At 67.4% G+C, this 114,740-nt stretch carries 105 protein-coding genes and 1 pseudogene (1 of these 106 running past the window's edge); 50 read left to right on the top strand and 56 right to left on the bottom strand.

Features of this window, described 5'->3' with window-relative positions; all coding sequences use genetic code 11:
• Positions 1-320: the start of a LysR substrate-binding domain-containing protein gene (locus BLA15945_RS13485; protein ID WP_174992608.1), read on the bottom strand. It extends 598 nt beyond the left edge of the window; only the first 320 of its 918 coding nucleotides appear in the window; its start codon is at positions 318-320; the stop codon falls past the left edge of the window.
• 112 nt (positions 321-432) lie between these two features.
• Between BLA15945_RS13485 and BLA15945_RS13480 the strand changes: the two genes are divergently transcribed.
• Positions 433-1,032: an FMN-dependent NADH-azoreductase gene (locus BLA15945_RS13480; protein WP_059237905.1), complete on the top strand. Its 600-nt coding sequence runs from the start codon at positions 433-435 to the stop codon at positions 1,030-1,032.
• A 78-nt stretch (positions 1,033-1,110) separates the two neighbouring features.
• Here the strand turns inward: BLA15945_RS13480 and arsH are convergent, their stop codons facing one another.
• From arsH to BLA15945_RS13460, 4 genes are all read right to left on the bottom strand, one after another.
• A complete protein-coding gene (arsH, locus tag BLA15945_RS13475) occupies positions 1,111-1,833 on the bottom strand; it encodes an arsenical resistance protein ArsH (RefSeq protein WP_174992607.1) in 723 nt (240 codons plus the stop codon).
• 20 nt (positions 1,834-1,853) lie between these two features.
• Positions 1,854-2,927 (bottom strand): ACR3 family arsenite efflux transporter, encoded by a 1,074-nt coding sequence (arsB, locus tag BLA15945_RS13470; RefSeq protein WP_174992606.1) that lies wholly within the window; start codon positions 2,925-2,927, stop codon positions 1,854-1,856.
• Positions 2,928-3,003: 76 nt separating this feature from the next.
• Positions 3,004-3,498 carry an arsenate reductase ArsC gene (locus BLA15945_RS13465; protein ID WP_174992605.1) on the bottom strand — a complete coding sequence of 165 codons (495 nt, stop codon included), beginning with the start codon at positions 3,496-3,498 and terminating at the stop codon, positions 3,004-3,006.
• A gap of 21 nt (positions 3,499-3,519) precedes the next feature.
• On the bottom strand, positions 3,520-3,867 hold the full coding sequence (locus tag BLA15945_RS13460; protein ID WP_174992677.1) for an ArsR/SmtB family transcription factor: 348 nt from the start codon (positions 3,865-3,867) through the stop codon (positions 3,520-3,522).
• 312 nt (positions 3,868-4,179) lie between these two features.
• Here BLA15945_RS13460 and BLA15945_RS13455 point away from each other — a divergent pair, with 312 nt between their 5' ends.
• The 3 genes from BLA15945_RS13455 to BLA15945_RS13445 all read left to right on the top strand — a co-directional run bounded on the left by BLA15945_RS13455 (position 4,180) and on the right by BLA15945_RS13445 (position 5,454).
• Entirely contained in the window at positions 4,180-4,593 is a 414-nt protein-coding gene (locus BLA15945_RS13455) for a hypothetical protein (protein ID WP_174992604.1), read from the top strand.
• 202 nt (positions 4,594-4,795) lie between these two features.
• On the top strand, positions 4,796-5,137 hold the full coding sequence (locus BLA15945_RS13450) for a SymE family type I addiction module toxin (protein ID WP_174992603.1): 342 nt from the start codon (positions 4,796-4,798) through the stop codon (positions 5,135-5,137).
• The gene (locus BLA15945_RS13445; protein WP_059237910.1) at positions 5,134-5,454 is read left to right on the top strand and encodes a helix-turn-helix domain-containing protein; all 321 of its coding nucleotides are present in this window, start codon (positions 5,134-5,136) and stop codon (positions 5,452-5,454) included. Before BLA15945_RS13450 ends, BLA15945_RS13445 begins: the two co-directional genes overlap by 4 nt.
• 161 nt (positions 5,455-5,615) lie before the next feature.
• Here the strand turns inward: BLA15945_RS13445 and BLA15945_RS13440 are convergent, their stop codons facing one another.
• From BLA15945_RS13440 to BLA15945_RS13430, 3 genes are read right to left on the bottom strand one after another with little or no spacing between them, the layout of a single operon-like run.
• On the bottom strand, positions 5,616-7,199 hold the full coding sequence (locus BLA15945_RS13440; protein WP_174992602.1) for an MDR family MFS transporter: 1,584 nt from the start codon (positions 7,197-7,199) through the stop codon (positions 5,616-5,618).
• Positions 7,196-8,320 carry an HlyD family secretion protein gene (locus BLA15945_RS13435; RefSeq protein WP_174992601.1) on the bottom strand — a complete coding sequence of 375 codons (1,125 nt, stop codon included), beginning with the start codon at positions 8,318-8,320 and terminating at the stop codon, positions 7,196-7,198. The genes BLA15945_RS13440 and BLA15945_RS13435 overlap by 4 nt, the downstream gene beginning before the upstream one ends.
• Positions 8,321-8,379: 59 nt before the next feature.
• Positions 8,380-9,765: an efflux transporter outer membrane subunit gene (locus BLA15945_RS13430; protein WP_233464208.1), complete on the bottom strand. Its 1,386-nt coding sequence runs from the start codon at positions 9,763-9,765 to the stop codon at positions 8,380-8,382.
• A gap of 169 nt (positions 9,766-9,934) precedes the next feature.
• Between BLA15945_RS13430 and BLA15945_RS13425 the strand changes: the two genes are divergently transcribed.
• Positions 9,935-10,708, top strand: a complete 774-nt coding sequence (locus BLA15945_RS13425; RefSeq protein ID WP_081051962.1) for an AraC family transcriptional regulator — start codon at positions 9,935-9,937, stop codon at positions 10,706-10,708.
• Positions 10,709-10,810: 102 nt separating this feature from the next.
• Entirely contained in the window at positions 10,811-11,869 is a 1,059-nt protein-coding gene (locus BLA15945_RS13420) for a LysR family transcriptional regulator (RefSeq protein ID WP_174992599.1), read from the top strand.
• Here BLA15945_RS13420 and leuA read toward each other — a convergent pair.
• Positions 11,787-13,496 (bottom strand): 2-isopropylmalate synthase, encoded by a 1,710-nt coding sequence (gene leuA / locus BLA15945_RS13415; protein ID WP_174992676.1) that lies wholly within the window; start codon positions 13,494-13,496, stop codon positions 11,787-11,789. The genes BLA15945_RS13420 and leuA overlap by 83 nt on opposite strands.
• A 935-nt stretch (positions 13,497-14,431) precedes the next feature.
• Here leuA and BLA15945_RS13410 point away from each other — a divergent pair.
• The 4 genes from BLA15945_RS13410 (at position 14,432) to BLA15945_RS13395 (ending at position 17,926) form a co-directional block, all read left to right on the top strand.
• Positions 14,432-14,821: a fucose-binding lectin II gene (locus BLA15945_RS13410; protein WP_059237917.1), complete on the top strand. Its 390-nt coding sequence runs from the start codon at positions 14,432-14,434 to the stop codon at positions 14,819-14,821.
• A 125-nt stretch (positions 14,822-14,946) separates the two neighbouring features.
• Positions 14,947-15,771, top strand: a complete 825-nt coding sequence (locus BLA15945_RS13405; RefSeq protein ID WP_174992598.1) for a fucose-binding lectin II — start codon at positions 14,947-14,949, stop codon at positions 15,769-15,771.
• A 104-nt stretch (positions 15,772-15,875) separates the two neighbouring features.
• Positions 15,876-16,316, top strand: a complete 441-nt coding sequence (locus BLA15945_RS13400) for a hypothetical protein (protein WP_217468152.1) — start codon at positions 15,876-15,878, stop codon at positions 16,314-16,316.
• Between the two features lie 404 nt (positions 16,317-16,720).
• Positions 16,721-17,926, top strand: coding sequence for an NAD(P)/FAD-dependent oxidoreductase (locus BLA15945_RS13395; RefSeq protein WP_174992596.1), 1,206 nt, complete (start codon positions 16,721-16,723; stop codon positions 17,924-17,926).
• Between the two features lie 75 nt (positions 17,927-18,001).
• Here BLA15945_RS13395 and BLA15945_RS13390 read toward each other — a convergent pair whose 3' ends face one another.
• On the bottom strand, positions 18,002-18,523 hold the full coding sequence (locus BLA15945_RS13390) for an RrF2 family transcriptional regulator (protein WP_059237921.1): 522 nt from the start codon (positions 18,521-18,523) through the stop codon (positions 18,002-18,004).
• Between the two features lie 164 nt (positions 18,524-18,687).
• Between BLA15945_RS13390 and BLA15945_RS13385 the strand changes: the two genes are divergently transcribed.
• On the top strand, positions 18,688-19,527 hold the full coding sequence (locus BLA15945_RS13385) for an AraC family transcriptional regulator (RefSeq protein ID WP_059237922.1): 840 nt from the start codon (positions 18,688-18,690) through the stop codon (positions 19,525-19,527).
• 70 nt (positions 19,528-19,597) lie between these two features.
• On the opposite strand, the gene BLA15945_RS13380 is transcribed toward BLA15945_RS13385, so the two are convergent.
• The 3 genes and pseudogenes from BLA15945_RS13380 to BLA15945_RS13370 all read right to left on the bottom strand — a co-directional run.
• On the bottom strand, positions 19,598-22,897 hold the full coding sequence (locus tag BLA15945_RS13380; RefSeq protein WP_174992595.1) for an autotransporter outer membrane beta-barrel domain-containing protein: 3,300 nt from the start codon (positions 22,895-22,897) through the stop codon (positions 19,598-19,600).
• Positions 22,898-23,042: 145 nt separating this feature from the next.
• Entirely contained in the window at positions 23,043-23,282 is a 240-nt protein-coding gene (locus BLA15945_RS13375; protein WP_174992594.1) for a hypothetical protein, read from the bottom strand.
• Between the two features lie 113 nt (positions 23,283-23,395).
• Positions 23,396-23,835: pseudogene (locus BLA15945_RS13370) on the bottom strand (M23 family metallopeptidase); the annotation flags it as partial.
• Between the two features lie 453 nt (positions 23,836-24,288).
• Here BLA15945_RS13370 and BLA15945_RS13365 point away from each other — a divergent pair.
• Both BLA15945_RS13365 and BLA15945_RS13360 read left to right on the top strand, forming a co-directional pair.
• Positions 24,289-25,164, top strand: coding sequence for a mechanosensitive ion channel family protein (locus BLA15945_RS13365; RefSeq protein WP_174992593.1), 876 nt, complete (start codon positions 24,289-24,291; stop codon positions 25,162-25,164).
• Between the two features lie 12 nt (positions 25,165-25,176).
• On the top strand, positions 25,177-25,344 hold the full coding sequence (locus tag BLA15945_RS13360; RefSeq protein ID WP_174992592.1) for a hypothetical protein: 168 nt from the start codon (positions 25,177-25,179) through the stop codon (positions 25,342-25,344).
• 42 nt (positions 25,345-25,386) lie between these two features.
• Here BLA15945_RS13360 and BLA15945_RS13355 read toward each other — a convergent pair whose 3' ends face one another.
• Both BLA15945_RS13355 and BLA15945_RS13350 read right to left on the bottom strand, forming a co-directional pair.
• Positions 25,387-26,529, bottom strand: coding sequence for a branched-chain amino acid ABC transporter substrate-binding protein (locus BLA15945_RS13355; protein ID WP_174992591.1), 1,143 nt, complete (start codon positions 26,527-26,529; stop codon positions 25,387-25,389).
• A gap of 69 nt (positions 26,530-26,598) precedes the next feature.
• Positions 26,599-27,636 (bottom strand): histone deacetylase family protein, encoded by a 1,038-nt coding sequence (locus BLA15945_RS13350; RefSeq protein WP_059237926.1) that lies wholly within the window; start codon positions 27,634-27,636, stop codon positions 26,599-26,601.
• 129 nt (positions 27,637-27,765) lie between these two features.
• Here BLA15945_RS13350 and BLA15945_RS13345 point away from each other — a divergent pair, with 129 nt between their 5' ends.
• The 5 genes from BLA15945_RS13345 (at position 27,766) to dbpA (ending at position 32,733) form a co-directional block, all read left to right on the top strand.
• A complete protein-coding gene (locus BLA15945_RS13345; protein WP_059237927.1) occupies positions 27,766-28,254 on the top strand; it encodes an Lrp/AsnC family transcriptional regulator in 489 nt (162 codons plus the stop codon).
• Positions 28,255-28,323: 69 nt separating this feature from the next.
• Entirely contained in the window at positions 28,324-28,629 is a 306-nt protein-coding gene (locus BLA15945_RS13340; protein ID WP_059240848.1) for a hypothetical protein, read from the top strand.
• Positions 28,630-29,167: 538 nt separating this feature from the next.
• Positions 29,168-30,811: a malate dehydrogenase (quinone) gene (gene mqo, locus BLA15945_RS13335; RefSeq protein WP_407045100.1), complete on the top strand. Its 1,644-nt coding sequence runs from the start codon at positions 29,168-29,170 to the stop codon at positions 30,809-30,811.
• A 330-nt stretch (positions 30,812-31,141) separates the two neighbouring features.
• Positions 31,142-31,339 (top strand): hypothetical protein, encoded by a 198-nt coding sequence (locus BLA15945_RS13330; RefSeq protein WP_059237929.1) that lies wholly within the window; start codon positions 31,142-31,144, stop codon positions 31,337-31,339.
• Positions 31,336-32,733, top strand: a complete 1,398-nt coding sequence (dbpA, locus tag BLA15945_RS13325) for an ATP-dependent RNA helicase DbpA (protein ID WP_059237930.1) — start codon at positions 31,336-31,338, stop codon at positions 32,731-32,733. The genes BLA15945_RS13330 and dbpA overlap by 4 nt, the downstream gene beginning before the upstream one ends.
• Positions 32,734-32,779: 46 nt before the next feature.
• Here the strand turns inward: dbpA and BLA15945_RS13320 are convergent, their stop codons facing one another.
• On the bottom strand, positions 32,780-33,604 hold the full coding sequence (locus tag BLA15945_RS13320) for a phosphate/phosphite/phosphonate ABC transporter substrate-binding protein (protein WP_174992589.1): 825 nt from the start codon (positions 33,602-33,604) through the stop codon (positions 32,780-32,782).
• A gap of 244 nt (positions 33,605-33,848) precedes the next feature.
• Here BLA15945_RS13320 and BLA15945_RS13315 point away from each other — a divergent pair, with 244 nt between their 5' ends.
• Positions 33,849-34,874, top strand: a complete 1,026-nt coding sequence (locus tag BLA15945_RS13315; protein ID WP_174992588.1) for a fatty acid desaturase — start codon at positions 33,849-33,851, stop codon at positions 34,872-34,874.
• A gap of 185 nt (positions 34,875-35,059) precedes the next feature.
• Entirely contained in the window at positions 35,060-36,262 is a 1,203-nt protein-coding gene (locus tag BLA15945_RS13310; protein WP_174992587.1) for a benzoate/H(+) symporter BenE family transporter, read from the top strand.
• A gap of 23 nt (positions 36,263-36,285) precedes the next feature.
• Here the strand turns inward: BLA15945_RS13310 and BLA15945_RS13305 are convergent, their stop codons facing one another.
• The gene (locus BLA15945_RS13305; RefSeq protein ID WP_174992586.1) at positions 36,286-37,173 is read right to left on the bottom strand and encodes an NAD(P)H-binding protein; all 888 of its coding nucleotides are present in this window, start codon (positions 37,171-37,173) and stop codon (positions 36,286-36,288) included.
• Between the two features lie 136 nt (positions 37,174-37,309).
• Positions 37,310-38,233 (bottom strand): AraC family transcriptional regulator, encoded by a 924-nt coding sequence (locus BLA15945_RS13300; RefSeq protein ID WP_174992585.1) that lies wholly within the window; start codon positions 38,231-38,233, stop codon positions 37,310-37,312.
• Positions 38,234-38,425: 192 nt separating this feature from the next.
• Between BLA15945_RS13300 and BLA15945_RS13295 the strand changes: the two genes are divergently transcribed.
• Positions 38,426-38,623: a hypothetical protein gene (locus BLA15945_RS13295; RefSeq protein ID WP_174992584.1), complete on the top strand. Its 198-nt coding sequence runs from the start codon at positions 38,426-38,428 to the stop codon at positions 38,621-38,623.
• 21 nt (positions 38,624-38,644) lie between these two features.
• Here BLA15945_RS13295 and BLA15945_RS13290 read toward each other — a convergent pair whose 3' ends face one another.
• A complete protein-coding gene (locus BLA15945_RS13290) occupies positions 38,645-39,598 on the bottom strand; it encodes a LysR family transcriptional regulator (protein WP_059237937.1) in 954 nt (317 codons plus the stop codon).
• A gap of 100 nt (positions 39,599-39,698) precedes the next feature.
• On the opposite strand from BLA15945_RS13290, the gene BLA15945_RS13285 reads away from it, so the two are divergent.
• From BLA15945_RS13285 to BLA15945_RS13275, 3 genes are all read left to right on the top strand, one after another.
• Entirely contained in the window at positions 39,699-41,057 is a 1,359-nt protein-coding gene (locus BLA15945_RS13285; RefSeq protein WP_174992583.1) for an NAD(P)/FAD-dependent oxidoreductase, read from the top strand.
• A 324-nt stretch (positions 41,058-41,381) separates the two neighbouring features.
• Complete coding sequence (locus BLA15945_RS13280; RefSeq protein ID WP_059237939.1) at positions 41,382-41,816, top strand: HAD family hydrolase; 435 nt, start codon at positions 41,382-41,384, stop codon at positions 41,814-41,816.
• 179 nt (positions 41,817-41,995) lie between these two features.
• The gene (locus BLA15945_RS13275; RefSeq protein WP_174992582.1) at positions 41,996-43,621 is read left to right on the top strand and encodes a histidine-type phosphatase; all 1,626 of its coding nucleotides are present in this window, start codon (positions 41,996-41,998) and stop codon (positions 43,619-43,621) included.
• A 24-nt stretch (positions 43,622-43,645) separates the two neighbouring features.
• On the opposite strand, the gene BLA15945_RS13270 is transcribed toward BLA15945_RS13275, so the two are convergent.
• Complete coding sequence (locus tag BLA15945_RS13270) at positions 43,646-44,326, bottom strand: alanyl-tRNA editing protein (RefSeq protein ID WP_059237941.1); 681 nt, start codon at positions 44,324-44,326, stop codon at positions 43,646-43,648.
• 36 nt (positions 44,327-44,362) lie between these two features.
• Positions 44,363-45,382, bottom strand: coding sequence for a sterol desaturase family protein (locus BLA15945_RS13265; RefSeq protein WP_174992675.1), 1,020 nt, complete (start codon positions 45,380-45,382; stop codon positions 44,363-44,365).
• Positions 45,383-45,476: 94 nt separating this feature from the next.
• Here BLA15945_RS13265 and BLA15945_RS13260 point away from each other — a divergent pair, with 94 nt between their 5' ends.
• Positions 45,477-46,523 (top strand): AraC family transcriptional regulator, encoded by a 1,047-nt coding sequence (locus BLA15945_RS13260; protein ID WP_174992581.1) that lies wholly within the window; start codon positions 45,477-45,479, stop codon positions 46,521-46,523.
• An 83-nt stretch (positions 46,524-46,606) separates the two neighbouring features.
• Positions 46,607-46,894, top strand: a complete 288-nt coding sequence (locus tag BLA15945_RS13255) for a hypothetical protein (RefSeq protein ID WP_059237945.1) — start codon at positions 46,607-46,609, stop codon at positions 46,892-46,894.
• 45 nt (positions 46,895-46,939) lie between these two features.
• Here the strand turns inward: BLA15945_RS13255 and BLA15945_RS13250 are convergent, their stop codons facing one another.
• Entirely contained in the window at positions 46,940-47,236 is a 297-nt protein-coding gene (locus BLA15945_RS13250) for a hypothetical protein (RefSeq protein ID WP_059240850.1), read from the bottom strand.
• A gap of 167 nt (positions 47,237-47,403) precedes the next feature.
• Positions 47,404-47,739: a hypothetical protein gene (locus tag BLA15945_RS13245; protein WP_174992543.1), complete on the bottom strand. Its 336-nt coding sequence runs from the start codon at positions 47,737-47,739 to the stop codon at positions 47,404-47,406.
• Between BLA15945_RS13245 and BLA15945_RS13240 the strand changes: the two genes are divergently transcribed.
• Positions 47,696-49,300 carry an EAL domain-containing protein gene (locus BLA15945_RS13240; RefSeq protein ID WP_174992580.1) on the top strand — a complete coding sequence of 535 codons (1,605 nt, stop codon included), beginning with the start codon at positions 47,696-47,698 and terminating at the stop codon, positions 49,298-49,300. The genes BLA15945_RS13245 and BLA15945_RS13240 overlap by 44 nt on opposite strands.
• 18 nt (positions 49,301-49,318) lie before the next feature.
• Here the strand turns inward: BLA15945_RS13240 and BLA15945_RS13235 are convergent, their stop codons facing one another.
• The 4 genes from BLA15945_RS13235 to kduI form a co-directional block, all read right to left on the bottom strand.
• A complete protein-coding gene (locus tag BLA15945_RS13235; protein ID WP_059240852.1) occupies positions 49,319-49,690 on the bottom strand; it encodes an SH3 domain-containing protein in 372 nt (123 codons plus the stop codon).
• Positions 49,691-49,754: 64 nt separating this feature from the next.
• The gene (gene kdgR / locus BLA15945_RS13230) at positions 49,755-50,681 is read right to left on the bottom strand and encodes a DNA-binding transcriptional regulator KdgR (RefSeq protein WP_174992579.1); all 927 of its coding nucleotides are present in this window, start codon (positions 50,679-50,681) and stop codon (positions 49,755-49,757) included.
• Between the two features lie 58 nt (positions 50,682-50,739).
• On the bottom strand, positions 50,740-51,546 hold the full coding sequence (gene kduD, locus BLA15945_RS13225; protein ID WP_174992578.1) for a 2-dehydro-3-deoxy-D-gluconate 5-dehydrogenase KduD: 807 nt from the start codon (positions 51,544-51,546) through the stop codon (positions 50,740-50,742).
• A 4-nt stretch (positions 51,547-51,550) separates the two neighbouring features.
• Positions 51,551-52,387 (bottom strand): 5-dehydro-4-deoxy-D-glucuronate isomerase, encoded by an 837-nt coding sequence (gene kduI / locus BLA15945_RS13220; protein WP_174992577.1) that lies wholly within the window; start codon positions 52,385-52,387, stop codon positions 51,551-51,553.
• A gap of 280 nt (positions 52,388-52,667) precedes the next feature.
• On the opposite strand from kduI, the gene kdgT reads away from it, so the two are divergent.
• On the top strand, positions 52,668-53,687 hold the full coding sequence (gene kdgT, locus BLA15945_RS13215; RefSeq protein WP_174992576.1) for a 2-keto-3-deoxygluconate transporter: 1,020 nt from the start codon (positions 52,668-52,670) through the stop codon (positions 53,685-53,687).
• Between the two features lie 262 nt (positions 53,688-53,949).
• On the opposite strand, the gene BLA15945_RS13210 is transcribed toward kdgT, so the two are convergent.
• Positions 53,950-54,324 carry a nuclear transport factor 2 family protein gene (locus tag BLA15945_RS13210; protein WP_059237954.1) on the bottom strand — a complete coding sequence of 125 codons (375 nt, stop codon included), beginning with the start codon at positions 54,322-54,324 and terminating at the stop codon, positions 53,950-53,952.
• Positions 54,325-54,427: 103 nt separating this feature from the next.
• Here BLA15945_RS13210 and BLA15945_RS13205 point away from each other — a divergent pair, with 103 nt between their 5' ends.
• The 4 genes from BLA15945_RS13205 to BLA15945_RS13190 all read left to right on the top strand — a co-directional run bounded on the left by BLA15945_RS13205 (position 54,428) and on the right by BLA15945_RS13190 (position 59,691).
• Entirely contained in the window at positions 54,428-55,408 is a 981-nt protein-coding gene (locus BLA15945_RS13205) for a LysR family transcriptional regulator (RefSeq protein ID WP_174992575.1), read from the top strand.
• 184 nt (positions 55,409-55,592) lie between these two features.
• A complete protein-coding gene (locus BLA15945_RS13200; RefSeq protein ID WP_174992574.1) occupies positions 55,593-57,977 on the top strand; it encodes a DNA polymerase II in 2,385 nt (794 codons plus the stop codon).
• Between the two features lie 153 nt (positions 57,978-58,130).
• Positions 58,131-58,454: a DUF4148 domain-containing protein gene (locus BLA15945_RS13195; RefSeq protein ID WP_059237961.1), complete on the top strand. Its 324-nt coding sequence runs from the start codon at positions 58,131-58,133 to the stop codon at positions 58,452-58,454.
• 109 nt (positions 58,455-58,563) lie between these two features.
• Positions 58,564-59,691: a J domain-containing protein gene (locus BLA15945_RS13190; protein ID WP_174992573.1), complete on the top strand. Its 1,128-nt coding sequence runs from the start codon at positions 58,564-58,566 to the stop codon at positions 59,689-59,691.
• 66 nt (positions 59,692-59,757) lie between these two features.
• Here BLA15945_RS13190 and BLA15945_RS13185 read toward each other — a convergent pair whose 3' ends face one another.
• Entirely contained in the window at positions 59,758-61,134 is a 1,377-nt protein-coding gene (locus tag BLA15945_RS13185) for a pectin acetylesterase-family hydrolase (protein ID WP_059237965.1), read from the bottom strand.
• Positions 61,135-61,200: 66 nt separating this feature from the next.
• Entirely contained in the window at positions 61,201-61,911 is a 711-nt protein-coding gene (gene plcR / locus BLA15945_RS13180) for a phospholipase C accessory protein PlcR (RefSeq protein ID WP_174992572.1), read from the bottom strand.
• 430 nt (positions 61,912-62,341) lie between these two features.
• Here plcR and BLA15945_RS13175 point away from each other — a divergent pair, with 430 nt between their 5' ends.
• The 5 genes from BLA15945_RS13175 (at position 62,342) to BLA15945_RS13155 (ending at position 68,677) form a co-directional block, all read left to right on the top strand.
• A complete protein-coding gene (locus BLA15945_RS13175; protein ID WP_174992571.1) occupies positions 62,342-63,577 on the top strand; it encodes an amino acid deaminase/aldolase in 1,236 nt (411 codons plus the stop codon).
• Positions 63,578-63,646: 69 nt separating this feature from the next.
• Positions 63,647-65,047: a D-arabinono-1,4-lactone oxidase gene (locus tag BLA15945_RS13170; protein WP_059237970.1), complete on the top strand. Its 1,401-nt coding sequence runs from the start codon at positions 63,647-63,649 to the stop codon at positions 65,045-65,047.
• Positions 65,044-66,228 carry an MFS transporter gene (locus BLA15945_RS13165; RefSeq protein ID WP_174992570.1) on the top strand — a complete coding sequence of 395 codons (1,185 nt, stop codon included), beginning with the start codon at positions 65,044-65,046 and terminating at the stop codon, positions 66,226-66,228. Before BLA15945_RS13170 ends, BLA15945_RS13165 begins: the two co-directional genes overlap by 4 nt.
• A 138-nt stretch (positions 66,229-66,366) precedes the next feature.
• The gene (locus BLA15945_RS13160; protein ID WP_059237974.1) at positions 66,367-67,563 is read left to right on the top strand and encodes a porin; all 1,197 of its coding nucleotides are present in this window, start codon (positions 66,367-66,369) and stop codon (positions 67,561-67,563) included.
• A gap of 94 nt (positions 67,564-67,657) precedes the next feature.
• The gene (locus tag BLA15945_RS13155) at positions 67,658-68,677 is read left to right on the top strand and encodes an AraC family transcriptional regulator (protein ID WP_059237976.1); all 1,020 of its coding nucleotides are present in this window, start codon (positions 67,658-67,660) and stop codon (positions 68,675-68,677) included.
• 27 nt (positions 68,678-68,704) lie between these two features.
• Here BLA15945_RS13155 and BLA15945_RS13150 read toward each other — a convergent pair whose 3' ends face one another.
• Positions 68,705-69,982 (bottom strand): Zn-dependent hydrolase, encoded by a 1,278-nt coding sequence (locus BLA15945_RS13150; protein WP_174992569.1) that lies wholly within the window; start codon positions 69,980-69,982, stop codon positions 68,705-68,707.
• Positions 69,979-71,364: a dihydroorotase gene (locus BLA15945_RS13145; RefSeq protein ID WP_174992568.1), complete on the bottom strand. Its 1,386-nt coding sequence runs from the start codon at positions 71,362-71,364 to the stop codon at positions 69,979-69,981. Before BLA15945_RS13145 ends, BLA15945_RS13150 begins: the two co-directional genes overlap by 4 nt.
• A 99-nt stretch (positions 71,365-71,463) precedes the next feature.
• Here BLA15945_RS13145 and BLA15945_RS13140 point away from each other — a divergent pair, with 99 nt between their 5' ends.
• The 7 genes from BLA15945_RS13140 (at position 71,464) to BLA15945_RS13110 (ending at position 80,757) form a co-directional block, all read left to right on the top strand.
• Positions 71,464-72,354 (top strand): LysR family transcriptional regulator, encoded by an 891-nt coding sequence (locus BLA15945_RS13140; protein WP_059237982.1) that lies wholly within the window; start codon positions 71,464-71,466, stop codon positions 72,352-72,354.
• 260 nt (positions 72,355-72,614) lie between these two features.
• Positions 72,615-73,706, top strand: a complete 1,092-nt coding sequence (locus BLA15945_RS13135; protein WP_059237984.1) for a DUF917 domain-containing protein — start codon at positions 72,615-72,617, stop codon at positions 73,704-73,706.
• Between the two features lie 24 nt (positions 73,707-73,730).
• A complete protein-coding gene (locus tag BLA15945_RS13130; protein ID WP_174992674.1) occupies positions 73,731-75,371 on the top strand; it encodes a urocanate hydratase in 1,641 nt (546 codons plus the stop codon).
• 29 nt (positions 75,372-75,400) lie between these two features.
• Positions 75,401-76,723, top strand: a complete 1,323-nt coding sequence (locus tag BLA15945_RS13125; protein WP_174992567.1) for an MFS transporter — start codon at positions 75,401-75,403, stop codon at positions 76,721-76,723.
• 17 nt (positions 76,724-76,740) lie between these two features.
• Entirely contained in the window at positions 76,741-78,375 is a 1,635-nt protein-coding gene (locus BLA15945_RS13120) for an HAL/PAL/TAL family ammonia-lyase (RefSeq protein WP_174992566.1), read from the top strand.
• Positions 78,376-78,521: 146 nt separating this feature from the next.
• The gene (locus BLA15945_RS13115; RefSeq protein WP_174992565.1) at positions 78,522-79,622 is read left to right on the top strand and encodes a porin; all 1,101 of its coding nucleotides are present in this window, start codon (positions 78,522-78,524) and stop codon (positions 79,620-79,622) included.
• Positions 79,623-79,686: 64 nt separating this feature from the next.
• The gene (locus BLA15945_RS13110) at positions 79,687-80,757 is read left to right on the top strand and encodes a porin (protein ID WP_174992564.1); all 1,071 of its coding nucleotides are present in this window, start codon (positions 79,687-79,689) and stop codon (positions 80,755-80,757) included.
• A 19-nt stretch (positions 80,758-80,776) separates the two neighbouring features.
• Here the strand turns inward: BLA15945_RS13110 and BLA15945_RS13105 are convergent, their stop codons facing one another.
• On the bottom strand, positions 80,777-81,481 hold the full coding sequence (locus BLA15945_RS13105; RefSeq protein ID WP_059237993.1) for a GntR family transcriptional regulator: 705 nt from the start codon (positions 81,479-81,481) through the stop codon (positions 80,777-80,779).
• A 183-nt stretch (positions 81,482-81,664) separates the two neighbouring features.
• On the opposite strand from BLA15945_RS13105, the gene BLA15945_RS13100 reads away from it, so the two are divergent.
• The 4 genes from BLA15945_RS13100 (at position 81,665) to BLA15945_RS13085 (ending at position 88,220) form a co-directional block, all read left to right on the top strand.
• Positions 81,665-82,885, top strand: a complete 1,221-nt coding sequence (locus BLA15945_RS13100) for a pyridoxal-phosphate-dependent aminotransferase family protein (protein ID WP_059237995.1) — start codon at positions 81,665-81,667, stop codon at positions 82,883-82,885.
• A 147-nt stretch (positions 82,886-83,032) separates the two neighbouring features.
• The gene (locus tag BLA15945_RS13095; RefSeq protein WP_174992563.1) at positions 83,033-84,307 is read left to right on the top strand and encodes an MFS transporter; all 1,275 of its coding nucleotides are present in this window, start codon (positions 83,033-83,035) and stop codon (positions 84,305-84,307) included.
• A gap of 54 nt (positions 84,308-84,361) precedes the next feature.
• Positions 84,362-85,123: a 2-keto-4-pentenoate hydratase gene (locus BLA15945_RS13090; RefSeq protein ID WP_174992562.1), complete on the top strand. Its 762-nt coding sequence runs from the start codon at positions 84,362-84,364 to the stop codon at positions 85,121-85,123.
• Between the two features lie 40 nt (positions 85,124-85,163).
• On the top strand, positions 85,164-88,220 hold the full coding sequence (locus tag BLA15945_RS13085; RefSeq protein WP_174992561.1) for an FAD-binding and (Fe-S)-binding domain-containing protein: 3,057 nt from the start codon (positions 85,164-85,166) through the stop codon (positions 88,218-88,220).
• Between the two features lie 106 nt (positions 88,221-88,326).
• Here the strand turns inward: BLA15945_RS13085 and BLA15945_RS13080 are convergent, their stop codons facing one another.
• From BLA15945_RS13080 to BLA15945_RS13060, 5 genes are all read right to left on the bottom strand, one after another.
• Complete coding sequence (locus BLA15945_RS13080) at positions 88,327-88,686, bottom strand: BON domain-containing protein (RefSeq protein ID WP_174992560.1); 360 nt, start codon at positions 88,684-88,686, stop codon at positions 88,327-88,329.
• Between the two features lie 41 nt (positions 88,687-88,727).
• A complete protein-coding gene (locus BLA15945_RS13075; protein ID WP_174992559.1) occupies positions 88,728-89,786 on the bottom strand; it encodes a porin in 1,059 nt (352 codons plus the stop codon).
• 169 nt (positions 89,787-89,955) lie between these two features.
• Positions 89,956-91,302 (bottom strand): PhoPQ-activated protein PqaA family protein, encoded by a 1,347-nt coding sequence (locus BLA15945_RS13070; protein WP_174992558.1) that lies wholly within the window; start codon positions 91,300-91,302, stop codon positions 89,956-89,958.
• Complete coding sequence (locus tag BLA15945_RS13065; protein WP_174992557.1) at positions 91,299-92,645, bottom strand: MFS transporter; 1,347 nt, start codon at positions 92,643-92,645, stop codon at positions 91,299-91,301. Before BLA15945_RS13065 ends, BLA15945_RS13070 begins: the two co-directional genes overlap by 4 nt.
• Entirely contained in the window at positions 92,642-93,754 is a 1,113-nt protein-coding gene (locus BLA15945_RS13060; protein ID WP_174992556.1) for a CaiB/BaiF CoA transferase family protein, read from the bottom strand. Before BLA15945_RS13060 ends, BLA15945_RS13065 begins: the two co-directional genes overlap by 4 nt.
• Positions 93,755-93,908: 154 nt before the next feature.
• Here BLA15945_RS13060 and BLA15945_RS13055 point away from each other — a divergent pair, with 154 nt between their 5' ends.
• Positions 93,909-94,883, top strand: coding sequence for a LysR substrate-binding domain-containing protein (locus BLA15945_RS13055; protein ID WP_174992555.1), 975 nt, complete (start codon positions 93,909-93,911; stop codon positions 94,881-94,883).
• Between the two features lie 105 nt (positions 94,884-94,988).
• Here the strand turns inward: BLA15945_RS13055 and BLA15945_RS13050 are convergent, their stop codons facing one another.
• The 6 genes from BLA15945_RS13050 to BLA15945_RS13025 form a co-directional block, all read right to left on the bottom strand.
• Complete coding sequence (locus BLA15945_RS13050; protein WP_174992554.1) at positions 94,989-95,894, bottom strand: LysR family transcriptional regulator; 906 nt, start codon at positions 95,892-95,894, stop codon at positions 94,989-94,991.
• A 75-nt stretch (positions 95,895-95,969) separates the two neighbouring features.
• Complete coding sequence (locus BLA15945_RS13045) at positions 95,970-97,214, bottom strand: acyl-CoA dehydrogenase family protein (RefSeq protein ID WP_059238006.1); 1,245 nt, start codon at positions 97,212-97,214, stop codon at positions 95,970-95,972.
• A gap of 33 nt (positions 97,215-97,247) precedes the next feature.
• Positions 97,248-98,006 (bottom strand): SDR family NAD(P)-dependent oxidoreductase, encoded by a 759-nt coding sequence (locus BLA15945_RS13040; protein WP_059238008.1) that lies wholly within the window; start codon positions 98,004-98,006, stop codon positions 97,248-97,250.
• Positions 98,007-98,013: 7 nt separating this feature from the next.
• On the bottom strand, positions 98,014-98,778 hold the full coding sequence (locus BLA15945_RS13035) for an SDR family oxidoreductase (protein WP_059240854.1): 765 nt from the start codon (positions 98,776-98,778) through the stop codon (positions 98,014-98,016).
• A 59-nt stretch (positions 98,779-98,837) separates the two neighbouring features.
• Positions 98,838-99,869, bottom strand: a complete 1,032-nt coding sequence (locus tag BLA15945_RS13030) for a phosphotransferase (protein ID WP_174992553.1) — start codon at positions 99,867-99,869, stop codon at positions 98,838-98,840.
• 19 nt (positions 99,870-99,888) lie between these two features.
• The gene (locus BLA15945_RS13025; protein WP_174992552.1) at positions 99,889-100,563 is read right to left on the bottom strand and encodes a histidine phosphatase family protein; all 675 of its coding nucleotides are present in this window, start codon (positions 100,561-100,563) and stop codon (positions 99,889-99,891) included.
• A 193-nt stretch (positions 100,564-100,756) separates the two neighbouring features.
• On the opposite strand from BLA15945_RS13025, the gene BLA15945_RS13020 reads away from it, so the two are divergent.
• On the top strand, positions 100,757-100,912 hold the full coding sequence (locus BLA15945_RS13020; protein WP_081051964.1) for a DUF3309 family protein: 156 nt from the start codon (positions 100,757-100,759) through the stop codon (positions 100,910-100,912).
• Positions 100,913-100,994: 82 nt separating this feature from the next.
• Here the strand turns inward: BLA15945_RS13020 and BLA15945_RS13015 are convergent, their stop codons facing one another.
• The 12 genes from BLA15945_RS13015 to BLA15945_RS12960 all read right to left on the bottom strand — a co-directional run.
• The gene (locus BLA15945_RS13015) at positions 100,995-101,393 is read right to left on the bottom strand and encodes a BON domain-containing protein (protein WP_233464207.1); all 399 of its coding nucleotides are present in this window, start codon (positions 101,391-101,393) and stop codon (positions 100,995-100,997) included.
• Between the two features lie 121 nt (positions 101,394-101,514).
• Positions 101,515-102,804: an acyl-CoA dehydrogenase family protein gene (locus BLA15945_RS13010; RefSeq protein WP_059238014.1), complete on the bottom strand. Its 1,290-nt coding sequence runs from the start codon at positions 102,802-102,804 to the stop codon at positions 101,515-101,517.
• Positions 102,805-102,976: 172 nt separating this feature from the next.
• On the bottom strand, positions 102,977-103,657 hold the full coding sequence (locus BLA15945_RS13005) for a TetR/AcrR family transcriptional regulator (RefSeq protein ID WP_174992551.1): 681 nt from the start codon (positions 103,655-103,657) through the stop codon (positions 102,977-102,979).
• Between the two features lie 167 nt (positions 103,658-103,824).
• Entirely contained in the window at positions 103,825-105,309 is a 1,485-nt protein-coding gene (locus BLA15945_RS13000; protein WP_174992550.1) for an NAD(P)/FAD-dependent oxidoreductase, read from the bottom strand.
• Positions 105,310-105,320: 11 nt separating this feature from the next.
• Positions 105,321-106,562, bottom strand: coding sequence for a thiolase family protein (locus tag BLA15945_RS12995; protein WP_174992549.1), 1,242 nt, complete (start codon positions 106,560-106,562; stop codon positions 105,321-105,323).
• 25 nt (positions 106,563-106,587) lie between these two features.
• Positions 106,588-108,141, bottom strand: coding sequence for an AMP-binding protein (locus BLA15945_RS12990; RefSeq protein ID WP_174992548.1), 1,554 nt, complete (start codon positions 108,139-108,141; stop codon positions 106,588-106,590).
• Positions 108,142-108,183: 42 nt separating this feature from the next.
• The gene (locus BLA15945_RS12985; protein ID WP_059238024.1) at positions 108,184-109,314 is read right to left on the bottom strand and encodes a saccharopine dehydrogenase family protein; all 1,131 of its coding nucleotides are present in this window, start codon (positions 109,312-109,314) and stop codon (positions 108,184-108,186) included.
• Positions 109,315-109,487: 173 nt separating this feature from the next.
• Positions 109,488-110,168, bottom strand: coding sequence for a c-type cytochrome (locus BLA15945_RS12980; RefSeq protein WP_174992547.1), 681 nt, complete (start codon positions 110,166-110,168; stop codon positions 109,488-109,490).
• Positions 110,168-111,646, bottom strand: a complete 1,479-nt coding sequence (locus BLA15945_RS12975; RefSeq protein ID WP_174992546.1) for a flavin monoamine oxidase family protein — start codon at positions 111,644-111,646, stop codon at positions 110,168-110,170. The genes BLA15945_RS12980 and BLA15945_RS12975 overlap by 1 nt, the downstream gene beginning before the upstream one ends.
• Before the next feature lie 41 nt (positions 111,647-111,687).
• Entirely contained in the window at positions 111,688-112,656 is a 969-nt protein-coding gene (locus tag BLA15945_RS12970) for a WD40/YVTN/BNR-like repeat-containing protein (protein WP_174992545.1), read from the bottom strand.
• 31 nt (positions 112,657-112,687) lie between these two features.
• Positions 112,688-112,972 carry a hypothetical protein gene (locus BLA15945_RS12965; protein WP_059238032.1) on the bottom strand — a complete coding sequence of 95 codons (285 nt, stop codon included), beginning with the start codon at positions 112,970-112,972 and terminating at the stop codon, positions 112,688-112,690.
• Positions 112,973-113,003: 31 nt separating this feature from the next.
• Positions 113,004-114,740 (bottom strand): efflux RND transporter permease subunit (locus BLA15945_RS12960; RefSeq protein WP_174992544.1); only part of this gene is annotated, 1,737 nt, incomplete at its 5' end.

Genomic DNA, 114,740 nt, shown 5'->3' with positions numbered 1-114,740 from the left:
CACAGATGACCGAACAGCGTCGGCATCGACACGCGCAGCCGCCCTTTCATCTGCCATTTGCCGGTTTCGAGCAGTGCCTCGCCGGCCTGGATCTCGTCCATCGCGCGCAGGCAATGCTCGTAGAACAGCGCCCCTTCGTCGGTCAGGCTCTGGCTGCGCGTCGTGCGCTGAAACAGCACGACACCCAGCCGCTCCTCGAGGCGCGCGATGCTCTTGCCGACCGCCGAACGCGTGATGTGCAGCTTCTCGGCCGCCTGCGCGAAGCTGCTCGCTTCCACCGCGGCGACGAACACGTCGATGCCTTTCAGGTTGTTTCGCATGCAATTGAGGACAATTACGCTACACAATGCGTCGATCTTATCGCTTTTGGCGATAAAAAGTGAATGATAGGATCGATTCCAGTCCTCAACATTCGCAATGGAGCACGCCCCCATGGCCCGGATCCTCGCCCTCAAATCCAGCATCAACGGCAGCCAGTCGCAAACCGGTACGCTGATCGACACGTTCCTCGCGCAGCGCCAGGCCAACGGCCACACGGATGAAGTAAGCGTGCGTGACCTCGTCGGCGACGACCTGCCGATACTCGACAGCGAGCTGTTTCACGCACTGCGCGGCGCGGAGAATCCCAGCGAACGCGCGCAACAGGCGATCGCGTTGTCCGACAAGCTGATCGCCGAACTCAAGAGCAGCGACCTGCTGCTGATCGGCGCGCCGATGTACAACCACAACGTGCCGACGCAGTTGAAGAACTGGTTCGACCTCGTCGCGCGTGCCCGCGTGACGTTCCGCTACACGGAGACCTATCCGATGGGCCTCGTCGAAGGCGTCAGCGCGATCGTATTCAGCGCGCGCGGCGGCGTGCACGTCGGCCAGGCGACGGATGCCGTCACGCCATACCTGCGCGCCGTGCTCGGCCTGATGGGTATCAATGAAGTGGAATTCGTCTATGCCGAAGGGCTCGACATGAAGCCGCACGGCTTCAATGCCGGGCTGGAGCATGCGCGCCAGCGGATGGAAGCGCTGCTCGCGTAAGTCGACGCGTGCCTGCCACGTATGTGCAGCGCGGGTACGCGTGACGCAGCGTCACGCATCGATCGACGTCGAGAAAGGTCAGATGCTGCGCTGATTGACCCGCTGCGACAGCGCCTCCGCAGTCTCTTTGCGTTCGCTGTACCGATCGACGAGGTAGGGACCGACATCGCGCGTCAGCAGCGTGAACTTCACCAGTTCTTCCATCACGTCCACCACGCGATCGAAATACGCCGACGGCTTCATCCGCCCCGCTTCGTCGAATTCCATGAACGCCTTCGCCACCGACGACTGGTTCGGGATGGTCAGCATGCGCATCCAGCGCCCGAGCACGCGCATCTGGTTCACCGCGTTGAACGACTGCGAGCCGCCGCTCACCTGCATCACCGCGAGCGTCTTGCCCTGCGTCGGCCGCACGGCGCCGACCGACAACGGAATCCAGTCGATCTGCGATTTCATGATGCCGGTCATCGCGCCGTGCCGTTCCGGCGAACACCACACCATTCCTTCCGACCACATCACCTGCTCGCGAAGCTCGACGACCTTCGGATGACTGTCCGGTGCGTCATCGGGCAGCGGCAGGCCGCTCGGATTGAACACGCGCACGTCGGCCCCCATCGCCGTGAGCAGGCGCCCGGCTTCCTCGACCAGCAGACGGCTGAACGAACGCTCGCGCAGCGAGCCGTAAAGAAGCAGGAGCCGGGGCGGATGAGTCGAGGGCGTCGCAGGCCGCAATTGAGCGGCGTCCGGCACGCGGAACAGGTCGCCGTCGAGTTGCGGCAAATCGTTCAGGTAGTCAGTCATGGGTGAGTTCTCCGATGTTCTCAGGTCCGGCACTCGTACCAGCCCTTCGACTGATTGACGATGCGCACGACCAGCAACATCACCGGCACCTCGATCAGTACGCCGACGACCGTGGCCAGCGCCGCGCCGGAATGAAAGCCGAACAGGCTGATCGCGGCTGCGACGGCCAGCTCGAAGAAGTTGGATGCACCGATCAGCGCCGACGGACACGCTACGTTGTGTTGCTCGCCGACCGCACGATTGAGCCAGTAGGCCAATGCCGAATTGAAGAACACCTGAATCAGGATCGGCACCGCGAGCAGCGCGATCACCAGCGGCTGCTTCAGGATCGCTTCGCCCTGGAACGCGAACAGCAACACGAGCGTGGCCAACAGCGCAGCGATCGACCACGGGCCAATCTTCGCCATCGCGGCATCGAAGGCAGCCGGCCCCTTTGCAAGCAAACGCCTGCGCCAGAGTTGCGCGAGGATCACCGGGATGACGATGTACAGCACGACCGACGTGAGCAGCGTCGCCCAGGGCACCGTGATCGCCGACATACCGAGCAGCAGAGCGACCAGCGGCGCGAACGCGACCACCATGATGCTGTCGTTCAATGCGACCTGCGAAAGCGTGAACAGCGGATCGCCCCCCGTCAGCCGGCTCCACACGAATACCATCGCCGTGCATGGCGCGGCCGCCAGCAGGATCAACCCGGCGATGTAGCTGTCGAGCTGGTCCGCCGGCAGCATCGGTGCAAACAGATGGCGGACGAACAGCCAGCCGAGGAATGCCATCGAGAACGGCTTGACGAGCCAGTTCACGACGAGCGTGACGCCGATGCCTTTCACGTGCCGGCGCACCTCGTGCAACGCACCGAAGTCGACCTTGACGAGCATCGGGATGATCATCACCCAGATCAACAGCCCGACCGGCAAATTGACTTGCGCATATTCCATCCGGCCGATCTGCTGGAACAGGGCCGGCAGTGCCTGGCCAAGCGCAATGCCGGCGACGATGCACAGCGCAACCCAGGCGGTCAGGTAGCGCTCGAAGAAATTGATGGCGGGCTTCGCGACAGCCTTGCCCGGCGGGGCGACGTTGGAGGTATTCATGGCGTGGGCGTGGGCGTGGGCGTCGGTGTTGAAGTCGCGCGTGGCGGCTCGATGCTTCGAGCCGCCACGCATGCGATCAGTTTTGCGAGATGGCGGTCAGCGCCGTCTGCAGTTCGGCATTGCTCATGCGATCAACGGGCAGCGCCAGCAACTGCAGCATCCGGTAACCGATCGCCTGACGCGTGAGCTCGAACGCGAGGCGCTTGCCTTCGTCCCCCCCTGTCGCATTCGACGGATCGGCGTAGCCCCAATGGATTTTCACGGGACTGCCGGGCCAGTACGGGCAGGTTTCCGTCGCCGCGCCATCGCACACCGTGATGACGATGCGCATTTCAGGCGCGCCGTCGCCGACGAATTCGTCCCAGCTCTTGCTGCGGTAGCCGTCGACGTCGACACCCGCGTTCGTCAGCGCCTCCAGCGCGAACGGATTGAGTCGCCCGCTCGGCGCACTGCCGGCGCTGTACGCCCGCACGTCCTTGCCGAGCTTCGCGGCCCAATGGTTCAGCATCCCTTCCGACAACACGCTTCGTGCCGAGTTATGGGTGCAGAGGATCAGTACGTTGGTCGTCATGAATGGGGGCGCGCGTGCGCTTCACGGTTGACGGGCGCGAGCCGTTCCACCGGCCGGCGAGCAAACGGACACGGGCGAGCATGGATTGCCGCCGCAGCAGTTCTCCGTGAGATAGCCGAGCAACCCGTTCATCGTATCGAAGTTTGCGCAATAGATCACAAAGCGCCCTTCCTGCCGGCTGGTAACGAGTTGGGCGTGCGCCAGCTCTTTCAGGTGGAAGGAAAGCGACGACGGCGGCACATCGAGCAGCGTGGCGATCTGGCCGGCCGGCAAGCCTTCCGGCCCCGCCTGCACGAGCGTGCGGAACACGGCAAGCCGGGATTCATGCGCGAGCGCCGCGAGCGCGGCAACGGTCTGTTTCGTTTCCATATTTCCATGATAGTCGAAATATTGAAATATGTGAAGCAAGCGTGATGGCGAGCAATGCGCGTGAGGCGCCGGCTCGACGCCCTGTCGGCATCCGGTTCTTCTCGATGCAATCCGCCCGAGACGTTGCCCGTGCCGGGAACGGATTGCGATGATCCATTCGAAACCGGATTGCGCGATGTACGCCCCGAACATTGGGGTGGGATGCCCGACGCATCGGATTCAGCCATCGCCGCGCCTCGCGCGACTGCCCGATTCAGGCCGCCCGACGCATACGTCGCATTGCTTCGCGTCCGCACCGGTGGCGAAGGGTCGTTGTCCGATCCGTTCGGTACGTTGTGCTTCGATCGCACCGAAGACACACGCCACGCCGGGCGCACTGGGAGCTGCGACGTTGTGCTGTTCGAATTCGATCTGCCAGCCGCATCGTGGTGGCCGGCGCTCGGGTTCGACCGCATCGAGCCGATCGGTTTGGCACGAACGGTTACGGACAATTCTTCACAGTTTCCACAACTGATCGGCGTATCTCGTTTGCACGATGACCAAGCTCGCATCGAACATCGCGCCCCCGTGCCGGCAACGCCGGATCTCAACGTGCCGAACCTTGACAGCACAACGCTCTCACGCGTGTCGCGCGTGCTGCCGGCTCTACCGGCGAACGCGCATGAACGGCATGTACATCGTTGCCGAGACGATCGCGCCCTGCATCGTCCACATGGCCAAAGTTAGGAAAACGCATCTTTCCATAACCCGCCCCAATCGCGACTACGCTACAGTGGCTGTGCGTTTTCGCGAGGATGCATGGCCATCGAGCGTGTCATGTATGCGATGGCCTGGCCGACAAAAATCCGTCGTGTAAACGAGCGCGGCGCGCGGGTGCACGAACACCCACGCGCCGCTGACCACAACCGACTCACAGCAGGAGTTAGCCATGGCTGACGCGAATCATAGCGCAACCGTTCTGTTCCCCGATCGCTTCGTCATGCCCCACGCGGCGATTGAACATCGCCGCACCATTCCGCACCTCCGACTCACCGACATGGCGCCGCCCGAGCGGTATCTATCGATGAAGCTGTCCGGCCGTTGGATCGAGGCAGCGGGTTTCGATCCGGGGCAGCGCCTGAGAATCGAGGTATCGCACAGGCGTCTGGTGATCACGCCAATCGACGAAAGCGACTGCGATTCTTTCGAGCGCGAACGATTCCCCGAGCCCGGTCCCGCGACGAAAAACCAGCAGCAACCGCTTTCGCCGACAACGGGAAATGCACGATGAATCGCCACGCCCCGCACCAACCTGCCGACGACGTGCCGGCCGATTTCGATTTCTATGACGTCGGTGAACTGGCGGCCAAGTCCGCGCTCGTGCTGAAGCTCAATGCACTGATCGCGTCGCGCGGCCTGAGCGACGACGAGGCTGCCGCGCTCACGGAAATGGTCCGGCCGGTGGTGACTCCGGAGCAGCGCGACACGCTCCGGAGCGTGTCGCTGGATCAACTGATGCTCACGTTGGTGGCGTTTGGGCAGCAAGTGGAAATCGTCGTGCGACCGGCCGGACACTCGGCTTCGGCAGGTATCACGGTTTCAGTCTGACGGCCGACGCCGCGCTTCCTCGAGGTCGGTCAATCACGCGTCCGAAAGCTGGTACGCATCTCGCGGCACTCGCGTGCGCGCGACAAGACACTGCCCGAAACCGGGCAGTGCATCGCACGATGCGATGGCGTCGAATACGAGGTATCGCGCCCCCTCCACCGTCACCCCTTCCTCTTCCCCTTCAACACGAACGCCGCCGCCGTACACCCGATCATCGCGATCCCGGCAATCAGGAACGCATCGCTGTACGCCATCAGCAGCGCCTCGCGCATCACGCGCTGGTTCACGAGCCCGAGCGCGAGCTCGTGCACGCCGGAGATCGATCCGCCCGGCAGTACGTCCACACGCGGGGCATGCACGCGTGCGAGCAGCCGCGCGAGCATCGCCATGCGTTCCTGGAATGCTTCGGAGAACGGCGTGACCGCCTCGCCGATGCGCATCGCGTGCAGCTTCTGCCGTTCGACGACGAGCTGGCTCATCACCGCGATGCCGATCGCGCCGCCGACGTTGCGGACCATGTTGAACACGCCGGAAGCTGAGCCGAGCTGCGCCTTCTCGATCCCGTCGACGGCCATCACGGCCAGCGCGATCACGACGAACGACTGCCCGACCCCGCGCACGATCAGCGACGGGACGATCACGTTCGATGCGGCGTCGGCGTCGAGGTGGATGTTCATCAGGCACCCGGCCGCGACCAGCACGAAACCGAGCACGATCGTCGTGCGCGGGCTCGTGCGGCGCATCAGCGGCGGCGTGAGGAACGACATCGCGAACTGCACGAGCCCGTACGGAATCATCGCGAGGCCGATGTCGCGCGCGCTGTAGCCGTGCAGTTCCGCGAAGTAGTTCGGCACGAGGAACACCACGCCGAACACGACCGCGCCAAACAGGAACTGCATCAGGCTCGCGATACCGAAGTTGTAGCGACCCAGCAGGCGCAGGTTGATGAACGGCTCCTTGCACCGCAGCTCGATCGCAACGAACGCGGCCAGCCCCGCCGCCGCGACGAGCGACAGCTCGACGATCAGGCCCGACGCGAACCAGTCCTTGCGCCCACCCTCCTCCAGCACGATCTGCAGCGCGCTCAAGCCGACCGCCATCGTCGCGATCCCGAACCAGTCGGCCCGTCTGAGCATTCCAAGCTGCACGGGCACCGGCCGGATCGCCCAGCCGATCGCCGCGACCAGCGCAATCGCCGGCGGAATCTGCAGGTAGAAGATCCAGCGCCACGAATACACGTCGGTCAGCCAGCCGCCGATCGACGGCCCGGCCGCCTGCGCGACGTTGTTCGCGATCGCGAACAGCGCCATCCCGAGCGGGTGCTTCGACGGCGGCAGCTCGGTGATGATCAACTGGAACGACAGCGGAATCAGCACGCCGCCGAATGCGCCCTGCAGCGCACGCGCGGCGATCATCGTCGAGATGCTCGGCGCGACCGAGCACGCGAGCGAAAACGCGAGGAAGCCGGACGCCCCGACCAGCAGCACGCGCCGCGCGGAAAACACCTGCACGAGCCAGCCGGTAAGCGGAATCACGACGATCTCGGCGACCAGGTACGCGGTGGTGATCCACGAGCCTTCCTCGAAGCTCGCGCCGAGCGAGCCGCGGATGTCGGGCAGCGACGCATTGGTCACGTGCACGTTCATGCCTGCCATGAAGCAGCCGAACACGCCACCGAGCACCGCGACCCACGCGCGCAGCGAAACGGTCTCTTCGTGCGCAGCCTGCGCAGTCGTATCGGTCACGAGCCGGCCCCCTGCGTGCCGCGCGTGTCGACGCGCGCGATCACCGACATCCCGGGCCGCAGCACGACGCCGGCCGGCGGCACATCGACGCGGATCTTCACCGGAATGCGCTGCACGATCTTCGTGAAGTTGCCGGTCGCATTGTCGGGCGGCAGCAGCGCGAACTGGGCGCCGGAACCCGGCGCGAGGCCGATCACGCGACCGTGCAGCGTGCGGCCCGCATAGGTGTCGACGTCGATCTCGACCGGCTGGCCGTCGCGCATCGCGCCCAGCTGCGTTTCCTTGAAGTTCGCGACGACATACACGTCGCTCAGCGGTACCACCGCGAGCAGCGGCATCCCCACTTCGACGTACTGGCCCGAGCGCACCGCGCGCTGGCCGACACTGCCGTCGCGCGTCGCACGGATCACCGTGTGGTCGAGATCGAGCTGTGCGAGTGCCAGCTTCGCCTGGGCGGCTGCGCGCCGCGCACGCGCCTGCGCGATCGCCGCGGTGCTCTGCTCGCGACGGCGCTGCAGCACGGTCTGCTGGTCGGTCTGCACGCGCACGGCCGCGCCCGCGCGGGCCAGCTCGGCGCGCGCCTTCAGCGCGTCCGCGTGCGCCTGCTCCCAGCGCTGTCCGCTCGCTGCCGATTCGGTGAGCAGTTGCTTGTAGCGCGTCGCATCGGCGTCGCGTCGCGCGGCTTCGGCGCGTGCGGCGGCCGCGTCGGCGTCGGCCTGCGCGATCTGGCTGCGCTGCTGGCCGACCTGCGCGTCGAGCGTCGCGGCCGCCGCCTGCTCGGCCTGCAGCGTCGCATCGGCCGCCGCGACGGCCGCCTGCGCATCGTCGACTTTCGCGCGATAGTCGCGATCGTCGAGCCGCACGAGCACGTCGCCGCGCTTCACCGGCTGGTTGTCGTCGACGGTGACCTGCACGACGTAACCCGATACGCGCGAACTGACGGTCACGACGTCGGCGCGGACATACGCGTCGTCGGTGCCCTCGATGAAACGGCCGACGGTCCACCAGTGCGAGCCGGACACGGCAAGCGCGATGACGGCGAGCACGACGCCCGCGGCAATCAGTTGGCGCCGGGAGAATCGGGCGGTTTTGGCTTTTTCGGGTATGGCAGTCGTGCTCATGATCGGAATGATGAGTGGGCGTGCAAGAGAACGGACAGGGGTGCAGCGAATGCGGCGGGCTACGGTTGCCAGCCGCCTCCGAGCGCCTTGAATACGGCGACCTGGTCGAGCGAGACCTGCTGCGTCGACTCGGCCAGCGCCGAATCGACCGCAACGAGGCTGCGCTGCGCATCGAGCACGCCGAGGAAATCGAGTGCGCCGGCCTCGTAGTTCAGCTCGGCGAGGCGATAGGCGCGCGCATGCTCGGCGCGCGCGGTTTCGAGCGCGGCGCGGCGGCGCCAAGCGGCGCCGTACCGCGCGAGCGCCTGCTCGGTTTCCTTCAGCGCGCGCAGCACCTGCGCATCGAATTGAGTTCGGGCGAGCGTGTCGTCGGCGCGCGCCTGCGCGAGTCGCGCGCGGCTCGCCGCCAGGTTCGGAAACCGCCACGTGATCAGCGGTCCGACACCCCATGCGATCGCGTACTTGTCGCCGAGCGTCTCCGGGTCGCTGCCGGTCGACAGCCAGTTCACCGAGCCGCCGAGCGAGATCGACGGATACAGCTCGGCCGTCGCCACGCCGATCCGCGCATTCGCGGCAGCCAGCTGGCGCTCGCTTTCGCGCAGGTCGGGGCGGCGGCGCAGCAGCGACGCGCCATCGCCGACCGGGAACGGCCGCGCGAGCACCGGCGCCGTGCGGCAATGCGCGGCGGCATCGGGCAACGCGCCGGGCGCACGCCCGGTCAGCACCGCGAGTTCGTACAGCGCCGCGCGACGCGAGCCGACGAGTGCGGGCAGATCGGCGCGCGTGTCGCCGGCGAACGCGCGCGAGCGCGCCACCTCGAGGTCGGACACGAGCCCGTGGGCGCGCTGCTTCGCCGTCAGCGCGGCCAGCCGGTCCGCGATCCCGACCGACTGTTGGGCCACGTCGATCCGCTCGCCGTATGCGCACACCTGCGCATAGGCGGCCGTCGTTTCGGCAGCCACCACGACGCGCATCGCATCGGATGCGGCCTGCACGGCATCGGCATCGGCGCGCGCAGCGTCGACCAGATGGCGCACGCGGCCCCACAGATCGACTTCCCACGACAGCGAGAACGACGGCGCGAAGCCCCCGCGCGTATGCGCATCGGTGCCCTTGGCCGCCGCGACGATCTGGTCGGGCGCGTGTTTGCCGTAGTCGACGCCGAACCCGGCCGTCGTGTCGGGCAGCCGCGCGGCGCCGGCCTCGTCGAACACCGCACGCGCACGCTCGACCCGCGCGGCGGCGGCCGCGAGATCGCGGTTCTGCGCGAGCGCGTCGCGCACGAGGCCGTCGAGCACGGGATCGTCGTAGAGCCGCCACCAGCGCGCGGGCGGTTCGCCGGCGGCCGCGACCGGCACGCCGGACACCGCGTCGAACGGTCCGATGCGCGCCGCATCGGGTGCGGGCGGCCGGTACGGCGCGCCGACCGAACACGCGGTGAGCATCGCGGCGCTCAGCAACACAACAGCAACGGACGAACGAAGAAAAACCGGAGGCAATAACGAGGCGCGCATCGTGCAATGGCAATCGAACAAAAACGATGGGCCTATGGTAATTTCGACCCGGTCGGTCGATCTCGCGCGTAAAGCGCATTCGTCGTCGAGAAAAGGACACGTGGATCAATTCTTCAGCGCGCTCGAGCGCAAGGACAAGCACAAGCAGATTGCCGCCGTCGCGTCGGACGCAGCGGCCGGCATCGCCTATCCGCCGCATTCGCATCGGCATGGCCAGCTGATTCACGCGATTTCCGGCGTGATGCTCGTGCATGCGGACGCCGGCAGCTGGGTCGTGCCGACGGGCCGCGCGGTCTGGGTGCCGGGCGGCACGCGGCACGAGATCCGCATGGCCGGTGACGTGCAGATGCGCACGGTGTTCGTTGCGCAGGAAGTGCGGCCGAGCCTGCCGCGCGAATGCCGCGTGATCGAGGTCGGCACGCTGCTGCGCGAGCTGATCGTGACCGCATGCGAACTGCCGGCCGACTACGACCTCGCGCATCGCGCGGGCCGCGTGCTCGCACTGATCCTCGATGAAATCGAAATCGCGCCGCTGCTGTCGCTGCATGTGCCGATGCCGCGCCATCCGGCGCTCGCTGCGCTGTGTACGCAGCTGATCAGCGACCCAGCGACGGCCGTCACGCTGCAGTCGTGGGCGCGCGACGCGCACATGAACGAGCGCACGCTCGCGCGCACGTTCAAGCGCGAAACGGGGATGACGCACGGCGCGTGGTGCCGCCATGCGCGGCTGCTGCTGAGCCTGCCGCGCCTCGCGGCCGGCACGCCGATCCTCGAACTCGCACTCGAACACGGCTACGACAGCCCGAGCGCATTCGCGGCGATGTTCCGCAAGGCACTCGGCGTCCCGCCGAGCGAATACTTCCGGCGGCGCTGAGCCGGACTGTCCGTTTCGCGACGATCGATCGCTGGCGGGCGCGCGCAGCGCGCCGGGCCGCTCGCTACAGTAGCGGCATCGCACCACACACGCGCCACGCCGATGGATCTGATTCAAAGCATGCAGGTCTTCGTCACACTCGCCGACGCGGGGACCTTCACCGAGACCGGCAAGCGGCTCGACCTCACGACCGCGTACGTGAGCCGCACGATCGCGGCACTCGAAACGCATCTCGGCATCCGGCTGCTGAACCGCACGACGCGCTCGATGTGCCTGACCGAAGCCGGCGAACGCTACCTCGCGCGCGCACGCGACATCACGCTCGCCGTCGCCGCGAGCGAACGCGAGGCCCGCGGCGCGCAACGGCATCCGCACGGCCGGCTGCGCGCGCACTGCAGCGCGAGCATCGCGAACCGCTTCGTGATTCCGCTCGTTGCGCGGTTCCAGGCGCGCTATCCGGACGTCAGCGTCGACCTGACGCTCGCGCCGCAGGTGCCGGACCTGATCCGCGGCAGCTACGACGTCGCGGTGATCGCGATGCCGAGCCTGCCGAGTTCCGACCAGGTCGCGATCGACGTCGGCAGGATCCGCAGCGTGCTGTGCGCCTCGCCCGCGTATGTCGCACGCTACGGGATGCCGGACTCGCCGCGCGCCCTCGCACGGCATCGCTGCGTGCAACTGGTCGCGCCCGCGTACCCGGCGCGCGAATGGACGCTGACGAACGGCACTGCTTCGGAGACGATCGCGTTCGAACCGGCCTTGACGGCCGATATCGCGGCTTCGCTGGCGATCGCGGTAACGGAAGGGGCGGGCGTCGGCCTGCTGCCGGATTTCGTCGTGGATGACGCGCTGCGTTCGGGTGCGCTGCTGCGCGTGCTGCCCGACTATCGCGCGGACGACGTGAGGGTGTTTCTGGCGTATCCGTCGCGCCAGCTTCTCGATGCGAAAACGCGCGCGTGGGTGAACTTCATGAAGAAAGCGCTGCACGACTCGCTTGCCGGATCGTGCAGCAGCAGCGACACAGCGACCGGCAAGGCCGCCGCGCCGGAGCACCCCGGCGCGGCCACCCCGGCTCCGCTTACGCGACGGCCTTCACCGCGGCCCGTGCGCCAAAAAACGTCGCCTGCACGGCCTCGTCCGCACGGGCATACGCGCGGTTGACGCCACTGATCACCGCACGAATCGACGCGGTCGTCAGGTTCGCGTCGACGCCGACACCGAATGCGCTGCCGCGCACGCCGGAACCGGCCAGCTCGGCGATCGCGATCGCCTTCGCGTCGGCGCCCTGCGACAGCGCGCGTTCCTCGTAATGCTGGATCCGCAACGGCGTGTGGAGCGCGTGCATCAGCGCGTCGAGCGGGCCGTTGCCTTCGCCGCGCAGCACGCGGCGCTCGCCGTGCACGTCGACGGTCAGCACGATCGACTCGCGGCCGTCGCGTTCGGTCAGCTCATGGCCGACATAGCGCAGCGGCGCATCGCCTTCGACGTACTCCTGCTGGAACAGCGACCAGATCTGCGCACTCGTCACCTCTTGCCCGCTGTCGTCGGTCAGGCGCTGCACGGCTGCGCTGAAATCGACCTGCATGCGGCGCGGCAACGCGACGCCGTAACCCTGTTCGAGCAGGTACGCGATGCCGCCCTTGCCCGACTGGCTGTTCACGCGAATGATCGAATCGTAGGTGCGGCCGAGATCGCTCGGATCGATCGGCAGGTACGGCATTTCCCATACGGCGTCGGCACGCTGCACCGCGAAGCCCTTCTTGATCGCGTCCTGGTGCGAACCGGAGAACGCGGTGAACACCAGGTCACCGACATACGGATGACGCGGGTGGATCGGCAACTGCGTGCACGCCTCGGACGTGCGCGCGACTTCGTTGATCTGCGAGAAATCGAGGCCCGGATCGACGCCCTGCGTGTACAGGTTCAGCGCGAGCGTAACGAGATCGACGTTACCCGTGCGTTCGCCGTTGCCGAACAGGCAGCCTTCGATGCGGTCCGCGCCGGCCATCACCGCGAGCTCGGCCGCCGCAACCGCGGTGCCGCGATCGTTGTGCGGATGCACGGACAGGATCAGCGAATCGCGACGCGCAAGGTTCCGGTGCATCCACTCGATCTGGTCCGCGTAGAAGTTCGGCGTGCCGACTTCGACGGTCGCCGGCAGGTTCACGATCGACTTGCGTTCGGGCGTCGGCTGCCACACGTCGAACACGGCGTCGCAGACTTCCTTCGCGAAGTCGAGCTCGGTCGCCGTGAAGGTTTCGGGGCTGTATTGCAGCGTGAACTGCGTATCGGTCGCCGCGTCGGCGAAGCGCTTGATCGTGCGCGCCGCGTTCACTGCGAGCTGCTTCACGCCGTCGCGCTCGAGGCCGAACACGATCTTGCGGAATTCCGGCGCCGTTGCGTTGTACAGGTGCACGATCGCGCGCTTCGCGCCGCGCAGCGATGCGAAGGTTCGCTCGATCAGGTCGTCGCGCGCCTGCGTCAGCACCTCGATCGTCACGTCGTCGGGGATGTGGCCGCCTTCGATCAGTTCACGCACGAAGTTGAAATCGGTCTCCGACGCGGACGGAAACGCGACCTCGATCTCCTTGAAACCGATCGCAACCAGCGTCTTGAACATCCGCATCTTGCGCGCGGCGTCCATCGGCTCGAACAGCGCCTGGTTGCCGTCGCGCAGGTCGGTGCTCATCCAGATCGGCGCCTGCGTGATCGTGCGCGACGGCCACGTGCGGTTCGGCAGGTTGACGGGCGTAAACGGGCGGTACTTCGTCGCGGGGTTCTTCAGCATCATGGTGTTCGGTCCTCGGTCGGTTTGTCGGGAAACCGCGTCGCGGCGGCCATCGGCGGGAGTGGCCGGCTGCGCGCGCAGCGGTGACAGCGATGAAACGGCACAACGGCAAAGCGGTACGGCGAACGACAGCCTTGGCGGTTGAGCGACCGGGACGGAGCGGAGCGATACGGAACAATGACGAACTCAGGCGCCGGTCGATAACCGGGGCCAGGTCGGCGATACGGGGGAAATCTGGCGCTTCAGGAAAGAAGCAGATGGAAAGCGCGCAGCCGCAGACCCAGCCCGGAGAAACGGGCTAGTAGTCGTAGCGAGAAGAGGGACTGGGCGGCTTGCATGGCCAGAATCAAATCACAGGGTGGCCGGGGCTGTCAACGGGGTGCGCGGGAATCGCGCGTTTTTTGTGTGCGCAGAATCAGTCGTGTCCGATAGGCGGCGCCCTGCCCTGTCGATATGCTTCACGGGTGCGGCGCCGGTGAGGTCCCATTCATGTTCGGAGTGAGTCGGTCCATCCTCTTCGCCGGTCGCCGCCCCCTCCCCTTGTAACCGGGCTTCGGTGTGGGCGTTCGACGGTGGCCGGTGGCGCGGCCACGACCGAGGCGTCGATGTTGAAACGACAACGCTGCCATATGCGAACGCCGAGTGTCGGCTCCGAAGCCCAATCGCGCCCGCCCCCTCCCCGCCGGCACAGCCACGCAGCGTTCAATAAAACGATACGCGCATCGACATCATTTCCCGAATATCTCGAAACTCATTTCATTCAATCCATTTCATTGAATCGATTAAACGTGATTTTCGATTCATTAAACAATAATCACTCAATTTCGAATATTTTTTTATTTATTTTTCGGCATGCTCGGGAAGTCGCATTTCAAACGGCAAACGTTTGCGCGACAGGGCCTCACGCCCTACCCAACACTCCTCAGGAGGAACGCATGGCCGACTCTCAAACGTCTTCCAACCGCGCTGGCGAGTTTTCGATTCCGCCCAATACCGATTTCCGCGCGATTTTCTTCGCGAATGCGGCCGAGCAACAGCACATCAAGCTGTTTATCGGCGACAGCGCTGAACCCGCGGCCTATCACAAGCTGACGACGCGCGACGGCACGCGTGAAGTCACGCTGAATTCCGGTAACGGCAAGCTCCGCTTCGAAGTGTCGGTCAACGGCAAGCCGTCGGCCACCGACGCACGCCTCGCGCCGATCAACGGCAAGAAGTCGGACGGCTCGCCGTACACGGTCAACTTCGGCATCGTCGTGTCGGAAGACGGCCACGACAGCGACTACAACGACGGCATCGTCGTGCTCCAGTGGCCGATCGGCTGACCTGACGCGCAACAAACGACCGACCGCCGCCGGCCGGCCGCCTGCCGGCCGGCCGGCGGATTTGCGTCGCGTTCGGCGGACCCTCACGCCCCCCATCCAGAACTGCGTTATCACCGGAGACTTCCATGCCGCTTCTTTCGGCTTCGATCGTCAGCGCGCCTGTCGTGACGTCAGAAACCTACGTCGACATCCCGGGCCTGTATATCGACATCGCCAAAGCAGAGATTCGCGACGGAAAGCTGCAGGTCATCCTCAACGTGCCGACGCCGTATGCGACCGGCAACAACTTCCCCGGCATCTATTTCGCGATTGCGACCGACAAAGGCCTCGTCGCGGACGGCTGCTTCACGTATTCATCGAAGGTGCCCGAGTCGACCGGGCGCATGCCGTTCACGCTCGTCGCGACGATCGACGTCGGCAGCGGCGTCACGTTCGTGAAAGGCCAGTGGAAAAGCGTGCGCGGCAGCGCGATGCATATCGATTCGTACGCGAGCCTTTCCGCGATCGGCGAAACAGCCGCGCAATCGTCGTCGCAGGGCGGCGGAAGCAGCGAAACCGGTGCGGGCGGCAACACCGGTGCCGGCAACGTCGGCGCCGGCGGCGAACGCGACGGCACCTTCAACCTGCCGCCGAACATCAAGTTCGGCGTCACCGCGCTCACCAACGCGGTGAACGACCAGACGATCGACATCTACATCGACGACAACCCGAAACCCGCCGCCACGTTCAAGGGCGCGGGCGTGCAGGACCAGAACCTCGGCACGAAGGTGCTCGACTCCGGCAAGGGACGCGTGCGCGTGATCGTCATGGCCAACGGCAAGCCGTCGCGCCTGGGCTCGCGGCAGGTCGACCTCTTCAAGAAGTCGTACTTCGGGATCGTCGGGTCGGAAGACGGTACGGACGACGATTACAACGACGGCATCGTGTTCCTGAACTGGCCGCTGGGTTAACCGGCCGCACCATCAACGGGAAGGCAATCGCCGGGGGCCGATTCACCCGGCGATTGCCAGTCAATGGATTTGACGAGGAAGCAATGCCAGCAGGCAAGGCAATCATGAAATGGGCCGGTCGTCGCAGCGACACCCGGCACCTGTTGAAACCGCTGCCAACCGACATCGTGCAAACCCTGTCGCTGGCCCATCATCTGGCGCTGGAGTCGGTAACGTCGGGCGGCGGCAACCTCGATCAGGTCGGCTACCTGGTCCGCGTCGTCTACCTGACGTTTTACCTGCGCGATACGGCGTCGATCGACACGAACGTCATGGCATACCGGTGCGCAGAGCGCGCGCTTCACGCGTGCGTCGCACGCGTCGACCAGGGCGCCTGCTGCCGGCTGGTCGATCACGAACCGGAAGCGGTCAGCCGCATCCTGCTGATCCACGATCAGCAACTGTCCGCCATCACCGGGCACCTGTATCTGGCCGCCCGGGAACGCCTGCGTCATCACGTCGCCAACGGAAGACGCTCGCCGATCGCGCTCGCGGCAGGACGTTGAGCGCCGTCGGTGAAGGCCGGCGACCATGAAGCCGGACGCCGGATCCCGGCGCCGGCACGTTCCCCTGCGCCTCAGCATCGCTTCGCGTCATGACGCAGCAACGGTCGCCCGTCCAACGACTGCGACATCGTTACGGTGCGGGCGACGGATCGGCGTCAGGCCAACCCGATTACGGTCCAGTCGCGCGGCAATGCCCCGCGAGCATGCCGGCAGACCGGCTCCGAGCCGGGTGCGCGACACAGCCTCCAACCGGGTCACTCCCTGATTTTTCGCCGGGTCATTCCGAACACAGGACTTGCGCTCCATAACTACGACTCATAGAATCGTAGTTATGGAGCGCATCGATGCGGGAGGCAACGTCGGTGTTCTACCGACCTCGTGCATCAATCAACCGGAGTGGAACAGTGGCACAACGAATTCTTGTTATCGGGGCCGGCTTTGCCGGCATGTGGAGCGCATTGAGCGCGGCGCGTCTGCTCGACCTGCACGGCCGAACCGACGTGGAGATCACCGTGGTGGCGCCCGACGCGCACCTGCACGTTCGTCCGCGCCTTTACGAAGAAGGCCCGGCGAATTTCCGCGCGCCGCTCGGCGAGATCTTCGACGCGGTCGGCGTGACGTTCGTCCAGGGCACGGTCGAGCGCATCGACGTCGCGCGCCGGGCCGTCGAGGTGCTGGGCACCGGCGGCCAGGCGTCGACGCTCGACTACGACCGCCTTGTGCTGGCAACCGGCAGCCGCCTGTTCCGCCCGGCAATTCCGGGCCTCGTCGAGCACGCGTTCAGCGTTGATCAGACCGACGAAGCCGTCGAACTCGAAGCGCACATTCGCGACCTGGCGCGGCAGCCGGCTTCCGCCGCACGCAATACGGTCGTAGTGGCAGGCGGCGGATTCACGGGCATCGAGACGGCAGCGGAAATGCCGGCGCGCCTGCGCGCCGTGCTGGGCGAGCAGGCCGACGTGCGCGTCGTGATCGTCGAGCGCAACGACGCGATCGGCCCCGATCTGGGCGCGGGGCCGCGCCCCGTCATCGAGGAAGCGCTGCGCACGCTCGGCGTGACGTGGCAGCTCGGTTCCGGCGTCGCGTCAGTCGACGCAGGCGGCATCACGACGGCCGACGGCGAGCGCATCGAGTCGAACACCGTGATCTGGACCGCCGGCCTGCGTGCGAGCACGCTGACCGAACAGATTCCGGGCCGCCGCGACGCGACGGGCCGCCTGCACGTCGACCGCAACCTCGCGGTCGACGGCGTGCCGGGCGTCTATGCAACGGGCGACGTCGCCTATGCGGCAACCGACGACGAAGGCAACCATACGATGATGTCGTGCCAGCACGCGATGAACCTGGGCCGTTCGGCCGGGCACAACGTGGCGGCCGATCTGCTGGGTCTCGAACCGATTCCGTACAGTCAGCCGAAGTACGTGACGTGCCTGGACCTCGGCCCGTGGGGCGCGGTCTATACGGAAGGCTGGGAGCGCGAGGTGAAACTGACGGGTGCTGAAGCGAAGCAACTCAAGCACCGGATCAATTCGGAGTGGATCTATCCGCCGCGCGCGGATCGTGCGGAAGCGCTGACGGCCGCGGATCCGTTGCGGATCGTCGTGGCCTGACCGGCGCACGTGCGCCGATGATGCGCGGGGCGCGGTGAAAGCGTCCCGCGTATTGTCGTTTCACGCAAACGCGAATCAGCGCTCGCCGCCACGGTTCGCCGCGCGATCGGCAAACCAGCCGACCACCTTCGGACCGTAACTGGCCGGCGCTTTCGACCATGCCCGCCCGGCAAGATCGGCGAGCGACTGCTTCTTCAGTTCTTCCCGCATCGCCTGTTCGGCCGCCTGCATCACAGCGTGAATCGAACAGGTGCCGCGCGTGGCCCACGCGGGTGCGTCACCCTCGAACACCGCGCACTGGCTGCGTACTTCGCGGCAGTCGAACAGCCGCTTGTCGCCGTCGATCGCTGCGACGACATCCTGCACGGAGATGTCACGCGCCGGCTTCGCCAGCGTAAAGCCGCCGCGAATGCCTTCGCTGGACGCGACGATCCCGGCCTTCGCGAGACGCGTGAACAACTTGGCCGCGTAGTCGACGGACACGCCCTGCATCTCGGCCAGATCGCGCACGCTGGCATCGCGCACGCCCGTGGAAGTGTCGGCGAGGTAGAGCAGGCAATGCAGGCCATACTCGACGCCGGTGCTGATGAACGACATGCTATTACGACTCGGGGTATCGGAGTTGGGAGCGTAGCGCAGGTCGGCGACAAAGTCACTTGTGACACCTTTTTCGCGACGAAACCCGCTTGCGCGTGCAAGAACGATCAAATGCCCGAGACGCCGATACCATATAGTCCGCCCGACACCCTCATTGGCCCGCCATGAACCCGGTAGGAAAAGCACTCTGGTTGATCGAAACCGAACTGGACAGGGAACTGACGCTCGACAGGATTTCCGCCGGTTGCGACATGTCGCGCTTCGGCTTCTCGCGCCTGTTCTCGATGAATACCGGCTGGCCGGTGATGCGCTACGTCCGGTCGCGGCGGCTCACGCGTGCGGCGCGGGCACTGGCGCAAGGCGCGCCGGACATCCTGCACGTGGCGCTCGATGCCGGCTATGGCTCCCATGAGGCGTTCACGCGCGCCTTCCGCGATCTCTTCGGCATGACGCCCGAGGACGTGCGGGCACGGCGCACACTCGACGGGTTGTCTCTTGTGGAGCCGCTTCGCATGAAAGAACTGAAGATCATCGACGTGACGCCGTCACGCTTCGAAACCGCCGGCAAGCGATTGATCGCGGGTATGAGCGACCGCTATACGTTCGAAACCAACGAAGGGATTCCGGCGCTGTGGCAAGCGTTCATCCCATACATCGGTACCCTTCCGGGCCAGGTCGGCGACGTGACGTACGGCGTGTGCTGCAACCCCGATGCGGATGGCAGCTTCGAATACATCGCGGGCGTGGAAGTCACGAGCCGCGACCGGCTGCCCGCGCCGTTTCGCTGGGTCGAACTGGCGCCGCAGCGGTATGCGGTGTTCGAACACGCCGGGCATATCTCGACGTTGCACCAGACCTTCTACAGCATCTGGAACGGCTGGCTGCCGACGTCGGGATTCAAGGCGGTCGACGCACCCGAGTTCGAGCGCTACAGCGGCGACTACGATCCGGTGACGGGCGCTGGCGTGCTGGAAATCTGGTTGCCGGTCGAACACGCTGCGTAAGTGGCATGCGCGGACCGGCCGCGACGATATGCGCCGCGGCCGATCGATCAACGCATCCCTGCCCTTTCAATCACCACGCCCACCGCACGCCCGCGTTCCCGGTGATCGTGCGCTGGTGCTCGCCGCCGAGGTTCGTCAGGTAGCTGACCGTCGCATACACGCTGCCGCGCTTCGTCAGCTGCGCGACGAGCCCCGCGCCGATCTGGCCGGCCGTCTGCCCGACCTGCGTGCCGATCGTCGTCGAACCGCCGAACGTCGTCTTGTCGTCGGTGCCGAACGAACGCAGCACGTTCGCGCGCAGGTACGGCTTCCAGCTCACGCCGTTCGAATCGAACGCGTATTGCAGCCGCGCACCGATCCGGCCGAGGAACGTATTGCCGTTGTTCCATCCGATGCTCGACACGCCGTCGTTGAAGCGATCGAGCGACAGCCACTGCCACACGAGCTGCGCCTGCGGCTCGAGCGTCAGCCCGTAACCGAGTGCGATAGGCAGCCCGGCTTCGACCGAACCCGTGAACGCGTTGCCGTTCGTCGAACCGCTTACGTTGTCGTTCGAATGCGTGCGTACGTTCAGCGCGCTGCCCATCAGCACGGCATCCGTGTACCAGCCGCCCGGGCCGATATGCGTCCAGTAGCCGCCGAGGTTGTACGCGTTGACCTGCAGCGAGCCGACGCCCGTGTCCTGCTGCGCGAGCGCGAAGCCGTTCACGTCACCGACCGCGCGCGAGAAGCCGAGGAAGAAGCCGTAGTGGTTGCGATGGCCGCTGGTAGTCGTATCGGCGTAGAGATCCTGGCCGACCTGCATCCCCCACACCGTGCCGTCGAACGACGGCGTCACATCGCCCTTCTGCTTGATGTTGCTGTTGCCGCCCCATACGCGTGCCCATGACGCGGGTACCGAACCGTTCTCGGCCAGCAAGCCCTGTTCGCCCTGCCGGTCATGGAACGTATCGATCTGCAGCAGGCCGAGCTGGCGCGCGACGGCCGGCGCTTCCGCGTACAGCGGCACCTCGGGGCGATAGATCGGCTCCGGGTTGCCGCCGGCGCCGGCATCCGTGACGGCTTCGACGATCGACTCCGGCGTGCCTTCGGCGGGCGTGACCGGCTCGGGCGTGGGCGGCGTCGGCTGCCCCGGCTCGACGACCGGCGGTTCCGGCTTCGGCGGCACCGTGTTGCGCAGGTACCAGCTGTCGCCGGTGCCGTTCGCCGCGCCGCCTTTCGCGAGAAAGTACGAATAAGCGCCCGCGCTCACCGTGCCGCCCGACAGCGTGAACGCGCCCGCGCTCGATGTCGCGCCGTTGGTCGCCTGCACGACCTGGATGCCGTCGCCGGTCGTCGGCGCACCCGCGCCACCGACGTTCGTCACCTTCAGCGTGCTGCTGCCGCTCGCCGTGCCGCCGCTGACGACCAGCTTGTCGGACGGCGCACCGTCGCCCGCGAGCGTCGTGTTCAACGCGATCGTCGCGTTCTGGCCGACGTAGTTGCCGGCCACCGTCAGTGTATTGCCGACGCCGCTGCCGCCGAGTTGCACGCGCCCCGCGTTCGTCAGGTTGCCCTTGATCAGGAAATTGCCGGTCGCGCCGCCTGAAAGGCTCGCGAGTGCGTTGGCCGCCGAGATCGTGCCGTTGTTCGTCACGTTGCCCGTCACGCTGCCATACCCGCCGAGCGTCGCGCCCGGCGCGACCGCCACGGGGCCGCCGCCGACCAGGGCCGACGTGGCGCTCGATCCATCGCCGACCACCAGCGTGCCGGCGTTCACGTTCGTGCCACCCGAATAGCTGTTCGATCCGTTCAGCGTCAGCGTGCCGCTGCCGAGCTTCGTCAGCGCGCCGGCGCCCGTGATGCCCTGTGTCAGCGTCGAGTTGAAGCCTTGCGTATCGATCGTGCCGTTGTTCGACGTGATCGACACCGCACGGCCCGACGCCAGGTTGAACGCGCTACCAAGCTGCAGCGTGCCGCCGTTGAATGTCAGGCCTCCCGGCGCCGCACCGAGCGCGTTGTCGGCGGCGACCGACAGCGTGCCCTGCGTGATCGTCGTGCCGCCCGAGTACGTGTTGCCGCCCGCCGACGATGGCGTGACCGTCAACGTGCCCGCACCGGTCTTCTCCACCGCGCCCGAACCACTGATCGTGCCCGTGTACGTACCGGCGCTGTCCTGCTGAAAACGCACGAGCCCGTTGTCGGTGACGGACAGCGGCAGGTTCGACGCGTTCGCCTGCAGCGTAGCGCCTGCATTGACGGTCGCGACGACCGACGCCGTCGTCGTGCCGAGCGTGCCGGTGAGGTTCAGCGTGCCGCTCTGCACGAGCGCGGTCGAGAACGTGCCGGTGCCGGCCCACGTCCAGTCGGTGCCGGCCATCGTCAGGCTCTGGAAGTTCGTGAACGCGTTCGACGCGGTACCCGTGCCCTGCAGCGTCACCGTGTTGGCGCCGCCGCCGCCGTTCGCGGTGCCGACGATCTGCGAGCCCGTCTGCAGGATCAGCGTCACGTTGCCGTTGCCGCCCTGGATCGCGGTGCCGCCGCCGCCCTGGATCAGCCCGGCGTTGGTGATCGTGGTCGCGCCATTGGTCGAGCGCACGCCGATGCCGTTGTTGCTGATGATCTTTCCGCCGGCCTGGTTCGTGATCGTCGCGGTAAACGAGCTGCCGAGCGTGTTCGACACGACCGCGTCGACGCTGCCGCCGCTCGTCGCGGTGCCGGTCGTCTGGATCGTGCCGCTGTTGACCAGCATGTCGTTGTTGCCCTGCATGTAGACGGCCGGCGCATCGCGGCCATTCGACGTCAGCGTGCCGCTGTTGGTGATCGTGCCGTTGCCGCCGAGCAGCGACGCGGCGCGCGCGTTGTTGCCGGACGTCGTCACGGTGCCCGTGTTGACGATCTGGTTGCCCGACGCGCCGGGGTTGCTCTGCCCCCACGCGGCCGTCATCCCGTAGGAATTGTTGCCGGTAGTCGCGATCGAGCCGTTGTTGACGAGCGTGTTGTTGTTGCCGTTCGCGGCGATCGCGTCGTTGTAGGCGCCCGTCGTCGAAATCACGCCGGTCGCACCGTTGGTGAGCGTGTTGCCGTTGTTCACACCGAGCAGCACCGCGCCGCGGTTCGCGACGCCCGTGCCGTTGCCGGACATCGACAGGTTGCCGTTGTTGGCGATCGCGCTCGAGGTGTCGACGGAGAACGGCGTCGGTGTGGACGTCAGCACATAGCTGCCCGTCGCCGTCGAATCGAGGTTGATCGTCACGTTGGTGCTGCCGGTCGCGGCCACGACCGACGGCGCATTCGCCCCCGTGCACGTGACCGTCGTGCCGCTACCCGGCGCGGTGGCCGAGCACGCCGCATGTACGCCCACCGGCATCGCGCCGGTCAGGATCGCCATCCCACCCAAACCCAGGTTCCGCGCCTTTCTTTTCATTTTGCCGTTCGCCTTTATTGGTGACGTTATTGCTGCAAATCGGTGCGTGAAACGGGTTATATCACCTGTCTTGAAATAATCGCAAGATCCGGTGACGTGATATCGGCAATCACGCCGCGATTAATTTCGGATTGGGAAATAAGGAAAGCGGAATTGCCGCTGTGCGGCATATGAAGGCGTGGCGGGCGCCGTAGCCGGATGAAACGAATTGCCGGTTGAAATTGCCGGCTTTGCTTGACGCGTTGAAGGAGATCGCGCCGCATTCCGAAGCAATCGGAAAATTTGACGCAATGCGACGAATGATTGGCGACGCACATGCCGCACGCCATTCAGTGATGTTGCTTCGCACGATGACCTGTCGTTCAAACGCACGCGCGCTCCGAATAGTGACGACGCTGCGACAGCCAACGTGTGTACCCGATGACGCAATGCCGGCCGCGAAGGCTCGCGTCCGGCAAACGATCAGCCTGGGTGCGACGCGGAAGGCTCCGACCTCGCAACCGGTTGCGTCCACGCGGCCGAAGCGAGTTGCGTGCGCGCATCCCGCGCCACGCGGTTGAACGCGACACGCTGCTCGCCCTTCAGCTTCGCCGACTTGGCCGCCTGCACCCGCGCGACCGGATCGACGAGGCGGGCATGCCTGCGTATCTCGAAGTGCAGATGCGGGCCGGTGGCCGTCCCGGTGCGGCCGACCGCGCCGACGCGCCGACGCGCTGGCCGCGCACGACCCGCCTGCCGGTTCGCAACGTCGGCTCGAACACCAACAGGTGTGCGTAGTACGACGCATAGCCGCCGTCGTGGCGGATCACCACGTACTTGCCATAACCGCGCGGCTCGGTGCCGATGAACGTCACGACGCCGCGCTCCGACGCATGCACCGCGCGACCTGCCGGTGCGACAAGGTGTGCCATGCCCGCCACCACGGGCGTGAACGGCGCGGCGTCGTGAGACGCCTGCGCGATCGCGCCGCAATGACGGCGCGCAGCAGCGCATGGCGAAACGGGAAACAGCGAACGCCGTGTTGTGCGGGTCGACCTTGCTCGCGTGCGAGACGAAAACGCAGGTCTGACCGCATGACGTCGTCACTCGCTGTCTATCGATGAAAAACCGGGAAAGGACCGGGTATCGCGGAGGAGCCTGCATCGCGATCCGGCAACATGAAGGCGAGTGTATCGATCCACTCAACATGGCTGAATAGGACGAATCCTATTTGTTATAACGCGCCCTTAGTACCCGCGTTAAATCCACGCGCTCCGACCTCAGGCATTCGCGTGAACCACCGCGCCGCGTGTACAGTCGAACGCTGCCGGCAGCGCGACGCGCTGCATCATCTGTCCTCAACCCGGAATTCCGTCATGTTTCTCGATCAACTTCATCCGGAACGCTGGACGTTCCTGTGGAACGCGCTTTCCACCCTCTCGATCAAGCTGAGCGCCGCACTGGCGCTGCTCGTCGCCGGCTGGTGGCTGTCGAAACGCATCGGCAACTGGCTGAGCCGGCTGCTCTCGAACAAGGAGCGCGTCGACGACACGCTGCGGCCGATCCTCTGCGACGTCGCCGTGTGGGGCATCCGCATCGTCGCGATCGTCGGCGCGCTGTCGCAGCTCGGCATCGAGACCGCGAGCCTCATCGCGGTGCTCGGCGCAGCCGGCCTTGCGATCGGGCTCGCGCTGCAGGGCACGATGCAGAACATCGCGGCCGGCATCATGCTCCTGCTGCTGCGGCCGTTCAAGGTGGGCGACTACATCGACGGCGGCACGGGCGTCGCGGGCACCGTCGACGAGGTCGGGCTGTTCATGACGCGGCTGACGAAGCCGGACGGCATCTGCGAGTACGTACCGAACAGCGCGCTGTGGGACAGCGCGATCCGCAACTACACACGCAACCCGACGCGCCGTCTCGATCTCGAAGTGGAAGTGTCGGTGCACGACGATATCGATCGCGCGCTCGACGCGCTGCGGGCGCTGGCGGTGGCCGATCCCGACGTGCTGCAGGATCCCGCGCCGGACGTGATGGTGATGCGCTTCGACGACAGCACGGCCATCGCGAACCTGCGCGTGTGGACGCATACCGACAGGTTCTGGGCGATGCGCTGGCGCCTCGCGCGCCAGGTGCGCAAGACCCTCGCCGACGCGAATTGCGCGCTGCCGATCCGCACGCGCGAGCTGCATATCGTGCACGACGCGGAAACGCGCCAGGCCGGCACGCGCGCGCAGGTGCAGCGGCTGTAACGGCGACGCCCGATGAACGGGATCGCGCTTTGCGCGTGGATCGACCGTGAATCGCTCGGGTCGCTGCACGGCAGCCAGCCGACGGTGCGCATCGTCGCGCACGCGTTCGACTGGCTGCGGCAGCCCCGCCTCGTGCCAGGAGTGGTCGTCCACAACGTGTTCGCCGGTATCGCGGCCTGAGGTCTGCGCCTGCGGTGGGCCGCGACAGCGGTGCGTGCCGCGTTACATCTTGACGATATCGAGCAGCGCCTTCTTGCCGCTCTTGTACGTGAATACCGAAATCGCGCCGTGCTTCAGGTCGCCCTGCGGCGTGAAGCTCGTTTCGCCGATCACGCCGCGATAGTCGGTGGCCGGCATCGCGGCCAGCACCTTCGTCGGATCCGTCGAATTCGCGCGCTTCATCGCGTCGACGATGATGTACACCGCGTCGTACGAGAACGGCGCATACACCTGCATCGGCTGGTGGTAGCGCGCTTCGTAGCGCTTCGCGAACGCCGCGCCGCCCGGCATCTTCTCGAGCGCGATGCCGGCCTCGGAGCACACGACGTTGTCCGACGCCGGGCCCGCGAGCTTCGGCAGGTCGGTCGAGCACACGCCGTCGCCGGCGAGGATCTTCGCGCGCATGCCGAGCTGGCGCGCCTGCTTCGCGAGCGGCCCGCCCGTCGCGTCCATCCCGCCGTACATGATCGCGTCCGGGTTCTCGCCCTTGATCTTCGTGAGGATCGCGCGGAAATCGATCGCCTTGTCGTTGGTCGCGTCGCGCGACACGACCTTCATCCCGGCCGACTTCGCAGCCTTCTCGAACTCGGTCGCCAGGCCCTGCCCGTATGCGGTCGAGTCATCGACCACGGCAACCGTCTTGATGCCCATGTTCTTCGCCGCATACATCGCGAGCGCCGGCCCCTGCTGCGCATCGGTCGCGACGACGCGATACGTCGTCTTGAAGCCCTGCTGCGTGTACGTCGGGTTGGTCGCGGCCTGCGAGATCTGCACGACGCCGCCGTCGCGATACACGCGCGACGCGGGGATCGACGTGCCCGAGTTGTGATGGCCGACGACGCCGATGACCTTGTCGTCGACGAGCCGCTGCGCGACCTGCGTCGCGGTGCGCGGATCGCCCGCGTCGTCCTGCGCGTCAAGTTGCAGCGTGACCTTCTTGCCGCCGATCACGAGCCCCTTTGCGTTGATTTCCTCGACCGCGAGCCGCGCGCCGTTCTCGCTGTCCTTGCCGAGGTGCGCGATCGCGCCGGTCAGCGGTGCGACGTGCCCGATGCGCACGATGTCGTCCGCGTGCGCGGCCCCTGCGGACAGCGCGCACGTCAGTGCGGCCGCGGTGGCGAGTGCCGTCTTGTGATGTCGATTCATGGTTGTCTCCGTCCTTGTCGCGCTTCGTTCGTGTTCAGATCCGTCGTTCGTCGAAGTCATGCCGCACGCTCACGCGCGCCCTTCGAATCCCAGCAATACGTTCACTGCGTTGATGCCGATCTCGTCGACCATGTAGCCGCCTTCCATCACGAACAGCGTCGGCAGGTTCAGGCGCGCGAGCGCTTCGCCGATCCGCAGGTAGTCGGGCGAACGCAGCTTGAAATGGCTGATCGGGTCGTGCTCGAACGTGTCGACACCGAGCGACACGACCAGCAGATCGGGCGTGTGCTTCGCGATCGCGGCAGCGGCCTGGCCGAGCGCGGCCGAATACGTGTCCCACTGCGTGCCCTTCGGCAGCGGCAGGTTCAGGTTGAAGCCTTCGCCGGCCCCCGCGCCGCGCTCGTCCGCATAGCCGGAGAAGTACGGGTACGACACCGGCGGCTCGCCGTGCAGCGACGCGAACAGAACATCGGAACGCTCGTAGAAGATGTCCTGCGTGCCGTTGCCGTGGTGGAAATCGACGTCGAGCACCGCGACGCGCGCCGCGCCGCTTGCAATGCCGTGCTGCGCGGCGATCGCCGCATTGTTCAGGTAGCAATAGCCGCCCATGTACTCGCGGCCCGCGTGGTGGCCGGGCGGGCGGCACAGCGCGAACGCCGCGCGCGCGCCGCCGCCGGACAGCAGGTCGGCGCCCGTGAGCGCCGAGTTCGCGCTCGCGCTCACCGCGTCCCACGTGCCTGCGTTGATCGGCGCGCCGGCGTCCATCGCGAAGAAGCCGAGCTTGCCATCGATGAAGCCGGGCAGCGTCGTCGACGCCGGCATCGCACGCACCGGCCACACGAGCGGCAGCGCCTGGCAGGTGCGGCCGGTCGCCGTCCATTCGTCCCATGCGCCGGCAAGGAAATCGACGTAGCGCGCGCTGTGCGCGCCGGCATAGCTCGCGCGGTCGAACGCGCGCGGCGCGATCACGTCGCCGAGGCCGGCCGCGCGGACCTGCGCCAGCACCGTTTCGGCACGAAGGGGGTTTTCGAACGACTCGGTAATCGCGCCGTCCTTCAATTCGACGCCGCGATGCAGGTGGTGATCGCTGCTGTAGACCGTAAGCATGGTTGACCGTTGCCGTGATGACGAGGGGAAAGGGGTGGCAACAGTCTATTGACGCCAGCTGGCAATAGCTTTGCTTTTCGCCTCTTCGTTTCGTACAATTTTGAGAAATCTGCCTACGGAACTCCGGATATGAGCAAAAATCGCGCTTCAGTTGAACTGGACGGCGTAGACCGCGCGATGCTCCGCCTGCTGCAGGAAGATGGCGCGCTGTCGAACGCGACGCTCGGCGAGAAGCTGTCGCTCAGCGTCACGCCCTGCTGGCGCCGCCGCAAACGGCTCGAGGACGAGCACGTGATCACCGGTTACCAGGCGAACCTCGACCGGCGCGCGCTCGGCATGAACGTGTTCGCGTTCGTGCAGGTCACGTTCAACATGCACTCGGATCAGGATTCGGATCACTTCGAGGAGGTGATGCGGCGTCACGACGAGGTCACGTCGTGCCACAAGATCACGGGCGCGGCCGACTACATCCTGCAGGTCGTCGCGGCCGATCTCGACGCGTATGCGGAATTCGTCGAGCGCGTGCTGAGAAAGCAGGCCGGCGTGTCGTCGATCCAGTCGAGCCTCGCGTTGCGCGAGGTGAAGTTCTCGTCGCGCGTGCCGGTGCCGGATGCGTGACCGTTCATGCTGTTATGCGCCCGCGCACGGGCATCCGCAGTCGATCGTCATCCCATGGAGCGCTACCCGATGAAACGTTACCTTCCCTCCGCGTCGTTTGCCGCCGCGATCGCCTGCGCATTCGCATTGAGCGCCTGTGCGGCGCAATCGTCCGCACCGGCCAATGCGCCGGCGCCGGCCGATACCGCCGCGCAAGCAGCCCCGCCGATGGTCGGCGGCGATCGCGATGCACACGGCTGCATCGGCTCGGCCGGCTATGCGTGGTGCGAACGCACGCAACAATGCGAGCGTCCGTGGGAACTCGCGAAGGCGCATGGTTTCGCGAATTCGGCGCAGGTCTACGAGCAGTTCTGCCGGAACGGCGGAGCGAAGTGAAGTGATCTGATGTGGACGGGTCGCGGTGCAACGCCGCGACCCGATGAAGTATCGGCGTGGTGCACGGCATGCCCATCCCGCGCATTTCACCCCTCCGACCCCGCCCGTTTTCCCGCTTCGCGCACCGTCGTTCCGGAAATCCGGACACACAAAAAACCCCACAAAAACAGGGACATTCGTCGTCTGCGACACGTTGTCCGAGTTCGGTTATATTACGCGCCCCTTGCCACCCGCCCCCGCAAAAACGCGTCGCGCGCGGCCTCTTTCCATGCAGCCTGAAGCGCCGTCCGCTCAGGCTTGCCACGAGGGCCCGGGCGCGTTGCGCACCCTCGCGACGCAGGCAGTTGCCTGCCCGCGGGAAGCCGATCCGAAGGTGTCCTTCCGAACGGCTTCGCGTGCGCAAATGCAACGGCGCGCAGCGTCGATCCGGAATTCCGGATTCGCGGTCCGGATCTCCGGATCCGCGTGCCGGTGCGATGGAACTGCGCGCCGGGCGGCATGGCAAACCGATGCATCCAAGTTGAAAAAGGGATCTGCTGTGATCAAAACGTTACGGGTAATACTGGCGGCGCTCGCGCTGTGCGTCGCGACATCGTCCGCGCATGCCGCCGATACGAAGAAGGTCGACGTCCTGCTGGTGGGCGGCGGCATCATGAGCTCGACGCTCGGCGTCTGGCTGCACGAGCTCCAGCCCGACTGGTCGATGACGATGGTCGAACGCCTCGACGGCGTCGCGCTGGAAAGCTCGAACGGCTGGAACAACGCCGGCACCGGCCACTCGGCGCTCGCCGAACTGAACTACACGCCGGAGAAGGCGGACGGCAAGATCGACATCTCGAAGGCGATCGAGATCAACGAATCGTTCCAGATCTCCCGCCAGTTCTGGGCCTGGCAGGTCAAGCAGGGCGTGCTGAAGAACCCGCACTCGTTCATCAACTCGACGCCGCACATGAGCTTCGTGTGGGGCGACGACAACGTCCGCTTCCTGAAGAAGCGCTACGAAGCGCTGCAGGCAAGCCCGCTGTTCCGCGGGATGCAGTATTCGGAAGACTACGACCAGATCAAGCAGTGGGTGCCGCTGATGATGGAAGGCCGCGACCGCAACCAGAAGGTCGCGGCGACGTGGACGCCGATCGGCACCGACGTGAACTTCGGCGAGATCACGCGCCAGTTCGTCGGCTACCTGAAGACGCAGCCGAATTTCACGCTGTCGCTGTCGAGCGAAGTGCGCGAGATCACGCGCAATGCCGACGGCACGTGGCACGTGTCGTGGGTCAAGCTGCACTCGGATGAACCGCCTCAATCCGTCGACGCGAAGTTCGTCTTCATCGGCGCGGGCGGCGGTGCGCTGCACCTGCTGCAGGCGTCGGGCATCCCCGAAGCGAAGGACTACGGCGCGTTCCCGGTCGGCGGCTCGTTCCTCGTGACCGACAACCCCGATGTCGTGAAGCAGCACCTCGCGAAGGCGTACGGCAAGGCATCGGTCGGCTCGCCGCCGATGTCGGTGCCGCACCTCGACACGCGGATCATCGACGGCAAGAAGATCATCCTGTTCGGGCCGTTCGCGACGTTCTCGACCAAGTTCCTGAAGAACGGTTCGTACTTCGACCTCGCGAAGAGCACCAACCTGCACAACGTCGCGCCGATGATGCGCGTGGGCGTCGACGAATTCCCGCTGGTCCAGTACCTCGCCGGCCAGCTGATGCTGTCCGACGACGACCGCTTCAACGCGCTGAAGGAATACTTCCCGAACGCGAAGAAGGAAGACTGGCGCCTGTGGCAGGCCGGCCAGCGCGTGCAGATCATCAAGCGCGACCCGGTCAAGGGCGGCGCGCTGAAGCTCGGCACCGAAATCGTCGCGTCGCAGGACGGCAGCATCGCGGGCCTGCTCGGCGCGTCGCCGGGCGCATCGACGGCCGCGCCGATCATGCTGAACCTGATGAAGAAGGTGTTCAAGGACAAGGTCGCGACGCCCGAGTGGCAGCAGAAGATCCGCCAGATCGTGCCGAGCTACGGCACGAAGCTGAACGACAGCCCGGCGAAGGTCGTCGAGGAATGGACCTACACGAGCGACGTGCTGCAACTGTCGCCGCCGCCGAAGATCGACGTCAGCGTGTCGTCGCAGCCGGCCGGCAACGCGCCGGCCCGCCCGGCGAAGGCGTCGGCCGACATGGCGCTGTAACGCGTCCGGCCCCGTTTCATCGCACTGCACGGCCGCCCCACGGGGTGGCCGTTTTTCATCGTGGATGCGCGCGGTGCGGCGTGCGCCGTCTGCCGGGACCCTCGACGATCGTGCCGCGGCCGGGCCGTCCGCTGCCGATAGCCGGCTGCCCGCCCCCCGCATCCGCTAGAATTGCGGCACGCGCGACCCTGTCGCCGCCCGATCCATCATCCGCATCGACGCCACCCAAGCGACGCCGGTGCGGCCCGCGCCCAAGCCGCGCGAGCGCCGCCCGCCGTTGCCGCGCCCGCCCGGGGTGCGCCATCAACCGAATTCAGCTGGAGAAAGACCGTGTTTACCTGCCGAAACCAGAGCTGCGGCACGCAGTGGGAGCAGTCCGACGTCGTCATCAAGGACGAAGGCCAGGGGCTGCTGTTCCGCTGCCCGCTGTGCGGCGCGCGCAACTATCTCGAACGCTTCGAGGGCGACGACGGCACCGTCGTCTACGAACAGATGGAAGGCAAGCCTTACCTCGGAGACCTCGAATGACCCAGCCGACCGCCACGCCCTTCAGCGCGCTGTCGTTGACGCCCGCCACGCTCGCGAACCTCGCGCAGCTCGGCTATGTCGACATGACGCCGATCCAGGCCGCGAGCCTGCCGGTCGCGCTGGCCGGCCAGGACCTGATCGCGCAGGCGAAGACGGGCAGCGGCAAGACCGCCGCGTTCTCGCTCGCGCTGCTGGCACGCCTCGACACGCGCAGCTTCGACGTGCAGGCGATGATCCTGTGCCCGACGCGTGAGCTCGCCGACCAGGTCGCGCAGGAAGTGCGCCGCCTCGCGCGCGCCGAGGAAAACGTGAAGGTGCTGACGCTGTGCGGCGGCACGCCGATGCGCCCGCAGGCGCAGAGCCTCGAGCACGGTGCGCACATCGTCGTCGGCACGCCGGGCCGCATCATGGATCACCTCGATCGCGGCAACCTGAAGCTCGACGCGCTGAACACGCTCGTGCTCGACGAGGCCGACCGGATGCTCGACATGGGTTTCTTCGACGACATCGCGAAGGTCGCGCGGATGTGCCCGACGACGCGCCAGACGCTGCTGTTCTCCGCGACCTATCCGGACGGCATTGCGAAGCTGAGCCAGCAGTTCCTGCGTAACCCGAAGGAAATCAAGCTCCAGGAGCGTCACGACGACAGCAAGATCCGCCAGCGCTTCTATGAAGTGACCGAGGACGAGCGGCTGCATGCGGTCGGCCAGTTGCTGAACCACTACCGGCCGGTGAGCACGATCGCGTTCTGCAACACGAAGCAGCAGTGCCGCGACCTGCTCGACGTTCTGCATGCGCAGGGCTTCCACGCGCTCGCGCTGCACGGCGAGCTCGACCAGCGCGAGCGCGACCAGGTGCTGATCCAGTTCGCGAACCGCAGCTGCTCGGTGCTGGTCGCGACCGACGTCGCCGCGCGCGGGCTCGACATCGCGCAGCTCGAAGCGGTGATCAACGTCGACGTGACGCCCGATCCCGAAGTGCACGTGCACCGCATCGGCCGCACGGGCCGCGCGGATCAGGACGGCTGGGCGCTGAGCCTCGCGAGCATGGACGAGATGGGCCGCGTCGGCGGGATCGAGCAGGCGCAGAAGCGGGAAGTCGAATGGCATCCGCTCGCGGAACTGAAGCCGGCGGACGACAGCGTGCTGCTGCCGCCGATGGAAACGCTGCAGATTCTCGGCGGGCGCAAGGACAAGATCCGCCCGGGCGACGTGCTCGGCGCGCTGACCGGCGACGCCGGGTTCGACGGCAAGCAGATCGGCAAGATCAACGTGACCGAGTTCTCGACCTATGTCGCGATCGAGCGCGGCGTCGCGCACGACGCGCTGCGCAAGCTCAATGCCGGGAAGATCAAGGGCAAGCGGGTCAAGGTCCGCTTGATGGACGAGGAATGACAGTACGCGGCGCGAACGGCCGCAGCGTTGCGCGCCGGCCCTTGCATCAGGCCAGTTCGGGATAGCCGTGCGCGGCCGCATCCTGCGCGAACCGCGCAATCGTGTCGTAGTCGGCGGGTGACAGCCGTTCGAATCCCGTCAGCCGCAGCACGCGCGCGCGTTCCGCATCGGCCGCGGCCGCGCGGTCGAGCGCATCCTGCAATGCACCGATCTGCGTTTCCGGCAGCACGCGCGATGCGATGAGCGGCAATCCCGGCGCAGAGGCCGTCGTGCCGATGATTCGAATGTCCTTCAGCAGCTCGGGCAATGCGTCGCGCACATAAGCGAACGTCACGCAGTCGATCGACGCGCAATCGGCTTCACCCGAGGCCAGCGCACGCAGCACGTTCACGTGCGAGCCGAACGGCGTGACCGATCCGAAGAACCGTCCGTCATGCGCATGCGGCGCGACTGCGTGCCGGAACGCGTTCATCCCGCTGTGCGAATCCTCGCCGTTGAAGGCGGCGCGCAGCCCCCGGCATGCGGCGAGCGTCGTCGCGCCGCCCGCATGCACGCGCGCCGACACGACCAGCACGCTGCGGTAGCGCGCCCCGTCGCAGCCGTCCACGTCGAAAGCGGGCGTCGCGATCAATCGCACGGCGTCGCGCAAGCCGAGCATCCGGTACGGGTAGCCGCAGGTCTGCGACAGCAACAGATCGTCGCGCCGCCACAGCGCGTGCAGGTCGTCGAACGGCGCATCGGGCAGCGCGACGCCGGCCGCACCGCCCGCGCTCGCGAACGCATCGAGCGCGTCACGCAACAGCGCACGCCACAAGGCGGCGTGGCGCGGCGTCACGTTGTACATCGGCAGTACTGCGATCCAAGAGTTCATGCGGGCATTCTACGCATCGGCGGCGGCCCCGATGCTTATCGGCCGCACGACGATAAGCAAATGCGAATCGATTGGTTGGCCAGGCGGCCGCCGCCGGGTACCGTTCGAAGGCCTGCCGGCGCCGCCATCGTGCGCGATGCCGGGCAGGCCGACCGTGATCCGCGAGACACTTGCGCACCCGGGCCGAGCGCACCGGTTCTACCGCTCGTTCCCCGCCCTGCCCGATCCATCCCGCCTCAACGCCATGGCCGAATACTTCGACGTCGATCATGCGCGCGCAATTGCCGCGCTCGACGCCCGCTTCACTGCCCGCACCGAGTGGCCGACCTGGCTGCTGGTCGCCGTGATCTACGGCGGCTGGCTCGCCGTGCTGCTGCTCGTGCGCGACGGGCACCTGTCGCTCGCGGCCGCGACGCCGCTGCTGATCCTGCTCGGCGCATGGCACATGTCGCTGCAGCACGAACTGCTGCACGGACATCCGACACGCTCCGCCCTCGTGAACAAGCTGCTCGGCTATCCGCCGCTGACGGTCTGGTATCCGTACACGCTGTATCGCGACACGCACCTCGACCATCATCGCGACGAAGACCTGACCGTGCCGGGCGTCGATCCCGAAACGAACTACGTGACGCGCGAACGCTGGGCGCGGCTGCCGCGCTGGCGCCGGGCGCTCACGGTCGCGCGCAAGACTTTCATCGGACGAATCGTCGTCGGGCCGCCACTCTCCGTCGTGGCGACGGTCGCCGATGCGCTCGCCGCGTTCCGGCGCGGCGACTTCCGTTATCTGCCGATGTGGGCGACGCATGCCGCCTGCGTGGCCGCGCTGCTCGCGTGGCTGCAATGGGCGATCGGCGTGCCGTGGTGGTACTACCTGCTGGCCGTCACGTGGCCCGCGCTGTCGCTCGCGATGATCCGCTCGCTGTACGAGCACCGCGCCGCGCGGCATCCGAAGGCGCGCATCACGATCAACGAGGCCGGCTTCGCGATGCGGTTGCTGTACCTGAACAACAACTACCACCTGGTTCATCACGACCTGCCGAAGCTGCCGTGGTACGACCTGCCGCGCGCGTACCGGATGCGGCGCGACGCGTATGCGCGGAAATGCGGCGGCTTCGTGATCCGCGGCGGCTATCGCGCGTTGCTCGCGCGCCATGCGTGGACGCCGACCGATCCGCCCGTGCATCCGTTCGACGAAGGCACGGCGTCGCTGTCGACCGGAAGCGGGGTGAAGGTAGCGGTGGTCGACAAGGTGCTGCAGATCAGTACGTGACGCCCGGCGGGGCCATCGATCCGCCCGCATCGGCGCAAATCCTTACGAAACGCCGACAACGCCAAGCTTCGCCGGCGAATTGCCAATTGCGCCGGCAATGTCCAGAATGACGGCTCATCCGGGGCTTCCAACAATCATTCGCCCCGGCTCTGCCTCACGGCCGCGCGCCGCACTCCCCGACGACGATGCAACCGAACTCCCCGCCCGGCGCGATCCGCACGATCGGCAACGACTGGTCCGTTTCCGCGATCACCGCAGGCTTTCTCGCGGTCCTGATTTCCTACGCGGGCCCGCTCGCGATCTTCTTCCAGGCGTCGCAGGCCGCGCACGTATCCAACGAAATGGTGTCGTCGTGGGTCTGGGCGATCTCGATCGGCGCGGGCGTATCGGGCCTGTTCGCGAGCTGGAAGATGAAGGTGCCGATCATCACCGCGTGGTCGGCGCCCGGCACCGCGCTGCTCGTCGGCCTGTTTCCGCAACTGACGCTCAACCAGGCCGTCGGCGCGTACATCACCGCTGCACTCATCATCCTGGTGATCGGCGTGACCGGCTATTTCGACCGGCTCGTGCGCCACATTCCGCGCGGCATCGCGTGCGGGATGATGGCCGGCATCCTGCTGCCGTTCGGCATGCATGCGTTCTCCGCCGCGTCGGATCAGCCCGTGCTCGCATTCGGCATGATCGCGGCCTACGTGATCTTCAGGCGCCTGCTGCCGCGCTACAGCATCGTGCTCGTGCTGCTGACGGGCGCCGCGCTCGCGACGCTGCTCGGGATGACGCATCTGGGCAACGTGTCGCCGAGCATCGCGCGGCCGATCTTCATCGCGCCCGAATGGACGCTCGGCACGACGCTCAGCCTCGCGCTGCCGCTCGTCGTCGTGAGCCTCACCGGCCAGTTCCTGCCGGGGATGACGATCCTGCGCGTGTCCGGCTATCACACACCCGCGCGCCCGATCATCACCGCGACCAGCGTGATGTCGCTCGCGGTCGCGTGCTTCGGCGGGATCACGATCGTCGTTGCCGCGATCACCGCGGCGCTCTGCACCGGCAAGGACGCGCACGAGGATCCGGACCGGCGCTACATCGCCGGCCTCGCGAACGGCGCGTTCTACCTGATCGGCGGGCTGTTCGCGGGCACGATCGTCACGGTGTTCTTCGCGTTGCCGAAGGCATTCGTCGCGATCCTCGCGGGGCTCGCGCTGATCGGTGCGATCAGCGCGAACGTGCACGGGATCTTCGACGACGAGAACCACCGCGAAGCGTCGGTGATCACGTTCCTCGCAACCGCGTCGGGGATGACGTGGCTCGGGCTCGGCTCCGCGTTCTGGGGGATCGTGATCGGGTCGCTGTCGTATGCGGTGCTGAACAAGGTGCGGCGCGCGGCGTGATGCGCGCCGCGCGGCCGCTTCGGTCAGCGCGCGTGCTGGCGCACCAGTTGCGCAAGCGCGTCCGCCGGCGACGTCGTCCCGTAAGCGCGCTCCGACGCGCCTGCCTCGACATCGATCTGCCCGGCGTTGTGCACGTCGTACAGATCGACGATCAGTTGCGCATGGCGTTCGCTGAGCCCGGCGCGCAGCAGCGTCGCATTCCACGTGTCGCGCGGCAGCTCGTGCGCGACGATCGCGCGGCCGGCCGCCGCGCCGAGCGTATCCGCGATGGCCGTCACGCTCACCCGCCGCGGCCCTTCGACGCTGACGATGCGCGGCCCGCTGCCGCCTTCCGGTGCATCCAGCAGCAGCCGCGCCGCGACGACGCCCACATCGGGCGCCCACACCGTCGGAAAGACCTTGCCGACCGGATGGTGGAAGCTCGGCAGCACGCCGGCGCCCAGCGCGACCGGCAGGACGCGCGCCCAGTTCTGCAGATGCTCGGCCGACCGCAGCAACGTCAGTTGCGTCGGAATCGTCTTCAGCCGTTCCTCGAAATGATGAAACAGCCGGGTGATGCCGGTATTGCCATCGCGCTCCGCGCCGTAGTCCGACAGCGCGAGCAGCGCCGGCGGCGGGTTCGCGGCGAGCGCGGCGGTCGCCACGTCGATCGTCCGCGTCATCGTCGCGGCCGGATCCGGGTCGGCAACCGGCACCGGACACAGTATCTGCACGGCCTGCGCGCCGTCGATCGCCGCGGCGATCGCGTTCGGGTCCGTCAGTTCCGCGATCGCGACATCGCAGCCGAGTTGTACGAAGCGGTCACGATGACGTGCGTCGTGCAACACCGCGCGCACGGCATGGCCTGCGTTGCGCAAGGTCGTCACGGTCGACAGGCCGACGTTGCCTGATGCTCCAAAGATCACGAACACGGTTCGCTCCTGGGGGATGAAGGTGCTGTGATTGTCGGGTTGCGCGGCCGGCGCGGCGCGCAGGGAGGGATGAATCGAGCAGGAAAGGATGACGCGATGCAAAGGTCCGCACGGATCGTGCCATCCGCCCGTCCAGCTATCGACGCGCAGGCTTCGCGCCGTCCTCGCCGTCATAAGCAAGCCGCAACCCGCCCCGCGCCCCCGACCGCGCAATCTCCGTCGGCGTCGCACCGAGCACGCGGTTCATCCAGTTCGCCATGTGGCTCTGGTGCGCAAACCCCGCTTCCAGCGCGATCTGGCTGATGCTGAGCCGGCCTTCGAGCAGCAGCGCCTTCGCGCGCTCCACCCGGCGCCGCACGACGTACTGGTGCACGGGCATCCCGAGCGTTTCGCGGAACAACACCTTGAAATGCGGCACGCTGATCGACACGAGCGCCGCGAGCTCGGCCAGCGTCATGCGCCGGTCGAGATTCGCTTCGACATAGTCGATTACGCGCGCGGCCGCTTTCGGCGCAAGCGTGCGCCGGCGTTCGCGGAACGCCGGCTGGCCGTCGACCAGCCGCGCGACGAGCGCCGTGCACAGACTTTCCGCATAGAGCGGATCCGACGCGTCTTCCGCTTCGAGTTCGGCGGCCATCGCCCATGCGATGTGCTGCAGGCGCGGATCGCGCACCTGCAGCCGGCGCCGGATCTGTGCCTGCGACGGCTTCAGCTCGAGCTGTTCGACCGTGCGCCGCACGAACGTGTCGCTGAGCGCGATGTGCAGGATCCGGCAGTCGGCGCTGTCGGTCCACTGGCCGGGCAGGCCGGCCGGAATCACGTCGACGTCGCCGTGCGCCTGGATGCGCGACACACGTTCGCCGTCACACACGCAATCCGCACGAACCGGCGAGCCGATATGCACGCCGATCCGGTGATGCTCGGCCGCCGGAATCCGGTACGTGCCCGCGCGGATCTCCAGCAGCGACGCGCCAAAGCCCTGCCAGCCCAGCCCGCGGCTGGAGCGCAGGCTGACCGGGACGCCGTTGTCCGTCGGCGCGGCAAGAATCGGATCGCTCATCGCTTGTCTCCACCAGATCGGGTGCCGAACGCGCATTGTGACGCGTTTCGAGCCGGCGTGCCGGGACTGCGCGCCTGCCGCGACGTCGAGCAGAAAAAGATCATCCGTTTCTGCTCCGGATGATCCTTGCGTGCGCGCCGGCGGGCGCCGCGACGCTTACGATCGCCTCATCCGACACCTACGGAGCCCGTCATGCCCCATTCCTGCCCGCTGCGCGCGACTTCAATCGCGCTCGCGCCTTCCACCCCCACCCACCGCGCATCCGGCCCCGACGCCCGCCACGACCGGACTTCCGTCGCCGCGTGGTGCCTGCGCCGCATCGGCTGGTACCGGCTCGAACGGCTGCTGGCGTCGATTCCCGACAGCAACGACGACTTCGGGCTCGTCTGACCGGCCGGTCGACGTATCCGCCTATTTGCGCCGCCGCTCGTGCGGCGCCACCGTCGCACCGTCGATCACCGGCGCGCCCTGCTTGATCAGGAAGTCGCGGAACAGCCCCGTCACCTGCGAGATCCGCCGGTCGGCGAGCGTGACCACATACCATTCGCGCTCGATCGGGTTGCCGGGGAACGGCAGTTGCCCGAGCAGTCCCGTACGCAGTTCGAGCGCACACGCGTGCAACGACAGAAACGCGATGCCGAGCCCGGCTTCGGCCATCTGCTTGATGGCCTCGTTGCTCGACAGTTCGGAGCCCACATGGAACCGGTAGCCCGCGTTCTTGAACAGGCTTTCGACGGTCGAGCGCGTGCCCGCGCCGCGTTCGCGCACGAGCAGGTGCGCGGATTCCAGATCCTTCAGCGCGACGCGCTTGCGCTGCATCAGCGGATGGCCGGGCGCCGCGACGAACACCATCGGATGTTTCGCGAACTCGACCGCATGCGTGCGCAGCTCCTTCGGCGCACTCCCCATCACCGCGAGATCGATTTCATGCGTTGCGAGCATGCGGATGATGTCGTCGCGGTTGCCGACCTTGAAATAGGTCTTCACGTGGGGGCGCGTCGCGGTGAATTTGACGAGCAGCGGCGGGATCAGGTACTCGGCCGTCGTGATCGCGCCGATCCGCAGCGTGCCGCCGAGGTCGCCCGTCAGCGCGGCCACTTCGTCGCCGGCCTCGCTCCACAGATGCAGGATCTCGCGCGCATAGCGCGCCACGATCTCGCCGGCCGCGGTCAGCTGCACGCCGCGCCCCACCCGCTGCAGCAACGCGGCGCCCACGGCCTCCTCGAGCAGGCGAACCTGCAGCGACACGGCCGGCTGCGTCAGGTTCAGCTCCTCGGCCGCGCGCGACACGCTGCCGAGCCGCGCGATCATGTCCAGCGCCTTCAGCTGCCGGAACGTCGCGGTCTTTCCTATAAGTGAATACATATGAGTCGCTTATAAACATTAAATTGTTCGAGTGGGTTCCAAACTATATCGTCGGTTCTTGAGCAATGTCATCCGAATCGTCATTCAGCGGGAGCCCAACATGGACAACACCACGCCCACCCTTGCAACGGACCGCGCACCGCGCCTGCCGCGCATCGTGATCGTCGGCGGCGGCGCCGGCGGCCTGCAGCTCGCCACGCGTCTCGGCGACACGATCGGACGTCGCGGCCAGGCCGACATCGTGCTCGTCGACCGCTATCCGACGCACTTCTGGAAGCCGCTGCTGCACGAAGCCGCATCGGGCCATCGCGATCCGGCGTCCCACACGATCGAATACGCGGCGCAGGCGAAGCGCCACGGCTTCCGCTTCGTGCAGGGCGCGCTGCAGCAGGTCGACCGCGCGGCCCGCACCGCGACGATCGCGGCCGTGCACGACGCGGACGGCACCGAAATCCTGCCGCAACGCGAACTCGGTTATGACGACCTCGTGCTCGCGGTCGGCAGCGTGACGAACTTCTTCAACGTACCGGGTGCGGCTCGCCACGCGCTGCCGCTCGAAAACCTCGACCAGGCCGAGGATTTCCGCCGCAAGTTCCTCGCGGCCTGCACGAAGGCGAATCACGTGGCCGAGCAGCAACCGGCGCGGCGCGCGGCGCCGATCTGCATCAACGTGATCGGCGCGGGCGCGACGGGCGTCGAGCTGGCCGCCGCGCTGCGGCACGCGGTCCAGCAACTGACGACGTACCGCTTCAAGGCACTGGTGTCGGCACGCGACGTGCACATCCGGCTGATCGAAGGCGGCCCGCGCATCCTGCCGGCACTCGACGAACGACTGTCCGGAAAGATGCACGCGCAGCTGCGCGCGCTGAACGTCGACGTGCTGACCGATACGCGCGTGGCGGAAGTCGGCGCGGATGCCGTGACGACTGCAACCGGCGAACGGCTCGCGAGCGACATCACGATCTGGGCGGCCGGCGTGGCTGGCCCCGCGATGCTGCGCGACATCGGCGACATCGCGCTCAACCGCTCGAACCAGGTGATCGTGACCGGCACGTTGCAGACGCCCGACGATCCGCACGTGTATGCGTTCGGCGACTGCGCCGCGTGCCCTTCGACCGGCGCGAGCGGATTCCTGCCGCCGCGTGCGCAGGTCGCGCACCAGCAGGCCGTGTATCTGGTCAACGCATTCGCGCGGCGCATCGCCGGCAAGCCGGTGGCCGGCTTCACGTTCCACGATGCGGGCACCGTCGTGTCGCTCGGGCAGGCGGGCGCCGTGTACCAGGCGGACATCGGCGTGCGGTCGCGCTCGCTGATCGTCGACGGGCTGGCGGCGATCGGGCTGTACAAGTTCCTGTATCGCAAGCACCTGTTCAGCGTGGTCGGCGTGAAGCGCGCGCTGTTCCAGTCGCTGAGCCACTGGCTGCAAAGCCGCAACCAGCCGTCGATCAAGCTGCACTGAGCGACGATTCGCACGCGGCATCGCATGACGGCATATCGGGCGGCCATCGCTCGATATGCCGTTTTTTTATATGCATATAACGGTTGCATCCACAACGTGCGCGAATTTGGTGCATCACATCGAGAGCCGTCGATGCGACGCAATTCGCGCGGAACATCCCGCACGACACGCATCCCGCGCCCGCTCTGGCTCGCCACCCCATTCATTAGTCAAATAGTATAGGTCTGACAAAAATATTAATTGGTCGCGTTTTCCGGATCGACGCTAAGGTGTGTGGCATTCCCGTCGGCGAACGGATCATCACGTCTCTGAAGAGGAATCACCGTGGTTATCGAAGCCATCGTCACCCGTCTCGACGCAGCATTCGCGCAGATCGAAGCAACACCGGATTCGCGGGAATCGCGCCATCAGCGCGACGCGATCATCCAGTGGCTCGACCGTGCATCGGAAGAAGGATATCGACTCGGTCTCGTCACGACGCTGCCGGCCGCACGGCTCAGCGACATGTTCGAAGGCCAGTTCGGCCGCGCGAACCTCGACCGCTTCTCGGTCGTCGTCACCGACGCCAATCAACAGGACTCCGGATCAAATCAGCATCCGTTCGAGATCGCGCTGCAGGCGCTCGGCGTGCCGCCCGAACGCGCGGTCGCCATCGCGAGCAGCGAACCGGAACGCCGCGAAGCCGAGCATTTCGGCCTGTCGCGCTGCGTGAACATCACCGACACCGTGCGCTCGATCGCATCGGCCGGCCTGCACTGAACGCCGGCACTCGGGCCGGCGGCGGCCGGCCAGCATCGATCCGGCGGCAATCCGACGATTGCCCGACCGTATCCTGACATTATGCTGTCAAAGTTGCTTGCAACACTTCCGGGCTTGACCGACCTCTCCCGGAGACGGGACGACGCGAACCCGCATCGTCCCGCCCGCTGCTCGCCACGATGACACGCCCGACCCGCACCGCCGCCGCCCTCGCGATTGCCTGCCTGATGCTCGCCGCCTGCGGCGGGGATGACTCGCCCCCGCCCGCCACGTCGGCCGACAACAGCGGCGCGACACCCGCACCGCAGCCGCAACCCCAGCCCAAGCCGACACCGGCGCCCGCGACCTACTACCAGACGAAGACGCCGTATCGGCCACTGCAGGACGCCGCGACGTACGAAGCGCCGCCCGCCGGCTACGCGCCCGTCTATACCGGGCTCGTCGCGCGCCACGGCTCGCGCGGGCTGTCGGGCTTCAAGTACGACGGCGCGATCTACGCGATGCTGGTCAAGGCCGAGGCCGACGGCGCGCTGACCGCGCTCGGCACGCAGCTCAAGGCCGACACGTACGCGATGATGAAGGCCAATGCGCTGCTCGGTTACGGCGTGCAGGGCATCTCGACACCCGGGTACGGCAACCTCACGCAAACCGGGATCCGCGAACACCAGCAACTCGCCACGCGTCTCGCGCAGCGGCTGCCCGCGCTGTTTGCAGCGGGCAACCGGCAGGTCGTCGTGGTCAACTCGGGCCAGGATCGCGCGGTCGACAGCTCGACGTATTTCTCCGCGGCACTCGTCGCCGCGCAGCCGGCGCTGGCGCCGGCCATCACGCTGCCGGCTGCGCCGTCCGGCTATCCGGCGAACGCACCCGCCGTGCAACCGGCCGGCACCCACCGCTTCCTGCTGTACTTCCACTCGCTGAAGCCGGCCACCGATCTCGTCACCGATACGAGCGATCCGTACTACGCGACCTATCAGGCGAGCCAGACGTACCAGGCCTATGCGAACGACACGACGGTGGCCGCGAAGCTGAAGGCGATCAAGGCTGCGCCGCAGGCGGCCGACGTCGCGCAAACGGTGTTGTCCGCGCTCGTGTCGCCGGCGTTCATCGCGAAGCTCGGCACCGACGGCTACACGTTCGCGAACACGGGGACCTATGCGTTCACGTCGACGGACGGCAAGTTCACCAACACGCTGAAGGGCGACGGCAAGACGAAAATCGCGACGGCCGTCGATGCGGCCAACGTACTGTACAACCTGCTGCAGGTCGCGCCCGCGATGACGGCGGAGACCGGTGGCGTCACGTTGGAGAAATACATCGGCGCGGAGCAGGCGCAGTATCTTGCATACCTGCAGGATGCCGAGGATTACTACCAGAAGGGGCCCGGTATCCAGGAGGCGAACCCCGTGACGTACCGGATGGCGAAGGTGCTGCAGGACGATTTCTTCGGCGAAGTCGACGCGATCGCGCGCGGCGACCTGACACGCGCCGCGAAGCTGCGCTTCACGCATGCGGAGATCGTGATTCCGTTCGCATCGGTCATGAACCTGAAGAACGTGTTCGTGCCGACGCCGCAGGCGCAGACCTACACGTATGCGAACAATCCGTGGCGCGGTGACCAGGTGTCGCCGATGGCCGCGAACATGCAGTGGGATGTCTACCGCAACGGATCGCGGCTCATCGTGAAGATGCTGTACAACGAGCGCGAGACGGATTTCCAGGCCGCGTGCGACGGCGCGAAGATCGCGCCGGGCAGCCACTTCTACGACTACGCCGGGTTGAAGCAGTGTTACGGGTATCGGTGACGCGCAGGTGAAGCGCGGTGCGGGTCACGCGAGCCGCACCGCCGCATGCCCGTCCGCCACCTGCGGCTCGAGCAGCATCACCTCGATCCGCTCCTTGCCCTTCCCGGTGTTCTTCCGCTTGAGCGTCAGCATCCCGATCTCGCCGGTCGTCGCCGGATGCGTGCCGCCGCACGCCATCGTCGCAAAGCCATCGACCGTCCAGAACCGGCGCTGCGCATCGACATCGCTGAAGTCGGTCACGATGCGCAGGTCGCGCTTCGACAGGTCGGCCGCGGCCGATTCGATCTCCGGAAACAACGGCGACAGGCTCGTGTCGCTCGCGAAGTCGATGCGCGCCTTGTCCTGCGCGATATGCGCGCCGATGCGCTCGATACCGGGCCTGAGCCGGTAGACCAGTTGCAACACCATTTCGGCCGCGAAGTGCAGGCGCATCAACCGGTACCGGCGCGCCCAGTCGATGCGCCAGGTCACATGATCTCCGATCCGCAGTGCGTGGTCATGCGGGAGCGTATAGACGATGTCGAGGCCCCGCTTCTCGGCCTGGATGACCGGATAGTCGCCCAGCGCCCCCGCGTCGCTTTCCTGCCCGCCCGAAAACGCGAAAAAGATGGTCGCGTCCACCTGCACGCGATCGCCGTCGACGTGCGTGACGACGGTATCCAGCGTGGTCCGGTAGGGATCGTCCCAGAATACTTTCCTTGTCATCGCCCGCCACGCCTTCCGCCGAAGAAAACACCGAGCCTAGCCCGGGCGCGTCCCGGTGGCTTGTACGATCTTGCGCCCGGATGCGGCAGCCTCTTCCACGGGGGCGGCGTGCGGAATCGCCACGCCCGCCTCCTCCCCCTTCCGCTCGACGCTCCACGTATGGATCGGCCGATGCCCCGGCCGCTCCCACTCGGGCGGCATCCACAGATGTTTCAATCGCTGCAGCACCGGCCCGGGTGCGCACACGTCGCGCCACATGTCGACGAACTCGTGCACGTTCAGCACCAGGAAGTTGTACGAAATAATCTGTTGCGTGATCCCGTAGTCGACCGGTTCCGTTTCCTCCACGTACGTGCCGAACATGCGATCGAAAATGATCAGCACGCCGCCGTAGTTCCTGTCGATATAACGCGGATTACGGCCATGATGCGCGCGATGGTTCGACGGCGTGTCGAACACGTACTCGAACCAGCGCGGCAGCCGCCCGACCGCTTCGGTATGCACGAAGTACTGGTACGCGAGATCGACCGCGAGCAGGAACAGCACGACGGCGGGCGGGATGCCGAGCCACACCGGCGGCAGGTAGAACACGAACACGCCGACGAACGCGTTCAACAGCGACTGCCGCATCGCGGTCGTGAAGTTCATCACTTCGCCGCTGTGATGCGGCACGTGCGCGGCCCAGAACCAGCGTACGCGGTGCGACGTGCGATGAAACCAGTAATAGCAGAACTCCACGAGGACGAAGATCGGCACGATCGTGAAGCCGTTCACCGGCACGTCGAACAGCCGGTGCCGGTAGACCCACCCAAAGATCGCGCCCGTGAACAGCAGCCCCATCACGGTCTCGGCCACCTGATAGCCGGCACCGAGCGACAGGTTCGCGACGATCTCCTTCCAGCGAAACGGCTCGCGGCGGCCGCGCCCGGTCATCACCGCGTATTCGATCGCGAACGCGATCAGGAACACCGGCGTCATGCCGATCAGCAGCACCTGCTTCCAGTCCACGTCGTTACCCAGGAACGCATGGAGCCACGTCATCAATTCGGTCGGCATGTCGGCAGCCTCGATCGGGAACTGCCGGGCAGTATGGTCGCGCACGGGTCGCCCCGCGTTGACACTTGCCGACGATTACTTGACACTTTCCGCCATGCCCGCCGCCTCCCCGCTCTCGACCCAGCGCGTCTACTATTCGAGCACCTACGTACGGCTGCTGTTCGACTATCTGTCCGCGCAGGGCCAGGATGCGGCGCACGTGCTCGGCGAGGCGCGGCCGCCCGAGGACGACCGCGGGCTGACGCTGTATGCGAGCGCGCACTGGCGAAGCCTGCTCGAACGCGCGGTCCGCGCGCTCGACGATCCGCTGCTCGGCCTGCACGTCGGCCAGCGGATCACGCCCGCGCATCTCGGCGCGCTCGGCTATGCGCTGCATGCGTGCCGCGACGCCGGCGCCGCGCTCGCGCGCTGGCAGCAATACGAACACCTGATCGCGAACGTCGCGCGCATGGAAGTGCGCGTCGAGGCGGCATCGGTCGCGATCGAATGGCACGATGCGCCCGAACCGCTCGGCCCGCTCGTCGACGAAGTGGCGCTGACCGCGATCGTCCAGTTTGCACGGAACATCACCGGCACACGCAACGGGCCCGACGAAGTCTGCTTCGTGCACCCGTCACCCGGCGACGAACAACCGTATCTCGACTACTTCGGCTGCCCGGTGCGCTTCGGCCAGCCGGTGAACCGGCTCGCGTTCCCGTTGCGCCTGCTCACGCAGCCGTTGCAACAGCCGGACGACGCGCTGCGGCAGATGATGGAACGCCAGGCGAGCGCGCTGCTCGCCGAGCTGCGGCAGACCGATGACCTGGAACAGTCGGTGCGCGAAGCCGTCGCGCGCCTGCTGACGCAGGGCGAAGCGAGCATCGAGCAGATCGCGTCGGATCTGCATGTGTCGTCGCGCACGCTGCATCGCCGGCTGGCCGACCTCGGGCTGAACTTCCGGATCCTGCGCGAGGACACGCGGCGGCGGCTCGCGATCGACCACCTGAACGATCCGCGGCTGACGCTGGCGGAAGTCGCCTGGCTGCTCGGCTATTCGGAGCACAGCGCGTTTACGCGGGCATTTCGGCGCTGGACCGGGGAATCGCCGCAGCAGTGGCGCAGCCGGCAGCCGGTGCGGGCGGCCAGCGTCGCGCGCGGCTGAGCGGACGAACGCGCGACGCGGCCGCACCGCCGCCGAACTCGCGTGCGCCCGCACGGTCGAACGAGCATCGCCGGAGAATCTTCATGAAACGCGTTGCCATTGCCGCTGTCCTGACCCTGCTCGCCGCCGTCAGCGTGCCGGCCATCGCCGGTGCGCCGGTTCCGGCTCAAACGCATGGGAAAAATTGCGTGCCGTCGCGGGACGCCGCGCAGCCCGCCGGCGCGCCATCGAAGGCCCCGCCGATCCGCGTATGCGTCGGCGATTCCGATACGCAACTGAACCTGCCGTGGTTCGTGACCGACGTCCTCACCGCAGTGGATACGCATCAATCACCCGGCGACCTGTTGCACAAGATGCGCAACGATTTCTGAATCGCGGCCGACGCCACGCGCCGGCACTGCATCGCTTATCCCTTGTCAGGCCACGTCGGGCCGCTTCAGCACCTCGATGAACGTGCCGACGATGCCGGCCCACATCGCGGGGTCGGCAATGCGCGCCAGCAGCCCCCGCAGTTCCTGTCGTTCTCCTTTCGACAGCACGCCGTCCTCGCCGCTGATCGTGTCGTAGCGCGGCGTACCGCGCGACACGAGCGCGCGATCGAGCGAATAGTTGCGGACCTGCCCGTCCACCGAAATCCGGATCCACAGCGAGCCGCCGTCCGCGGCGGCTGCGCCATCGGTCACGATGACCGTGGGCGCGGGTTTGTCTTCCATCATCGCGACGCTCCGGCATGATGTGCGGCCGTCCCGCGGCGACCGTCCGTGCGCCGGCGGCAGGCCATCGAACACGGCGTCGCTCGTGGAAATGTTTCTTTTTGAGACACAATCACAAAACTGCACCAATTTTTAGACAACAATATTTCGTAATACCTCGGCTCATCTTATACTTGCCGCGCACCATCCTCGTGCCAAGAGACGGTGTTTTTTGTCCCGGCTGCACCCTCGTGCGGCCGGGGCTTTTTTCGGTACGCTGCGCCGATATACATGCTTGATGAACGCATGTTATTGAGGAATGCTGCCAGATGAAGGACCGATCGCGAGCAGGCTGCCGCCATGCCCGCCGCGCCGGCCGGATCGACCGGCGTCCCGAATCCGGCGCGCGAGCCGCACGGCCCGAACCAGGCATGCGGCATGCGCGCCGTTTGCGCGTCGACCGGTTCGACTTGCCACGCCATGCGTACAACACCAAAGGCAACCGCGGGAATGTCGGCGCTCACGCCAGGCTCGAAGCCAGTTTTCTACCGCAGCGGCGCGTGGCCGCGTGTTGTCTTTTTCGTCGCCGTCATCGTTTGCGTGCTCGTGCCCGCATTCGCCATCGCACTGGCCGATCGCTACGCACGCGAGGCCGTCACCACACATGAGCGCGTCGTCGCGAACGACATCGCGGCGTCGGTGGACCGCATCCTGGACAGTGCTCGCCTGCGACATGCGGACGAACTGACCGCACTCGTCGGACGGCCCTGCTCGACGGTGTTCCGGACGCTGGCCGAAGTGGGTACTCGCCTGCGCTACCTGCGCGCGGTCGCGCTGGTACACAACGGCCGCGTCACCTGCTCGTCGGCGCTCGGTGCGATCGACCTCCCGCTCGACGCGTATACACGCGAGCCCGCACCGGGATCGATGGCCGTCACGCTGCTGCGCCAGACGCCGTTTCAGCGCGGCATTCCGGTGGTGTCCATGTTCCGGGCCACCGCGAGCGGCGCAGGCATCCTGTACCTGATCGAGGGCGACTACGTGGCCGACGCGCTCGCGCACGGCGCGGGCAACGGCGCGAAAGCCGCCACGCTGTCGATCGCGGGCTCGGGCCGTCTCGATCAGCACGGCAAGTTCGCGCCGGAAGCGGACGCGGCCCCCGCAGGCGGCAGCACGATTGCATCGCACCGCTGGCCCTTCACGGTGTCGGTCACGGCATCGGCGCGCTACGCCTCACAGGTCCGGCGCCACTACCGGCTGATCTGCGCGACGATCGTGCTGCTGGCGGACGGCCTCGTGATGGCCGCCTACCTGCTGGCGATGGCGCCGCGGCGGCTGTTGTTGAAAGCCGTGCGCCAGGCGCTCAGGCGCAACGAATTCCATGTCGTGTACCAGCCGATCGTCGACGTGCAGACGCGCAGGACGGTCGGCGTCGAGGCGCTGCTGCGCTGGCACCATCCGAAGTGGGGGGCCATCAGCCCGGCCGTGTTCATCCCGCAGGTGGAATCGAGCGCGGTGCTGCCGAAGATCACCGAATTCGTACTGAGCACGGCCGTGTCCGAACTGACCGCGCTGACGCCGTCCGTGCCGCTGCGCATCGCCGTGAACGTTGCGCCGAAGGATCTCGAGCGCGCGAAGTTCGTCTCCATCGTCGAGGAAGCGATCCACGCGCTGCCGCCCGGCTTTACGCTGGTGCTCGAAATCACCGAGCGCATCCTGCTCGAGAAGAACGCGCGAACCACCGAGATCTTCCAGGCGCTGCGGTCGAAGGGCGCGAAGTTCGCGATCGACGATTTCGGCACGCATCACAGCAATCTCGACATGCTGTCGCGCTTTCCGTTCGACTACGTGAAGATCGATCGCCAGTTCGTCGCGCAACTGAACGACGGCGGCGCGGGGCTGATCGAGGGGATCGCGGCCGTCGCGCATCATTACGACCTGAAGATCATCGCGGAAGGCGTAGAGACGGAAGCGCAGCACCGCGCGCTGCATGCGGTCGGGATCCAGTATGCGCAGGGCTACCTGTATCAGCGGCCGCTGCGCGCGGCGCACCTGCAGCGCGACTTCGCGTGGGCGTCGGCATAGGGGCGTTGCCGCCGGCGGCTACTGCGCGCCGTACTGCCCGTCGAGGTGCACGCGGCCCTGCTCGACCCAGCCTTCGAAGTCGTCGCCGGTCTTGCCGTTCACGTACATGATGTTGTACCAGCGCCCGTGCGGCTTGTAGACGGTCACCGAATCGCCGGGGACGATGAAGGTCCGCTTCGTCATGCACTGTGCGTCAGGCGCCGAGTAGAAGTACGCGCGCCCCGCGCCGACGACCCTGCCGGACGCCGGCGGCCGGAAGTTGTCGTCCGGGCCGCTCGCGGCCGCGTTGAGTTGCCCGCAATCCACCGCGCTTTTTGCCTGCGCGCCGTTCGCCGCCAGGCTCGCGCCGAGCACCAGCATCGCGATGCCCATGCGCATCGTCATTTTCATCTGCATGATCCGTTCTTTACGTCGTCGTGGTTTTTCATTCTGCCGGCTCGCGACCGGCACGCGCTCAATCGTGCGCGACCGTTGCGGGCTCGACGCCGGCCACAGCCGGACGATGGCCGAGCCGCGCGGAAATCGCCTGCCCGGCTTCCGTCAGCAGTGCGACGTAATGCGCCTTCGTGTCCGCACCGCAACGCATCGTCGGAAACGACAGCGACAGCCCCGCGATCACGCGATCGAAACGGTCGAACACGGGCACCGCGAGACACAGCAGGCCGTCTTCCTGCTCTTCGTTGTCCTCGCCGTAGCCCTGCTGCCGCACGCGCGGCAGGATGCTCATCACCGCATCCGCCGACGCCAGCGTCTTCGCGGTCGACTTCCGGAACTCGACGCCCGCCAGCACCGCACGCGCCTCGCCGGGCGACATCCACGCGAGCAGCACCTTGCCGATCGCCGTGCTGTAGAGCGGATTGCGCCGGCCGATCCGCGACTGCATGCGCAGCCCGTAGTCGGCGTCGATCTTGTGGATGTAGATGATCGCGTCCTCGTCGAACGCGCCGAGATGCACGGCTTCGCGCGTCAGTTGCCCGATGCGGCGCATCTCGAGATCGGCCTCGCGCACGAGGTCCACGCTCTCCAGCGCCTTGCTGCCGAGTTCGAACAGACGGATCGTCAACCGGTAGCGGTCGGTCTCGCCTTCCTGCGCGACATAGCCGAGCGCCTTGAGCGTCTGCAGGAAGCGATGCACGGTCGTCTTCGACATGCCGAGCTGATGCGACAGTTCGCTGATGCCGATTTCGCGGCGATCGCCGAGCGCCGCGAGGATCGTGAAGACCTTGCCGACGGCCGCGACCGAATCGGCCTTCTCCGCGCCGCCTGCCGACGACGCGTCGGCCTCCGGCTGGCCGGCCCCCGGATGGCCGGCCCCCGGACGGCCGGCCCCTGCCTCCGGGTTCGCCTGATCGCGCTTGCGCTGCCTGGGCGTTGCTGTCATGTCCGTGAATCCGTAAGTGCGAATCGGGAGAGCATAACGCGTCCGCCGTGCGGCGCGCTCAGCGCGCGAGCCACCCGCCGTCGACGGCGAGCGTGTGACCGTGCACGTAGTCCGACGCACGCGACGCAAGAAACACGGCCGCGCCCGCGAGATCGTCGGGCACGCCCCAGCGGCCGGCCGGAATGCGGCCGAGGATTTCGTCGCTGCGCCGGCTGTCCTCGCGCAGCTGTGCGGTATTGTCGGTTTCCATGTAGCCGGGCGCGATCGCGTTCACGTTGATCCCGCGCGCGGCCCATTCGTTCGCGAGCAGGCGCGTGACGCCCAGCACGCCGCTCTTCGACGCCGTGTACGACGGCACGCGGATGCCGCCCTGGAACGACAGCATCGACGCGACGTTCACGATCTTGCCGCCGCGCCCCTGCCGCACCATCTGCCGCGCGACGGCCTGCGACAGGAAGAACACGCTTTTCAGGTTCACGTCGATCACGGCGTCCCAGTCGGCTTCGGTGAATTCGAGTGCATCGCAACGGCGGATCATGCCCGCGTTGTTGACGAGGATGTCGACATGACCGAACGCATCGACCGCACCGCCGACGATCCGCTCGACCGGTTCGAGCGTCGACAAATCGGCGCGCACGTCGACGAAACGCCGACCAGCCGCTGCGACACGCGCCGATGTCTCGGCAGGCGCCGAACGGTTCGCGCCGACGATGTCGCACCCGGCCGACGCGAGCGCGACGGCCATCGCCGCGCCGAGCCCCGTGTTGCAGCCGGTGACGATCGCGACCTTGCCGGTCAGGTCGAACAGGCCGGCGAGCGCGCTGCGCGCGTCGGGGGAAGGAAGATCGGGCGTATCGCGTTTCATGGTGTCAGCGCAGGTCGGCAACCGCGAGGTGATCCATGTCCTTGAACACCTGGTTCTCGCCGGCCATCCCCCAGATGAACGTGTACGCCTGCGTGCCGACGCCCGAATGGATCGACCAGCTCGGCGAGATCACCGCCTGCTCGTTGTGCACGACGACGTGGCGCGTTTCCTGCGGCTCGCCGAGCATGTGGAACACGGCCGCGTCGTCGGCGAGGTTGAAGTAGAAATACACCTCCATCCGGCGCTCGTGCGTATGGCACGGCATCGTGTTCCACAGGCTGCCGGGCTCGAGTTTCGTCATCCCCATCGACAACTGGCAGGTGGGCAGCACGTCGGGCACGATGAACTTGTAGATCGTGCGGCGATTGCTCGTGGCCGCATCGCCGAGCGTTTCGGGCGACGCCTGCGCGAGCGTGATGGTGCGCGTCGGATAGGCCGTGTGCGCGGGCGCGCAGTTCAGGTAGAACTTCGCGGGATGCACGCGATCGTCGCTGCCGAACACGACACCCTGCCCGCCTTGCCCGATGTAGATCGCCTCCTCGGTGCCGACCGCGTGACGCTGCCCGCAGACCTCGACCCAGCCGGACCCGCCGATATTGATCGCGCCCAGTTCGCGCCGCTCCAGCAGATGGCTCACGCCCATCGCCGCGCCGAGCGACGCAGGCACCTCGACCGGCCGCGTGGCCGGCCACGCGCCGCCGATGACGATCCGGTCGATATGGCTGTAGGTGAGCGACAGCGCGTCCGGCGCGAACACGTTCTCCACCAGGAAATGCCGGCGCAGGCCGGCCGTATCGAGCGTCTTCGCGTGTTCGCTGTGTATGCCCTGCCGCACTTCCATGCCGGTTCTCCGTGAGGAATGAATAGGCCGCCGGCCCCCGTTTCGACGGCGGTCATACGATGAATTGAAGCACAGATTCCACAAATACGGAACGCCGATCCGAAATTTGAGTACCGTGCTATCGGCGCATATTTCCGATAATTATCATAGATTTATGCCGATGCGGGTATACGACTATCCATCCAAATAACAAAAACGGACCGTCGTTCCGAATCATGTTCTATAGTCAGTCAGCAGACATCATTCGACAACGGGACGCATCGACGTCCACGGAGGAGACGTGAAGCTGAAACAGGCTATCGACCGCATTCCGGGCGGGCTCATGCTGGTCCCGATGCTGCTCGGCGCGTGCGTGCATACGTTCGCGCCGAACGCCGGGAAGTATTTCGGCTCGTTCACCAACGGCCTGATCGCGGGCACGGTGCCGATCCTCGCCGTCTGGTTCTTCTGCATGGGCGCGACGATCAACCTGCGCGCGACCGGTGTCGTGCTGCGCAAATCGGGCACGCTGCTCGCGACGAAGATCGTGGTCGCGTGGCTCGCGACCGTGATCGCCGCGCAGTTCATCCCCGACGACGGCATCCGCACGGGCCTCTTCGCGGGCCTGTCGCTGCTCGCGATCACGACGTCGATGGACATGACCAACGGCGGCCTCTATGCGGCCGTCATGCAGCAGTACGGCAGCAAGGAAGAAGCCGGCGCGTTCGTGCTGATGTCGGTCGAATCGGGGCCGCTCGTCAGCATGCTGATCCTCGGCGCGGCCGGTGTCGCCGTGTTCGAGACACGGCTCTTCGTCGGCGCGGTGCTGCCGTTCCTGATCGGCTTCACGCTCGGCAACCTCGATGAAGATTTGCGCGAGCTGTTCGGACGCTGCGTGCATCCGCTGATCCCGTTCTTCGGCTTCGCGCTCGGCAACGGCATCGATCTGAACGTGATCGCGAAGAGCGGGCTGCCGGGCATTGCGCTCGGGCTCGCGGTAATCGTCGTGACGGGTGTGCCGCTGATTCTGGCGGACAAGTGGCTTGGCGGCGGCAACGGCACTGCCGGGCTTACCGCGTCGTCGACGGCCGGCGCCGCGGTCGCGAACCCGGCGATCATCGGCGAGATGATTCCGAAGTTCAAGCCGATGGTGCCGGCCGCGACGGCGATCGTCGCGACGGCTTGCCTCGTGACGGCGATTCTCGTGCCGATTTTGACGGCGATGTGGGCGAAGCGGGCGGCTAGATTGTCAGGAGTGCCGGTGAGGGTCGCGGCAAGGACCACGCGTGGTGGGGCGATCGAGCATGAGGGGCATGTTTGAGGGGGCCGGGATCTGCAGTCTTCCGGGGATCCGCCGGCGTGCCGTACGCCGGCGAATCGCCTCCATCCGCCTTTGGCTTCTACGACGACGACATTCCCCGAGACGTTTCGACGGTGTCGCGGCCCACGGGAGCGTAGAAAACGCGGAACCACACCCAGTAGGCCACAAAGGCTCCGCCGAGAACAACGCCCGCCAGTGTTTGCTCCTCTCCGGTCGCGCTCTCACGAATCCGGACCTTGGTGCGCATCTGCCGCGCCGCGCTTCAGTCGAAAGTACGCACAACGGCCGACGCCTTGGTCGCTATCAGCCAGCGGCCCTCCACCTTGTGCATGACGAAGTGATCGTTGAACAGCCTGTTGCCGATCCGCACCCGCACCGTCGCCGTTGAAAGGCCGTCCGAGACATTCTCCATCGAGAGGATCGCCTCGTCCCTTGGCGCGCCGGTCGATCGAGGGCTCGGCCTTCCGTTGATGAGCGCCGCATACTCCTGCGACGACAGGGTGCGCAACCGGCCTTCATCCAGCCACTGAATCAGGCAGCTCGGGTGAAAGACCGTGTTGAAGTCGCGGCTCTTCGGCTCATAAGCCAAATTGAAGTAGTCGTCGATCAACGCGACGACGGCCTGGGTCTGGGTCATGGCTGGCTTTCCTCGGTAGTGAACGGCTCGTATAGTGAGCGATCGTCCGCGCCATCGGCTACGGCGACCCGGTTATCGCTGCCATTACAGGAACACATGGATCATGGAAGACCTCGATGGAGGACTGGTCAGCGGCTTGCTTGTCCTGGCAGCGCTGGCCGAATCGGGCAGCTTCGGTCGTGCCGCCGCTCGCCTGGGCAAGACTCAGCCTGCAGTCAGTCGCGCCATCCAGCGACTGGAGGACCGCCTGCACGCGAAGCTCGTGCACCGCACCAGCCGCCACGTCGAAGTGACGGACGCGGGCCATGCGCTGTTATCGAAGGTGCTGCCGCTACTCCAGGGCATCGAAGCGGCGACCGTCGATGCCTCCGGCCAGACCTCGGTCGTCAACGGAACGCTCCGTGTGGCGTGCGATGCCGTGTTCGCCCGCCTCGTGCTGGCGCCGGAGCTGGCCCAGTTCATGAAGGATCACCCCGCGCTTCACCTGAAGCTGGAGACCCGGAACGACCTCTCGGACCTGGTCAGCGACGGATTCGATCTCGCCATCCGGTTTGGACCGCCATCCATTTCAACCTTGGTCTGTCGCAGGCTCTACAGTCCGCGGGTGCTGACCGTGGCCGCGCCGTCCTATCTGGACCAGCGCGGCCGGCCGGGGTCGCCGCAGGATCTGGTCGATGATGACCATGAATGCATCCTGGCCATCGATCCGGCTACCGGCAGGCCTTTCGACTGGGAGTTCTGGCGTGACGACGAGAAAGTGAAAGTGGCCGTAAAAGGCAACCTGACCGTCACGGATGCGGGAACCAAAATCGGCGCCTGCCTTGCAGGCTTCGGGATCACTCAGGTGATCGACCTCGGCATCGACACGCACCTGCGCGCGGGCACGCTGGTGCCGATTCTGACGGACTGGCGCGACGAGACGTTCCCGCTCTATGTCTACTATCCCAGTCGAAACCATGTTCCGGCCAAGGTAAGAGCGTTCATCGACTTCGTCGTCGGCATGATGCCCAGGCTGCAGTCGAAGGGCTATGGCGCCAGCCAGCGGCCGCCATCCGCCGAGCTCGAAACGCTGCGTCGCGAGTAGCCTTCTTCTTGCCGTCGCACGCCTGCCGCCGACCGCTTTGAGCAACCGTGACACCAGTCGGCACGCACAGGATCGCGCATCGCCCGACGGCTTCCTGCCACCTGTTGCCACGCGCACCCCGTCGGCACGACCGCCATTCAAGCGCTAAAATCCGCCGCCTGAGCATCCACGACGAGCAAGCGTTTTGACGGCGTTCGAGCAGGGCTTCATCCTTACCCGCCACTGGCGGGACACCGCATCCGGCATCGAGATCGAGTTCTGGCTGGCAACCGAACACGGTCCGCGCCGCGTGCGCTTGCGCCCGCAGGAAGCCGTCGCGTTCATCCCCGCCGAACAGCAGGCGCTCGCCGAACGCACGCTGGCCGGCGAGCACGACGCCGAGTTGCGCCCGCTCGCGCTGCGCGACTTCCGGCAGCGCCCCGTCGTCGGCCTCTATTGCAAGCGCTATCGCCACCTGTCCGGGCTCCAGAAGCGGCTCGCCGCGGCCGGTGTCGACGTCTACGAAGCCGACGTGCAGCCGCCCGACCGCTACGCGATGGAGCGCTTCATCACGGCCTCCGTGCAGTTTCGCGGCCAGCCCGGCCGCGACGGCACGCTGAGCGGCGGCGAGCTGAAACCCGCCAACGACTACCGCCCGACGCTGCGCTGCGTGTCGCTCGACATCGAAACCAGCGTCCACGGCGAGCTGTATTCGATCGCGCTCGAAGGCTGCGGGCAACGGCAGGTCTACATGCTCGGCCCGCCGAACGGCGACGCAAGCGGCGCTGCAGCCACGCTGGACTTCAACCTCGACTACTGCGACAGCCGGCCCGCGATGCTCACGCGGCTCAACGACTGGTTCGACGCACACGATCCCGACGCGGTGATCGGCTGGAACCTCGTGCAGTTCGACCTGCGCATCCTGCATGCCCATTCCGAGCAATACGGCATCCCGCTCAAGCTCGGCCGGGGCGGCAGCGTGCTCGACTGGCGCGCGCACGGGCAGCAGCCCGACCACTTCTTCGCGGGCGCGGCCGGCCGGCTGATCCTCGACGGCATCGACATGCTGAAATCCGCGACGTGGACCTTCCCGTCGTTCAGCCTCGAATACGTGTCGCAGTCGCTGCTCGGCGAAGGCAAGTCGATCGACAACCCGTACCAGCGGATGGACGAGATCCAGCGCCGCTTCGATCACGACAAGCCCGCGCTCGCGCGCTACAACCTGAAGGACTGCGAGCTCGTCACGCGCATCTTCGGCAAGGCCGACCTGCTGTCCTTCGCGCTCGAACGCGCGAGCGTCACGGGCCTCGCGGCCGATCGCACCGGCGGCTCGGTTGCGGCGTTCACGCACCTGTACCTGCCGCGCATGCACCGTCTCGGCTATGTCGCGCCGAACCTCGGCGACGTGACGGGACAGAACAGCCCCGGCGGCTTCGTGATGGATTCCCGCCCCGGCCTGTACGACTCGGTGCTCGTGTTCGACTACAAGAGCCTCTACCCGTCGATCATCCGCACGTTCCTGATCGATCCGGTCGGCCTGATCGAAGGGCTCGCGAACCCCGGCGACGATGCATCGGTGCCCGGTTTTCTCGGCGCGCGCTTCTCGCGCACCGCGCACTGCCTGCCCGATATCGTGCGCCGCGTGTGGGAAGGCCGCGACGACGCGAAGCGGCAGCGCAATGCGCCGCTTTCGCAGGCGCTGAAGATCATCATGAATTCGTTCTACGGCGTGCTCGGCTCGACAGGCTGCCGCTTCTTCGACCCGCGCCTCGCGTCGTCGATCACGATGCGCGGCCACGAGATCATGCACCGCACGCGCGAGCTGATCGAAGCTCAGGGTTACGAAGTGATTTACGGCGATACCGATTCGACGTTCGTGTGGCTCGGCCGCACGCATGACGACGACGAAGCCGGCGCGAAGGGCCGCGCGCTCGTCGAGCACGTGAACCGCTGGTGGCACGCGCACCTGCGCGACCACTTCGGGCTCGAGAGCGCGCTGGAACTGCAATACGAGCGGCATTACCGCCGCTTCCTGATGCCGACCGTGCGCGGCGCGGAAGAGGGCAGCAAGAAGCGCTACGCAGGCCTCGCGGCCGCGGCCGGCGGCGGCGAGGATCTCGTCTTCAAGGGGCTCGAAACGGTGCGCACCGACTGGACGCCGCTCGCGCAGCAGTTCCAGCGCGAGCTGTACCGGCGCGTGTTCCGGCGCGAGCCGTACCAGGACTTCATCCGCGACTACGTGCAGCGCACGCTGTCCGGCGAATTCGACGACCAGCTCGTCTACCGCAAGCGCGTGCGCCGGCCGCTGCGCGAATACGAACGGAACGTGCCGCCGCACGTGCGTGCGGCGCGGATCGCCGACGAGTTCAACCTCGCGCAGGGGCGGCCGCTGCAGTATCAGCGCGGCGGCTGGATCAGCTACGTGATGACGACGGCCGGCCCCGAGCCGCTCGAAACGATGCGCTCGCCGATCGACTATGCGTTCTATCTGAGCCGCCAGCTGCAGCCGGTCGCCGATGCGATCCTGCCGTTCCTGCGGGACGATTTCGAACGCGTGATCTCCGGGCAGGGCCAGTTGTTCGGCGACTGACGCAACGGCGCCGCCCGGCCCACTCTTGCTCGTTCTGTAACACTGCTGGCACGGATTCCGCATTTATCCGGGCGGTCCGGGTTCCTAAACTTGTGTCGTCGGTTCAGCCAGCCAAACGCGCGCCGGACCGTAACGAAACCGTCTGAGGAAACCGTGAAATCCGTCATCGTCACCATCGCCACCGTCGCCGCTACCGCCACCGTTCTCCTCGCCGCACCGTCCGCGTCGTACGCACAGGCGTCGCACTCGACGCTCACGCGCGCCCAGGTGCGCCAGGAACTGCTCGATCTCGAATCGGTCGGCTACGTGCCGATCGCCGCCGACGGCGACAACTATCCCGGTGACATCGTTGCCGCGCAGGAGCGGCTGGCGGCCAAGCGCCTCGCCGAACGCAAGACCGCCGAAGCGGCCTACGGGTCGAACGGCGCGCCGGGCGCGGAGTCCGGCTTGCCGGCCGTTGCGACGGTGAAGCCGTAACGCGCCGCCGGTCGCTGCGGAGGAAAGCGCCCTTCCGTGCCGCCCCGCAGCCCATCCGGCTAAAATACCGGCCTGCTGCGCCTCCCGCCGCGGCCGGAGGACATTCATCATGACCGCACATCGCGGTGCCGCGGTCGTCATCGCACCCGGCCACGAGACAGCCAGCCTGTCGAAAGCCCAGAACACGTTCAATACGCTCGTCAAGCAGATCGAAAAGCGACGCGAGCGGCTCGGCGCGTGGGACGCCGTGATGCCGGCCTTCCAGACAAAATTCGTCGACGGGCTGCTGCCGCTCGAACAGGCGTCGACGGCGTTGCGGATTCGCTTGCTCAATCTGCTCGACGACGCGTTCCTGCAGAAGGGCTTGAGTAAGGCCGAGCAGCGCACGCTGTCCGGGCTGATCGCCGGCATGGCTCGCGACTTGCTCGACGTCAGCGACGACGCGGCGTTGAAAATCATCTACAACCGGCACGCCGCCTCCGGCGACGACGACCCCGCAGCGGCCGATCGCGCACCGACGAAACAGAAGCCGGAACCGACGCCCGCCGCTGAACCGGCAGACGATCTCGACGCGCTGTCGCCCGACGAACTCGCCGAGCGCATGCAAGCGGAACTCGACGAACAGTTCGAGCGCGACATGGCCGCTCATGAAGCCCGCGAAGCGCAGCGCGCCAAACGCAAGAAAGCGCCCCGGCAATCGGCCGCAGCCGCCCAGCGCGAAGCCGAGCAGGCCGAATCGAGCAAGTCGATCCGCGAGGTCTATCGCAAGCTCGCGAGCGCGCTGCACCCCGATCGCGAAACCGATCCTCAGGAGCAGGAGCGCAAGACCGTGCTGATGCAGCGGGTCAATCACGCGTATGCGAAAGGCAATCTGCTGCAGTTGCTGGAATTGCAGCTGGAGATCGAACAGATCGACCGGCGCGCGATCGACGGCCTGAGCGAAGCACGGCTGACGCGCTACAACGGCATCCTGGAGGAGCAGCTCCGCGAGCTGGATCAGGAGATCCAGCACGTCGAGACCGGCTTCCGGCGGACTTACGGGATCGCGTCGACGGTCAAGGTGGCGCCCGATACCGTGATGCGCATGCTCACGCGCGACATCGCCGGCATGCAGCGCAGCAACCACGAACTGACCGTGGCACTGCGCGAATTCGACGATCCGGAAAAGGTCCGGGACTGGCTGAAGGACATGAAGCGCCATCCGGCTTCGTCCCGCTTCGACGACGGTTCTTTCTAGGCGCGCATCGCCCCGGCAGGAACGGCGGCGTACCGCGCCGCCGCCCGCTCGCCCAGGCGCAACACCTTATGCACGATGCCCCGAGATCGGCCCGGCTTCGCCGGTCAGGTTGAACACGCTGTCGATCCACGCAAGAAACGTCGAGAACGTGAAGTCCGACCACTGCTGCGTGCGGAACGCCTTCATCACCGGCGTATCGGCCGGGTCCTGCTGGTTCAGCAGGTTGTCGACGAACGTGCCGATGTCGGCGTCGGTGCCGTTCTCGTGAATCCCCGACCCGGTGAAGCTGACCGCCGTCACCTGGTGGTTGTCGATGAAGTCGTTACGTGCCCACGGCATGAAGTAGCCGAAGTTCGGCAGCGGGTTCAGCGTCTGCTTCAGCCCGTCCAGCTCCGTCGCGAACATCGCGAGCGACAACGCATCCTTCGTCGCATCGTCGGGCGCCGCCATCACGGCCGGCACGAACGCGCGGTAGTGATACGCGGCGATGATCTTGTCGCGCTGGTAGCTGGAAAAGCCGAAGCGGTCATGCGGAAAGGTCGCCGACAGCGCCGCGTACGCGCTCCCCATGTTGCCCGGATCGAACCGGCTGGTCAGCCGGCTGTTCACGGTGATCATCCCGTCGGGGCCCGTCATCCCCCACTCGGTGCGCACCCTGTCGTACAACCCGACCGACGGATGCGCGGCCGCATCGGCATCGAACGGCGTGTTGAACACGGTGCCGGCATCGTCGAGCAGCGAGCTATGCGCCTGCGGCTGCAGCGTGTTGCGCAGCGTCGCGTAGTTCGCGAGCGTGCCGTAGCCGCCGGCGCTCATCCCGTACACGAGCAGCCGGTTCGGCTTGCCGAAGCCGTGCGACGTCAGCCACTGCGCGACGGCCTGGATGTTCTTCAGCCCGCTGTAGTGCTGGAGACGCCAGTCGCCGGTCGGCGACGTGTAGTTGCGCACCGCGCTGCCCATGTGGATATCTCCGGTGCAATAGGGCACGAAAACCTGTGTCCATTGCTGCGTCTCGACCTTCGGTTCGCCGACGAGAATGTGCGCGAGATCCATCCGGGTGAGCAGCGGCGACAGGAACGAAGACAGCAGCGCCTCGTTCGCGGTGCCGTTCATGTAGTTGTGCGGGATGCCGTCCGGATTGAAGCCGCCGAGGCCGGCCTCGGCGCCGGTCGACGTCTGCGTGCAGGTGCCGTAGTTCCAGCACGCGCCGCCCGGCTCCATCATGTACAGCAGGTTGTCCGACTGCGCGCGATTGACGTAGAAGCGCATCGGTGTGCCGTTGCCGCATGACGCGCCGCTGCTCTCCGGCAACGTCACTTCGTACCACGAATAATAGGGAATCGACGGATCCGGCATCGTCGTATCGGCCGCGTGGCCGTTCAGTGCCGCGCAACCGAGCAACGTCGCGACGGCGACGCGCAGCAGGCATCGTGCTGTGGACATCTCCCCTCCTGGTCAATGGACATGACGCGGCCGCCGGGCATCGGCCCGGCGTCGCAGATTCGGCGCTCAGTGCACGCCGGGCGGTGACGCGCCGTCGAACAGCTGGACACGCAGCGCCTGCAGGCGCTGCGCGATGACGGTCTGTTGCTGGTCGGGATCGGGAACGCTCGCCTGAACCTGCCGGACCACGTCGCGGCTTTGCTGTTCGTACGCGAGATAGCGCAGATCCTGCGCGGGTGACGGCCCGACCGTCTGCTGCGCATACGCATCCCATTGCGCGCGCATCGACCGGATCGCCGCGCTGCGTGTCGCGGGATCGGCCTCGGTATCGGTCAGCAGCGCCGCGCTGAGCGCTTCGGCCTGCACGGGCACGATCTCGTTACGGGCGACATGGTCGGGCAGTTCGTCGAGAATCCGGCGCGCGAGCGCGGAGCGCTCGGCCTGCGGCAGGCTGTTGCGGCGATCGCCATAAGCGGCGACCTCGTCGCGGAAGCGCGCGAACGCGACGATGCGCTTCACTTCGGCATCCGCATCGGGGCGCCCCGCGAGGCTGCGGCGCAGCGCATCGACGTCGAGCCGTCGCGCTTCCGGGCCGGGCGTCGCGGCGCCGGTGCCGAACGCATCGGCCGCGACGGGCTGCGTGCTCGCTGCTGCGGCCGGTGTGCCGGATGACGCGGCTTCGGCCGGCGTCGCCGCTTCGTACCGCCAGATCGCGACAGCCACGCCGATCGCCACGATCGCGCCTGTGCGCCGCCAGAGTGCCCTGTTCTTCTTCACGTCGCCTCCTCGTCACGTCATGCCGTTCTTCGCCGGTGCATCCGCGAGTAGGTTCTAGGTCGAATCCGGCATGCAGTCAAAAGCGGCACTAGAACGCAGGCACTAAACCTGCTCGCGCCGGCCAGGCCCGGCACGACGTTTGAAACGCATTTCGTCGCCGCCTCGGCCAACGCAAGCGTTGGCGCGCCTTGCCCGCCCGGCGGAGGTTCGGGCCCGCATGCGCGATGCGCGTCGCGACACCAAGCAAGGCGCGGTCCAGCCGCGCGACGCGCAGCGGTGCGCCGCCGACGTGGCCGATACGGATGGCCGGATCGGACCCGTCTAACGACCCGCTCAGCGCTTGGTCACCATTTTGGCCAGCCCTATGCTGATTTCCGACACGCGCCGAACGGTCGGCGCGACGCACAACCGACCCAGCCGAGCCCGTTCCATGAGCCGTGCAGACCTCCCGCTTCGCCCCCCTGCCGCCGTCCGCGACTACCGCTATTACCGCTATTACCGCGACGCGCTCGCGGGCCGCCGGCTCCCCGCCGCGTTCGTCGATCTCGATTGCCTCGACGCGAATCTCGCCGACCTGAAGCGCCGCGCGCGCGGGATGCCGATCCGGCTCGCGACGAAATCGGTGCGCTCGCGCGAACTGATCGGCGCGGCGCTGGCCGCCGGCCCGTTCATGCAGGGGCTGCTGTGCTACTCGGCCGGGGAAGCCGCATGGCTCGCGGCAGGCGGGTTCGACGACATCGTCGTCGCGTATCCGACCGTCGAGCCGGACGATCTGCGCGCGGTCGCCGCGCAACTCAGGCAGGGCCGCTCGATCACGCTGATGGTCGACGACGGCGCACAGGTCGACGCGATCGACCGCATCGCCCACGAGGAACGCGTGACGATCCCGCTCGCGATCGATCTCGACATGTCGTCGGCGTATCCGGGCCTGTACTTCGGCATGTACCGCTCGCCGGTGCGCGACGCGGCCGGCGCCCTCGCACTCGCGAACCGCATCCGCGAGCGGCGGCACGTGCGGCTCGACGGGTTGATGGGCTACGAAGGACAGATCGCCGGCGTGGCCGACACCGAACCGGGCGGCGGCGCACGCAACGCGCTGGTGCGCCACCTGAAGCGCCGCTCGGCGCGCGAGATCAATGCGCGCCGCCAGGCCGCCGTGCAATCGCTCGTCGAAGCCGGCCACACGCTGCGCTTCGTGAACGGCGGCGGCACCGGCAGCTTCGAGAGCACGCTCGGCGACGCGTCGGTCACCGAACTCGCAGCCGGTTCCGGCCTCTATGCGCCGGCGCTGTTCGACCACTACGCGGCATTCCATGCACAGCCGGCCGCCGGCTTCGCGCTGCCGGTCGTGCGGATGCCGCAGCCGGGCATCGTGACCTGCTTGGGCGGCGGCTACGTCGCGTCGGGCCCGGCAGGCAAGAGCCGCCTGCCGCGCCCGTGGCTGCCGGCCGGCTGCACGCTGATCGCCAACGAAGGCGCGGGCGAAGTGCAGACGCCCGTGCGTGTGCCGCACGGATTCGCGCCAGCCGTCGGCGATCCGATCCTGTTCCGCCACGCGAAAGCCGGCGAGCTGTGCGAGCGCTTCAACACGCTGCTGCTGATCCGCGGCGGCCGCGTGGTCGGCGAGGCGCCGACCTATCGCGGCGAAGGCAAGAGCTTTTTCTGACGGGCCACGTGCTCCTCATTCAACCCGCACAAACCCAAACATTCAAACGAGACCCAGGGAGACAACACCATGTGGCGCAATTGGTCGGGATATGTCTGCAGTCCTGATGCAACCGTGTCGACGCCCGCATCGCGCACCGCGCTCGCCGCCGTGCTGCGCGACGCGGCCGCGTCAGGCGCAACCGTGCGCGCGGCGGGCGCCGGTCATTCGTTCTCGCCGCTCGTGCAGACCGACGACGTGATCCTGTCGCTCGACGCGATGCAGGGCGTGATCGACGTCGATCGCGACCGGCGCGTCGCACGCGTGCATGCCGGCACGCGACTGTGGGCGCTGGGCCCCGCACTCGCCAGGCACGGCCTCGCGATGGAGAACCTCGGCGACATCAACGTGCAGTCAATCGCCGGCGCGACCAGCACCGGCACGCACGGCACCGGCATCACGCTCGGCAACCTGTCGACGCAGATCGACAGCCTGACCTTCCTGTGTGCGGACGGCAGCGAGATCCGCGCGACGGCCGACACGCATCCCGAACTGTTCGCGGGCGGCCGGATCGGGCTCGGCGCGCTCGGCGTGCTGACCGAGATCGGCCTGCGCCTCGTGCCCGCATTCAACCTGCGCCTCGAACGCGGCGGCATGCAGCTCGACGACTGCCTCGCGCAGGCGGACACGCTGATCGCGAAGCACCGCTCGTTCGAGTTCTACTGGTTCCCGCATACCGATACCGTGCTGACGAAGGCGTGGGACATGACCGACGCGCCGGCCGATGCCGTGCACTGGGCGAGCCGCGCATCGGAATCGTTCCTCGAGAACACCGTGTTCGGCGCGCTGTGCGGGCTCGGCCGGCGCGTGCCGTCGCTGTGCCCGGCGCTGAGCCGGCTGTGCGCGTCGACCGTATCGGCCGGCCGGCATGTCGATGCGAGCTACGCGATGCTGTCGACGGTGCGGCGCGTCCGCTTCAACGAGACGGAATGGTCGGTGCCGGCCGAACGCGGCGCCGACGCGCTGCGCGAAATCCGCGACTTCATCGCGCGCCGCAGCTTCCCGCTGATGTTCCCGATCGAATACCGCTGGGTGCGCGGCGACGACATCTGGCTGAGCCCCGACTACGGGCGCGACAGCGTGCGCATCTCGGCGCACCAGTATCGCGGGATGCCGTTCGACGCGTACTTCTCGGGCGTGCAGGCGATCTGCCGCAACCACGGCGGGCGGCCGCACTGGGGCAAGGTGCATGCGCTGCGCGCGGCCGAACTCGCCGCGTGCTACCCGCACTGGGACGACTTCCTCGCGCTGCGCGAGCGGATGGACCCGCACGGCCGCTTCCTGACGCCGTACCTGCGCACGCTGTTCGGGCTGCAACCGAACGCATTCGCCTCCGCGCCGGCTTCGACAGCCCGCCGAGGGACACACCCGATGCACGAAACGGCCGGCGTCGCGCAAGATCGGCCGCGTTCCAGCCAGGAGGCTTCATGACCACCGCCACGCTGCACTCCGCCGCGCAGTCGCGCCCCGATCCGTCGACGGGCGCCGTCGTGCGCCTCGCGCTCGCCTTCGCGGCGGCCACCAACGGCCTGATCCTGTCGCCGTTCCTCGTCGCGGCCGTGATGATGCGCTTCCGGCTCGACGAAGGCACGGCCACCGCGCTCGTCAGCGCCGAGATCCTCGGCATCGCGATCAGTTGCGCACTGCTGTCGCACCGGATCGCGCGCGCCGCGCGGCCGTTCACGCTGGCCGGCCTCGTCGGCGCGATCGTCGGGCAGGCGCTCAGCGCGATCGCGCCCGGCGTCGTGTCGGCCGCCGCCGCACGCGGGATGACAGGGCTGTTCGAAGGCATGCTGTTCGTCGTCGTCGCATCGGGCGTGTCGCAGCGCGCGTCGACCGACCGCCTGTGGGGGCAGATCAACCTGCTCGCGGGCGGCATCAACGGCGGCATCCTCGTGCTGATCTCGGCACTGCCTGCCGCGTGGCTCGGTCGCTGGGTGTTCGCGCTGCTGGCGGCGGTCGTCGCGGTGCTGGCGCCCGCGATCCGCGGTATCGACGCATTCGCGAGCGCGCAATCGCAAGCCCGCGCGCGCGGCCACGCGCTGCCGTGGCGGCCGGTGATCGCGATCTGGTTCGTGACCGCGCTCGTCTATGGCGTGCAGGCGTCGCAGTGGGCCATCGCGGGTTTCGTCGGCGAGCGCGCCGGGCTGTCGCCGACGACGATCGGCGTGCTGCTGTCGGTGTCGTCGCTGCTCGGCTTCGTCGGCGCGGCGATTCCGTCGCATCCGGCCAGCCACAAGCATCGCCTCGTGCTGATCTGGGCCGCGCAGCTCGCGATGATCGGGTCGATCGAATGGTTCTTCGGTGCGCGCAGCGGCAGCACGTACTTCCTGAGCCAGTTCGTGCTGAACAGCGCGTTCTTCGTGATCGTGCCGTTCCTCACCGGGATGCTGTCGGACGTCGACCCGGACGGCTCGCTGGTCGCGCGCACGCTCGTCGTCACGTTCTTCGCGGCCGGCATCGGCACCGCGCTGTCCGGCGCGCTGCTCGGCCGCTTCGGCGGCCAGCACGTCGCGCACGTCCTGTGCGTGGCCGTGCTGGCCGCCGCGCCGTGCGTGCGGCTCGCGCTGCGCGGTGCCGAACCCGGCGTCGCGGTCCGCGCGTCACCCTGACCGCACTGCGCAACGGCGTGGCCGCGACGCACCACGAGATTGGCCGCCGCGGCCGTGGCCCGCGCAAATTTGGCTTTCTACAGTCGCTTCCGGCAGTGCAACGCTGCCGCCCCCCTGACCGATGCGGAGTCCATAAGAATGAATCGTCCCGATAGCATTCGCGCGGCATGCTGCGCGATGATGGTCCTGGCCAGTGCCGGCGCCCACGCGCAAAGCAACGTGACGCTCTACGGCGTGATCGACGCGGGCATCCGCTACGAAACGCACGGTGTGTCCTACGGCGCCGACGGCACTCCGGTGTCGACCGGCCGCAAGCTCTCGATGGCCGACGGCGGCGGCCTGACCGAAAGCTACTGGGGCCTCAAGGGGCAGGAGGATCTGGGCGGCGGGCTGTCCGCGCAGTTCAACGTGGAAAGCCACTTCGGCCCGAACGGCGGCGCGATCGTGCCGGCCGGCTCGCCGAACTTCTTCCAGGTCGCGTACGTGGGGCTCACGTCGACGTCGCTCGGTCAGCTCTCGCTCGGGCGCCAGTACAACGTGCCGTTCGAGATGGTGTCGCTGACCTACGGCTCGAACCTGTGGGCCGGCCCGCAGGATCCGTACTTCAACCTGTTCAAACCGGAGCAGACGATGCTCGCGGGTGCGCGCACCAGCAACATGATCCAGTACGGCGCACAGCTCGGCAGCCTGTACCTGCTCGCGCAGTACGCACCGGGCGGCCATGCGGGCGGCGGCGCGCTCGGCAGCCAGGCCGGCGCGGCGATCGCGTACGCGCCGGACAAGGGGCCGTTTACGGTCGGCGCGTCGTTCATGCGCAGCTGGGACGACGTCACGCACGCGAAGTTCGACATCTATGGCGGCGGCGGCTCGGTCACGCTCGGCAACGCCACCGTCAACGCCGGCTATATCGAGAACGCGCGCGACAACGACTTCACGTCGTTCGAGAACGGCCCGTTCAGCCCGACCGATCTCGCCGCGCTCGGCATCATCTCGCCCGCGCAGGTGGTCGATCCGTCGACGCCCGGCGGGTTCCGCCGCCGCAAGATGGCGCTCGCGGGGCTCACCTACCGCTTCACGCAGACCTTCACGGCGGCCGTCAACGCCTGGTGGACCACGCAGTCGGGCTACACGCCGGACTTCGACGGCCGCGCGCGCCAGTTCCAGGCGATCGCCGGCTACGCCCTGTCGAAGCGCAGCATGCTCTACGCGGAAGTCGACTACGCGATCTACCGCGGCGGGCTGATCGGCGCGCAGTTGGTCGGCGTGAACGGGCAGTCGCCGAGCACGAGCACCACGCAGCTCGGCGCGACGGTCGGCCTGCGGCACTACTTCTGACGCGGGGGCGCATGGCATGTGGGCGATAACGGCCGGGGCGGCACCCCGGCCGGGCGGGACGAGTACAATCCGTGGAAAAAAACAGGGAGCATCCATGGACGATACCGCCCGTTATACGACGGCGAATCTGCCGGTGCATTTACTGCGGTGCCTCGCGGAGACAAGCAAGGAACTGGGCATCGATCCCGTGCGGCTGTGCCTCGGGCTCGGCTTCGACGTGGCCGACCTGTCGAATCCGTCGTGCCGGATTTCGTTGCGCCAGGCCAGCACGATGATCCGGCGCGCGCTCGAGATGGCGCCGCAGCGCGCGCTCGGCCTCGAACTCGGCACGAGCGAGACGATCGCGTCGATCGGGCTGGTCGGCTATGCGATGCTGACGAGCCCCACGCTGAAGGACGCGATCACGGTCGGCCTCGAGCTGCAGCGCCACACGGGGCCGCTGATGCGCTTCGACCTCGTGTCGGACGCGCGCACGCTGTCGATCCGCGCGACCAACGTGTTTCTCGAACCGGACATCGAGGCCTTCCTCGTCGAGGAAGCGTTCAGCAGCTTCCTGAAGATCGGGCGCTCGCTCGTCGGCCCGGCGTTCCAGCCGAAGGTCATCGATCTCAGCTACCCGCCGCCTGCCTATGCGGAGCAGTACGGGCGCGTGTTCCCGTGCCCGGTGCGCTTCGAGCAGGAGCAGAACCTGCTGTCGTGCGACGCGTCGATCGGCAACCGCGCGATCGCGACGCACGATCCGCTCGCGCATCGCCAGGTGCTCGAATTCCTGCAGGACGCGCTGCCGCCCGAATCCAAAGGCACCGAGTTTCTCGAATCGATCGAACGGATCATGCGGCGCGACCTGCGGCATACGCCATCGCTCGCCGAGATCGCCGCGCAGCTGTGCATGAGCGAGCGCACGCTGCGGCGGCGGCTCGCCGACCAGGGCGTGTCGTACCAGACGGTGATCGACACGATCCGCCGCAAGCGCGCGTTCACGCTGCTGAGCAACCCCCGGCTGTCGATCGAGGACGTCGCACACGAAGTCGGATTCAGCGACGCGCACAACTTCCGGCGCGCATTCAAACGCTGGACGGGGCACGGGCCGCGCGAAGGGCAGCGCACCGCGTAGGCATCACGCCGCGCGCCTGCCATCACGTTACGCCGCGCCCGCCAGCGAGCGGTCGAGCGCGACGAGCGTCCGGTACAGCACGCGCGTGCCGTCGAGCAGTTGCTGCGGCTCGATCCACTCTTCCGGGCAATGGCTGCGGCCGCCCAGGCACGGAATGAAGATCATCCCGATCGGCCCGGTCGGCGCGACGTACACGGCATCGTGCCCCGCGCCGCTCGGCAGCCGCATGCTCGGATAGCCGAGCTGGGTGGCCGCCTGCTCGACCGCATCCATCACGAGCGGCTGGCAGTCGGTCGGCCGCGCACGGCTCACGTGCTCCGCGCGTGCACTCAGGCGCAATGCATCGAGGCGTGCGGCCGCACCGGCCAGCAGCGCCTCGGGGAAGGCATCGAGCACCGCGTCGCTGTCGCTGCGCACTTCCAGCATCAGCTCGACCTGCCCCGGCACCGCGTTCGGCACGTTCGGCGTCATCGCGATGCGCCCGATCGTCGCGACCACGTAGTGCGGGTTGCCCGACAGCGCCGACGCGCGCGCATGCGCGGCCTCGATCAAGTGCGCGGCGCCGACGAGCGCGTCGCGACGGATGTCCATCGGCGTCGTGCCCGCATGGTCGGGCTGCCCGGTCACGGTGATCAGCACGCGCCGGATGCCGACGATGTTGGTCACGACGCCGATCGGCAAGCCGCGCGTTTCGAGCACCGGCCCCTGTTCGATATGCAATTCGACGAACGCGGCCGTGCTGCCCGGCGCGCGCAGCGGTTCGCGCAGCGCGTCCGGGTTGCCGCCGATGCGGCGCAATGCTTCCGCCAGGGTTTCCCCTTCTGCGTTCGTCGCGCGCAGCATGCCTGCGTCGAGCACGCCCGCCCATGCACGGCTGCCGACGCACGAAATGCCGTAATCGCTCGGCTCCTCGGACAGGAAGTCGATCACCTCGAACGGATGGTCGAGCACGATCCCCTGCTCGTTCAGCGTATGCGCGACCTCGATGCCCGCGAGCACGCCGATGATCCCGTCGAAGCGGCCGCCACCGACCACCGTGTCGCAGTGCGAGCCCGTCACAAGCGGCTTCGTGCGGCGGCCGCTGCCTTCGCGGCGGCCGATCAGGTTGCCGCCTGCGTCCATCGACACTGCAAGCCCGGCCTCGGCGAACTGCGCGGCGAGCCATGCGCGTGCTTCCGTGAACAGCGGCGAGAACGCGCGGCGCGTCCACGGCACGTCGGGCCGCGTGAAGCGCGCCAGTTGCTCGACGCGCGCGTTCAGGCGCACCGCGTTCAGCGGCGGGAAAGGGAAATCCGTCGGATTCATGCTGGCTCCTGTTGCGGGGCGATCGAACGGCTGCCGTGCGGCTTCAGGAAGCGGCCCGAGCCTGCTGCGTTGACGATGCGCTCGCCGTCGTACACGAGCGCGCCGCGGCAATAGGTGGCCGCGATCCGCACCGTGAATTCCATCCCTTCGAACGCGCTCCACTGCACGGCCGACAGGCTGCGCGACGGATCGAACGCATAGCGTTCCGGCATGAGGATCACGAAGTCTGCATCGGCGCCGACGTCGAGCGATCCCTTGCGGTCGTCGAGCATGAAATGCCGCGCGGGGTGAGTCGCCAGCAGTTCGGCCACGCGCGTCGGCGCGATGCCACGCTGTTCGCAGCCGGTCCAGAACGCCGGCAGCAGCGTTTCGAGCCCCGGGCCGCCCGACGCGTTGCGGAACACGTTCGGGTCGCCCTTGCGTTCGAGCCCCCAGCTCACGTGATCCGATGACACGAACGTGCATTCGCCGCGCGCGATGTGCGTCCACAGCAGGTCCTGCTCCGCGCGCGGCCGGATCGGCGGATAGTGCTTGGTTTTCGCGCCGAAGCGCTTCGTATGCGTTTCGTGATCGAGCATCAGGTACTGCACGCAGGTCTCGATGCTCGCGCGGTGGCCGGCCTGCCGGAACATGTTGCACAACTCGAAGCCGCGCGACGTCGACACGTGCACCGCGTGCGCGCGGGCGCCCGTCTCCGCGCCGATCTCGTAGATCAGCGCGGTCGCGAGGTTCTCGATCAGCGGCGGATGCGCGCGCAGGAACGCGTCCCAGCCCGTGTCGCCCGCTTCGATCATCCGCGCGACGTTCTTGCGCGTCATGTCCTGCATCTGGTTGTGCACGCCGCATGCGAGGCCCGACGGTGCGATAAGCCGGAACGCGTCGTACAGCACGTCCTCCTCGACGCGCGGAAACCGGCCGGGCGTCGCCTCGAACGTCGAGAACTTGAACGCGCACACGCCGCCGTCGATCAGCCCGGCCGCCGCTTCGAGGCCGTGTTTCGCGTTGAGCGTGCCGTACAGCGCGACGTCGACGTGGCAGTCGCGCTCGGCTTCCGCGATCTTGCGGTCGAGCTGCGCGCGCGACGCGACCGGTTCCGGATCGTCGTACGGCATGTCGACCATCACCGTCACGCCACCCGCGGCGGCCGCACGCGACGCGTGACCGAGCCCCTCCTGGTTGGCCTGGCTGGCCGCATGCACCTGCCCGTCGACAACGCCCGGCAGCACCCACTGCCCGCGCGCATCGACCGTCTCGCGTGCCGCCGGCGGCATGCCCGCGCCGCGCGCGGCGATCCGCCCGCCACGGATCGCCAGCCAGCCGTCGTCGACCACCTCGCGCGCATCGACCAGCCGGCCGCGCACTACCTGCTCGAATTCGCTCATCTTCGCCTCCTGCTTTTTTGATCACGAGCAGTTTAGGCAGCGCTCTGCCAGAATGTCTCATGCCGATTTATCGTCCCCACATAACATGGAGTTAAGGCTGTGCGTCTGAACCTGCGCCAGATCGAGGTGTTTCGCGCCATCATGCTGACCGGCTCGATCAGCGGCGCCGCGAAGCTGCTGCACGTCTCGCAGCCGGCCGTCTCGCGGCTCATTTCGTATGCCGAACAACGGCTCGGCCTCGCGCTGTTCGAGCGCATCAAGGGGCGGCTCTACCCGACGCCGGAAGCGCAGCGGCTGTTCGTCGAAGTCAACGCGGTGTACCAGGGCGTGCAGCGCGTCAACGAAATCGCGGAAGACCTGATCGAGAACCGGATGGGCCACCTGCGCATCGCGTGCAGCCCCAATCTCGGCCAATCGCTGCTGCCGCGCGCAATCGCGGCGTTCTACGAGCGCTTTCCCGACGTGCGCATCATCCTGCACACGATGATCCCGAGCGTGCTGCTGCAGGCGGTGCTCACGCAGCAGGTCGAACTCGGCATCGCGTTCCTGCAGGACACGCACCCGAACGTCGAAAGCCAGCCTCTCTATGAGAACCGGATGGTCGCGGCCGTGCCCGCATCGCACCCGTTCGCGCGCCGCAAGACGCTGGCCGTGCGCGATCTCGCGAACCAGCCGCTGATCGGCTATGGCAGCGACATTCCGCTCGGGCAACTGGTGCGGCGGCTGTTCAGCGACGAAGGGCTCGTGCCGCAGGTCAAGATCGAGGTGCAGCAGGCGCACGTCGCGTGCGCGCTCGCGCAGGCCGGCACCGGCATCGCGCTGATCGACGAACTGACGGTCGCGGGGCCGATATGGCCGCAGATCGTCGTGAAGCCGATCGTGCCGACGATCGCCGCGCCGGTCAGCGTGCTGCACCCGGTGCTCGCCCCCCTGTCGAGGCTCGCGCACGAGTTCATCGACACGCTCCATACGCTCTCCGCGAACGCATGAATTTGGGTGCCGAAACGGGCTGGAATCGTTGTCCAGCCTGCGTTTCGTCGTCGCACCGGCAGGGACGGATTCGTGCGCAGGCAGCCTGTCGCTCGAGCGTCACCGGGATTACCCTACGCTTAACATCGCGTTATGAAGTCTCCATAAAATAGCAATAACGCTCAATATTCGGCGTCCCTAGAATCGTTTGGACAGTACCGCCACACAAGGCTTTCCGGCCGGCGCGTACAGCCCTTTTCCCCTCTCAGGACAAACGACACATGGGACGCATTCTGTCTTCGAAGGACGTCGAAGCCGCCGTCAAGGGCGGTTCGGTTTTCGCATGCGGCGGCGGCGGCTGGGCCGACCACGGCCGTGAACTCGGCACGCTCGCGGTCACGATCGGCCGCCCCGAACTGGTCACCATCGACGAGTTGCCGGACGATGCGTGGATCGCCACGGCCGCCGCGATCGGCGCGCCGGGCGGCCTCACCGACTGGCAAATGCTCGGCGCCGACTACGTGAAGGCCGCACAGCTCGTGCAGGACGCGCTCGGCGAGCCGCTCGCGGGGCTCATCATCGGGCAGAACGGGATGTCGAGCACGCTGAATGCGTGGCTGCCGTCCGCGCTGCTCGGCACCAAGGTGGTCGACGCAGTGGGCGACATCCGCGCCCATCCGACCGGCGACATGGGCTCGCTCGGCCTCGCATCGAGCACCGCGCCGATGATCCAGGCGGCAGCCGGCGGCAACCGCACACAGCATGCGTACATGGAAGTGGTCGTGCGCGGCGCGACCGCAAGGGTGTCGCCGGTGCTGCGCAAGGCGGCCGACATGGCCGGCGGCTTCATCGCGAGCTGCCGCAATCCGATTCGCGCCTCGTACGTGCGCCAGCATGCGGCGCTCGGCGGCATCAGTCGCGCGCTCGCCCTCGGCGAAGCGATCATCGACGCCGAACGGCGCGGCGGCAGCGCGGTGATCGACGCGATCTGCGCGGCCACCCGCGGCGAGATCGTCGCGAGCGGCAAGGTCGAGCGCAACACGCTCGAATACACGCGCGAAGCGTTCGACGTCGGCCTCGTCCATGTCGGCAGCGGCGCGCAGCGCGCAGTCATTCATGTGATGAACGAACACATGGCGGTGGACGACGCGCACGGCGCACGGATCGCGACCTACCCCGACGTAATCACGACGCTCGATGCACAAGGCCGCCCCGTCAGCGCCGGGCAGTTGAAGGAAGGGATGGAGATCCACGTACTGCGCGTCGCGAAGGCGCACATTCCGCTGTCGTCGTCGGTGTTCGATCCGGCCGTCTATCCGCCGGTCGAAGCCGCACTCGGCATCTCGATCGCCGACTATGCGCTCGCGCGCTGAACGGAGATCACGATGACGAACCGGATGAACCGCACCTTCGAAGTCACGTCGGGCAACACGCTGCGCTGCAAGGGCTGGCGCCAGGAAGCGCTGCTGCGCCTGCTCGAGAACGTGCTCGCCGTCGGCGAGGATCCCGATCGACTGATCGTCTATGCGGCGCTCGGCCGTGCGGCGCGCGATTGGCCGTCGCACGACGCGATCGTCAACACGCTGAAGACGATGGACGAGGACCACACGCTCGTCGTGCAGTCCGGCAAGCCCGTCGCGCTGCTGCGCACGCACGCGAGCGCGCCGCTCGTCGTGATGGCGAACTGCAACCTGATCGGCCAGTGGGCAAAGGCCGAACACTTCTACGAACTGGAGCGGCGCAACCTGATCTGCTGGGGCGGGCTCACGGCCGGCGACTGGCAGTACATCGGCTCGCAGGGCGTGATCCAGGGCACCTACGAAATCTTCTCGCGAATCGCCGAGCGCCATTTCGACAACGACCTGCGTGGCCGCTTCATCCTGACGGCCGGCCTCGGCGGGATGGGTGGCGCGCAGCCGCTCGCGGGCCGGATGGCGAACGCGGCGACGCTCGTCGTCGAGATCGACCAGACGCGCATCGACAAGCGGCTGCAGATCGGCTTCCTCGAACGGCAGGCGCGCGATCTCGACGAAGCGCTCGCGCTGATCCGCGACGCGCAGGCACGGCGCGAGCCGGTCTCGGTCGGCCTGCTCGGCAACGCGGCCGACGTGTTCCCGGCGATCCTCGCACGCGGCGTCGTGCCCGACATCGTGACCGACCAGACGGCCGCGCACGATCTCGTGTACGGCTACGTGCCGTCGGGCTACACGCTCGACGAAGCGCGCGCGCTGCGCGACGGCGACCGCACGAAGCTGATGGACGCGAGCCGCGCGTCGATCGTGCGGCACGTCGAGGCGATGCTCGGTTTCAAGGATCGCGGCGCGATCGTGTTCGACAACGGCAACCTGATCCGCACGCATGCGAAGGACGGCGGGGTCACGCGCGCGTTCGAGATCCCGGTGTTCACCGAGGCGTTCCTGCGCCCGCTGTTCTGCCGTGCGATCGGCCCGTTCCGCTGGATCGCGCTGTCGAACGACCCGAACGACATCCGCATCATCGACGACTACCTGCTCGAGCACTTCCCGGACAACCGGATCGTCACGAACTGGATTCAACGCGCCCGCGAATGCGTGCCGTTCGAAGGGCTGCCGGCGCGCATCGCGTGGCTCGGCCACGGCGAGCGCACGCGCCTCGCGCTCGCGGTCAACGCGATGGTGCGCGACGGCGTGCTGGCCGGGCCGGTCGCGTTCACGCGCGATCACCTCGACGCCGGCGCGATGGCGCACCCGAACATCATGACCGAGAACCTGCGCGACGGCTCCGACGCGGTAGCCGACTGGCCGCTGCTGAACGCGATGATGAGCTGCTCGTCGATGGCCGATCTCGTCGCGATCCATTCGGGCGGCGGCGGCTACAGCGGCTACATGACCAGCGCAGGCATCACCGTCGTGGCCGACGGCAGTGCGGCGGCGAACCAGCGTCTCACGCTGTCGATGACCAACGACACGGCGCTCGGCGTGATCCGCTATGCGGACGCCGGCTACGAAGAAGCGCTCGACGAAGCGGAACGCAAGCAGATTCCGCACATCCGGCTGTAAGGCCGTCCGCACGACGACAGGAGATCGAAGTGAAGCAAACCGCGGTTCCCCTCGACACGGCCACGGCCGTGTCGCCCCCCGCCTCGAGTGCCGGGCGCGCGATCGCCGCGGCGTCGATCGGCAACGCGCTGGAGTGGTACGACTTTTCCGTCTACGCGTTCTTTGCCGTGTACATCGCGCAGAACTTCTTCCATCGCGGTGACACGGGCACCGAGCTGGTCGAGGCGTTCATGGCGTTCGGGATCGGCTTCATCGCGCGGCCGCTCGGCGCGCTCGCGATCGGTGTGTACGGCGATCGCGCAGGCCGCAAGGCCGCGCTGACGCTGACCATCCTCGTGATGGCGGCCGGCACCGGCATCATCGCGTTCGCGCCGCCGTTCACCGCGATCGGCATCGGCGCGCCGCTGCTGATCCTGTGCGGCCGGCTGCTGCAGGGCTTCTCGGCCGGCGGCGAAGTGGGCGGCGCCGCGGCGTTCCTGATCGAGCACGCGCCGGCGGACCAGAAGGGCCGCTACGCATCGTGGCTGCAGGCGAGCATGGCTGCGTCGAACATCCTCGGCGCGCTGGTCGCCACCGCCGTGACGCTCACGCTGTCGCGCGAACAGATCGGCGACTGGGGCTGGCGGATTCCGTTCATCCTCGGCCTCGCGATCGCGCCGGTCGGCCTGTGGCTGCGCAAGACACTCGACGAAACGCCGCATTTCCGCGCGGAAATGGCACGCGCCGCGCACGCGCCGGCCGAACGCAAGACGCCGCTGCTGCAGGTCGTGCGCGACTATCCGCGTGCGCTCGTGGTCGGTACCGGGTTCTCGGTGTTGTGGGCCGTGTGCGTGTATGCGCTGGTGATCTACATGCCGACGCACGTACAGCGCGCGCTGCATTTCGACGGACGCGACGCGTTCATCGCGTCGCTGATCGGCAACTGCCTGATGGCCGTCACCTGCGTGTGCGCCGGGAGCTGGTCGGATCGCTTCGGGCGGCGCACGGTGCTGGCGGTCGGCGCGGTGCTGATGCTCGTGTCGGTGTATCCGCTGCTGCACTGGCTCGCCGACGTGCACACGCTCGCCGCGCTGATCGTCGTCCAGAGCGCGTTCTGCGTGATGGTCGCGATCTTCACCGGTGTCGCGCCCGCCGCGTTGTCGGAGCTGTTCCCGACCCGCGTGCGTGCCACCGGCATGTCGCTGTCCTACAACATCGCCACGACGATCTTCGGCGGCTTTGCCCCGGCGATCCTCGCGTGGCTCACGCAGCGATCGGGCAACCCGTTCGCGCCTGCCTGGTACGTGATGGTCGCAAGCGCTATCGCGCTCGTATCGATCGCCGCCCTGTCTTCCACGTCACGTCACGCCTGAATTCGGAGAACTGCTTCATGCAACGCTTCCTCATGCGGAGCGCGGTCGCGCTCGCGCTTTTCGCCGCCGTCCCGGCCTTCGCGGACGTCACGCTCGACGGCCGGTCCGCCACACCCGAATCGATCGCACGCATTGCCGACGGCGAAGCCGTGTCGATCGCGCCGTCCGCCCGCCAGCGCGTGGTCGCCGCGCACGACGTGCTGCTGAAGGCCGCCGCGGCCGGCCAGCAGATCTACGGGCTGACGGTCGGCGTCGGCCTCAACAAGGACCGCGAGATGGTCGACGCGCACGGCAAGCTGTCGCAGGAAGTCATCGACGCGTCGACGCGCTTCAACATCGGGCTGATCCATGCGCACTCGGGCAGCGTCGGCCCCGACATGAGCGTGCGCGTGGCCCGCGCCGCGATGGCTGCACGCCTGAACGCGATGCTCGACGGCGGCGCCGGCGTGCAGCCGGCGATCGTCGACGCGTACGCGCAGTTCCTCAATCGCGGCGTCACACCGGCCATGCCGGCGGACGGCTCGATCGGCGAGGCCGACATCACGATCCTGAGCCACGTCGGTCTCGCGATGCTCGGCGAAGGCGACGTGTACTACCAGGGCCGCAAGGTCGCGGCCGCCGACGCGCTGAAGTCGGCCGGCATCGCGACGATCCGCCCGTACGGCAAGGACGCGCTCGCGATCCTCAGTTCCAACGCGTATTCGGCCGGCATGGGCGCGCTGGCGCTCGCCGACATGGCACGGCTCGCGCAGGTGTCGAAGGTCGTGTTCGCGCTGAGCCTGCAGGGGCTGAACGGCAACGTATCGCCGTTCCGCGAGGACACGCTCGCGCTGCGGCCGTTCCCGGCGACGCTGCGCGCGGGCGCCACGCTGCGCACGCTGCTCGCGGGCAGCAGCCTGTGGAACCGCGATCCGGACCGGCCGCTGCAAGATCCGCTCAGCTTCCGCTCCGGCGTCTACCTGCTCGGCGAAGAAGATCGCACTTACGACGAAGCGCGCGCGCTGCTGCAGGTGCAGCTCAATTCGAGCGACGACAACCCGGGCGTCGCGGTCGGCGTCACGCCGAAGTCGAGCCGGGCGCAGGACGCGGCCGGCTATGTCGACGGCGGCGGCGCCGTGCTGCCGAGCGCGAACTTCGAGCCGCTGCCGTGGGTGCTCGCGTTCGAACAGCTCGGGCTCGCGCTCGGCCACAACGCACTCGCATCCGCCCAGCGCATCGTCAAGCTGAACGACCCGCACCTCACCGGCCTCTCGCGCTTCCTCGGCACCGAGGACACCGTGCATGCGTTCGGCGCGATGGAGAAGCCGCCGACCGCGCTCGCGATGACGGTGAAGTCGCTCGCGATGCCCGTGTCGCTCGACTACCTGCCGGTTGCCGGCGGCATCGAGGACATCGCAACGAACGCGCCCGACGTCGTACAGCGCGTGCAGAAGCAGATCGACGCGAGCTACACGCTGCTCGGCCTCGAACTCGTCGAAGCCGGCCAGGCGATCGACCTGCGCCAGCGCAAGCAGCCGTCGTTCACGCTCGCGCCGGCCACGCAGCCGCTGTACCGCGCTCTGCGCACGAAGGTCGCGTTCCTCCAGCGCGACCGCCCGCTCACGCCCGACTTCCGCGCTGCCGATGCGCTGCTGCGCGCGTATCGCAACTGAGCGGCGTGCCGCCCTTCCTTCGTTTCACCCGTCGGTTGTCACGCCCGCCGCCGCGATCGCCGTTCGATCGCGGCGCGGGGCCCGAATGTCCGTCCATATCGCACGCCGCTCGCCGTCTTTCAACCACCCCGCACCGGAACATCCTCATGAAAAAAATCCTGTTCGCGCTGCCGCTCGCCGCGGCCGCCACCGCCCACGCGCAAAGCAGCGTCACGCTGTACGGCATCGTCGAAGACGGCGTCGACTACGTGTCGAACGTGCAGGGCAAGCATCTCGTGCAGCTCGCGTCGGGCGTGACGGCCGGCAGCCGCTGGGGCATGCGCGGCACCGAGGATCTCGGCGGCGGCCTGAGCGCGATCTTCCGGCTCGAAAGCGGCTTCGACCTCAACTCCGGCCGCCTCGGCAGCGGCCTGGCGTTCTCGCGCAACGCGTACGTCGGCCTGAACGACACGAAGCTCGGCACGCTGACGCTCGGCCGCCAGTGGGATTCGATCGTCGACTACGTCGAGCCGTTCACGCTGAACGGCAACATCGGCGGCTACTACTTCGCGCACCCGAACGACATGGACAACACCGACAACGGCTTCCCGATCTCGAACGCGGTCAAGTATCGCAGCCCGACGATCGCGGGCATCACGTTCGGCGGCCTCTATGCGTTCGGCGGGCAGCCGGGCCGCTTCTCCGACAACGCAACGTTCAGCGTCGGCGCGAGCTATGCGGCCGGCCCGGTCGGCTTCGGCGTCGGCTATCTGCGGATCAACAACCCGGGCGTGTCGACACAGGGCTACCAGAACTATCCGGGTTTCACGAACGCGATCTACGGCAACTACCTCGACGCGGCGCGCGCGCAGAAGGTGTTCGGCGTCGGTGCGTCGTACCAGGTCGTACAGTGGCTCAAGCTGCTCGCCGACTTCACGAACACGAACTTCCAGCAGGGCAGCGCGGGGCACGATGCGACGTTCCAGAACTACGAGCTGTCGACACTCGTCACCCCGACGCCGGCCGTGACGATCGGCGCCGGCTATACGTACACGACGGGCCGCGACCACGCGACGAACGCGGAGCCGAAGTATCGCCAGTTCAACCTGAGCGTCGAATATGCACTGTCCAAGCGCACCAGCGTCTATGTGATGGGTGCGTTCCAGAAGGCCGCCGGCGACGCGCCGGTCGCGCAGATCGCGGGCTTCAATCCGTCGAGTAACCAGAAGCAGGCCGTCGAGCGCGCGGGTATCCGCCACGCGTTCTGACGTTCGGTTCGACGGGTGCCGTCGCGCACCCGTCCGTTCTCTTCCTCTATGTGATTCAATCAGTATGCCTATCCATTCAACCCGGATTGCCGGCCGGCGCCGTCGACTGCTGTCGGCCGTCGGCGCATCGCTGATCGCGTGCTCGATCGCCGACGACGCCACGGCCCAGTCGTCCGTCTCGCTGTACGGGCTGGCCGACGTCTATGCCGGCACGCAAAAGAGCCTCGGCAAGCCGCGCGCGTATGCAATGAACTCGGGTGGCTTCACGACGAGCTTCTGGGGGATCGGCGGCCGCGAGGCGCTCGGCGGCGGCTACGCGCTGCAGTTCGCGCTCGAAGCATTCATACGCCCGTCGAACGGCGGCGCCGGCCGCTTCGGCGGCGATACGTTCTTCGGGCGCAACGCGTATGTCGGCATCGCGACGCCGTACGGCGTGCTGCGCGCGGGACGCAACACGACGCCGTACTACATCGCCGTCGTGCGCTTCAATCCGTTCTCGACGTCGTTCGGCTTTTCACCTGCATTGAACCAGATGTACAAGGGCGTCGCGGGGCAAGGCCTCGTCGGCGACAACGGGTGGAGCAATTCGGTGCTGGTTTCGACACCCGGCGAGCACGCTCTGCAGGCGAACCTGATCTATGCGACGGGCAACGCGCCGGGCCATACCGGCGCGAACCAGTGGGGCGGCAGCTTCACCTACGACGCACACCGCGCGTTCAGCGCGACGCTCGCGTTCCAGCAGGCGAAATTCGACCGGACGCCCGGCGACCTGAACGCATCCATCGCCGGCTTCACGCAGCAGGACGCCGTGCTGGCCGGCGTCGGCTACGACCTGAAGGTCGTGAAGTTCGCCGCTTTCTATCAGTACGTGCACGACGCGATCGACGGCGGCGGGCTCGGCACGCACAGCGGGCAGGTGGGCGCGGCGGTGCCGATCGGCTTCGGCACGGTGCTCGCATCGGTGATGGCCGCGAAGAGCCACGGCCGCGACCGCCCGTCAAGAACGACGTGGGCGCTCGGCTACGACTACCGGCTGTCGAAACGGACCGATGTTTACGTGGCCTACCTGCGCGACCGCGCGAGCGGCTACGGAAACGGCGATTCGGCCGGGCTCGGGCTGCGCACGGCGTTCTGAACCCGCACGCGGAACGCGGCTACGCGTCGACTTCCGCGTGCAGCAGCAACACCGCGTCGCGCTTCTCCAGCAAGTGCCGCCGCAGGATCGCCGCGAGCGCCTTGCCGTCGCGCGCCTCGAGCGCCTTGATCATCTCCTCGTGATCGTGCACCGCGCGATCCCACTTCTCGACGTGCTGGTTCGAGCGGAACCGCATCGACATGATCCGGCGGTTGATCGCCTGGTACGTGCCGCGCAGCGCCGAATTGCGCGCGGCCTCGTTGATGCGGTCGTGGATTTCCTGGTTGCGGCTGTAGTAGCCGGGCAGGTCGTTCTGCATCCGGCACGCGAGCATCGAGTAATGCAGCGCCTTGATCTCCGCCAGTTCGGCGGGCGTGATGCGCTCGCACGCCAGCTCGCCGGAAAACGCCTCCAGCCCCGACATCAGCTCGAACGTCTCGCGGATCTCCGATTCGGTCATCCGGTACACGCTCGCGCCGCGGTTCGGCGACAGCACCAGCAGCCCCTCGGACGCCAGCACCTTGAACGCCTCGCGCAGCGGCGTGCGCGAGATGCCGAGCGTCTCGCACAGCTCGCGCTCGTTCAGCCGCATGCCCGGTGTCAGCACACCTTCGACGATGAACTTGCGCAGGTGCTCGACGACCGTGTCGTGCAGCCGTTGCCGCTCCAGTTTCGGCAGTGCCGGCGCGCTGCCGGCATGCTCCAGATCATTCAAATCTTGCATGCAAAGTCCTTCCCTCTTGCTTCCCGCGATTCTACTGCAACTCGCCCGACCCGAATATCACCCCGCCAATGTCGGGTAAACACCGGCATTTTCGGTGAAATCAGCGCTTGGTTCTGCCGTGGTCGCTCTGCTAAAGTATTTTGCATGCAAAATTCAAAATGCAACCAAGGAGACAGAACGACCATGCTGCAACTCGACTTTCACCCGTCCGGCCGCCACTTCCTGCAGATTCCGGGGCCGAGCCCGGTGCCCGACCGCATCCTGCGGGCAATGAGCTACCCGACCATCGACCACCGTGGCCCCGAATTCGGCGCGCTCGGCCTCAAGGTGCTGGCCGGCATCAAGAAGATCTTCAAGACCACGCAGCCGGTAGTCATCTATCCGGCGTCCGGCACCGGCGCATGGGAAGCCGCGCTGACCAACACGCTGAGCGCCGGCGACACCGTGCTGATGTTCGAGACCGGCCACTTCGCGACGCTGTGGAAGAAGATGGCCGAGGCGCTCGGCCTGAAGCCCGAATTCCTTGGCCTGCCGGGCATCGAAGGCTGGCGCCGCGGCGTGCAGCCGGACCTGATCGAAGCGCGCCTGCGCGCCGACACCGCGCACGACATCAAGGCCGTGTGCGTGGTGCACAACGAGACCTCCACCGGTGTCACGTCCGACATCGCGGCGGTGCGCCGCGCGATCGACGCGGCCGGCCACCCGGCGCTGCTGATGGTCGACACGATCTCGGGGCTCGCGTCCGCCGACTACCGCCATGACGAATGGGGCGTCGACGTGACGGTGTCGGGCTCGCAGAAGGGGCTGATGCTGCCGCCGGGCATCAGCTTCAACGCGGTGTCGCCGAAGGCGCTCGCGGCGAGCGAGCACGCCAAACTGCCGCGCGCATTCTGGGGCTGGCACGAGATCATCGAGGCGAACAGGAACGGCTACTGGCCGTACACGCCGAACACCAACCTGCTGTACGGGCTCGCCGAAGCGCTCGACATGATCCTCGGCGAAGGGCTCGACAACGTGTTCGCGCGCCACCAGCGGCTCGCGGAAGCGACGCGCCGCGCGGTGCGTGCATGGGGCCTCGAGATCCAGTGCGCGGACCCGGCCGTCTACAGCCCCGTGCTGACCGGCGTGATGATGCCGGACGGCGTCGACGCGGACGCCGTGCGCAAGCTGATCTACGAACGCTTCGACATGTCGCTCGGGCAGGCGCTCGGCAAGATGCGCGGCCGGATGTTCCGCATCGGCCATCTCGGCGACTGCAACGACCTCACGCTGATGGCCACGCTCGCCGGCTGCGAGATGGGGCTGAAGCTCGCCGGCGTGCCGGTTGCCGCGAGCGGGGTCGTCGCGGCGATGGACTATCTCGCGTCGAACACCCACACGCCCGCGCTGCGCGCGGCGGCCTGACCGCGTGTGCCTGCGGCGCGCCGCGGGCACATCGCTCGTTCCCCTTTGCGGCCCGCACGACGCGCGGCCGCGCTGCATCGGCACAAAACCGGCCTCAGAGCCGGCGCGGTTGCAGCGGCAAGCCAGACAACATCTAGGAGACGCAACATGAAGCTGTTCCGGGCGACCAGCATCGTGCTGGTGATGCTGTGCGTGATGTACTTCATCACGTACCTCGACCGCGTGAACGTGAGCACGGCTGCCGCCGGGTTCGGCCGGGAGTTCGGGCTGAACAAGACGGAGATCGGCCTGGTGTTCTCCGCATTCGCGTATCCGTACCTCGTATTCCAGATCATCGGCGGCTGGGTCAGCGACCGCTTCGGCGCGCGCCGCACGCTGCTCGCGTGCGGGCTGCTGTGGGCCGTCGCAACGCTGCTCACCGGGATGGCCGGCGGCCTCGCGTCGCTGCTCGCCGCGCGCCTGCTGCTCGGGCTCGGCGAAGGCGCGACGTTCCCGGCGGCCACGTCGGCGATGTCGCGCTGGGTGCCGCGCGAGAAGCGCGGCTTCGCACAGGGCATCACGCATGCGTTCTCGCGCGTCGGCAACGCGGTCGCACCGGCCGCCGTCGTCGCGGTGATGGCCGTGTACGGGTGGCGCGAATCGTTCTACATCTGCGGCGTGATCAGCATCGTGTGGGTCGCGGTCTGGGCGCTCGTCTACACCGAACATCCGAAGGACCACCCGCGCATCACACAGGCCGAACTCGATGCGCTGCCGCCGCCGAAACAGAAGCCCGCCACCGTGCCGTGGGGCCCGCTGTTCCGCCGGATGATGCCCGTCACGATCGTCTACTTCTGTTACGGCTGGACGCTGTGGCTGTTCCTGAGCTGGATTCCGCAGTACTTCCTGCACAGCTACGACCTCGACCTGAAGAAATCGGCGGTGTTCGCGTCCGCGGTGTTCTTCGCGGGCGTGATCGGCGACACGCTCGGCGGCATCGTCACCGACCGCGTCTATGCACGCACCGGCAGCCTCAAGCGTGCGCGCAGCTGGATGGTGTCGATCTGCATGCTGTTCACGCTGCTGTCGCTGCTGCCGCTGCTGTTCACGCACCACCTGTACGTGTCGATGGCGTGCCTCGCGGCCGGTTTCTTCTTCGCCGAGATGACGATCGGCCCGATGTGGGCCGTGCCGATGGACATCGCACCGGAATACTCGGGCACCGCGAGCGGGATGATGAATTCCGGCTCCGCGCTCGCGGCGATCCTGTCGCCGGTGATCTCCGGCTTCGTGATCGACCGCTTCGGCAGCTGGGAGCTGCCGTTCATCGGCAGCATGGTGCTGATGGGCGTGGGCGTGCTGCTCGCGTTCCGCATGCAGCCGGACAGCCGCTTCGCAGATGCACCCGCCGAACAGCCCGCCGCCAACCGCTCGCCGGCCTGATGCCAACCGGGGCGCTGCCGCCGCCGGCGCCCGCCTTCTTCTTCAAGACGCACGATGACCCAAGCTACCCAGGATCTCGCCGCCCGGCTCGCCGCCGGCTGGCAACACGGCATCGCGTTCGCCGCGCTGCCGCCCGAACTCGTCCCCGCCAGCGCCGATGCTGCCTATGCCGTGCAGGCGCAGGTGCTCGCCGAACGCAGCGCCGCAATCGGCGCGTGGAAGGTCGGCGCGAAACAGCCCGACGGCCCGATCCAGGGCGCGCCGCTGCCCGACGACTGCCGGCATGCGAGCGGCGTCACGCTGCCGCGCGGCGCGTTCCGGCCGCTCGGCCTCGAACTGGAAATCGCGTTCCGCTTCGGCCGCGACTTCGCGCCGCGCGCCGCCGCGTATGCCGACGATGACGTGTTCGAAGGCATCGCACAGATGGGCGCGTCGATCGAGATCGTCGCGAGCCGCTTCCGCGAATGGCCGGACGTCGCGCCCGTTGCGCAGCTCGCCGACCTGCAGAACCACGGCGCACTCGTGCTCGGCGAAATGACCGGCTATCGCGAGGATTTTCCGTTCCTCACGCCCAACCCGGCCTTCACGTTCGACGGGAAGGACATCGCCGGCGCCGCACCCGGCACGAATCCCGCAGGCGACCCGCGCCGCCTGCTGCCGTGGCTCGTGAATCATGCGTCGCAGCGCGGCATCGTGCTGCCGGCCGGCACCGTCGTCACGACCGGCTCGTACACGGGGATGTTTTTCCCGAACGCGGCAGGCACGGCCGTCGGCCGCATCGCCGGGCTGCCGCCCGTCAGCGTCACGCTCGCCTGATCCGCGCCTGATCCGTTTTCATCCGATACCGACCGCCGCCATGAAATCCGCCGTCACGCCTTCGCTGGTTCGCCCTGTCCATCTCGTGCCGTCGCAAGGCGCCGCGCTGTCGCCGCTGTTCGAGCGGCTGCGCGCGGAAATGCGCGGCGACGTCCACGCCGATCGCGCGAGCCGCGGCCGCTACGCAACCGACGCGTCGATCTACCAGATCATGCCGCTCGGCGTGGTCGTGCCGCGCGACCAGGACGACCTGCGCATCGCGCTCGACGTCGCGCGCGACCGCAAGATCCCCGTGCTCGCGCGCGGCGCCGGCACGAGCCAGTGCGGGCAGACGGTCGGCGAGGCGCTCGTCGTCGACAACAGCAAGTGGCTGAACCGGATCGTCGAATTCGATGCGCAGGCGCGCACCGTCACCGTCGAGCCGGGCATCGTGCTCGATCACCTGAACGCGTGGCTGAAGCCGCACGGGCTGTGGTTCCCGGTCGACGTGTCGACCGGCGCGCAATGCACGATCGGCGGGATGGCCGGCAACAACTCGTGCGGATCGCGCTCGATCGAGTACGGCAACATGGTGCACAACGTGCTCGCGATCGACGCGATCCTCGCGGACGGCAGCGAGTGCCGGTTCGGCTCGCTTGCGCAGCCCGTCACCGATCGTCGCACGCTCGCGCTGCTGCACGGCGTCGAACGGATCGCACGGCGCGAGCGCGACGAAATTGTCGAGCGCGTGCCGAAGGTGCTGCGCCGCGTGGCCGGCTACAACCTCGACCTGTTCGACTGCCAGAACCCGCGCGCGTACACCGACGACGGCCACGCGAATCTCGCGCACCTGCTCGTCGGCTCCGAAGGCACGCTCGCGTACAGCCGGCAGATCACGCTGAAGCTCGCGCCGCTGCCCGCGCACAAGACGCTCGGCGTCGTGAACTTCCCGACCTTCTACCAGGCGATGGATACCGCGCAGCACATCGTGAAGCTGAAGCCGGTGGCCGTCGAACTGGTCGATCGCACGATGATCGACCTGTCGATGGAGAACCCGGCGTTCCGGCCCGTGATCGAACAGGCGCTGGCCGGGCAGCCGCAGGCGATCCTGCTCGTCGAGTTCGCGGGCGAATCGCGCGATGCGCAGCTGACGCAGCTCGACCGGCTCGCCGAACTGATGGCCGATCTCGGGCTGCCCGGCAGCGTCGTGAAGATGACCGATGCCGGCGCGCAGAAGGCGCTGTGGGACGTGCGCAAGGCCGGGCTCAACATCATGATGAGCATGAAGGGCGACGGCAAGCCGGTGTCGTTCATCGAGGATTGCGCGGTGCCGCTCGAACATCTCGCCGAATATACGCGCCGCCTGACCGACGTGTTCCACAAGCATGAGACCGAAGGCACGTGGTACGCGCATGCGAGCGTCGGCACGCTGCATGTGCGGCCGATTCTCGACATGCGGCGCGACGGTGCGACGCGCATGCGCGAGATCGCCGGCGAAGCGGCGGCGCTCGTGCGCGAGTACAAGGGTGCGTATTCGGGTGAGCACGGCGACGGGTTGTGCCGCGGCGAATGGGTCGCGTGGCAGTATGGCCCGCGCCTGAACGCGGCGTTCACGGAGATCAAGGCGCTGTTCGATCCCGACAACCGCTTCAACCCGGACAAGATCGTCAATCCGCCGCGCATGGACGTGCGGGAAAACTTCCGCTTCGCGCCGGGCTATGCGGCGCTGCCGTTGCAACCGGCGCTCGACTGGTCTGCGTGGAACGTCACGCGCAACCCGCTGACCGGTGACGAAACCGCGCCCGGCACGGGCACCGACATCACGCACGGGCTCGCCTCGGCCGTCGAGATGTGCAACAACAACGGCCACTGCCGCAAGTTCGACGCGGGCACGATGTGCCCGAGCTACCGCGTGACACGCGACGAACAGCACGTGACGCGCGGCCGTGCGAACACGCTGCGGCTCGCGGTGACGGGGCAGCTCGGCGACGACGGGCTCGCCGGCGACGACGTGAAGGCCGCGCTCGACCTGTGCGTATCGTGCAAGGGCTGCAAGCGCGACTGCCCGACGGGTGTCGACATGGCGCGCTTCAAGATCGAGGCGCGGCATGCGTGGAACCGCAAGCACGGCACGACGCTGCGCGAACGGCTCGTCGCGTATCTGCCGCGTTACGCGCTGTGGGCGTCCAGGTTGCGCGGGGCGATCGCGTTTGCAAACGGCGTGCCGGTCGTCGCGGCGGCGATGAAGCAATGGATCGGCCTCGCGCCGCAGCGTGCGCTGCCCGCGTTTGCGCGGCCGTTTCTGGCGGATGCCGGTGCAGGCACAGCTGCGCCTACGTCTTCGCAGGAGACCGGTTCCGCAACCCGCGAAGTGCTGCTCTTCGTCGATACGTTCAGCAACTACCAGGAACCGGACAACGCGCGCGCCGCGCAGGCCGTGCTCGAAGCGGCCGGCTACACCGTGCATTTCAACGTGCGCGAAGGCGAACGGCCGCTGTGCTGCGGCCGCACGTTCCTCGCGGCGGGGCTCGTCGACGAAGCGAAGGCCGAGGCGAAGCGCACGCTCGATACGTTGCGGCCCTACCTCGAACGCGGCGTCGCGATCGTCGGGCTGGAGCCTTCGTGCCTGCTGTCGATGCGCGACGAGTTTCTTGCCTATGGCTATGGCGATGAAGCCGCACGACTCGCCAGTCACGCGTTCCTGTTCGAAGAGTTTCTCGTGCGCGAGCAGGAAGCCGGCCGGCTGTCACTACGGCTACGCGAAATCGACGGAACCGCCGAGGCACTGGTGCACGGCCATTGCCACCAAAAGGCATTCGGCGCATTCACACCGGTGCAGACCGTGCTGCGCTGGATCCCGGGGCTCAAGGTGTCGCCGGTCGAATCGTCGTGCTGCGGGATGGCCGGCAGTTTCGGCTATGAAGCCGAGCACTACGACGCATCGCAGGCGATGGCCGAGTTGTCGCTGCTGCCGGCCGTGCGGGCGCGGGCCGAAGGCGCGATCGTCGTCGCGGACGGCACGAGCTGCCGGCATCAGATTCACGATGGTGCGCAGACGCAGGCGGTGCATGTGGCGAAGGTACTGGCGCTGGCACTCGGCGACACGCCGTTACGTTAGCCGCACACCGGCCGCCCGGTGTGCGTGCCGGGTTCGCCCGGCCGCAACCGATCGCAGGATGAACGGGCCGCGTCCGATCGTTCCGCATCGGAGCCGCCCGCGCCGGTCACGGCATCTGTTCGCCCAGACGAAGCTGGTTCGTCACCTGCGTCACGCCGTCGACTTGCCGTGCCGCTGCCACGGCCATCGCGGCCTGCTGACCGTCGCTCACGCCGCCGCGCAGCGTCACGACGCCGCTCCGGGCGCGCACCACGATGCGCGTCGCGTTCAGCCCGCGGGTGCGGGCGAGTGCGGTGCTGACACGACGCGTCAGACGCCGGTCGTCAGCCCGTCTCGCCTTGTCCGCCGATGCCCCACTGGCAGCGGTTGTCGACACCGGTTCCGATGCGGCTCGCGCGGTGCCGGCTGCGACCACGACACCGAGTGTCACGACGGTCGCGATCAATCCACGTTGCAGTGCTTTCATTCGGTTCCCCTTCACACACGGAATATGACGTCGGTCAACGCTCAGAACTTCGTCATCAGGCCGATCGATACCCCCGTCACGCCGCTGCCGCCGGGCCGCAAGCCGATGGCCGCGATATTGGTCGGATCGGTGCGGTACGCGCCGGAGAAGCCGTTGCGATCGAACTCCGCGTAGAGTTCGGTGCGCTTCGACAGGAAGTATTCGACGACCGCGTACGTCGTGAGCTTGTGCCCGTCCGCGCCGTGCTGGTTGCCGAGATTGCTGCCGATGTCGTCGTACATGCCGGCCGTGAACTGCAGGAACGGCGTTGCCTGATACACGACACCCAGCGCGGGAATCTTGTCGCGGCGATGCGGCCGGTTCGCGTTCGCGCTCGACACGTCGAGCGCCGAGTAACTCGCATAGAGCCGGCCGGCGCCGATCTGCCAGGTCCCGCCCGCCATCCACGTCTGTGCGGACTGCGTCGCATCCGCACTGTAGGTTTTCGAGTAGGAGGCGCCGCCGAGCACCGTCTGATACTGATACATCGCGGCCGCCGAGAAATTGGTTCCGGCGCGTGTATTGCCCGCGACGCCGCCGGGCGAATAGCTCGCCGCGACGCGCAGGCCGCCCAGTTCGCCGATATATTTAATCGTGTTGTTGAAGCGGGAATCGAGCGTGAACGGATTGCCGCTCCACAGCACGCCCGGCTCGATGGCAAGCGACTGGCCGCGCCCGCCCGCCGGGTCCACGACGATCCCGAAGTCGGTCGCCGCGTTGAACTGGCGCCCGAGCGTCAGGCGCCCGAAGCCGCCCGTCACGCCCACGTAGGCCGCCTGGGAAAACAGCGTGCCGGACGATTTCAGTGCGCCGGTTCCGCTGTTGAACGAGCCATCGAGCACGAACAGCGCCTTGAACCCGCCGCCCAGGTCTTCCCGTCCCCGGATGCCGAAATCGTTGCCCGAGATCAGGTTGTTGTTGAACCCGACGGCACTTCCACCTTGCATACCGTTGGTCCATCGGATCCCGCCGCCGATCTGCCCGTAGAGGGTCACGCTCGACTGCGCGACGCTGATGCCCGGCAACGCGCCGAGCAACGCCATCCATGCGAATCTCCTCATCAGTCTCCTCCTGCCAGTTCCTGGCTTTATGTGTTCGTCACGGCCTTACTTCATGATTCGCACACCAAAACAATGGTTCGATGCCGGCATCGAGTGTGTGCCCATCGATGCCGGTTGTTGCCGGAATCGACGCTCCGCGTCCGCGTTCGCCGATCCCCTTCCGCCGCGATTACCCGGCCGAACGCCCGACGTTCTGCACGAGCGAGCTGACGTAGCCCGGCTCGCCGGCGCCGTTGTGCTCGACCTCGACGTACCACGCGAGGTTGTGCCCCGCCGGGTGCGTCAACTCGGCGTGCCATTCGCCGTCGCGCGCCGCCATCGGCGTCGATTGCCACGTTGCGCTGCGCCAGTCCTGCGAGACCGGGTGAAACGCGTGGAACAGCCTGACACCCGTCACGTGCTCCGGCTCGACGCGCGCGGCCACGGCCAGCCGGTCGCCGGCCGTCTCGTGCCGGACCGCCGGCATGCGCGGCACGCGGCGGCCGGCAAAGGTGCGGGCGAGCCACATCCGCCAAGCCGCCAGATGCTTCGCGGAGACCCAGGAATGACGCACGTTGTCGATGGCGAGATAGGCCTTGTCCCCCGGCATGTCGGTCATCATGCTGTTGGGCGCGCCGAGCGCGAAGAACTCGTCGTTGGTGCCGAGCGCGACGAGATAGGCGGCCTTGATCCGGTCGCGCCACAGATACGGATCGAAGTGCATCAGTATCCGAAAGCCGACCGGATTGTTGATCGCGCGCAGCATCGTCTCCGCGCCCTGAAACCCGGGGCCGGCGTGCGACTCCGCCGGCCCGGCGACGTGCGGCCCGAACTCGGCGAATTTCGTCGCCAGGTGATACAGGTTGTTCCCGCCGTGGTAGCCGCACACCATCACGCCCGCCACCCGCTCCGGGTCCGCGCCCGCCGCGATGGCCACGCCGACTCCACGCTTCGAATGGCCGAGCAGGACGGCCCGCTTCGTGCCGATGCCCGTGAGCGAATGCAGCAGCGTGATGGCGCGCAGATACGCCTTCGCGATCGGGTAGTACCCGTTCCAGGTCAGGTCGCCGGTTTCCAGCGTCTTCTTCAGCGCATAGCCGGTGAAATCCGATTCGTCGAGGCCGAACGGGCAATCGGCCGGGTTCGCGAAGATCATGACCGGCATCCCGAGGTCGAGCGCGGTGCCTTCCGCGTATTCGCCTTCGGTATCGAGCGTCGTGCCCGGAATGACGCGCCGGGCCCATTCGCCGGGCTCGAAGGCCTGCCGCTCCGTGCCGATGATGCCGGCCGCGCCGTCGCCGTCATAGCCGTCGGGCACGTAGATGCGGGCGGGATGCCGCCAGACGAGCCCGTGCCATCGCTGGCTGGTGAAGGTCAGCTCGACGACGCGCACGCGGCGCCCCGCACGATGGCGACTCTCGCGCACGCAATCGGAGACGATCTCCGGCGCCAGCGTCGACTCGTCGAGCAGTTCCGCCATGTCGAAGAAGGGTGCCGGGCCCAGCACCGGCTGCGTGTCCGTGAACGGGTGATTCATGAGCGGTGTTCCTTGTTGACGAGTGCCGCGTCGGCGGCCTTCAGACGATTGACGCACGCGAACAGCAGCACCACGGCGACGAGCACGAGCGCGACGAGATAGAGCGCCGGGTCGAGGCTGCCCGTCCGTACGCGAATCGCACCGAACAGCGCGGAGCTCACGCCGGCCGCCGCACCCATGCTCGAGATCAGCGCGATGCCGGCGGCGGCCGCGTCGCGCGGCAACAGGCGTGTCGCGATCGCCCACAGCACCGGGTAGGCGGACGCGATGCCGCAGGTCGCGACGATGGCGCCGGCCATGACGCCGGGCAACGCGCCGTGCGAAACGGCCATCGTGCACAGTCCGGCAATACCCGCGCCGACCGCAACGATGAAATGCATGTGACGCTCGCGGCGCCGGTCCGACCGGCGGCCGTACCAGACCATCGCGATCGTGCCGATCAGGTTCGGAATCACGACATACAGGCCGACGTGTTGCAGGTTCGTGACACCGGTCGCCTCGATGATGGACGGCAGCCAGAAAATCAGCAGGTTGGTCGCGCAGCCGAGCGAGAACGTCGTCAAGCCCAGCAGATAGACACACGGTTCCCGCAGCGCCGCGCGCAACGGATGACGGGTGGTCTGCCGCTCGTCGTGCGCGCCAAGCGCCAGCTGCACGATGCGTCGCTCGTCGGGCGACAGCCAGCGTGCGTGCCCGGGCGCTTCTGGCAGCACGCGGAACGCGATCACGCCGAGCACGATGCTCGGCACGCCTTCCAGCAGCATCAACCATTGCCAGCCGCCGAGCCCCGCCACGCCACCCATCGAGTTCAGTACCCAGCCCGACACCGGCCCGGTGACGAGGCCGGCTGCCGCGGCGGCGGTCATGAACAGCGCAATGACCTTCGCGCGGCGCTCGGGCGGAAACCAGAACGTGAGATACACGACGACGGCAGGAAAGAACCCCGCCTCGAATGTGCCGAGCAGGAAGCGCAGCGTGTAGAACTGGCCCGGCGTCCTGACCAACATCGTCGCGGCCGCGACCATGCCCCACAACACCATGATCCGCAGCAGCGTGCGGCGCACGCCGACCCGCCGCAGCATCAGGTTGCTCGGCAGTTCGAACAGGAGGATCCCGACGAAGAACGCCGAGGCCGCCACGCCGTACACCGCGTCGGTGAATCCGAGCGCGCTCTGCATCTGCAGCTTCGCGAGGCCGATGTTGTTGCGATTGACGAACGCGGCCAGGTAACACAGGAACAGCAGCGGCACGAGCCGTCTCGTGATGCGCGCGAACACCCGGTCCGCTTCGACGCGCGTGGTCAGATCGCCGCTGTCCGTCGCGTATTGCATGCCCGTGTTCATGTCTGCGTTCCTCCCTCGGCACGCGACGCGCGCACGCGATAGCCCAGGCCCGGCGACAGTACGCTGCAGTCGCCGTCGGTCAGCATGACGGATTCGAGCGCGTCGTGGTTCATCGCGTCGTCCACGAACTCGACGATCGTGCGCACCTTCGCGCAGGCCACGCCGGCGCCGGCGCACGCATCCTCGAGGTCAGCCGCGCGCCATTCGCGAATCGCATCGGCCAGCGCGGCGCGCAACGCCGCCGGGTCGCCGGCGCGCAGGAACGCGGCCGGCCCGCCGGCATCGAGCGGGGGATCGAAATAGCGGGGATCGCGCGCGATGTCCGCGCGCCCGAGTACGCCGAGCACGGCCGCCAGTTGCCTCGGCGTGTTGGCTCCGAGCGCGACCCAGCCGTCCTGCGTGGCGAACAGGTCCGCCGCCGGACTGCCCGAGTATCCCTGGTTGCCGACCCGTGGCGGCGCCACGCGGGCCGTGAGCGCCTGGCATGCGAACGGGTACATCAGCTGCAACGCGGCGCCGGTCATCGACACGTCGAGATATCGCCCCGTACCGGATGCATCGCGCTCGCGCAGCGCGGCAAGGATCGCCATCGCGGCGACGAGCCCGGTGCCGGCATCGACCACCGGGAAGCCCGTCTTGACCGGCGGCTCGCCTTCACGGCCGGCCATCAGCGTCATCCCCGTCGCCGCCTGGACCACGTGATCGTAGGCCGGCCGGTCCTGCCACGCCCCGGCATTGCCCCAGCCGCTGATCGAGCAGTAGACGAGCCCCGGATTCAGCGCCCGCAGCGGGCCGTCGCCGAGCCCGAACCGGTCGAGCACGCCTGGCCGCAGGCTGTCGACCAGCACGTCGGCTTCGCGGGCCAGTTCGAGTGCCTGGCCGAGATCATCGGCGTCGGACAGGTCGAGTTCGATGCAGCGCTTGCCGGCGTTCAGCGAAACGAAGCCCATTCGGCCGTTGCCGCGGCGCATCACGTCGCCGCCGTTGCGGTTCTCGATCTTGACGACCTCGGCGCCGAGTTGCGCCAGATGAAACGTTGCCAGCGGACCCGCGATGACGTGCGTGAAATCCAACACGCGAATCCCGGCGAGCGGTTTGAATGCCGTCATGCCCGCGCTCCTTTCGCTGCCGCCCGACACCGCGGCGACCCGGCCGGCTGCCGGTGCCGGTCCCCCGCTTGTCTCCACCAGTCGTACATGTCTCTCTCCATTAGGTCGAGTCGCTATTGTGGGCAGGTTGCGCTTTCATGAAAATTGAAGATTCATGAACCAGCCTTCCGAAAATATGAATCCCGACCTGATTTCCGGGCGCCGCAATGCGGGCAATTTTCTGCGGCTGCGGCACTTGCGTATGCTCGAACTGGTCGCGGACGGCGGCTCGCTCGCCGCGGCCGCCCGCACGCTGCACTTGTCGCAGCCGGCGATCACGAAGATGCTGCAGGAAATGGAAGCGGTGTTCGGCATGATGCTCGTGACGCGCGGCGCGCGCGGCGGGCGGCTGACCGCCGACGGCGAAGCCGTCCTACAGCGCCTGCGGATCGCACTCGCGCAATTCGACGTCGCACTGGCCGGCGACGGCAACGACGAAGGCCGGCCGCTGCTGCGCATCGGCATGCTGCCCGTGGTCAGCGTCGCGCTGTTGCCGCAGATCATGCGGCACCTGACACGCGACGCGCCCGCGCCGCGGCTCATGGTGATGGAATCGAACGTCTCCGGGCTGCTGGACGCGCTGTCGACCGGACGGATCGACTGCATCATCAGCCGCCCCGACGCGGAAGCGCTATCGAAGCTCGACGGGCTCGACGTGACGATCCTGCCCGTGTACGAAGAACCGCTGGCAATCGCGTGCCCGCTCGCGCATCCGTTCGCCGATGCGCGACGCATCTCGACGGAACAGTTGCAGCGCGAAGACTGGATCATCCCGCATGCCGGCACCGACACCCGCCGCGCGTTCGACGCGCTGTTCGTCGATAACGGCCTGATGCCGCCGCGCCCGCTCGTCGAATCGATGTCGTTTCACACGAACCTGCAGATGGCCGATGCGCTCGGCGCGCTGACCGTCGCGCCGCAGTCGGCCGTACTGCACTATGCGCGCATGGGCGTGATCCGTAGGGTCGGGGGGGTTCCGGTGATGCCGGTGGGCGAAATCGCACTGATCCACCTCGCGACGACGGCCGGCCTGCCTGCGCTGAAGCGGTTTCGCGATGCGGTCGAAGCGGTCGCGCATGCGCGTCGTTGATGCGCGGCCGTCGCCGGGGGCGGCCGGCATTCGCTTCATCACGACATCCCCACCCGGCGTGCAGTGCAGCTCACGTCGCCGTAGCCGACGGCCACCGCGTGCGCGTCACGCCGCCTCGCCGATCCCGCCCATCAGCGTCATCAGTTGCTCGCGCAACCATCGACTGCCTTGATCCTGATCGGCGCTGCGATGCCAGTAGCAGAAGTAGTCGAGCCCCGGCATCTCGAACGGCAGTTCGAGAATGCGCGCCGGATAGCGCTGCAGCAGCCGCAGCGGCGCCGTCAGCGCGAGATCGCCGCGCATCGCGATCAGCGGCGCGACCATGTAATGCTGCACGCGCATCTGGATATTGCGGCGCAGCCCGAGCCGCGTCAGCTCGGCGTCGACGTGCCCGCTGCCCTTGCGGCGGCTCGACACGTGGATGTGCCCCATCGACAGGTAGTCGTCCATGGTGAGCGCATCGCCCTTGAACGGATGATCGTCGCGGATCATGCACGCGTAGCGGTCCCGCACGAGCAAGGCCTGGTGAAGATGCGGATCGCCGATCAGCGGCGCGTCGATCGCGATGTCGACCGAGCCGTTCGCGAGCGCGGTCGCGACTTCGCGGCGGTCCATCGTGTAGCTGCGCACGTGCATGCCGGGCGCATGCGTCTGCAGCAGTTCGCCGAGCGCCGGCAGCAGCAGCGCTTCGGTCAGGTCGCTCATGCTGAGCCGGAACACGCGCTCGGACGACGCCGGATCGAACACGTCGCCTTCGTGCGCGCTCGAATCGAGCAGTTGCAGCGCCTCGCGCACGCGGCCGACGATGTTCTCGGCCATCGGGGTCGGCATCATCCCGGCCGGCGTGCTGACGAACAGCGGATCGTTCAGCGACTTGCGCAGCCGCGCCAGCGCGTTGCTGACGGCCGGCTGCGTGAGGTTCAGCACCTCGGCCGCGCGCGTCAGGTTGCGCTTGTTGTAGATCGCCTCGAATACGACGAACAGGTTCAGATCAATCTTCGCAAGGCGCATCGCCGGATCTCCTTGCCGGCATCTTACGGCGCGCGCCTCCCGTTCGTCCATGTTCGCCAGGCGAAGACCGGCCGGTCAGCCGCGCAGCGGCGGCGTCAGGTACGGCGCGGTCGAACCGGGCTCGCCGTCCTTGATCTCCATCCGCGCGATCGCCTGCAGGTGCACCTCGTCCGGACCGTCGGCGAAGCGCAGCGCGCGGCCCCACGTCCACAGGTCGGCGAGCGGCGTATCGGGGCTCAACCCCGCCGCGCCGAACACCTGCATCGCTCGGTCGCACACATCGGTATAGACGGTCGGCACGAGCGCCTTGATCATCGAGATTTCCTTGCGCGCGGCCTTCGCGCCGACCTTGTCGATCATCCACGCGGCCTTCAGCACCAGCAGGCGCGCCTGGTCGATCTCGATGCGCGAACGCGCGATCCATTCGCCGACGGTGCCGTGACGGTTCAGCGGCTTGCCGAACGCGACGCGCGACTGCGCGCGGTCGACCATCAACTCCAGCGCCAGCTCGGCCGCACCGATCGAACGCATGCAGTGGTGGATGCGGCCCGGCCCGAGGCGCGCCTGCGCGAGCGCGAAACCGCTGCCTTCCTCGCCGAGCAGGTTGCGCGCCGGCACGCGCACGTTGTCGAACGTGATCTCGCAGTGCCCTTCCGGCGCGTAGTGATTGACGACCGTGATGTTGCGCACGACCGTCACGCCCGGCGTATCGCGCGGCACGAGGATCATGCTCTGCTGCTGGTGCGACTCGGCGTCGGGATCGGTCTTGCCCATCACGATGAAGATCTTGCAGTTCGGATGCGCGGCGTTCGTGATGAACCACTTGCGGCCGTTGATCACGTATTCGTCGCCCACGCGCTCGATGCGCGTCGTGATGTTCGTCGCATCCGACGACGCGACGTCGGGCTCCGTCATCGCGAACGCCGAGCGGATCTCGCCGCGCAGCAGCGGCAGCAGCCACTGTTCACGCTGCTCGGGCGTGGCGAACATGTGCAGCAGCTCCATGTTGCCGGTGTCCGGCGCGTTGCAGTTGAACACTTCCGACGCCCAGCCCACGCGCCCCATGATCTCGGCGAGCGGCGCGTATTCGAGGTTCGTCAGGCCCGTGCCGGGCTCGTCGTCCTTCAGGTGCGGCAGGAACAGGTTCCACAGCCCTTCCGCCTTCGCGCGCGCCTTCAGTTCCTCCATGAACGACACCGGGTACTGGCCCGCATGCACTTCCTCGTTCCACTGGCGGATGCGCGGCACGATGTGCGCGTCCATGAATGCGCGCACGCGTTCGCGCAATGCTTCCACTTTCGGGGTGTAGCCAAATTCCATGATCGACTCCTCGAGATTCCGTCTTCCGTTCGGTCAGAAGGCCGAGACACCGCCGTCGACGGCGACGGCCTGCCCGGTCAGATAAGTGTTTTCCTTCGCGCACAGCGTCAGCATCGTCGCGACGATTTCGTCGGGGCGGCCGAGCCGCTTCATCGGCGAGCCCTGCGCGAGAAAGTCCTGGCGGTCGCCGATATCGCTGTCGGTGACCATCGGCGTCGTGCTGTAGAACGGGCACACCGCGTTCACGCGGATGCCGTGGCGCGCGTATTCCAGCGCGGCCGTCTTCGTGAGCCCGACCACCGCATGTTTCGACGCCGCATACGCGGCGAGCTTCGGCGCGCCGCCGAGCCCGGCCATCGACGCGACGTTCAGGATCACGCCTTCGCGTTGCGCGAGCATCTGGCGGATCTGGTGCTTCATCCCGAAGAACACGCCCTTCGCGTTCACCGCGAAGCTCAGGTCGAGATCGGCTTCGTCGGTATCGATCAGCGCCTTCATCGGCGGCGCGATGCCCGCGTTGTTGATGCCGACGTCGAGCCGCCCGAAGCGCTCGGCCGCCGCGTGCACCAGCGCCGCCACCTCAGCCTCGACGCGCACGTCGCAGCGCTGCGCGATCACGTCGGCGCCGGCCGCGCGCAGCGGCGCGGCCACGCGTTCGAGCGCTTCGCCGTTCAGGTCGCCGAGCGCGAGCCGTGCGCCCATCGCGGCCAGTTCACTCGCGAGCAGCGCGCCGAAGCCGCTGGCGGCGCCGGTGATCATCACGGCCTGCCCGGCGTAGCTGTCGATTTTCATCGCGCGCTCAGATCGTCAGGCCGCCGTCGACGACGATGCATTCGCCGTTCGTATAGCTCGCCGCGTCCGACACGAGATACAGCACGGTGCCGGCCATTTCGCGCGGCTCCGCATGGCGCTTCAGCGGGATCTTCGCCTTCCATGTCTCATAGATGTCCTTGTCGGCGAACAGCGCGCCCGCGAACTTCGTTTTCGTGAGCCCCGGCAGCAGCGCGTTCACGCGAATGCCGAGCGGCCCGCACTCCTTCGCGAACGCCTTCGTCATGTTGACGACGGCCGCCTTCGTGATCGAGTAGATGCCCTGCCGGTCGCCCGGTTGCAGCGCGTTCACCGACGCCGTGTTGACGATCGCGCCGCCGCCGTGTTCCTTCATCAGCTTGCCGGCCTCGACCGACATGAAGAAGTAGCCGCGGATGTTCACGTCGACGGTCTTGTCGTACGCGGCGAGATCGGTATCGAGGATGTGCCCGAAATACGGGTTCGCGGCCGCGTTGTTCACGAGGATGTCGAGGCGGCCGTGCTTGCCGCGGATATGCTCGAACGTCGCGGCGATGTCCTCCAGACGCCCGACGTGGCACGCCAGCGCCTCGGCGCGGCCGCCCGCCGCGACGATCGCATCGGCCACCGCCTGGCAGTCGTCGAGCTTGCGGCTCGATACGATCACGTGCGCGCCCTGCTCCGCGAGCAGCTTCGCGATTTCCTCGCCGATGCCGCGGCTCGCGCCCGTCACCAGGGCAATCTTGCCCGTCAGGTCGAACAGATTCGTTGCCATGTTGCTGTGCTCCTCCATTGCTTGGATTGTCGAGTCGCCGCCCGGCGACCCAGGCGATATCAGCGATGCGCGTCGATCACGCCGACGGCCAGTTCGGCCAGCCGGCCGGCCATCTCGCCGACGCGCAGCGCCTGCTCGCTCGATGCGTTGCCCTGCAGCGCGCGCGCTTTCACGCCCTGCGCGATCGCGGCGAGCCGGAAGAAACTGAATGCAAGGTAGAAGTGCCAGTCGCGGATCGGCTCGATGCCGCGCAGTTCGCAATAGCGCGCGACGATCGCCGCTTCGTCCGGGATGCCGAGCGCCGCGCGATCCTGGCCCGCGAGCCCGCGCACCTGCCCGCCGGACGGCAGCCGCAGGCACATGCAGAAGTACGCGAGATCGGCGAGCGGGTTGCCGAGCGTCGACAGTTCCCAGTCGAGCACGGCCTGCACGCGATAGCCGTCGCGCGCGAACATCAGGTTGTCGATCCGGAAATCGCCGTGCACCAGCGCCGGCCGGCCCGTATCCTCGGGGCAGGCTTTCGGCAGCCAGTCGATCAGCGTCTCCATCGCGTCGAGGCGTCCGGTTTCCGCCGCGCGATACTGCTTCGTCCACACGCCGATCTGGCGCTCGAAGTAGTTGCCGGGGCGGCCGTAGTCGGCAAGTCCCACCGCATCGACATCGACGTCGTGCAGCGCGGCCATCGTCTGCAGCAGCGCGTCGTAGCACGTCGCGCGATCGGCCTTCGGCAGTTCCGGCAGCGCGGGATCCCAGAAGATCCGGCCGTCCTCGAAGCTCATCACGTAGAACAGGCTGCCGATCACGTCGCGGTCTTCGCACAGGTGATACGGGCGCGCGACCGGCACCGCGGTGCCCGACAGCGCGCTCAGCACGCGGAATTCGCGGTCGACCGCGTGCGCGGATTTCAGCAGTTCGCCCGGCGGCTGGCGGCGCAGCACGTAGCGGCCGCTCTTCGCGTTCAGCAGGAAAGTCGGATTCGACTGGCCGCCGGCAAACTTCTCCGTGTCGACCGGGCCTTCGAAGCCCGGCACGTGCGTTTCCAGATAGTGCGTGAGGCGGGCTACGTCGAGTTGCTGGGAAGGGTTCGTCATCGTCGCGATCGTTCGTGGGTCAGCCGTAGGTTCTCAGCGCGTGCCGTTCGGGATCCTCCAGATGCGGGATGCCGTTGAACGACGCGAGGTGGAACGCATCGGCGTTGAAGAAAAACTGCGAAAGACTGCTGTTGCGGATCTGCAGGTTCAGCGCGATCGCGCTCGACGGCGGCGCCGCGAGCACCTGCTGAACGGTGACCGCGATCGGGCCGCCGGAACTCACCGCGAGCACGCGCTGGCCGCCGCCGTGGCGGATCGCGGCGCGGGCGTCGCCCACGCGCTGCTGGAAATGCGACCAGGTTTCGGGGGCGGCGTCGCCGAGCTTGTCCTCGGTCCACAGCTGCAGCACCTGCCGGAGCGCACGGAAGTGCTCCTTCATCGACCCGGCGGCAAGCCGTGCGATCTCCGGATAGTCGTGGGCGGCCGCTGCGAACAACCCGTGGAAGTCGTATTCGTTCAGGCCGGGGTGACGGTCGACCGGCACGCCTTCGCGGCCCATTCCGCGCAGAATCGCGTCGACCGTCTGCGCATGGCGGTTCATCGTGCCGCAGATCACGCGGTCGAATTCAAGGCCCTGCCACGCGAAGTATTCGCCGAGCCAGACACCCTGCTGCTCGCCGCCCGGGGAAAGCCGGTCGTAGTCGTCGGTGCCGAATGATGCCTGCCCGTGCCGTACCAGAAAGAGTTCAGCCATCGCATGCCCGCCTGAGTGAAGGATTCAGCATAGCCAGCAGGGAAGCATTTTTGAAATTTATTTTCTGAATCAGCAGGTATTCACTACATGAATTCATGCCCGCTCCGCGCCATTCCCAGCCGGGCCCAATGCCCGCGGGCACGCGGATTGCGGCATCACGCACCGTCACGTCAACCCATTCCGGGAGGGTGCAATGCTCGGTACGATCCTCATCGTCATCCTGATTTTGCTGCTGATCGGCGCATTTCCTTCATGGCCGCACAGCCGAAGCTGGGGCTACTGGCCATCGGGCTCGGTCGGGCTGATCGTCGTCATCGTCGTCGTGCTGGTGCTGCTGGGGCACCTCTGACGCACGACGACGCGATCGTGCCCCCGGGCCCCGGGTCGTCATGGTGCCGCCATCGTTGCCAGGGGGCGGCACACGCAACCCGTTACTGGCCGCCCTCCAGCCGCAGCTGGAATTTGCTCTTCACCGACGTCACGCCCGGCACCTGACGGGCCGCGTCCACCGCGACCCGGTCCTGCGATTCGTCGGTGATCGGCCCGGCCAGCGTCACGTCGCCCGTCTTCGCCTTCGCGAACACGGTGAGCTGCGCATTGCCGATGCCGGGCGCCTTCACGATCGCCTGGCGCACCTTCTTCGCGAACGCGCGGTCGGCCGCGCGGTCGGCTTTCTTCGCCGCACGCGGCGACGCGGCCGACGACGCGGCGGCCTGCTCGGCGGGCGCGGCGACCGTGGCGGGCGAGATACGCCGGCGCTGCGACGAGCACGCTGAACGACGTGCTCGACCACATCTCGGCGCCGATTCGCCGTATATCGCCGTGTTCATTCCCGGCGGCCACGGTGTCCTCGCCGGCATTCCGCACTGAAAGGAAGTCGGGCACTGACGGTGCGTGCCGCACACCGGGCGGCGTTCTGCCGGGACGCGACCGCAGGGCGCCCGGTGCCGCTTACTCGCGCGCCCACCCGTTCTGATAAAGCTGCCCGGCCAGCACGCCTAGGCGCGACGTGAGAATGGTGTTCTCGCCATCCTCGATCAACGCCGAGCGCACGTCGCGGAACAGCTTCTCGATCGGGAATTCGCGCGTGGTGCCATTGCCGCCGAACAGCTGGAACGCCTCGTGCGTGATCTTCATCGCCTCCTCGGTCACGCTCACCTTCGCCTGCGCGGTCGCATACGGATGGCTCTGCGGCGACATCCGCGAGAACGCGAGGCTGCGGCGCGCGATCGCACGCGCCATCTCGAGCCGGCGCAGCATCTCGCCGATGCGCAGGTGCGTCATCTGGTGATCCATCAGCAGCGCGCCGCCCTGTTTGCGCTCGTGGCAGTAGGCGAGCGCCAGTTCGAACGCGGCGCGTGCGGCACCGACGAACACCTGGCACATGTGCGTGCCCGCATACGACCATGTCGATGCGAGGTTGCCGAGATAGTCGTCCTTCAGCGCGACCGCGAAGCGCTTCGGCACCTTCACGTTGTCGAAATAGATCTCGCCCTGCGGCAGCGAACGCTGGCCGATCTTGTCGAGCGGCTTGCCGCGCGACACGCCCGGCAGGTCGAGCGGCAGGATCATCGCGATGCCGTTCGTGAACGCGCTGCGCTCGCCTTCGCCGTAGAACCCGTCACCATAGTCGGCCGCCATGTATGCAAGCGCGACCTGCGCAACCGAGCCGTTCGAGATCCACGCCGAGCTTTGCCCGTTGATCACGATCTCGTCGGCGCCCACCTTCGCGGTCAGGTTGCCGACCGGCTGCCTGCCGTGTGCGCCGAGTTCCTGCCGATACAGGATCGCCGCGTCCGACCCGCGATCGGGCTGCGTGTTCATCCAGCAGCCGACCTTGCCCGCGCACATCTCGACCAGTTCGGGATTGCCGACCGTATGCGCCATCATCAACGGCATCGTCGCCGCGCCGATCGATACGGCAAGGCCCGAATCGCCCCAGCCGAGTTCCTCGCCGATCAGCGACTCGATGCGCACCGCGGTGTCCGGCGGAAACTGCGCGATCAGCTGCGGATCGAGCCCGAGCTTCGCGCTCTCGACGATCGCGGCCCAGTATGGCGAGCCGGGCGCGATCACGTCCTCCGCCGTCATCCGGTCGAGCTCGCGGCCGATCGGTCGCAGCACGTCTCGCGCAAAGCGGTGAACCGTGTGCTGGATTGCGCTTTCCTCTTCGCTCAGCGGCGTCTCGAAGCCGGTCATGCCGACCACGGGCAGCGCCGCAGACTTGTTCAGACGAATCATCTCCGTTCTCCTCCTGGACTCGAATCATGTCGACCCGGCAGCGGACCTGCCCGGCCATCCCACATCTAGTAATACATACCAAACATAGGTCATCATGACAAACACAGGAAGCAAAAAAAAGACAGGGTATTCCCCTGTCTCTTCCCGCGTCGCGGCTGTGCGGATCGCGCGACTACTTGCCGGCCGGAACCGTCAGCGTGCCGAATGCGATCGCGCGCGACGTCGCCGCGAAATACGCGTCGAGCGCCTGCGTGTGCCGCCCGATGGTGCCGTACTGCATCGCGAGGCCGTCGGCCAGCGCGATGAGCATGGTGGCCGCATGCCGGCTGTCGGCCGCGCTGAATGCGGGCGTGAGCGCACGCACCAGCTGCGTGAGGTCGCGCGTAAGCGCCGAATACCATTCGTCGCACAGCTTCAGGCATTCGGTATCGGTCGCCGCGAACGACAGGAAGTGCCGGAACAATGCGTTGTACTTCGTATCCTTCGCATCGGCGATCGAGCGCACGATGATCTCTTCGAACACGTCGCGCGGCGACGCGTCGCTGCTGATCGCGCGCTTCATGTCGTCGAGATACGCTTCGATGACCGGCTCGATGACGGCACGCAGCACGGCGATCCGCGTCGGGAAGTAGTACTGCAGATTGCTGACGCTGATGCCCGCGGCGGCCGCGACCGCGCGCTGCGAGAATTCGAGCGGGCCGCCGTCCAGCAGCAACTTGCGCGCAACGCGAATGATCGTGTTGCGCGTGCGCAGGCCCTGCGCGCGCAAACCGTCCGGGTTGCCCGCAGCGGCCGGGGTGGCAGTCGAAGTGCGCCGCTTCTTGCTGCTGCGCGGTTCGTTGGACACTGTCATCGTGTTCGTCGTGAAGGTGGCGTTTCGGCTTCGTCGAATGAGCGCTCCGTCCCTTACGGAGCGCAAACGACTATACCCGATGCGAGCTTCATTTTCCATCGAGCCGCCCCTCTGCCGGACGGCCCACCGGATGCACGTGTTCCGCGTCGCGACGATCGCCGGTGCCGCTACATCGGCCGCACCTTGCGGTTCACGCGTTCGTCGAGCAGGTTCGCGACGCCGAGCATCGCATTGACCGCACACCATCGCAGTGGCTCCGGCGGCACCGACGGTGTCTTGTGCGCCAGCGCGTCGAGCAGCGGCGACTGCCCGCCCGCGATCCGCTCGGCCAGCAGGCGCCCGACCAGCGACTGCGTGCCCACGCCGTGCCCCGAGCAGCCGGCCGTGTAATACACGTTCTTGTGCGCACCGGCCGCGCCGACCACCGGCAACGCATCGCCCGCGAACGAGATGTAGCCGCTCCAGCACGCGCGCACCGGCACGTTGCCGAGCTGCGGGAAGCGCGCGTGCAGCGTCTTCAGGAGCGCGCGATACGCGTCGTCGTCCGGCACGTTAGGCGTCTGCGAGCCATACACGTAGCGCAGCCGCTTGGTCGTCAGCAGCAGCGTGTTGCGCGCGGTCAGGCGGTGGCTCTCCATCGTCAGGTGCGGCGTGACGATGCCCTCCCGGTTCGGCCAGCCCAGTGCCGCGAGCTGCGCATCGGACAGCGGCTCGGTTTCGAGCGCCGACACGCGCAGCGGCATCACCTTGTCGCCGAGCAGCCCGAGCTGCGGCGTGTACGCGTTGGTCGCGAGCACCAGCACCGGCGCACTCGCGCTGCCGCGTGCGGTGCGCACGCGCACCGTGTCGCCTTCCTCGAATTCGAGCAGCGCGGTGTTTTCGTGGAGTTTCACGCCGGTCGCGAGCGCCGCGCGCCGCAACCCGGCCACGTACTTGCCGGGATCGAGCGTGCCGCCGCCCGGCACGTACGCGCCGAACAGGAACGCCGGCGGAATGCCGCGCTCGCGCATCGCCGCGCCATCGAGAAACCGGGCGGGCGACCCGAGTTCGATACCGAGAGCCATGCCCTCGCGCAGCCGCTTCTCCTGCGACGGATGCACGCCCGCGCGGATGATGCCCGACGCACGGTAGTCGCAATCGATCGCGTATTCGGCGAGCTTGCGTTCGACATACGCGACGCCTTCGTCGTAGAAGCCGACGATCTGCCGCGCCTGTTCGCGGCCGACCCGCTTGAGAAACAGGTCGTACTCGAGCCCCTGGCCGCCGGCGAGATAGCCGGCGTTGCGCCCGCTCGCGCCGAACCCCGCGAACTCGCGCTCGAGCACGACGACGCTCGCGCCGCGCGCGGCCAGTTCCAGTGCGGTGGACAAGCCGGCAAAACCCGCGCCGACGACGATCACGTCCGCGCGGACGTCGCCTTCGAGCGGCGGCTGTGCACGCGCGGGCGCGTCGATCCATCCGCCGACCGGACGATACTTCTGCAACGCCTCATCGGCACGGATTTCCTCGCCCCAGCGGGCCAGCGGCCCGGCTGCGCCGGCGCCCGCTGCCTGCATCGACGCCGCCGCGCCGACCCCGCCCGACGCCTGTCGCGTCGTCTGCCCTGCCTGCGCGACCTGCCCGAGCGCCATCGCTCCACGTGCGTTGCCCATGTCCGCCTCCGTCAGTCCCTGCTCAGAATGTGAATCGCCAGCGCAGCCTCTTCAACGCCCTGCAAGCCGCCGCCGTTCTCCTGGATCGCATGTCGCGCGCCGTCCACCTGTCGCGCACCCGCTTCGCCGCGCAACTGCGTGACCAGTTCGTACAGCTGCCCGATGCCGGTCGCGCCGAGCGGATGACCCTTCGATTCGAGGCCGCCCGAGGTGTTGACCGGGATACGCCCGCCGAGTGTGAACTCGCCGCGCTCGGCCGCCGGGCCGCCTTCGCCGAGCGGCACGAAGCCGAGGTTCTCGGCCTGGATGATTTCGCCCATCGCCGACGCGTCGTGCACTTCGGCCACATCCATGTCTTCCGGCCCCACGCCGGCCTGCTCGTACGCCTGCTGTGCGGCGAGCCGGCCGATGTGCTTGTGCGGCTCGTCGATGCGCCGCCGCGTGAAGCTGCGGATCACGCTCGCGGCGATCCGGATGCAGCGGTTGCGATCGGCGCCGATGCGTTCCAGCCCTTCCTCGGTGCAGAGGATCGCGGCCGCCGCGCCGTCCGACAGCGGCGCGCACATCGGCAGCGTGATCGGGTATGTGATCGGCGCGGCCGCCAGCACCTCGTCGATCGTGAACGGCTGGCGGAACTGCGAATACGGGTTGTGCACCGAATGCCCGTGATTCTTCGCCGACACGGCGGCAATCTGCCGCTGCGTCGTGCCGTACGTGTGCATGTGATGCCGGCACATCGCCGCGTAGATCTTCATGAAGCGGCTGTACGGGCGATCGGATTCCGATCCGGGCGGTGGCTCGATGCCTTCGCCGAGCCGCGCGAGCGTCGCGAAATTCTCGTCGACACGCGACACGTCCCAGCCGGCCTCGAACAGCGCGAACGACTTCGCCTTGTCCGCGACGTTCATCTTTTCCACGCCGAGTGCGAGCGCGACGTCGCATGCGCCCGACTGCAGCTCCCGCACCGCGAGGTGCACGGCCGTGCTGCCGGATGCGCACGCATTCTCGACGTTGAACACCGGAATGCCTTCGAGGCCGATCTTGCTGAATATGACCTGACCGGGAATCGACAGCTGCCCCTGCAACGCGCCGTTGGTGATGCCCGCGTAGAACGCGGCGCGGATCGCATCGGCATGGCAGCCGGCGTCCCGCAACGCGCGCTGCAGCGCTTCCCGCGCCAGATCGTCGAGACTGCGGTCGAGGTGCCGGCCGAACACGGTCATCGCGATGCCGGCGATGTAGATGTTGCTCATCGTATGGAATCCATATGAATCGGGTTCAGATCCTGCGTTGCTGGCCCTGCCAGTACTGTTCGCGCAAGTCCTTCTTCAGCACCTTGCCGGCCGTGCTGCGCGGCAGCGCGGCGACGAAGTCCACGCTCTTCGGCGCCTTCACCGAGCCGAGCGTCTCCTTGCACAGCGCGACCAGTTCCTCCGCGCTCACCTGCTGGCCGGCATTGAGCTCGACGACGGCCTTCACCGCTTCACCCCATGTGTCGTCGGGCACGCCGATCACCGCGCAGTCCTGCACCGCCGGGTGCGCCCAGATCACCTGCTCGATCTCGCTCGGATAGACGTTGAAGCCGCCACTGATGATCATGTCTTTCTTGCGGTCGGTGATGTGCAGATAGCCGTCGGGATCGAGATGGCCGATGTCGCCGGTGTGCAGCCAGCCGTCGACGATCGTCTCGGCCGTCTTGTCCGGCGCGCGGTAGTAGCCCTTCATCACGAGATCGCCGCGCACGCAGATCTCGCCGGTCTCGCCCTGCTTCAGCACGTCGCCGCGCTCGCCGACGATCTCGACGCGCACCAGCGGGTTCGGGCGGCCGACCGACGCCAGCCGCGTGTCGGAAGCAAGCTTGCCGTCGATGAAATGCTCGGCCGGCGTCAGGTACGAGATCGACGCGGGCGCCTCGGTCTGACCGTAGCCGCCCGTCATCACCGGGCCGAACACGTCGATCGCGCGCTTGAGCTTCTCGACCGACATCGGCGCGGCACCGTACAGGAAGTAACGCAACGACGAGAAATCGACCTTGTCGATGCCGGGAATGTCGAGCAGCCGGTAGATCACGGTCGGCGGCAGGAAGAACTCGGTCACGCGGTGCTTCACGATCGCGCCGAGCAGCAGCGCGGGGTCGGGCTTCGGCAGCACGACCACCGTACCGCCGCGCGCGGTACACGGCAGCGACATCATGCCGGCCGTGTGCGTCATCGGCGCCGCGGCGAGATTCACCGGACGCGCGTCGCCGTACGTCATCGCGATCATGAATTGCGCGAAGTACGTCTGCAGCGAGCGGTGCGTGTTCATCACGCCTTTCGGCGCGCCCGTCGTGCCGCCGGTGGCCGACAGCGCGACGACGTCGTCCATCCCGTAATCGACGGACGGCAGCGTCGCCGGCTGGCGCTCGCTCCACGTGGCCAGCGACGGCGCCCACGGCAGGTCGGCGTCGAGGCAGACCCACAGCCGGATCTTCGGCAGGCTCGGGCGCAACGCGTCGATCGTGGCCGCGAACGCGTGGTGGAAGAACAGCACTTCGCAGTCGAACGCATCGAGCACGTACTGGTTCTCGGCCACCGCGTTGCGCCCGTTCACCGGGATGTACGCGAGCCCGGCGCGCCACATGCCGAGCGCGCAGCTCCAGCCGATCACGTCGTTGTCCGCCCACACCGCCGCCTTCGCCTCCTTCGCGAAGCCGGCGGCGAGCAGCCCGTTGGCGATGCGGCACGACAGCTCGCCGATCTCCTGGAACGTGTAGCTGCGGTCGTCCTGGATGTACGCAACGCCGTCGGGATTGAGGCGCCACCCGCGGTCGTAGAAATCGATAATGGCCATGTCACAAGTTCCGTTGGGTCTGTACCGGTGCGGCGGCGGCCGTCACAGTTGCGTGACCGTCGCGCGCGCGAGCCCGCGCTGTTCGAGGAAGCCGAGCAGGTAGCGATGGCCGAATGCCTTCGAGCCCGACGCAAAGCCCGCGCGCGCGACGTCGCCGTCGAGCAGCTTGAGCACGCCGGCCGCGTGGATCGCGCCCGTCGAGATGTACGGCGTGATGCCGTGCACGGTCGCGCGCACCGACGCGAGCTGGCCGCGGCCGATCGCGAAATCGACGCTGCGCTGGATCGTCGTGCGCTCGCGCGGCGGCATCGCCGGCGTGGTCGACGCGACGACCTGCTTCAGCACCGCGTCCTGCTGTTCGCGCGGCAGGTGCTTGTATTCGGCTTCCCACTTCTGCCCGAACTGGTGCACCAGCTTCATCACGTTGTTGTCGTAGAAGCCCACGCACGAGATGCAGCTGCGCACGCGCGGATCGCGCTCGAAGTAGACGGGCAGCGACGTGCCGCCCCACGGCAGGCAGAACACGGGCTGCATCAGCTCGGGCGTCGCGACGGTGAACGATGCGTCCGCCGCATGCGGAACGAGTGTCTTCTCCCACAGGTAGCTGGATTCGTGGCGCACGCCGTCGAAGATCGTCGCGGTCGAGCCGATGCTCACGCCCGCCGCGCCGCGCGGGCCGCGCGTCAGCGTCGCCGTCTCCAGCGCATCGATGCCCGGCGTTTCGAGTGCAAGCTCGGCGGCGATCTCCGCGAACGTGTACATGTATGCGTTCGACGACGACACCAGCAGGCCGGCCTGGCGATACAGCTCGCCGAACCGGTCGCGCACGTCGCGGATATACGACTGTTCGCCCGTCGTATCGAGGTGGTGGCAGCCGGCCTTCAGTGCAGCCTCGACGCCGACAAGCCCGAAGCTCGAGAACGGCCCGACGGTATTGCACACCACCTTCGCCCCGCTGAACGCCTTCACGAGCGCATCGACGTCGTGCTCCGCCTCGATGATTTCGTATTCCGCGGATTCGAGGCGCACGACGCGCTGCGCCATCATTTCCTTCGTGCGGCCCGCATTGCGCGCGACCGCCGTGAACGGGATGTTCTGGTCGATCAGCCAGTCCATGATCAACATGCCGGTGTAACCGCTTGCGCCATAAACGACGACGGGGTGCTTAGCCATGGTTGTCTCCTGATACGTGAGTTGTTGAAAACCGGTTCGGTCAAAAGTCGGGTACTGCCACTTCACATCCGGGGTGTTCGTTTGTAGAACACATTACCAATCTTAGGTCACTATGACAAAGTAAACGGTAAAGAAAAAGGCAGGGTATTCCCGGCCCTGACGTCTATCGCGCATCATCGGGTCGCACCACCTGCGCCGTCCGGCGACAGGCCGGCCAGGTAGTGCGCGACCGCACGCGTGTCGTCGCCCGACAACGTCGCGGCCAGGCCGTTCATCGCGCCGCTCGGATCGTGTCGCTCGCCCGAGCGGAACGCGGCCAGCTGCGTCTCCAGGTAAAGCTGCCCCTGGCCCGCGAGGCGCGGCGCCGGATCCTTGCCCGTCAACGCCGCACCGTGGCACGCGCGGCAGCTTCGCGCGTCGACCAGCGCCATCCCGCGCCTGTCGAGCGCGGCGTCGCCCGCCACGGCCTCGTTGCGCGCCGGCGCCTGCCGCGCGAAATAGGTGGCCAGCGCGTCGATCTTCGCGTCGTCGAGTTCGCGCGCGAGCGGCCCCATGGTTGCGTCGCGGCGCCGGTCGGTCGCGAACGCGCGCAGTTGTGCGGCGATGTACGTGGCCGGCTGGCCGGACAGCGACGGATACCACGCGTGCTGCGACTGGCCATGCACGCCGTGGCAGAAGAAGCACGTCTCCTGCGGCTGCGGCCATGCGCCGCCGTTGGCCCGGTCGGCTTCGCCGATCGCGGCCATCGCCTTCTGGTAACGCAGGCCGTCGACGAGATCGGGCCCGTACGACACGCCTGCCGCCGCCATGCCCGCCAGCGCCAGCACGGCGCCGATCATCAGGGTTCGTTTCATCACGCCTCCCCGCCGCGGCCGGCCAGCTTGCCGAGCGCCTGCAATGCTGCGCGGTGCCCGGCGCGCACCGCGCCGTCCATCGAGCCTGGCCACAGGTCGGCCGTTTCGGTACCCGACCAGATCAGCCGGCCGGCCTCCGGGCGCAGGTATTTGCCCCATTTCGTCCAGAAGCCGGGCGGCAACGGGTGAATGCACTGCAGCGTCCACGGATCGGCACGGCCCCAGTCGTAATCGTGGAATTGCGTCGGGTGGAGCGCCTTGTCGCCGAACGCACGCGCGAAGATGGCCGACAGCGTCTGTTCGGCGGCCTTCGGCTCGGCCGGCAGCGCGCCCGGCGCGACGAACGCGGCGAGCACGCCGACCGAGCCGTCCGGCGGCGAGTTGTCGTACGCCATGAAGACCGGGCCGCCGACCTCGAAGATCTGCCCGTTGCAGCCGTCATCGCGCCAGAACGGCCGGTCGTACACGTGTACCGTCTTGCGCATCGGTGCGTTCGCCGGCCAGTTGCGCTGCAGTTGCGCACGGCCGTCCGGCAGCGGTGGATCGAACGCGATCTGCTGGCACAGCGCCGGATTGAGCGCAACGATCACGCGCCGCGCGCGAAGCACGCCGCGGTCGGTCTGCACGTCGACCACGTCGCGATCCCAGCCCGAGATCTTGCGCACCGGGCAGGACAGCTGCAGCTTCGCGCCGAGTTCGCTTGCCATCCTGATGCTCAACACCTGCGAGCCGCCGACGAAGCGCGTCTCCTGTGCGCCGCCCTTGATCGACTCGAGCTTCGCGTAGTCGCAGTCGGCGCTGTTGATCATCGACAGGTAGTGCAGCAGCCCGAGCTGTGCCGGTGCGCCGCCGAGCGACAGCTTCGCGGCGAGGCCGAGGAAATAGCCGTCCTCGTAGGTCACGCCCTGCTTGAGCAGCCAGTCGCCGTAGGTCAGCTTGTCGAGCTCCGCCGCGTGCTGCGCGGTCCACGGTTCGCGGGACGGCACGTCACGTGCGAGCGCGCCGAGCTTCGCGCCGATTGCGTCGTCGCCACCCGTGCCGCCGTGGAAATCCTGGGCGACACGTGCATCGCCGGCCAGCACGACCGTCTTGCCTGCGTAAAAAGTCGGGAACGTATCGACTCCGAGCTCGCGGGCGAGATCGGCGATCGCCGTCTGGCCCGGGCCGATCCACTGGCCGCCGGCTTCTGACACCACGCCATGCCCGAGGTCGTGATTGAGCGTCCGTCCGCCGACACGATCGCGCGCCTCCAGCACGACGAACGATTCGCACCCGGCGCGCTTCAGGTCACGCGCGGCGGTGAGCCCCGCCAGCCCGGCGCCGATGATGACGACATCGAACACGCCGTGACCGGTGGCGGCCGGCGCCGCGCCTTCGGCGAACGACACCTCGCCGGCCGCGAGCGATGCGGCACCTGCCGCCGCGACGCGCAACATCCGCCGCCGGGCCGGCATGTCCGGCTTGTACTTGCTCTTCATTTTGCGTACTCCAACATTCCTTGCCTTATTGCGGATTCAACTCACGGCGCAGCCAGCACGCCGTCCTGCGAAAACAACACGGGCTTGCCGCGCGCATCGATCAGCGCAGCGGTGAGCGTCGCGCGATCCGCGCGCTGCGCGACGCCGAGCGGGCCGCCCGCCACGCGCTGCGCGAACGTCAGCCCATCGAGGCCGACGCCGACCAGCCCGCCGCCGGTGGCGACGAGATCGGTGATCGAGCTGCGCGTGCCGGTGTTCAGCGCGGCCCACGTCGTGCCGCCGTCGCGGCTTTCGAACAGGCTGCCGAGCAGCCCGCCGACCACGATCCGGCCATCGGGCATTGCGACGCCCGACCACAACGTGCCCTTGCCGCCCGTCGGCAGATAGGTCCAGTTCGCGCCCCCGTCGGCCGACTTGAGCACCATCCCCTGTTCGGACACGATGTAGAGCGCGTGCGTAGGGTCTGCGAACACGTGATAGAGATTGCGGTCGGCCTTGCCGCCGCCCGGCGGCTTCGGCAGCGTCGTACGCGCCCACGTCTTGCCGCCGTCGTGCGTCTGCAGCATCAGCGACCACAGGCCGACCGCAATGCCGTCCTGCGCATTCGTGAACAGCACCGAGAACAGCGGCTGGTCGACCGACGTATCGAGCCGCTGCGTGACCCATGTATCGCCGCCGTCGTCGGTCGCGAGAATTGCGCCCCACTGGCCGACGGCCCAGCCGTGCTTCGCGTCCGCGAACGACACGGCCGACAGCGTCGCCGACACCGGCACGCGCCGCGCCTGCCGCCAGGTCTTGCCTTCGTCGTCGGACAGCAGCACGATGCCGTGCTCGCCGACCGCGACGATCCGCGAGCCGGCTCGGGTGGCGTCCATCAGCATCATGTGCGTCGGCGCGGTCCATGCGTGTGCGGGCTTCGCGGCCCAGGCCGCAACCGTTCCGTCCGGCGGTTGCGCGAAGGCCGCCGCGGCAGCGCAGAGCGCGGTACAGGCAACGAGCGTCTTGATCATCGATTGACCTCTGTAGTGGTATGCGCGGGCATCAGTGGCTGAACAGCGCCGACCAGCCGGAATTCGCCACGCCGAGCGCAACGACCGGCGGCTTGTTCGCCGTCTGGGCGACCGCGGCCTGCCGTGCGGCGTTGTCGTCGTTCGACGACGGAGCGACACCCGGTGCATCGAACGTCGCGTGGCGCACAGCGACGCGCGTCGCGTCGGTCGCGAACGCATGCGCCGGCGCGGGCCGGACAGCAACCGCTTCATGGAAGCGTTCGAAGGCGGCCGCCGAAAGGCAAAGCGCGCCGCAAACAACTAGGGTCTTGACCATGACTGAATCTCCGTCAGGATGTTCGTCAGCTTCAGTGGCTGAACAGGCCCGGCGCGCGGGCCGGCTTGCGGCGCGGGAACCCGCGTTCCAGCAGCGACGCGAGCGCAGGCAACGCCGTCATCGCCATCACGAGGTTCACCACGAACATGAACGCGAGCAGCTTGCCCATGTCGGCCTGGAACTTGAGCGCCGAGAAGCTCCATGTCGCGACACCGATCGCCAGCGTGATCGCGGTGAAAATCGTCGCCACGCCCACTTCGAGCATCGCGTGCTGCACGGCCTTCACGATGTCCTGCCCGCCCGCCAGATGCACCTGCAGCCGGTTGTAGATGTAGAACGCGTAGTCGACGCCGATACCCACGGCCAGCACCATCACCGGCAACGTCGCAACCGTCAGCCCGATCTGCAGCGCCTTCATGAACCAGTAGCCGATGAAGGTCGCGACCGACAGCGGCACGCAGCACGCGAGCATCGCGCGCCAGTCGCGGTATGCGAGGAACACGAGGATCAGGATCGCCGCGTACACGTAGAGCATCATCGGCAGTTCGCTCTTCTCGACTTCGTCGTTGGTCGCAGCGAGCACGCCTGCGTTGCCCGCGGCCAGCCGCACCGTCATGCCCGGGAACGGATGCGACGCGCGGTATTGCTTCACGTCGTCGAGAATCCGGTTGATCGTCGTCGCCTTGTGATCGGTCAGGAACAGGTGAACGGCCGTCATGCTGCAATCGGCCTTCATGAACCCCTTCGCGCGCCCGACGTCGACCGACACCGCGCCGTAGTTCTCGGCATCGATCGGCACGACCTTCATCTTCGGGAAATCCTCGTTGTAGCCCTGGTTGTACGCGCGCAGCATCGACGAGTACGACTGCACCGATACGACGCCCGGTTCGGTGCGCATTGCGGCCGAGAAGTCGTCTTCGTACAGGCCGGCCGCTGCGTTGTCGCAAGCCTTGCCGTTCGACTCGATTGCAACCGTCAGCCAGTCGAGCCCCATGTCGTAGTTGCCGGCGATCGACGTCGCGTCACGGTTGAAACGCGCATCCGCACGCAATTCCGGCGCGCCCGGCTGCAGCGTGCCGATCACGCGGTCGCGGCTTTGCCAAGCGGCGAGCGCGAAGATCGCCACCGTCAGCGCGACCGTGACGCCCGCGTACTTCGGCTCGGCCACGCGGGCCAGCACGCGCAGCGGCTTCGCACGCTGCTGCGCGCGCTTCAGCGAGTTGTCCGCGTAGGCTTTCGTGAAGTTGAAGCAGGACGCCGCGACCGGCAGCAGGATCAGGTTCGTGACGATCTTGTACGCGACGCCGAGCGATGCGGTGATCGCCAGCTCGCGCACCATCGGGATCGGGATCAGCAGCAGCGTGATGAACGATACGAACGCGGTAATGAGCGCGAGCACACCCGGAATCAGCAGGCCGCTGAAGCTGTGGCGCGCCGCATCGAACGAACTCTGCCCGTGCGCGATCTCGCGCACGATGAAGTTCACCTGCTGCACGCCGTGCGACACGCCGATCGCGAACACGAGGAACGGCACCAGCACCGCCAGCGGATCGAGCCCGAAGCCGAGCAGCTTCAGCGTGCCGAACTGCCACACGAGCGACGTCAGCGAGCACGCGATCAGCAGCACCGTGAAGCGCACCGAATGGCAGTACCAGTACACCGCGAGCGTGGTCAGCAGCAGCGCGACCGCACAGAAGCCGAGCACGGCCGTCGCGCCGTCGGCGATATCGCCGATCTGCTTCGCGAAGCCGATGATCTGGATGTCGTA

It is taken from the genome of Burkholderia arboris (assembly GCF_902499125.1).
Taxonomy (GTDB): Bacteria; Pseudomonadota; Gammaproteobacteria; order Burkholderiales; family Burkholderiaceae; genus Burkholderia; species Burkholderia arboris.
The sequence above is the reverse complement of the archived record's forward strand: the minus strand, read 5'-3'. Positions and strand labels throughout refer to the sequence as shown.

Coding starts and splice junctions, on each gene's coding strand:
- BLA15945_RS13480 (WP_059237905.1), top strand. CDS start 433: ATGGCCCGGATCCTCGCCCTCAAATCCAGCATCAACGGCAGCCAGTCG.
- arsH (WP_174992607.1), bottom strand. CDS start 1,833: ATGACTGACTACCTGAACGATTTGCCGCAACTCGACGGCGACCTGTTC.
- arsB (WP_174992606.1), bottom strand. CDS start 2,927: ATGAATACCTCCAACGTCGCCCCGCCGGGCAAGGCTGTCGCGAAGCCC.
- BLA15945_RS13465 (WP_174992605.1), bottom strand. CDS start 3,498: ATGACGACCAACGTACTGATCCTCTGCACCCATAACTCGGCACGAAGC.
- BLA15945_RS13460 (WP_174992677.1), bottom strand. CDS start 3,867: ATGGAAACGAAACAGACCGTTGCCGCGCTCGCGGCGCTCGCGCATGAA.
- BLA15945_RS13450 (WP_174992603.1), top strand. CDS start 4,796: ATGGCTGACGCGAATCATAGCGCAACCGTTCTGTTCCCCGATCGCTTC.
- BLA15945_RS13445 (WP_059237910.1), top strand. CDS start 5,134: ATGAATCGCCACGCCCCGCACCAACCTGCCGACGACGTGCCGGCCGAT.
- BLA15945_RS13435 (WP_174992601.1), bottom strand. CDS start 8,320: ATGAGCACGACTGCCATACCCGAAAAAGCCAAAACCGCCCGATTCTCC.
- BLA15945_RS13430 (WP_233464208.1), bottom strand. CDS start 9,765: ATGCTCACCGCGTGTTCGGTCGGCGCGCCGTACCGGCCGCCCGCACCC.
- BLA15945_RS13420 (WP_174992599.1), top strand. CDS start 10,811: ATGGATCTGATTCAAAGCATGCAGGTCTTCGTCACACTCGCCGACGCG.
- leuA (WP_174992676.1), bottom strand. CDS start 13,496: ATGCTGAAGAACCCCGCGACGAAGTACCGCCCGTTTACGCCCGTCAAC.
- BLA15945_RS13410 (WP_059237917.1), top strand. CDS start 14,432: ATGGCCGACTCTCAAACGTCTTCCAACCGCGCTGGCGAGTTTTCGATT.
- BLA15945_RS13405 (WP_174992598.1), top strand. CDS start 14,947: ATGCCGCTTCTTTCGGCTTCGATCGTCAGCGCGCCTGTCGTGACGTCA.
- BLA15945_RS13400 (WP_217468152.1), top strand. CDS start 15,876: ATGAAATGGGCCGGTCGTCGCAGCGACACCCGGCACCTGTTGAAACCG.
- BLA15945_RS13390 (WP_059237921.1), bottom strand. CDS start 18,523: ATGTCGTTCATCAGCACCGGCGTCGAGTATGGCCTGCATTGCCTGCTC.
- BLA15945_RS13385 (WP_059237922.1), top strand. CDS start 18,688: ATGAACCCGGTAGGAAAAGCACTCTGGTTGATCGAAACCGAACTGGAC.
- BLA15945_RS13380 (WP_174992595.1), bottom strand. CDS start 22,897: ATGGCGATCCTGACCGGCGCGATGCCGGTGGGCGTACATGCGGCGTGC.
- BLA15945_RS13365 (WP_174992593.1), top strand. CDS start 24,289: ATGTTTCTCGATCAACTTCATCCGGAACGCTGGACGTTCCTGTGGAAC.
- BLA15945_RS13360 (WP_174992592.1), top strand. CDS start 25,177: ATGAACGGGATCGCGCTTTGCGCGTGGATCGACCGTGAATCGCTCGGG.
- BLA15945_RS13355 (WP_174992591.1), bottom strand. CDS start 26,529: ATGAATCGACATCACAAGACGGCACTCGCCACCGCGGCCGCACTGACG.
- BLA15945_RS13350 (WP_059237926.1), bottom strand. CDS start 27,636: ATGCTTACGGTCTACAGCAGCGATCACCACCTGCATCGCGGCGTCGAA.
- BLA15945_RS13345 (WP_059237927.1), top strand. CDS start 27,766: ATGAGCAAAAATCGCGCTTCAGTTGAACTGGACGGCGTAGACCGCGCG.
- BLA15945_RS13340 (WP_059240848.1), top strand. CDS start 28,324: ATGAAACGTTACCTTCCCTCCGCGTCGTTTGCCGCCGCGATCGCCTGC.
- dbpA (WP_059237930.1), top strand. CDS start 31,336: ATGACCCAGCCGACCGCCACGCCCTTCAGCGCGCTGTCGTTGACGCCC.
- BLA15945_RS13320 (WP_174992589.1), bottom strand. CDS start 33,604: ATGAACTCTTGGATCGCAGTACTGCCGATGTACAACGTGACGCCGCGC.
- BLA15945_RS13315 (WP_174992588.1), top strand. CDS start 33,849: ATGGCCGAATACTTCGACGTCGATCATGCGCGCGCAATTGCCGCGCTC.
- BLA15945_RS13310 (WP_174992587.1), top strand. CDS start 35,060: ATGCAACCGAACTCCCCGCCCGGCGCGATCCGCACGATCGGCAACGAC.
- BLA15945_RS13300 (WP_174992585.1), bottom strand. CDS start 38,233: ATGAGCGATCCGATTCTTGCCGCGCCGACGGACAACGGCGTCCCGGTC.
- BLA15945_RS13295 (WP_174992584.1), top strand. CDS start 38,426: ATGCCCCATTCCTGCCCGCTGCGCGCGACTTCAATCGCGCTCGCGCCT.
- BLA15945_RS13290 (WP_059237937.1), bottom strand. CDS start 39,598: ATGTATTCACTTATAGGAAAGACCGCGACGTTCCGGCAGCTGAAGGCG.
- BLA15945_RS13285 (WP_174992583.1), top strand. CDS start 39,699: ATGGACAACACCACGCCCACCCTTGCAACGGACCGCGCACCGCGCCTG.
- BLA15945_RS13275 (WP_174992582.1), top strand. CDS start 41,996: ATGACACGCCCGACCCGCACCGCCGCCGCCCTCGCGATTGCCTGCCTG.
- BLA15945_RS13270 (WP_059237941.1), bottom strand. CDS start 44,326: ATGACAAGGAAAGTATTCTGGGACGATCCCTACCGGACCACGCTGGAT.
- BLA15945_RS13265 (WP_174992675.1), bottom strand. CDS start 45,382: ATGCCGACCGAATTGATGACGTGGCTCCATGCGTTCCTGGGTAACGAC.
- BLA15945_RS13260 (WP_174992581.1), top strand. CDS start 45,477: ATGCCCGCCGCCTCCCCGCTCTCGACCCAGCGCGTCTACTATTCGAGC.
- BLA15945_RS13255 (WP_059237945.1), top strand. CDS start 46,607: ATGAAACGCGTTGCCATTGCCGCTGTCCTGACCCTGCTCGCCGCCGTC.
- BLA15945_RS13250 (WP_059240850.1), bottom strand. CDS start 47,236: ATGGAAGACAAACCCGCGCCCACGGTCATCGTGACCGATGGCGCAGCC.
- BLA15945_RS13240 (WP_174992580.1), top strand. CDS start 47,696: ATGCGTACAACACCAAAGGCAACCGCGGGAATGTCGGCGCTCACGCCA.
- BLA15945_RS13235 (WP_059240852.1), bottom strand. CDS start 49,690: ATGAAAATGACGATGCGCATGGGCATCGCGATGCTGGTGCTCGGCGCG.
- kdgR (WP_174992579.1), bottom strand. CDS start 50,681: ATGACAGCAACGCCCAGGCAGCGCAAGCGCGATCAGGCGAACCCGGAG.
- kduD (WP_174992578.1), bottom strand. CDS start 51,546: ATGAAACGCGATACGCCCGATCTTCCTTCCCCCGACGCGCGCAGCGCG.
- kduI (WP_174992577.1), bottom strand. CDS start 52,387: ATGGAAGTGCGGCAGGGCATACACAGCGAACACGCGAAGACGCTCGAT.
- BLA15945_RS13210 (WP_059237954.1), bottom strand. CDS start 54,324: ATGACCCAGACCCAGGCCGTCGTCGCGTTGATCGACGACTACTTCAAT.
- BLA15945_RS13205 (WP_174992575.1), top strand. CDS start 54,428: ATGGAAGACCTCGATGGAGGACTGGTCAGCGGCTTGCTTGTCCTGGCA.
- BLA15945_RS13190 (WP_174992573.1), top strand. CDS start 58,564: ATGACCGCACATCGCGGTGCCGCGGTCGTCATCGCACCCGGCCACGAG.
- BLA15945_RS13185 (WP_059237965.1), bottom strand. CDS start 61,134: ATGTCCACAGCACGATGCCTGCTGCGCGTCGCCGTCGCGACGTTGCTC.
- BLA15945_RS13175 (WP_174992571.1), top strand. CDS start 62,342: ATGAGCCGTGCAGACCTCCCGCTTCGCCCCCCTGCCGCCGTCCGCGAC.
- BLA15945_RS13170 (WP_059237970.1), top strand. CDS start 63,647: ATGTGGCGCAATTGGTCGGGATATGTCTGCAGTCCTGATGCAACCGTG.
- BLA15945_RS13165 (WP_174992570.1), top strand. CDS start 65,044: ATGACCACCGCCACGCTGCACTCCGCCGCGCAGTCGCGCCCCGATCCG.
- BLA15945_RS13160 (WP_059237974.1), top strand. CDS start 66,367: ATGAATCGTCCCGATAGCATTCGCGCGGCATGCTGCGCGATGATGGTC.
- BLA15945_RS13155 (WP_059237976.1), top strand. CDS start 67,658: ATGGACGATACCGCCCGTTATACGACGGCGAATCTGCCGGTGCATTTA.
- BLA15945_RS13150 (WP_174992569.1), bottom strand. CDS start 69,982: ATGAATCCGACGGATTTCCCTTTCCCGCCGCTGAACGCGGTGCGCCTG.
- BLA15945_RS13145 (WP_174992568.1), bottom strand. CDS start 71,364: ATGAGCGAATTCGAGCAGGTAGTGCGCGGCCGGCTGGTCGATGCGCGC.
- BLA15945_RS13135 (WP_059237984.1), top strand. CDS start 72,615: ATGGGACGCATTCTGTCTTCGAAGGACGTCGAAGCCGCCGTCAAGGGC.
- BLA15945_RS13130 (WP_174992674.1), top strand. CDS start 73,731: ATGAACCGCACCTTCGAAGTCACGTCGGGCAACACGCTGCGCTGCAAG.
- BLA15945_RS13120 (WP_174992566.1), top strand. CDS start 76,741: ATGCAACGCTTCCTCATGCGGAGCGCGGTCGCGCTCGCGCTTTTCGCC.
- BLA15945_RS13115 (WP_174992565.1), top strand. CDS start 78,522: ATGAAAAAAATCCTGTTCGCGCTGCCGCTCGCCGCGGCCGCCACCGCC.
- BLA15945_RS13110 (WP_174992564.1), top strand. CDS start 79,687: ATGCCTATCCATTCAACCCGGATTGCCGGCCGGCGCCGTCGACTGCTG.
- BLA15945_RS13105 (WP_059237993.1), bottom strand. CDS start 81,481: ATGCAAGATTTGAATGATCTGGAGCATGCCGGCAGCGCGCCGGCACTG.
- BLA15945_RS13100 (WP_059237995.1), top strand. CDS start 81,665: ATGCTGCAACTCGACTTTCACCCGTCCGGCCGCCACTTCCTGCAGATT.
- BLA15945_RS13095 (WP_174992563.1), top strand. CDS start 83,033: ATGAAGCTGTTCCGGGCGACCAGCATCGTGCTGGTGATGCTGTGCGTG.
- BLA15945_RS13090 (WP_174992562.1), top strand. CDS start 84,362: ATGACCCAAGCTACCCAGGATCTCGCCGCCCGGCTCGCCGCCGGCTGG.
- BLA15945_RS13085 (WP_174992561.1), top strand. CDS start 85,164: ATGAAATCCGCCGTCACGCCTTCGCTGGTTCGCCCTGTCCATCTCGTG.
- BLA15945_RS13080 (WP_174992560.1), bottom strand. CDS start 88,686: ATGAAAGCACTGCAACGTGGATTGATCGCGACCGTCGTGACACTCGGT.
- BLA15945_RS13075 (WP_174992559.1), bottom strand. CDS start 89,786: ATGAGGAGATTCGCATGGATGGCGTTGCTCGGCGCGTTGCCGGGCATC.
- BLA15945_RS13070 (WP_174992558.1), bottom strand. CDS start 91,302: ATGAATCACCCGTTCACGGACACGCAGCCGGTGCTGGGCCCGGCACCC.
- BLA15945_RS13065 (WP_174992557.1), bottom strand. CDS start 92,645: ATGAACACGGGCATGCAATACGCGACGGACAGCGGCGATCTGACCACG.
- BLA15945_RS13060 (WP_174992556.1), bottom strand. CDS start 93,754: ATGACGGCATTCAAACCGCTCGCCGGGATTCGCGTGTTGGATTTCACG.
- BLA15945_RS13055 (WP_174992555.1), top strand. CDS start 93,909: ATGAACCAGCCTTCCGAAAATATGAATCCCGACCTGATTTCCGGGCGC.
- BLA15945_RS13050 (WP_174992554.1), bottom strand. CDS start 95,894: ATGCGCCTTGCGAAGATTGATCTGAACCTGTTCGTCGTATTCGAGGCG.
- BLA15945_RS13045 (WP_059238006.1), bottom strand. CDS start 97,214: ATGGAATTTGGCTACACCCCGAAAGTGGAAGCATTGCGCGAACGCGTG.
- BLA15945_RS13040 (WP_059238008.1), bottom strand. CDS start 98,006: ATGAAAATCGACAGCTACGCCGGGCAGGCCGTGATGATCACCGGCGCC.
- BLA15945_RS13035 (WP_059240854.1), bottom strand. CDS start 98,778: ATGGCAACGAATCTGTTCGACCTGACGGGCAAGATTGCCCTGGTGACG.
- BLA15945_RS13030 (WP_174992553.1), bottom strand. CDS start 99,869: ATGACGAACCCTTCCCAGCAACTCGACGTAGCCCGCCTCACGCACTAT.
- BLA15945_RS13025 (WP_174992552.1), bottom strand. CDS start 100,563: ATGGCTGAACTCTTTCTGGTACGGCACGGGCAGGCATCATTCGGCACC.
- BLA15945_RS13020 (WP_081051964.1), top strand. CDS start 100,757: ATGCTCGGTACGATCCTCATCGTCATCCTGATTTTGCTGCTGATCGGC.
- BLA15945_RS13015 (WP_233464207.1), bottom strand. CDS start 101,393: ATGAACACGGCGATATACGGCGAATCGGCGCCGAGATGTGGTCGAGCA.
- BLA15945_RS13010 (WP_059238014.1), bottom strand. CDS start 102,804: ATGATTCGTCTGAACAAGTCTGCGGCGCTGCCCGTGGTCGGCATGACC.
- BLA15945_RS13005 (WP_174992551.1), bottom strand. CDS start 103,657: ATGACAGTGTCCAACGAACCGCGCAGCAGCAAGAAGCGGCGCACTTCG.
- BLA15945_RS13000 (WP_174992550.1), bottom strand. CDS start 105,309: ATGGGCAACGCACGTGGAGCGATGGCGCTCGGGCAGGTCGCGCAGGCA.
- BLA15945_RS12995 (WP_174992549.1), bottom strand. CDS start 106,562: ATGAGCAACATCTACATCGCCGGCATCGCGATGACCGTGTTCGGCCGG.
- BLA15945_RS12990 (WP_174992548.1), bottom strand. CDS start 108,141: ATGGCCATTATCGATTTCTACGACCGCGGGTGGCGCCTCAATCCCGAC.
- BLA15945_RS12985 (WP_059238024.1), bottom strand. CDS start 109,314: ATGGCTAAGCACCCCGTCGTCGTTTATGGCGCAAGCGGTTACACCGGC.
- BLA15945_RS12980 (WP_174992547.1), bottom strand. CDS start 110,168: ATGAAACGAACCCTGATGATCGGCGCCGTGCTGGCGCTGGCGGGCATG.
- BLA15945_RS12975 (WP_174992546.1), bottom strand. CDS start 111,646: ATGAAGAGCAAGTACAAGCCGGACATGCCGGCCCGGCGGCGGATGTTG.
- BLA15945_RS12970 (WP_174992545.1), bottom strand. CDS start 112,656: ATGATCAAGACGCTCGTTGCCTGTACCGCGCTCTGCGCTGCCGCGGCG.
- BLA15945_RS12965 (WP_059238032.1), bottom strand. CDS start 112,972: ATGGTCAAGACCCTAGTTGTTTGCGGCGCGCTTTGCCTTTCGGCGGCC.